The 114,658-nt window shown below is 68.8% G+C and carries 109 protein-coding genes and 2 pseudogenes (2 of these 111 only partly in view); 61 read left to right on the plus strand and 50 right to left on the minus strand.

The annotated features are described in order from the left end of the window. Window positions 1-503, plus strand: partial view of a CHAT domain-containing tetratricopeptide repeat protein gene (locus tag ACH49X_RS00220; RefSeq protein WP_357209055.1) — the 3' portion only. Its footprint begins 4,093 nt before the window's first position; the window shows 503 of its 4,596 coding nt (coding positions 4,094-4,596); its start codon lies off the left edge, out of view; its stop codon occupies window positions 501-503. Between the two features lie 61 nt (window positions 504-564). On the opposite strand, the pseudogene ACH49X_RS00225 reads toward ACH49X_RS00220, so the two are convergent. After that, window positions 565-774: pseudogene (locus ACH49X_RS00225) on the minus strand (DUF402 domain-containing protein); the annotation flags it as partial. A gap of 114 nt (window positions 775-888) precedes the next feature. After that, window positions 889-1,800: a phosphotransferase gene (locus tag ACH49X_RS00230; protein ID WP_357419989.1), complete on the minus strand. Its 912-nt coding sequence runs from the start codon at window positions 1,798-1,800 to the stop codon at window positions 889-891. Between the two features lie 240 nt (window positions 1,801-2,040). Here ACH49X_RS00230 and ACH49X_RS00235 point away from each other — a divergent pair, with 240 nt between their 5' ends. After that, entirely contained in the window at window positions 2,041-6,576 is a 4,536-nt protein-coding gene (locus ACH49X_RS00235) for a HAMP domain-containing protein (RefSeq protein ID WP_323124020.1), read from the plus strand. Next, window positions 6,576-8,960 (plus strand): SpoIIE family protein phosphatase, encoded by a 2,385-nt coding sequence (locus tag ACH49X_RS00240; RefSeq protein ID WP_357209059.1) that lies wholly within the window; start codon window positions 6,576-6,578, stop codon window positions 8,958-8,960. Before ACH49X_RS00235 ends, ACH49X_RS00240 begins: the two co-directional genes overlap by 1 nt. A gap of 34 nt (window positions 8,961-8,994) precedes the next feature. Here the strand turns inward: ACH49X_RS00240 and ACH49X_RS00245 are convergent, their stop codons facing one another. Next, on the minus strand, window positions 8,995-10,092 hold the full coding sequence (locus ACH49X_RS00245; RefSeq protein ID WP_357209061.1) for a YihY/virulence factor BrkB family protein: 1,098 nt from the start codon (window positions 10,090-10,092) through the stop codon (window positions 8,995-8,997). 326 nt (window positions 10,093-10,418) lie between these two features. On the opposite strand from ACH49X_RS00245, the gene ACH49X_RS00250 reads away from it, so the two are divergent. Beyond that, a complete protein-coding gene (locus ACH49X_RS00250; RefSeq protein ID WP_357209063.1) occupies window positions 10,419-11,876 on the plus strand; it encodes a serine hydrolase in 1,458 nt (485 codons plus the stop codon). Here the strand turns inward: ACH49X_RS00250 and ACH49X_RS00255 are convergent. The 3 genes from ACH49X_RS00255 to ACH49X_RS00265 all read right to left on the minus strand — a co-directional run bounded on the left by ACH49X_RS00255 (window position 11,828) and on the right by ACH49X_RS00265 (window position 14,421). Beyond that, on the minus strand, window positions 11,828-12,265 hold the full coding sequence (locus ACH49X_RS00255; RefSeq protein WP_195083320.1) for a DoxX family protein: 438 nt from the start codon (window positions 12,263-12,265) through the stop codon (window positions 11,828-11,830). The genes ACH49X_RS00250 and ACH49X_RS00255 overlap by 49 nt on opposite strands. Window positions 12,266-12,574: 309 nt before the next feature. Further along, complete coding sequence (locus tag ACH49X_RS00260) at window positions 12,575-13,771, minus strand: Ig-like domain-containing protein (RefSeq protein ID WP_195083322.1); 1,197 nt, start codon at window positions 13,769-13,771, stop codon at window positions 12,575-12,577. 203 nt (window positions 13,772-13,974) lie between these two features. Next, complete coding sequence (locus tag ACH49X_RS00265; RefSeq protein ID WP_323124019.1) at window positions 13,975-14,421, minus strand: MarR family transcriptional regulator; 447 nt, start codon at window positions 14,419-14,421, stop codon at window positions 13,975-13,977. 111 nt (window positions 14,422-14,532) lie between these two features. Between ACH49X_RS00265 and ACH49X_RS00270 the strand changes: the two genes are divergently transcribed. Together ACH49X_RS00270 and ACH49X_RS00275 are read left to right on the plus strand one after the other, a co-directional pair. Beyond that, window positions 14,533-15,660, plus strand: a complete 1,128-nt coding sequence (locus ACH49X_RS00270; protein ID WP_357209066.1) for an NADH:flavin oxidoreductase — start codon at window positions 14,533-14,535, stop codon at window positions 15,658-15,660. A gap of 122 nt (window positions 15,661-15,782) precedes the next feature. Continuing rightward, complete coding sequence (locus tag ACH49X_RS00275) at window positions 15,783-16,961, plus strand: MFS transporter (protein WP_357209067.1); 1,179 nt, start codon at window positions 15,783-15,785, stop codon at window positions 16,959-16,961. 124 nt (window positions 16,962-17,085) lie between these two features. Here the strand turns inward: ACH49X_RS00275 and ACH49X_RS00280 are convergent, their stop codons facing one another. Next, window positions 17,086-17,658: a TetR/AcrR family transcriptional regulator gene (locus tag ACH49X_RS00280; protein ID WP_195083324.1), complete on the minus strand. Its 573-nt coding sequence runs from the start codon at window positions 17,656-17,658 to the stop codon at window positions 17,086-17,088. A 362-nt stretch (window positions 17,659-18,020) separates the two neighbouring features. On the opposite strand from ACH49X_RS00280, the gene ACH49X_RS00285 reads away from it, so the two are divergent. From ACH49X_RS00285 to ACH49X_RS00320, 8 genes are all read left to right on the plus strand, one after another. Beyond that, the gene (locus ACH49X_RS00285; protein WP_195083325.1) at window positions 18,021-19,262 is read left to right on the plus strand and encodes a hypothetical protein; all 1,242 of its coding nucleotides are present in this window, start codon (window positions 18,021-18,023) and stop codon (window positions 19,260-19,262) included. Window positions 19,263-19,452: 190 nt separating this feature from the next. Next, window positions 19,453-20,088 carry a hypothetical protein gene (locus ACH49X_RS00290; protein ID WP_357209068.1) on the plus strand — a complete coding sequence of 212 codons (636 nt, stop codon included), beginning with the start codon at window positions 19,453-19,455 and terminating at the stop codon, window positions 20,086-20,088. An 838-nt stretch (window positions 20,089-20,926) separates the two neighbouring features. Next, the gene (locus tag ACH49X_RS00295; protein ID WP_195083327.1) at window positions 20,927-22,075 is read left to right on the plus strand and encodes a zinc-dependent alcohol dehydrogenase; all 1,149 of its coding nucleotides are present in this window, start codon (window positions 20,927-20,929) and stop codon (window positions 22,073-22,075) included. 11 nt (window positions 22,076-22,086) lie between these two features. Beyond that, window positions 22,087-22,659, plus strand: a complete 573-nt coding sequence (locus ACH49X_RS00300) for a hypothetical protein (RefSeq protein WP_357110894.1) — start codon at window positions 22,087-22,089, stop codon at window positions 22,657-22,659. A gap of 175 nt (window positions 22,660-22,834) precedes the next feature. Continuing rightward, window positions 22,835-23,476, plus strand: a complete 642-nt coding sequence (locus ACH49X_RS00305) for a hypothetical protein (RefSeq protein ID WP_357209069.1) — start codon at window positions 22,835-22,837, stop codon at window positions 23,474-23,476. A gap of 807 nt (window positions 23,477-24,283) precedes the next feature. Further along, on the plus strand, window positions 24,284-24,796 hold the full coding sequence (locus tag ACH49X_RS00310) for a hypothetical protein (protein WP_195083329.1): 513 nt from the start codon (window positions 24,284-24,286) through the stop codon (window positions 24,794-24,796). A 1-nt stretch (window position 24,797) separates the two neighbouring features. Then, a complete protein-coding gene (locus ACH49X_RS00315) occupies window positions 24,798-25,952 on the plus strand; it encodes an MAB_1171c family putative transporter (RefSeq protein WP_357209070.1) in 1,155 nt (384 codons plus the stop codon). Between the two features lie 153 nt (window positions 25,953-26,105). Beyond that, window positions 26,106-26,408, plus strand: coding sequence for a transposase (locus tag ACH49X_RS00320; RefSeq protein ID WP_357209071.1), 303 nt, complete (start codon window positions 26,106-26,108; stop codon window positions 26,406-26,408). Between the two features lie 9 nt (window positions 26,409-26,417). On the opposite strand, the gene ACH49X_RS00325 is transcribed toward ACH49X_RS00320, so the two are convergent. Both ACH49X_RS00325 and ACH49X_RS00330 read right to left on the minus strand, forming a co-directional pair. Next, complete coding sequence (locus tag ACH49X_RS00325) at window positions 26,418-27,635, minus strand: FAD-dependent oxidoreductase (RefSeq protein WP_357209075.1); 1,218 nt, start codon at window positions 27,633-27,635, stop codon at window positions 26,418-26,420. 96 nt (window positions 27,636-27,731) lie between these two features. Then, on the minus strand, window positions 27,732-28,634 hold the full coding sequence (locus ACH49X_RS00330) for a helix-turn-helix transcriptional regulator (RefSeq protein WP_195083331.1): 903 nt from the start codon (window positions 28,632-28,634) through the stop codon (window positions 27,732-27,734). 111 nt (window positions 28,635-28,745) lie between these two features. Between ACH49X_RS00330 and ACH49X_RS00335 the strand changes: the two genes are divergently transcribed. From ACH49X_RS00335 to ACH49X_RS00350, 4 genes are all read left to right on the plus strand, one after another. Further along, a complete protein-coding gene (locus ACH49X_RS00335) occupies window positions 28,746-30,086 on the plus strand; it encodes a hypothetical protein (RefSeq protein WP_195083332.1) in 1,341 nt (446 codons plus the stop codon). 310 nt (window positions 30,087-30,396) lie between these two features. Continuing rightward, window positions 30,397-30,771, plus strand: coding sequence for a hypothetical protein (locus tag ACH49X_RS00340; RefSeq protein ID WP_357209072.1), 375 nt, complete (start codon window positions 30,397-30,399; stop codon window positions 30,769-30,771). Then, complete coding sequence (locus ACH49X_RS00345) at window positions 30,702-31,529, plus strand: GAF domain-containing protein (protein WP_324722492.1); 828 nt, start codon at window positions 30,702-30,704, stop codon at window positions 31,527-31,529. Before ACH49X_RS00340 ends, ACH49X_RS00345 begins: the two co-directional genes overlap by 70 nt. Window positions 31,530-31,863: 334 nt before the next feature. Next, window positions 31,864-32,499, plus strand: a complete 636-nt coding sequence (locus tag ACH49X_RS00350) for a recombinase family protein (protein ID WP_353963126.1) — start codon at window positions 31,864-31,866, stop codon at window positions 32,497-32,499. 213 nt (window positions 32,500-32,712) lie between these two features. Here the strand turns inward: ACH49X_RS00350 and ACH49X_RS00355 are convergent, their stop codons facing one another. Beyond that, window positions 32,713-32,916, minus strand: a complete 204-nt coding sequence (locus ACH49X_RS00355; RefSeq protein WP_195042958.1) for a cold-shock protein — start codon at window positions 32,914-32,916, stop codon at window positions 32,713-32,715. Between the two features lie 378 nt (window positions 32,917-33,294). On the opposite strand from ACH49X_RS00355, the gene ACH49X_RS00360 reads away from it, so the two are divergent. After that, entirely contained in the window at window positions 33,295-33,714 is a 420-nt protein-coding gene (locus ACH49X_RS00360; RefSeq protein WP_195083334.1) for an anti-sigma regulatory factor, read from the plus strand. Window positions 33,715-33,721: 7 nt separating this feature from the next. Here the strand turns inward: ACH49X_RS00360 and ACH49X_RS00365 are convergent, their stop codons facing one another. Next, on the minus strand, window positions 33,722-34,096 hold the full coding sequence (locus ACH49X_RS00365) for a MerR family transcriptional regulator (RefSeq protein WP_357296698.1): 375 nt from the start codon (window positions 34,094-34,096) through the stop codon (window positions 33,722-33,724). A 432-nt stretch (window positions 34,097-34,528) separates the two neighbouring features. Between ACH49X_RS00365 and ACH49X_RS00370 the strand changes: the two genes are divergently transcribed. Beyond that, complete coding sequence (locus ACH49X_RS00370; protein WP_195079915.1) at window positions 34,529-34,822, plus strand: ANTAR domain-containing protein; 294 nt, start codon at window positions 34,529-34,531, stop codon at window positions 34,820-34,822. 864 nt (window positions 34,823-35,686) lie between these two features. On the opposite strand, the gene ACH49X_RS00375 is transcribed toward ACH49X_RS00370, so the two are convergent. Next, window positions 35,687-36,691 (minus strand): acyl-CoA dehydrogenase, encoded by a 1,005-nt coding sequence (locus ACH49X_RS00375; protein WP_323124013.1) that lies wholly within the window; start codon window positions 36,689-36,691, stop codon window positions 35,687-35,689. A gap of 443 nt (window positions 36,692-37,134) precedes the next feature. Between ACH49X_RS00375 and ACH49X_RS00380 the strand changes: the two genes are divergently transcribed. Next, on the plus strand, window positions 37,135-37,626 hold the full coding sequence (locus tag ACH49X_RS00380; protein ID WP_195079917.1) for a hypothetical protein: 492 nt from the start codon (window positions 37,135-37,137) through the stop codon (window positions 37,624-37,626). Between the two features lie 612 nt (window positions 37,627-38,238). Here the strand turns inward: ACH49X_RS00380 and ACH49X_RS00385 are convergent. After that, window positions 38,239-38,622: a hypothetical protein gene (locus ACH49X_RS00385; RefSeq protein WP_195079918.1), complete on the minus strand. Its 384-nt coding sequence runs from the start codon at window positions 38,620-38,622 to the stop codon at window positions 38,239-38,241. Window positions 38,623-39,058: 436 nt separating this feature from the next. On the opposite strand from ACH49X_RS00385, the pseudogene ACH49X_RS00390 reads away from it, so the two are divergent. The 7 genes and pseudogenes from ACH49X_RS00390 to ACH49X_RS00420 form a co-directional block, all read left to right on the plus strand. Then, a pseudogene (locus ACH49X_RS00390) lies at window positions 39,059-39,241 on the plus strand (DUF732 domain-containing protein); the annotation flags it as partial. A gap of 102 nt (window positions 39,242-39,343) precedes the next feature. Then, complete coding sequence (locus ACH49X_RS00395) at window positions 39,344-40,390, plus strand: fused (3R)-hydroxyacyl-ACP dehydratase subunits HadA/HadB (RefSeq protein ID WP_195079919.1); 1,047 nt, start codon at window positions 39,344-39,346, stop codon at window positions 40,388-40,390. A 162-nt stretch (window positions 40,391-40,552) separates the two neighbouring features. Further along, window positions 40,553-40,717: a hypothetical protein gene (locus tag ACH49X_RS00400; RefSeq protein WP_195079920.1), complete on the plus strand. Its 165-nt coding sequence runs from the start codon at window positions 40,553-40,555 to the stop codon at window positions 40,715-40,717. Window positions 40,718-40,960: 243 nt separating this feature from the next. Next, the gene (locus ACH49X_RS00405) at window positions 40,961-42,202 is read left to right on the plus strand and encodes a PP2C family protein-serine/threonine phosphatase (protein WP_397069132.1); all 1,242 of its coding nucleotides are present in this window, start codon (window positions 40,961-40,963) and stop codon (window positions 42,200-42,202) included. Beyond that, window positions 42,199-43,824 (plus strand): ATP-binding protein, encoded by a 1,626-nt coding sequence (locus ACH49X_RS00410; RefSeq protein WP_357105975.1) that lies wholly within the window; start codon window positions 42,199-42,201, stop codon window positions 43,822-43,824. Before ACH49X_RS00405 ends, ACH49X_RS00410 begins: the two co-directional genes overlap by 4 nt. After that, window positions 43,821-44,267, plus strand: coding sequence for a response regulator (locus ACH49X_RS00415; RefSeq protein ID WP_195079923.1), 447 nt, complete (start codon window positions 43,821-43,823; stop codon window positions 44,265-44,267). The genes ACH49X_RS00410 and ACH49X_RS00415 overlap by 4 nt, the downstream gene beginning before the upstream one ends. 298 nt (window positions 44,268-44,565) lie before the next feature. Beyond that, complete coding sequence (locus ACH49X_RS00420) at window positions 44,566-45,018, plus strand: anti-sigma regulatory factor (protein ID WP_195079924.1); 453 nt, start codon at window positions 44,566-44,568, stop codon at window positions 45,016-45,018. A 9-nt stretch (window positions 45,019-45,027) separates the two neighbouring features. Here ACH49X_RS00420 and ACH49X_RS00425 read toward each other — a convergent pair whose 3' ends face one another. Continuing rightward, window positions 45,028-45,384, minus strand: a complete 357-nt coding sequence (locus ACH49X_RS00425; RefSeq protein WP_195079925.1) for a MerR family transcriptional regulator — start codon at window positions 45,382-45,384, stop codon at window positions 45,028-45,030. Window positions 45,385-45,529: 145 nt separating this feature from the next. Here ACH49X_RS00425 and ACH49X_RS00430 point away from each other — a divergent pair, with 145 nt between their 5' ends. From ACH49X_RS00430 to ACH49X_RS00440, 3 genes are all read left to right on the plus strand, one after another. Then, window positions 45,530-45,949 carry an Hsp20/alpha crystallin family protein gene (locus tag ACH49X_RS00430; RefSeq protein ID WP_067807801.1) on the plus strand — a complete coding sequence of 140 codons (420 nt, stop codon included), beginning with the start codon at window positions 45,530-45,532 and terminating at the stop codon, window positions 45,947-45,949. Window positions 45,950-46,154: 205 nt separating this feature from the next. Beyond that, entirely contained in the window at window positions 46,155-46,313 is a 159-nt protein-coding gene (locus ACH49X_RS00435; protein ID WP_195079926.1) for a hypothetical protein, read from the plus strand. Between the two features lie 22 nt (window positions 46,314-46,335). Continuing rightward, window positions 46,336-46,593, plus strand: coding sequence for a cold-shock protein (locus ACH49X_RS00440; protein WP_195079927.1), 258 nt, complete (start codon window positions 46,336-46,338; stop codon window positions 46,591-46,593). A 27-nt stretch (window positions 46,594-46,620) separates the two neighbouring features. Here the strand turns inward: ACH49X_RS00440 and ACH49X_RS00445 are convergent, their stop codons facing one another. After that, window positions 46,621-48,216, minus strand: coding sequence for a GMC oxidoreductase (locus ACH49X_RS00445; protein ID WP_195079928.1), 1,596 nt, complete (start codon window positions 48,214-48,216; stop codon window positions 46,621-46,623). 142 nt (window positions 48,217-48,358) lie between these two features. On the opposite strand from ACH49X_RS00445, the gene ACH49X_RS00450 reads away from it, so the two are divergent. Continuing rightward, window positions 48,359-49,291, plus strand: a complete 933-nt coding sequence (locus ACH49X_RS00450) for an LLM class flavin-dependent oxidoreductase (RefSeq protein ID WP_357208881.1) — start codon at window positions 48,359-48,361, stop codon at window positions 49,289-49,291. 29 nt (window positions 49,292-49,320) lie between these two features. Here ACH49X_RS00450 and ACH49X_RS00455 read toward each other — a convergent pair whose 3' ends face one another. The 14 genes from ACH49X_RS00455 to ACH49X_RS00520 all read right to left on the minus strand — a co-directional run bounded on the left by ACH49X_RS00455 (window position 49,321) and on the right by ACH49X_RS00520 (window position 63,603). Then, on the minus strand, window positions 49,321-50,385 hold the full coding sequence (locus tag ACH49X_RS00455) for a dihydrodipicolinate reductase (RefSeq protein WP_357208879.1): 1,065 nt from the start codon (window positions 50,383-50,385) through the stop codon (window positions 49,321-49,323). Between the two features lie 59 nt (window positions 50,386-50,444). Further along, window positions 50,445-50,900 (minus strand): DUF427 domain-containing protein, encoded by a 456-nt coding sequence (locus tag ACH49X_RS00460; protein ID WP_195079931.1) that lies wholly within the window; start codon window positions 50,898-50,900, stop codon window positions 50,445-50,447. Between the two features lie 30 nt (window positions 50,901-50,930). Then, window positions 50,931-51,761, minus strand: coding sequence for an acyl-CoA thioesterase domain-containing protein (locus tag ACH49X_RS00465; RefSeq protein WP_357106013.1), 831 nt, complete (start codon window positions 51,759-51,761; stop codon window positions 50,931-50,933). 248 nt (window positions 51,762-52,009) lie between these two features. After that, window positions 52,010-52,846: a mycofactocin-coupled SDR family oxidoreductase gene (locus ACH49X_RS00470; RefSeq protein WP_043691371.1), complete on the minus strand. Its 837-nt coding sequence runs from the start codon at window positions 52,844-52,846 to the stop codon at window positions 52,010-52,012. 75 nt (window positions 52,847-52,921) lie between these two features. After that, on the minus strand, window positions 52,922-54,199 hold the full coding sequence (locus tag ACH49X_RS00475; RefSeq protein WP_357208877.1) for a cytochrome P450: 1,278 nt from the start codon (window positions 54,197-54,199) through the stop codon (window positions 52,922-52,924). Window positions 54,200-54,313: 114 nt separating this feature from the next. Continuing rightward, the gene (locus ACH49X_RS00480) at window positions 54,314-54,952 is read right to left on the minus strand and encodes a hypothetical protein (RefSeq protein ID WP_195079934.1); all 639 of its coding nucleotides are present in this window, start codon (window positions 54,950-54,952) and stop codon (window positions 54,314-54,316) included. A gap of 37 nt (window positions 54,953-54,989) precedes the next feature. Beyond that, entirely contained in the window at window positions 54,990-56,291 is a 1,302-nt protein-coding gene (locus tag ACH49X_RS00485) for an MlaD family protein (protein ID WP_195079935.1), read from the minus strand. Continuing rightward, window positions 56,288-57,397, minus strand: a complete 1,110-nt coding sequence (locus ACH49X_RS00490; protein WP_195079936.1) for an MlaD family protein — start codon at window positions 57,395-57,397, stop codon at window positions 56,288-56,290. The genes ACH49X_RS00485 and ACH49X_RS00490 overlap by 4 nt, the downstream gene beginning before the upstream one ends. Continuing rightward, window positions 57,394-58,500, minus strand: coding sequence for an MCE family protein (locus tag ACH49X_RS00495; protein ID WP_195079937.1), 1,107 nt, complete (start codon window positions 58,498-58,500; stop codon window positions 57,394-57,396). Before ACH49X_RS00495 ends, ACH49X_RS00490 begins: the two co-directional genes overlap by 4 nt. Continuing rightward, window positions 58,497-59,552, minus strand: a complete 1,056-nt coding sequence (locus ACH49X_RS00500; RefSeq protein ID WP_195079938.1) for an MCE family protein — start codon at window positions 59,550-59,552, stop codon at window positions 58,497-58,499. The genes ACH49X_RS00495 and ACH49X_RS00500 overlap by 4 nt, the downstream gene beginning before the upstream one ends. A gap of 4 nt (window positions 59,553-59,556) precedes the next feature. Continuing rightward, window positions 59,557-60,594: an MlaD family protein gene (locus ACH49X_RS00505; RefSeq protein WP_195079939.1), complete on the minus strand. Its 1,038-nt coding sequence runs from the start codon at window positions 60,592-60,594 to the stop codon at window positions 59,557-59,559. After that, the gene (locus ACH49X_RS00510) at window positions 60,591-61,850 is read right to left on the minus strand and encodes an MCE family protein (protein WP_357208875.1); all 1,260 of its coding nucleotides are present in this window, start codon (window positions 61,848-61,850) and stop codon (window positions 60,591-60,593) included. The genes ACH49X_RS00505 and ACH49X_RS00510 overlap by 4 nt, the downstream gene beginning before the upstream one ends. A 2-nt stretch (window positions 61,851-61,852) precedes the next feature. Further along, window positions 61,853-62,707, minus strand: a complete 855-nt coding sequence (locus ACH49X_RS00515; protein ID WP_195079941.1) for an ABC transporter permease — start codon at window positions 62,705-62,707, stop codon at window positions 61,853-61,855. Beyond that, the gene (locus tag ACH49X_RS00520) at window positions 62,707-63,603 is read right to left on the minus strand and encodes an ABC transporter permease (protein WP_195079942.1); all 897 of its coding nucleotides are present in this window, start codon (window positions 63,601-63,603) and stop codon (window positions 62,707-62,709) included. The genes ACH49X_RS00515 and ACH49X_RS00520 overlap by 1 nt, the downstream gene beginning before the upstream one ends. A gap of 682 nt (window positions 63,604-64,285) precedes the next feature. Here ACH49X_RS00520 and ACH49X_RS00525 point away from each other — a divergent pair. Further along, the gene (locus ACH49X_RS00525) at window positions 64,286-64,894 is read left to right on the plus strand and encodes a helix-turn-helix domain-containing protein (RefSeq protein ID WP_357208873.1); all 609 of its coding nucleotides are present in this window, start codon (window positions 64,286-64,288) and stop codon (window positions 64,892-64,894) included. Between the two features lie 14 nt (window positions 64,895-64,908). On the opposite strand, the gene ACH49X_RS00530 is transcribed toward ACH49X_RS00525, so the two are convergent. Continuing rightward, on the minus strand, window positions 64,909-65,418 hold the full coding sequence (locus ACH49X_RS00530) for a hypothetical protein (protein ID WP_195080288.1): 510 nt from the start codon (window positions 65,416-65,418) through the stop codon (window positions 64,909-64,911). Window positions 65,419-65,843: 425 nt separating this feature from the next. Next, entirely contained in the window at window positions 65,844-66,560 is a 717-nt protein-coding gene (locus ACH49X_RS00535) for an enoyl-CoA hydratase/isomerase family protein (RefSeq protein ID WP_195079944.1), read from the minus strand. Between the two features lie 80 nt (window positions 66,561-66,640). Here ACH49X_RS00535 and ACH49X_RS00540 point away from each other — a divergent pair, with 80 nt between their 5' ends. The 7 genes from ACH49X_RS00540 to ACH49X_RS00570 all read left to right on the plus strand — a co-directional run bounded on the left by ACH49X_RS00540 (window position 66,641) and on the right by ACH49X_RS00570 (window position 74,601). After that, a complete protein-coding gene (locus ACH49X_RS00540; protein ID WP_195079945.1) occupies window positions 66,641-68,200 on the plus strand; it encodes an AMP-binding protein in 1,560 nt (519 codons plus the stop codon). Window positions 68,201-68,238: 38 nt separating this feature from the next. Further along, complete coding sequence (locus ACH49X_RS00545) at window positions 68,239-69,435, plus strand: amidohydrolase family protein (protein ID WP_195079946.1); 1,197 nt, start codon at window positions 68,239-68,241, stop codon at window positions 69,433-69,435. Next, entirely contained in the window at window positions 69,432-70,859 is a 1,428-nt protein-coding gene (locus ACH49X_RS00550; RefSeq protein ID WP_357105943.1) for a FadD3 family acyl-CoA ligase, read from the plus strand. The genes ACH49X_RS00545 and ACH49X_RS00550 overlap by 4 nt, the downstream gene beginning before the upstream one ends. A gap of 53 nt (window positions 70,860-70,912) precedes the next feature. Further along, the gene (locus ACH49X_RS00555) at window positions 70,913-71,365 is read left to right on the plus strand and encodes a MaoC family dehydratase (protein WP_195079948.1); all 453 of its coding nucleotides are present in this window, start codon (window positions 70,913-70,915) and stop codon (window positions 71,363-71,365) included. A 7-nt stretch (window positions 71,366-71,372) separates the two neighbouring features. Continuing rightward, on the plus strand, window positions 71,373-72,749 hold the full coding sequence (locus tag ACH49X_RS00560) for an amidohydrolase family protein (RefSeq protein ID WP_357208871.1): 1,377 nt from the start codon (window positions 71,373-71,375) through the stop codon (window positions 72,747-72,749). A 291-nt stretch (window positions 72,750-73,040) separates the two neighbouring features. Beyond that, on the plus strand, window positions 73,041-74,297 hold the full coding sequence (locus ACH49X_RS00565) for an amidohydrolase family protein (protein ID WP_195079950.1): 1,257 nt from the start codon (window positions 73,041-73,043) through the stop codon (window positions 74,295-74,297). Between the two features lie 10 nt (window positions 74,298-74,307). Further along, window positions 74,308-74,601 (plus strand): hypothetical protein, encoded by a 294-nt coding sequence (locus ACH49X_RS00570; RefSeq protein ID WP_357208870.1) that lies wholly within the window; start codon window positions 74,308-74,310, stop codon window positions 74,599-74,601. 67 nt (window positions 74,602-74,668) lie between these two features. On the opposite strand, the gene ACH49X_RS00575 is transcribed toward ACH49X_RS00570, so the two are convergent. From ACH49X_RS00575 to ACH49X_RS00590, 4 genes are all read right to left on the minus strand, one after another. Then, the gene (locus ACH49X_RS00575; protein ID WP_357208868.1) at window positions 74,669-75,826 is read right to left on the minus strand and encodes a thiolase C-terminal domain-containing protein; all 1,158 of its coding nucleotides are present in this window, start codon (window positions 75,824-75,826) and stop codon (window positions 74,669-74,671) included. Continuing rightward, a complete protein-coding gene (locus ACH49X_RS00580) occupies window positions 75,823-76,998 on the minus strand; it encodes an OB-fold domain-containing protein (RefSeq protein WP_195079953.1) in 1,176 nt (391 codons plus the stop codon). The genes ACH49X_RS00575 and ACH49X_RS00580 overlap by 4 nt, the downstream gene beginning before the upstream one ends. 19 nt (window positions 76,999-77,017) lie before the next feature. Further along, complete coding sequence (locus ACH49X_RS00585; protein WP_357105935.1) at window positions 77,018-78,226, minus strand: CoA transferase; 1,209 nt, start codon at window positions 78,224-78,226, stop codon at window positions 77,018-77,020. A gap of 76 nt (window positions 78,227-78,302) precedes the next feature. After that, window positions 78,303-79,769 carry an aldehyde dehydrogenase family protein gene (locus tag ACH49X_RS00590; protein WP_195079955.1) on the minus strand — a complete coding sequence of 489 codons (1,467 nt, stop codon included), beginning with the start codon at window positions 79,767-79,769 and terminating at the stop codon, window positions 78,303-78,305. Between the two features lie 298 nt (window positions 79,770-80,067). Between ACH49X_RS00590 and ACH49X_RS00595 the strand changes: the two genes are divergently transcribed. From ACH49X_RS00595 to ACH49X_RS00635, 9 genes are all read left to right on the plus strand, one after another. Further along, complete coding sequence (locus ACH49X_RS00595) at window positions 80,068-80,775, plus strand: SDR family NAD(P)-dependent oxidoreductase (RefSeq protein WP_195079956.1); 708 nt, start codon at window positions 80,068-80,070, stop codon at window positions 80,773-80,775. Window positions 80,776-80,827: 52 nt separating this feature from the next. Beyond that, the gene (locus ACH49X_RS00600; RefSeq protein ID WP_195079957.1) at window positions 80,828-81,688 is read left to right on the plus strand and encodes a mycofactocin-coupled SDR family oxidoreductase; all 861 of its coding nucleotides are present in this window, start codon (window positions 80,828-80,830) and stop codon (window positions 81,686-81,688) included. A gap of 14 nt (window positions 81,689-81,702) precedes the next feature. Further along, the gene (locus ACH49X_RS00605) at window positions 81,703-81,897 is read left to right on the plus strand and encodes a ferredoxin (RefSeq protein ID WP_195079958.1); all 195 of its coding nucleotides are present in this window, start codon (window positions 81,703-81,705) and stop codon (window positions 81,895-81,897) included. 9 nt (window positions 81,898-81,906) lie between these two features. Further along, a complete protein-coding gene (locus ACH49X_RS00610; protein WP_195079959.1) occupies window positions 81,907-83,265 on the plus strand; it encodes a cytochrome P450 in 1,359 nt (452 codons plus the stop codon). Between the two features lie 69 nt (window positions 83,266-83,334). Continuing rightward, window positions 83,335-85,023, plus strand: a complete 1,689-nt coding sequence (locus tag ACH49X_RS00615; protein ID WP_357208865.1) for a thiolase C-terminal domain-containing protein — start codon at window positions 83,335-83,337, stop codon at window positions 85,021-85,023. A gap of 24 nt (window positions 85,024-85,047) precedes the next feature. After that, window positions 85,048-86,004 (plus strand): alpha/beta hydrolase, encoded by a 957-nt coding sequence (locus ACH49X_RS00620; RefSeq protein ID WP_357208863.1) that lies wholly within the window; start codon window positions 85,048-85,050, stop codon window positions 86,002-86,004. Window positions 86,005-86,008: 4 nt separating this feature from the next. Beyond that, window positions 86,009-86,542, plus strand: a complete 534-nt coding sequence (locus ACH49X_RS00625) for a DoxX family protein (protein WP_357208861.1) — start codon at window positions 86,009-86,011, stop codon at window positions 86,540-86,542. Continuing rightward, window positions 86,542-87,360: an NAD(P)-dependent oxidoreductase gene (locus ACH49X_RS00630; protein ID WP_195079963.1), complete on the plus strand. Its 819-nt coding sequence runs from the start codon at window positions 86,542-86,544 to the stop codon at window positions 87,358-87,360. The genes ACH49X_RS00625 and ACH49X_RS00630 overlap by 1 nt, the downstream gene beginning before the upstream one ends. 11 nt (window positions 87,361-87,371) lie before the next feature. Next, entirely contained in the window at window positions 87,372-88,175 is an 804-nt protein-coding gene (locus tag ACH49X_RS00635; RefSeq protein WP_195079964.1) for an NAD(P)-dependent oxidoreductase, read from the plus strand. 38 nt (window positions 88,176-88,213) lie between these two features. On the opposite strand, the gene ACH49X_RS00640 is transcribed toward ACH49X_RS00635, so the two are convergent. Beyond that, entirely contained in the window at window positions 88,214-89,515 is a 1,302-nt protein-coding gene (locus tag ACH49X_RS00640) for an MFS transporter (RefSeq protein ID WP_357105912.1), read from the minus strand. Here ACH49X_RS00640 and ACH49X_RS00645 point away from each other — a divergent pair. Further along, the gene (locus ACH49X_RS00645) at window positions 89,514-89,966 is read left to right on the plus strand and encodes a helix-turn-helix domain-containing protein (RefSeq protein WP_357208859.1); all 453 of its coding nucleotides are present in this window, start codon (window positions 89,514-89,516) and stop codon (window positions 89,964-89,966) included. The genes ACH49X_RS00640 and ACH49X_RS00645 overlap by 2 nt on opposite strands. Window positions 89,967-90,039: 73 nt before the next feature. Here the strand turns inward: ACH49X_RS00645 and ACH49X_RS00650 are convergent, their stop codons facing one another. Together ACH49X_RS00650 and ACH49X_RS00655 are read right to left on the minus strand one after the other, a co-directional pair. Next, window positions 90,040-90,228 carry a ferredoxin gene (locus ACH49X_RS00650; RefSeq protein ID WP_195079967.1) on the minus strand — a complete coding sequence of 63 codons (189 nt, stop codon included), beginning with the start codon at window positions 90,226-90,228 and terminating at the stop codon, window positions 90,040-90,042. Next, the gene (locus tag ACH49X_RS00655; protein ID WP_357208857.1) at window positions 90,225-91,526 is read right to left on the minus strand and encodes a cytochrome P450; all 1,302 of its coding nucleotides are present in this window, start codon (window positions 91,524-91,526) and stop codon (window positions 90,225-90,227) included. Before ACH49X_RS00655 ends, ACH49X_RS00650 begins: the two co-directional genes overlap by 4 nt. A 142-nt stretch (window positions 91,527-91,668) precedes the next feature. Here ACH49X_RS00655 and ACH49X_RS00660 point away from each other — a divergent pair, with 142 nt between their 5' ends. From ACH49X_RS00660 to bfr, 5 genes are all read left to right on the plus strand, one after another. Beyond that, window positions 91,669-92,811, plus strand: a complete 1,143-nt coding sequence (locus tag ACH49X_RS00660) for an acyl-CoA dehydrogenase family protein (RefSeq protein ID WP_357208855.1) — start codon at window positions 91,669-91,671, stop codon at window positions 92,809-92,811. A gap of 32 nt (window positions 92,812-92,843) precedes the next feature. Next, entirely contained in the window at window positions 92,844-94,073 is a 1,230-nt protein-coding gene (locus ACH49X_RS00665; protein ID WP_357208853.1) for an acyl-CoA dehydrogenase family protein, read from the plus strand. Between the two features lie 267 nt (window positions 94,074-94,340). After that, the gene (locus tag ACH49X_RS00670) at window positions 94,341-94,499 is read left to right on the plus strand and encodes a hypothetical protein (protein WP_357208852.1); all 159 of its coding nucleotides are present in this window, start codon (window positions 94,341-94,343) and stop codon (window positions 94,497-94,499) included. A 119-nt stretch (window positions 94,500-94,618) separates the two neighbouring features. Next, window positions 94,619-94,810, plus strand: a complete 192-nt coding sequence (locus ACH49X_RS00675) for a bacterioferritin-associated ferredoxin (RefSeq protein WP_195079971.1) — start codon at window positions 94,619-94,621, stop codon at window positions 94,808-94,810. A 58-nt stretch (window positions 94,811-94,868) separates the two neighbouring features. Beyond that, window positions 94,869-95,348, plus strand: a complete 480-nt coding sequence (gene bfr, locus ACH49X_RS00680) for a bacterioferritin (protein WP_067807548.1) — start codon at window positions 94,869-94,871, stop codon at window positions 95,346-95,348. A 54-nt stretch (window positions 95,349-95,402) separates the two neighbouring features. On the opposite strand, the gene ACH49X_RS00685 is transcribed toward bfr, so the two are convergent. The 3 genes from ACH49X_RS00685 to ACH49X_RS00695 form a co-directional block, all read right to left on the minus strand. Beyond that, window positions 95,403-96,041, minus strand: coding sequence for an acyl-CoA dehydrogenase family protein (locus ACH49X_RS00685; RefSeq protein WP_357208851.1), 639 nt, complete (start codon window positions 96,039-96,041; stop codon window positions 95,403-95,405). 150 nt (window positions 96,042-96,191) lie between these two features. Further along, window positions 96,192-97,034 (minus strand): patatin-like phospholipase family protein, encoded by an 843-nt coding sequence (locus tag ACH49X_RS00690; RefSeq protein ID WP_357208849.1) that lies wholly within the window; start codon window positions 97,032-97,034, stop codon window positions 96,192-96,194. A 188-nt stretch (window positions 97,035-97,222) separates the two neighbouring features. Next, window positions 97,223-97,855, minus strand: a complete 633-nt coding sequence (locus tag ACH49X_RS00695) for a hypothetical protein (protein WP_357208848.1) — start codon at window positions 97,853-97,855, stop codon at window positions 97,223-97,225. A 164-nt stretch (window positions 97,856-98,019) separates the two neighbouring features. Between ACH49X_RS00695 and ACH49X_RS00700 the strand changes: the two genes are divergently transcribed. Beyond that, entirely contained in the window at window positions 98,020-98,187 is a 168-nt protein-coding gene (locus ACH49X_RS00700; RefSeq protein ID WP_083880898.1) for a DUF4236 domain-containing protein, read from the plus strand. A gap of 30 nt (window positions 98,188-98,217) precedes the next feature. On the opposite strand, the gene ACH49X_RS00705 is transcribed toward ACH49X_RS00700, so the two are convergent. Then, window positions 98,218-98,544: a hypothetical protein gene (locus tag ACH49X_RS00705; protein WP_195079973.1), complete on the minus strand. Its 327-nt coding sequence runs from the start codon at window positions 98,542-98,544 to the stop codon at window positions 98,218-98,220. Window positions 98,545-98,838: 294 nt separating this feature from the next. Further along, the gene (locus ACH49X_RS00710) at window positions 98,839-99,324 is read right to left on the minus strand and encodes a DUF4383 domain-containing protein (RefSeq protein ID WP_357208847.1); all 486 of its coding nucleotides are present in this window, start codon (window positions 99,322-99,324) and stop codon (window positions 98,839-98,841) included. 1,140 nt (window positions 99,325-100,464) lie between these two features. Here ACH49X_RS00710 and ACH49X_RS00715 point away from each other — a divergent pair. Beyond that, on the plus strand, window positions 100,465-100,701 hold the full coding sequence (locus ACH49X_RS00715) for an ABC transporter ATP-binding protein (RefSeq protein ID WP_195079975.1): 237 nt from the start codon (window positions 100,465-100,467) through the stop codon (window positions 100,699-100,701). Between the two features lie 113 nt (window positions 100,702-100,814). On the opposite strand, the gene ACH49X_RS00720 is transcribed toward ACH49X_RS00715, so the two are convergent. Beyond that, the gene (locus ACH49X_RS00720) at window positions 100,815-101,120 is read right to left on the minus strand and encodes a hypothetical protein (protein WP_040871783.1); all 306 of its coding nucleotides are present in this window, start codon (window positions 101,118-101,120) and stop codon (window positions 100,815-100,817) included. Between the two features lie 105 nt (window positions 101,121-101,225). Then, on the minus strand, window positions 101,226-101,789 hold the full coding sequence (locus tag ACH49X_RS00725; RefSeq protein WP_357208845.1) for an HdeD family acid-resistance protein: 564 nt from the start codon (window positions 101,787-101,789) through the stop codon (window positions 101,226-101,228). Window positions 101,790-102,001: 212 nt separating this feature from the next. On the opposite strand from ACH49X_RS00725, the gene ACH49X_RS00730 reads away from it, so the two are divergent. Beyond that, window positions 102,002-102,988, plus strand: a complete 987-nt coding sequence (locus ACH49X_RS00730; protein WP_195079977.1) for a glycosyltransferase family 9 protein — start codon at window positions 102,002-102,004, stop codon at window positions 102,986-102,988. A 46-nt stretch (window positions 102,989-103,034) separates the two neighbouring features. On the opposite strand, the gene ACH49X_RS00735 is transcribed toward ACH49X_RS00730, so the two are convergent. Further along, window positions 103,035-103,355: a helix-turn-helix transcriptional regulator gene (locus ACH49X_RS00735; RefSeq protein WP_195079978.1), complete on the minus strand. Its 321-nt coding sequence runs from the start codon at window positions 103,353-103,355 to the stop codon at window positions 103,035-103,037. Between the two features lie 183 nt (window positions 103,356-103,538). Between ACH49X_RS00735 and ACH49X_RS00740 the strand changes: the two genes are divergently transcribed. After that, a complete protein-coding gene (locus ACH49X_RS00740; RefSeq protein ID WP_195079979.1) occupies window positions 103,539-104,252 on the plus strand; it encodes a M23 family metallopeptidase in 714 nt (237 codons plus the stop codon). Window positions 104,253-104,590: 338 nt separating this feature from the next. After that, window positions 104,591-105,655, plus strand: a complete 1,065-nt coding sequence (locus ACH49X_RS00745; protein ID WP_195079980.1) for a hypothetical protein — start codon at window positions 104,591-104,593, stop codon at window positions 105,653-105,655. Here ACH49X_RS00745 and ACH49X_RS00750 read toward each other — a convergent pair. Then, a complete protein-coding gene (locus tag ACH49X_RS00750; RefSeq protein ID WP_195079981.1) occupies window positions 105,627-105,947 on the minus strand; it encodes a hypothetical protein in 321 nt (106 codons plus the stop codon). The two genes, ACH49X_RS00745 and ACH49X_RS00750, sit on opposite strands and share 29 nt — an antisense overlap. A 242-nt stretch (window positions 105,948-106,189) precedes the next feature. Between ACH49X_RS00750 and ACH49X_RS00755 the strand changes: the two genes are divergently transcribed. Continuing rightward, on the plus strand, window positions 106,190-106,525 hold the full coding sequence (locus ACH49X_RS00755; protein ID WP_039801823.1) for an RNA polymerase-binding protein RbpA: 336 nt from the start codon (window positions 106,190-106,192) through the stop codon (window positions 106,523-106,525). A gap of 75 nt (window positions 106,526-106,600) precedes the next feature. Here ACH49X_RS00755 and ACH49X_RS00760 read toward each other — a convergent pair whose 3' ends face one another. The 3 genes from ACH49X_RS00760 to ACH49X_RS00770 all read right to left on the minus strand — a co-directional run. Continuing rightward, window positions 106,601-107,383 carry an ABC transporter permease gene (locus ACH49X_RS00760; protein ID WP_195080290.1) on the minus strand — a complete coding sequence of 261 codons (783 nt, stop codon included), beginning with the start codon at window positions 107,381-107,383 and terminating at the stop codon, window positions 106,601-106,603. An 89-nt stretch (window positions 107,384-107,472) separates the two neighbouring features. After that, window positions 107,473-108,465 carry an ATP-binding cassette domain-containing protein gene (locus ACH49X_RS00765; protein ID WP_195079982.1) on the minus strand — a complete coding sequence of 331 codons (993 nt, stop codon included), beginning with the start codon at window positions 108,463-108,465 and terminating at the stop codon, window positions 107,473-107,475. Continuing rightward, a protein-coding gene (locus ACH49X_RS00770) for an amino acid adenylation domain-containing protein (protein WP_357208843.1) crosses the window boundary here: on the minus strand, window positions 108,462-114,658 show its 3' portion. It continues 7,438 nt past the right edge of the window; only the last 6,197 of its 13,635 coding nucleotides appear in the window; the start codon falls outside the window, past its right edge; its stop codon occupies window positions 108,462-108,464. Before ACH49X_RS00770 ends, ACH49X_RS00765 begins: the two co-directional genes overlap by 4 nt.

Consider the following 114,658-nt stretch of genomic DNA (forward strand, 5'->3'; position numbering starts at 1 on the left):
ACCCGGCGCGCACGCTTCCTACCAAAGCGAACGTCCTCGCGAGCTTGTCCAGTTGCTCGATCGCCCACTTCATCTGCCACGGCACCAGCGACCCGAGCGACCCTTCCCTCAGCCGCTTGTTGTTGCACGATCACGCCACCGACCCGCTCACAGTCTCCGCTCTCGCACCTGTGCAGCTCGATCACGCCCGTCTGGCCTACCTCTCGGCATGCGAGACCGCGCGCATCGTCCATGCCGAACTACTCGACGAGGCGACGCATCTCGCCTCCGCCTTCCAGCTCGCCGGCTACCCCCATGTCATCGGCACCCTGTGGACCATCGATGACGAAACCGCCGTCGAGGTCGCCGAAGCCTTCTACACCGCCCTCACATCCGCCCGAGACGTCGACGATCTCGCCATCGACAAAGCCCCCGTCGCCCTGCACGAGGCGATCCGCTCCATACGCGGCACTCTCCCCCGCACCCCCTCCCTCTGGGCCGCCTACCTGCACTCGGGAGCCTGACGGGAAGGTGCGTGACGCCAGTCTTGCCAGCGTGGCAGCCACCAGCAGGTTCCTCCCGGTCCTTCCATCGCCGGCTGCCGTCTTCGATGACGATATCCAGTCCGTGATCGACTGTGTCGAAGCATGTTTCGCCGCGACGGTAGGGCGCCTCGAAGTCGATGTACCAGCGATCGCATCGCCCATCGCGGAAGAAGGCCCAGACCGCATAGGCGTCGTGCGGCCGGTGTAGCTGAGCACACCGCTTCCGACCCACCGGTCCTGATGCGACCACGGATGCGGACCGTACGGATGTGGCGGAAAAGTGAGCTCAGCACCGTTTTCCGACAACCACCGGCCATCCGCTCCGAACCACGACTCGGGCAGGCCGATGGATCGAGAAGCGGGTTCAGCGCGCCGGGATCGGGTACAGCCATGTCAGTGCCGCAAGGCTCTTGTCGAGGTAGCTGCGCAACCCGTGCTCGATCCCGTAGGCCAGATCCTCCAACACGCCGCACCGGGCGTAGAAGGCTGCGCGCTCCCGGATCGCCCGCAAGTCGTTGGCGCTGGTGCGGTAATTGTCCAACGCTATGTCCAGTGCTGCTGGGCCGAGATCGCGGTAGATGAGACCGAAGTCATAGGCCGGGTCGACGATCGCGGCATCGCTCCAATCGATGACGCCGGTGACTGTCCCCGAAACAGGTTCCACCAGAACGTGTTCGATCCCCAGATCGTTGTGGGAGAACACCAAGTCATAGCGATCCGCCGCGGGCGTTGCGTCGAGGAAGACCGCCACGGCCGGACGATGCGCCTCGGGCACCATGTCGGCGATCGTCTCGTAGATCCGTGCGGCCTCATCGAGCCACACTGCTTTCGGCTGGTCGTCGGCGTCCACGAAGTCGGCCATCCGGTCGACCGGAACGGCATGCACAGCCGCGAGGAACCGGCCGAGCGCCGTGGCGATCGACCTCACATGGGCCGATCGCCGTGACGCCGGCAGGTCGATCAGCGGTCGGCCGGGGAGTTCGAAATACGCCAGGCAGCCCTGCTCGGCGAGGCTGAAACACGGCTCGGGAACCGGTAGTGGTGACACACTCGCGACCGCGGCCAGAAGACCTGCTTCATTGATCACCCGCGCGGCTCGGCTCCCGAGATCGGGTTCCTTGCTGAAGCGCACGATCAGCTCGCCATTGACCTCATAGACAACGTTGTCCTCCCCCTCCCCGAGCAGCGCTATCGAGTCGATCCGATAGTCGGGCAGTTGCACGGCCACGACATCCCGGACACCTCTGACAGGATCGCCGTCGTCCCGAATTGCCATGCCACGACTCTAGAACCTTTGAATCCGCCCGCCTCGCCGCTGTTGGCGAAGGTGTCGGCCTGCGAGCGCCGTGTGTCCCCGATACCTGCGATGAATGCCGGGCGACAGGTCGACTGATGATACGTTCAGTGATGTAACCGCCGGTGCGTCCGTGTTCAGCAGCCAGCACAGCATCGTTGGTCGGCGATCCGCCGTGCGCGGCGTCGCGTCCGATACGGGTGGGGCAGAACGAGGATGAGCATGACGGAGACGGCGGCATCTGTCCGCACCGCGTCGGAGCAGGCTGTCACGGCCGCGGACCAAGTCGAATTGCGCCAGTTGCTGGCCGGGTTGACGGCCGTGCGCGACGGCGATTTCGGCACTCGGCTACCGACCGACGCCGACGGGCTGCTCGGCGAGATCGCGACGGTCTTCAACGGCATGGTGGACCAGCTGTCGCTGTTCACCTCGGAGGTCACCCGGGTCGCGCGCGAGGTCGGGACGGACGGGCGGCTGGGCGGTCAGGCCGAGGTGCCTGGCGTGTCCGGTACCTGGAAGGACCTCACCGACTCGGTGAACGCGATGGCGGGCAACCTGACCAGCCAGGTGCGCGACATCGCCCAGGTCGCCACGGCCGTCGCGCGGGGCGACTTGTCCCAGAAGATCGATGTGGACGCCCGCGGCGAGATCCTGGAGCTGAAGAACACCGTCAACACGATGGTGGACCAGCTGTCCGCGTTCGCCGACGAGGTCACCCGCGTCGCGCGGGAGGTCGGCTCGGAGGGCAGGCTGGGCGGTCAGGCGGAGGTGCCCGGCGTCGGCGGCGTCTGGCGCGACCTCACCGCCTCGGTGAACTTCATGGCGGGCAATCTGACCGATCAGGTCCGCAATATCGCCCAGGTCACGACCGCGGTGGCGCGGGGCGACCTGAGCCAGAAGATCACGGTGAGCGCCCGCGGCGAGATCCTGGAACTGAAGAACACCATCAACACGATGGTCGACCAGCTCTCCTCCTTCGCCGACGAGGTCACCCGGGTCTCGCGCGAGGTCGGCACCGAAGGCATCCTCGGTGGTCAAGCCGACGTCAAGGGCGTCTCCGGCACGTGGCGCGACCTCACCGACTCGGTGAACTTCATGGCGGGCAATCTCACCGCGCAGGTGCGGTCGATCGCCCAGGTGGCCACCGCCGTGGCGCAGGGCGATCTGTCCCAGAAGATCCGGGTCGACGCGCGCGGCGAGATCCTCGAGCTGAAGAACACCATCAACACGATGGTCGACCAGCTCTCCTCCTTCGCCGACGAGGTCACCCGGGTCTCGCGCGAGGTCGGCACCGAGGGCAGGTTGGGTGGCCAAGCCGACGTCAAGGGCGTCTCGGGCACCTGGAAGGACCTCACCGAGTCGGTCAACGTCATGGCCGACAATCTCACCGCGCAGGTGCGGTCGATCGCCCAGGTGACCACCGCGGTGGCCCGTGGCGATCTGAGCCAGAAGATCCGGGTCGACGCCCGCGGCGAGATCCTCGAGCTCAAAGAGACCATCAACACGATGGTCGATCAGCTCTCCGCGTTCGCCGACGAGGTCACCCGCGTGGCCCGCGAAGTCGGCACCGAGGGCAACCTCGGCGGCCAAGCGACCGTACGGGGTGTGTCGGGCACCTGGAAGGACCTGACCGACAACGTCAACGTCATGGCTTCCAACTTGACCGGCCAGGTGCGTTCCATCGCCCAGGTCGCCACCGCCGTCGCGCGCGGTGATCTGAGCCAGAAGATCACGGTGGAGGCGAAGGGCGAAGTCGCGGCGCTCGCCGGTGTGATCAACACGATGGTCGACACGCTGTCCGCGTTCGCCGACGAGGTCACCCGCGTGGCCCGCGAAGTCGGCACCGAGGGCATGCTCGGCGGTCAGGCCCGCGTCCCGAACGTGGCGGGCACGTGGAAGGACCTGACCGACAACGTCAACTCCATGGCGAACAACCTGACCAACCAGGTCCGCAACATCGCCCAGGTCACCACCGCGGTCGCGCAGGGCGATCTGACCCGCAAGATCGACGTGGACGCCCGCGGCGAGATCCTGGAGTTGAAGACCACGATCAACACGATGGTCGATCAGCTCTCCGCCTTCGCGGCCGAGGTGACCCGCGTCGCTCGCGAGGTGGGGTCGGAGGGCAGACTGGGCGGCCAAGCCGAGGTCGAGGGCGTCTCCGGAACCTGGAAGCGGCTGACCGAGAACGTCAACGAGCTGGCGGGCAACCTGACCCGCCAGGTCCGCGCGATCGCCGCGGTCACCAGCGCCGTGGCCGAGGGCGACCTGACCCGCTCCATCACCGTGGAGGCGTCCGGCGAGGTCGCGGAGCTGAAGGACAACATCAACGCGATGGTGGAGTCGCTGCGCGAGACCACCATGGCCAACCAGGATCAGGACTGGCTGAAGACCAACCTGGCCCGTATCTCCGGTCTCATGCAGGGCCAGCGCGACCTGCACGTGGTGGCCGGGTTGATCATGGACGAGCTGGCGCCGTTGGTCTCCGCGCAGTTCGGCGCGTTCTACCTGGCCGACGACAGCGAGGAGCAGCCGGAACTGCGGCTGATCAGCTCCTACGGCAGCCCTGACGAGCCGAGCAGCTCGCCGCGGTTCGCGTTCGGCCAATCCCTCGTGGGTCAGGCGGCCCGCAGCCGCCGCACGATCGCCGTGGAGGACGTGCCCGCCGACTACGTCACCATCTCCTCCGGGCTGGGACAGACCGCGCCCGCCCACCTGCTCATGCTGCCGATCGTGGTGGAAGACCAGGTCCTCGGTGTGATCGAACTGGCCACCCTGCACCGCTTCACCCGCATCCACCGCGACTTCCTCGACCAGCTGATGGAGACGGTCGGCGTCAACGTCAACACGATCATCGCCAACGCCCGCACCGACGAGCTGCTGGTCGAATCGCAGCGCCTGACCACCGAACTGCAAGCCCGCTCGGAGGAGTTGCAGGTACAGCAGGAAGAGCTGCAGCGTTCCAACGCGGAGCTGGAGGACAAGGCGGCTCTGCTGGCCATGCAGAACCGCGACATCGAAGCCAAGAATCTCCAGATCGAGCAGGCCCGCCAGGAGCTGGAGACCCGCGCGCAGGAACTCGCGCTCGCCTCGAAGTACAAGTCGGAATTCCTGGCCAACATGAGCCACGAGTTGCGCACCCCGCTCAACAGCCTGCTGATCCTCGCGCAACTGCTGGCCCAGAACCCGAGCCGCAATCTCACCCCCAAGCAGGTCGAGTACGCGGGCATCATCCATTCGGCGGGTTCGGACCTGCTTCAGCTGATCAACGACATCCTCGACCTGTCCAAGGTGGAGGCGGGCAAGATGGACCTCGCGCCCGAGCGCGTGTCGTTGCGTCAGCTGCTGGACTACGTCGAGGCCACGTTCCGGCCGATGACCACCCAGAAGAGTCTGCGCTTCCAGGTGACGACCGCGCCCGGTCTGCCGTCGGAGCTGATCACCGACGATTCGCGGCTGCGGCAGGTGCTGCGGAACCTGCTGTCGAATGCCGTGAAGTTCACCGAGACCGGTTCGGTGCAGCTGCGGATCGAACCGGCGGAGGCGAGCCAGCTGCCCGCCGCCGTGCGCCAGCACGGCCCGGCCGTCGCGTTCCGGGTGATCGACACCGGTATCGGCATCGCCGAACACCAGCTGGAGTCGATCTTCGGCGCCTTCCAGCAGGCCGACGGCACGACCAGCCGCAAGTACGGCGGCACCGGTCTGGGCCTGTCGATCAGCCGGGAGATCGCCTACCTGCTCGGCGGCGCGATCACCGCGGAGAGCGCGCCCGGCCAGGGCAGCACGTTCACCCTGTATCTCCCGGTCGCCCGGCCGGACTTCCAGGAGGCGCCGCTGCGCGAGCGGGAGGACGAGCACCAGGCCGACGACAGCAGCACCGAGCACGCACCCGCCGCCGCCACGCCCCAACAGCACCGCCGGCTGCTGGTCGTGGAGGAACGCCCGCAAGGTCTGCTGTCGCTGGTCGCGCAGAGCGCCGTCGCCGAACTCGCGGACAGCAATGATCCGCGCGGGCCGGTTCAGGTCGTCACCGCGGTCGGGGTGGAAGAAGCCGCGGCGGCGATGGCCGCCGAAGCGTTCCACTGCGTGGTGCTCGAGCTGGACATGCCCGACGGCGCCGCCCTGCGGTTCCTGGAGACGATGAACGGGGACGCCGCGTTGAGCAGCGTCCCGGTACTGGTCCACAACCGCCGGGTCGACGCCGAACAGGAACGCCTGCTGCAACACCGCACCACGAGTCAGCCGCTAGAGCTGCTGTCCAGCCTGGACGATCTGCGCGAACGGATCGCGCTGCACGTCACCGCCGAGGCGCCCGGCGACATGCTGCCGCTGGTACGCCGGGAAGACGCACCGGCCGCCGCGCCGCAGCGGCCGGATGGCAGGCTCGCCGGCCGCACCGTGCTGATCATCGACGACGACGCCCGCAACCTCTTCGCGCTGAGCAGCATCCTCGAACTGCACGGCATGAGCGTCCTGCACGCGGAGGACGGGCGCGAGGGCATCGACAAACTGCTCGCTCATCCGGAGACCGACCTGGTCCTGATGGACGTGATGATGCCCGAGATGGACGGCTATACCGCGACGGCGACGATCCGCGAGATGCCGCAGTACGAGAGTCTGCCGATCATCGCCGTCACGGCCAAGGCGATGCTGGGTGACCGCGAGAAGAGCCTCGCCTCGGGCGCCAACGACTATGTCACCAAACCGGTCGACGCGGACGCTCTGATCGCCTGCATCCAGCACTGGCTGGGTGCCTGATGACCGACCCCGACAGCACCGACGCCGAGACAGGCACGACAGCGGACGCTCACCCGGCGACGGGGCCCGCCGTTCACCGGCTCGCCGCCACCGTGGAGCGGTTGCGCGCGCAGATCCAGCAGGCCCAGGCCACCGCCGACGGGCGCGCGCTGATCGAGATGGCCAAGGGCGTGCTGGTGGAACGGCTGCACTGCGGGCCTGCGCAGGCGGCGAGGCAACTAGAGGCCCTCGCCGAGCAAGCGGGCATCACACCGCTGGAGCTGGCCGCCGAGCTCGTCGACCAAGCGGCCCAGGACGAGGTCAGCGCGGTCGTCGGAGAATTCCTGTCGCGCACCGCCAGCCCGGAGGAGCCATCGGCGGCCGTGCGGTTGCGCACCGCCGAAAGCGGGTTGCTCGCGGCCGGCGACACCCACCGGGTGGCGGAGTCGGTGCTGGAGCACGCGTTGACGCCGCTGGGCGCCACAGCGGTGGCGATCTGGTCCGCGGGCGCCGACGCGTCGCTGACCCTGGCGGGTTTCGCCGGCATCAGCCCGCAGGAGGCCGAGCGATGGCGGTACGTGCCGCCCGGGGTGGCGACCCCGGCCCGGCAGTCGCTGGTGCAGCGCAGCGCCGTGTGGGTTCAGGACCTGGGCGGGTCCGGCCTGCCGTCGATCGGCGACCGCGACGGCGGCCGTGCGGCGATTCCGGCGGGCGCCGGGGGCAAGCTGCTCGGCGTGCTGGAGGTGTGCTGGCCGCAGCCGCTCGCGCCGCAGCCGCCGCAGGTGCACCGGCAGTTGGACGCGCTGGCCGAGCTGTGCGCGCACACGCTGGAGTCGGACTCGGCCGCGGTGCGGGCATCGGACCGGCCCGACGTCGCGGACCTGGTGCGGCTCGCGGACGGCCTTTTCGACCCGGCGCTGGTGCTGCTGCCCCACCTCGACGAGGGCGGCGCGCTCGTCGACTTCTGCATCCACCACGTCAACAGTTGCTTCGTCGACCCGGCCGGACGCCCCCGCGGCCTGGTCAACGGCGCGCTGCTGCTGGAGGCGTACCCGATGGCCGCGAGCGATGGGCAATTGTTCGAGCGGATCGAGCACGTCTTCGCCACCGGCGAGACCTACCGCGCCGACCGGGTGATGCTGACCGAGCTGGTCGACCAGGTGCCGCTGACCGTCTCGGCCGCGCTCAGCATCAGCCGCCATGGAAACACGGTGCTCATGGTGTGGCGGGTGGAGGACGAGACGGCGCGATTGGCGGCGCTGCTGCAACATGCCCAGCGTCTGGGCCGCGTCGGCGGCTTCGAGGAGAACGCGGCCACCGGCGAGATCACGTGGAGCAGCCAGCTGTTCGCCCTCTACGGGCTGACGCCGACCGCGGACCCGATTCCGCTGTCGCAGCTGCCCGCGCACGTCCACGACGACGACGCGCACGCGGTGGGGCGATTCCTGCGTACCCTGCTGCGCTTCCGCCGCCCGGCCTCGACGGCCTTCCGCCTGATCCGCCCGGACGGCGTGACCCGGCACATCCGGATCGTCGCCGAACCGGTCCTCGAGGCGGGGCATCTGGCCGCCATCCGCGGCGCCTATCAAGACATCTCCGCGCAGCACTGGACCGAGGTCGCGTTGTCCGCGACGCGCGACCGGCTGGCCCACACCGAGCAGCACGCCGCCGAACAGAGCCAGCTGGCCCGGCAGCTCCAGCAGGCGATCATGCCGGACGCGCAGCCGTCCATCGAGGCGTTCGGGCTGCGCATCGCGGTGCGCTACCGACCCGCCGAGCAGGACTACACGGTCGGCGGAGACTGGTACGACGCGATCGTGTTGCCCACCAAGCAAATCCTCGTGTCCGTCGGTGACATCACCGGCCACGGTATCAAGGCGGCCACCGGCATGGTCGTGCTCCGCAACGCTCTGCGCGGCCTCGCCGCCACCGGCGCGGGTCCCGGCCAGCTGCTGACCTGGCTGAACCAGGTCGCCCACCACCTGACCGACAACATCTTCGCCACCGCGATCTGCGGGCTCTACGATCCGCATACCCGGGTGCTGCGCTGGGCCCGCGCGGGCCACTTGCCGCCGGTGTTGGTGCGCGGGGGCCGGGCCTCCAGCCTGCCGATGCTCGGAGGCATACTCCTCGGCGCCGTGGCGGAGGCCACCTTCGAGGAAGCGGAACTGCAACTGGAGACCGACGACACCCTCCTGCTCTACACCGACGGGCTGATCGAGCGCCGAGATCGCCTTCTGGACGAGTGCATAGATCGGTTGCTCGCGGCATCGGCGCAACTCACCGGCAGCCTGGACGACCGCTTGGACGACCTGCTCGACGGCAGCGATGCCGACACCGATGACGACACCTGCGTGGTGGGGATTCAAGTGGGGCCGGGTCAGGACGCGTCGGGCCCGCAATAGCACCCACCGGCATCCGCCGGTCAAGGCGTGGCGATCATTCCCGCCGGGCGGCTTCGGCGGCTCGGATCGCTTCCTTGTCCGCCTCGTCGAGCTTGCGGGTGTCGCGCGGGACGGCAAAGGGCTGCGCTTCTTCGGGAAGCCCCTGGGCGATGGCTTTGCCGTGGTCGAGTTCGGCGTTGATCTCGGCTCCCAGCAGCAGCGCGATATTGGTCAGCCACAGCCACACCAGGAAGATCACCACCCCGGCAAGCGAGCCGTAGGTCTTGTCGTAGGACGAGAAGTTGGCGATGTAGACGGAGAACAGGACCGAAATGACCAGCCAGACGAGGACGGCGATCACCCCTCCGGGGCTGATCCACTTGATGCCGCCTTGGCGGGCGTTCGGGCTGGCCCAGAACAGAATGGCCAGCAGCACCGACACCAGGACGAACAGCACCGGCCATTTGACGATGTTCCAGATGGTCACCGTGGTGGCGCCGAGGCCGAGGAGGTCGCCGATCTGCTGGGCGACCGGGCCGCTCGCCACCACGATGGCGGCGCTGAGAACCAGCAGGATCACCGCGACGATCGTGACGCCGAGCCGGATGGGCGTGGTCTTCCAGATCGGCCGGCCCTCACCGATGCCGTAGATGACGTTGGAGGCGCGCATGAAGGCCGCCACGTACCCCGAGGCGGACCACAGCGCGACGGCGAAACCGAGGATGGCGCCCCAGCCTGCGCCCTGTTTGTTCGCCTGCGCTTGGTCGACGAGGGTGCGCACGAAGTCCGCGCTCGAACCGGGGGCGATCCGCTGGGCCTGGTCGACGAGTTCCTCGGCGGCGTTCGGGCCGAGCAGGCCGAGTAGGGAGACCAGGACGATCAGGCCGGGCACGATCGACAACACCGCGTAATAGGTGAGAGCGGCGGCCAGATCGGTGAGGTTGTCGCGCTGGAACTGCTTGCTCGCGCGCTTGACCACCGCGAGCAGCGAGGGTTTCGACAGGTCGGCGGGGCTGTCGGGCTCGTCGGGGTCCAGATCCGGCCTGGCTCCGGTATCGGTCGGACCGACCGTCGGCTCGCGGTCGTCACGGGTATCCGCCGGGTCGGCTCGCCGATCCTCGTGCCGCTGTCCTGCACCGTGCTCTGTCGTCATGGGCTTGCTCCACTCACACGTCCATCTCGGTTCCACGCCGGATGCCGGAACTCCGGCGTCGAACGAGTGGTGCCCGAAGCGGCGGCGCTGAAACTGCTCGGCCCGGCTTCCGCGGGCCAGGTTCGGCCGCGCGGTGTGCGAGCGAATCGGCTGGCGTGCGGCCGCGGTGACGGTGCAGGTCCGCCCCCTACAAGTGGGGGCACCCGAGGCGGTAACCAGGGGTGCGGCGGGGGCGATGAGCCAGGTGGAGTTCGTCGAAAGCGGAGGGCGGCGTGGGTCGAGGTATGAGAAGCATTGCGGCGGCGGTCATTACGCTGGCCGCCGCGATGCTGGGATTTGGTGCACCGGTCGTCGCGCAGGCCGCGCCGGAGGGGTTGAGGCATTGCGCGGTCAGCAGTGGCCGGGTCCCCGAAACGGCGACGCCGGAGGAGGTCGGACTCGATGCGGCGGCGCTGCGCGAGGCGGTGGCGCTCGCGGCGGATTCGACCCGCACGACGGTGCAGATCTTCCGGAACAACTGCCTGATCGCGACCGGCCCGGACAGCGCAAGGGCCGCCGGTGTGCCGTGGAATCTCTGGAGCAGCACCAAGAGCGTGGTTTCGATGGTGGCCGGGATCGCGGTGGACGAGCAGCGGTTGCGGCTCGACGACCCGATCGGCGCGTATCTGCCGCCCGAGCTCGGTGATGCCCGGCATCGCGCGATCACGGTACGCAATCTGCTCATCGAATCCAGCGGCATGCAGGTGGCGGTGGCCTCCGAAGGAATCACGGGGTTGGCGCAGATCGATCCGAATGTGGTCGCGCAGGCGTTGGCGATGCCGATCGATCAACAGCAGGGCACCGAGTGGCGCTACAGTCAGCGCGCTGTCGATCTGCTGGTGTACGTCATCCAGCGTGCGGTCGGCGAGGACTTTCAGGCGTACGCTCAGCGAAAGCTGTTCGATCCGTTGGGCATTCCGCCGACCGACTACTTCTGGGGTCGTGACCGGAGCGGAAACACCTACGGCTACGCGCATCTGCTGCTGCCGCCGGACGATTTCGCCAAGCTCGGCCTCCTGCTCACCAACCGTGGGCAGTGGGGCGAGCACCGGATCATTTCGGCCGATTATCTCGCGCAGGCGGGACGGCCCGCCCCGACGAATCCGTGCTACGGCTTCCTGTTCGTCGTGAACGGGCCGGACTGCGCCAACTACTTCCCTGGCCTGCCGCCGGATGCGATGCAGATGTCCGGGATGATGCGCCAGGACAATTACATCGTGCCGAGCCTCGGACTCATGGTCAGCTGGACCGGCGTCACCGTCCCGGGAAGCGCGTTGAGCTTCCCGCACGATGTCCTGCGTGCGGTCGGCGCCGCCTTCCGGGAACCCCGCATACCCGCCGCGGCGCCCTACGAACAGCAATCGGATGTCCAGCTGTCCGATCCGATGATCTCGAATCCGGACGCGACCCTCGCCGCGCTCGGTGTCGGCCCGATGGCTACCCGGGCTGCAATCCGCTGTCCTGCCTGGGCAAGCCCATGTCCGCTCCGTTCGCGAATTGGCCACCGGGGTGCTTCGTCCTCGGCTGCGTCGGGCCGCACCCGGCGACCCCTGGGATCCGGTAGCGATACACCCCCGAGTGGGGCGAGCGAGCGTGTTTCCCGGCAAGGGCGAACCGACCCTGAACGCCCCTGCCGGACAACGCCGAACGATCGGCGGGCCGGAGCCTGCCGATCGTTGTCGTGCCTGTCGTGTTGTCACCGGGTGAACAGCGAGCGCAGAGCGAGGGTGTCGCGGCGCTCGTAGGCGATCCAGGCGAAGATCCCCGACAGCACCAGCGGGAAAGGCGCGTAGGCAGGCATATCGGTCAGGAAGAGGTTGGTGGCCGCGGCCAGCAGGGTCAGCACCGACAGGCCGACCGCGGCCGGGCCGCTCAGGCGCCGCACCAGCAGCCCGACACCGCCGGCGATCTCGCAGATGCCGACGAAGTACATGAACCAGGGCGAGCCGAACCCGGCTTCCCGCATCGCGGCCATGTTCTCCTCGGGAACCATGTCGAGCACCTTCGGCAAGCCCGAGGCGACGATGAAGAACAGGCCCAGGACGATCTGCAGTCCCCACAGCACACGGTTGCGGACTTTGCCGGGGCGGACGGTGGCGGCGGCGTTGGTGGTCGCGGCGGCGATGGTGGTCATTGCTGTTTCCTCCAGGGTCGGTCGCGCTCTTCGGTAGCGCGTTCACCTGATAGGACGGCGGCACTCGCGAGGAATCATCGGTCGCGGCGGGACATTCTTGCCGCCGCTGCCGGGTGCGGTCGGACAGGCGGCCCGTCAACCGGTCAGTGACGGTTGATGTCCGGGGCCCGCGGTGACCCGCGCGCCCCTTACAGTGGATCGATGGCATCGGCTTGTACGAACAGGACGCGCTCGCGGCTCGATTCGTCGCCGACTCGCCGGACGGGAACTCATCGAGCGAACCGGCTCAGCGCCGCTTTCTCGTTCGTGTCACGCGGGAGCGCCGCCGCGGAGCCAGTCGGTCCACGGGATGCTCCAATCGCCGTTGTGCCAGATGTCGAGGGGTTCGCCGCCGGTGTTGCGGACCTCGACCACGTCGCCGGGGATGACGAAATCGTAGAACCACGCGGCGTCGGCTGGGGAGATGTTCAGGCAGCCGTGGGAGACGTTGGTGTTGCCTTGGGCCCACATGCTCGCGGCCAGCGCGTGCACGAAGATTCCGTCGTGGCTGATGCGGACCGCATGGTCGATGCTCGTGCGGTAGCCGAGTGCGGAGTTGGTGGGCAGGCCGTAGCTGGCGGAATCCATGATGACCGGGTTGTTGCGGTCCAGCACGGTGTAGACGCCGGGGCGAGTCCAGAACGACATGGTTCTGCCGCCGACGACCGCCGTGCCGCCCATGCCCATCGATGTAGGCATGGTGCGCACCAGGTTTCCGTTGTCGAAGACCTCGATCTGTTTCGTGTCGTCGTCGGCGATCGCGACGTGCGCGGGCCCGATGAGCACTGAGACCCGTTGGTCGCGTAGGCCGTAGCGGCCCTCGCCCAGGGCGACGCCGAAGAGTTCGGACTCGATCGTGATCCTGGTTCCCGGTGCGTGATACTGCTCCGGCCGCCAGTGCGCGTTCTGGTCGTCTAGCCAGTACCAGCCGCCGGTGACCGCGGGCTGGGCGGTGACCCTCACCTGGCGTTCCACCGCTGCCCGATCGACGGGTTCGTCGAAATGGGCGACGAGCACGAAACCTACTCCGTAGGTGTCGTTGTCGGCCAGCTCGACGAGATTGGCGGAGCGCAGCGAGACATCGACGAGCTGTCGCGGCGCCACCGTGGCGCAGGTCGCCGTCGCGGTGACATCGCCGGTTTCGCCTTCCGCCACGGCTTTCACGGTGTAGGTGTGCCCGTAGCCCAGTGGTTCGGTGCTGGTCCACGTCCGCTGATCGGGGGCCGATACGCCCGGCAGCGCTCTGCCCGTTTCATCGATCCATTCGACCGACCGCAGCGTCCCGTCGGTGACGGTGATCGTGCCGAGACCGCGCGCGTCGACATCGCGGGCGCCGGGTGCGGGATCGAATCGGAGGGTGGCGGGTTCGGGCGGCGGCGCGAGTTCGCGCGCCCATCCCCATCCGGCCAAGGCGAGGCCGCCCGCACCGGCGAAGCCGATCAGCAGCCGACGACGTCGCAATGCCACCGTCCATCTCCCTTCCGGATCCGGGCCGACCTGTCCGACAGCATGCGGCAGCTACCCACCGCTCGTGACGCCGACGACCGGCATCTCCACCGATCCGCCGCACAACCGATACCGTTCCTCGATCGCTGGGGGACGCGCGCAACCGTCATCGATGGCCTGCGAAACCGCAGGTCACCCCGCCTGACCGACTACGCCGTCAAGCACTACGGCACAGCGGGCGAGTCCGCTCGAGCGACGAAAACCCGCTCCAGCAGTGCGTACAGACAGTCCCGATCCTGATCACCGAGCCTGTTCAGCCCGTCTTGGGTGGCGCGCATTTTCGCCCGGATGGTGTCGATCACCTGCTCACCCTCGGGCGTGATGACGAGATTGGTGACCCGCCGGTCGGATGTACTGGTCTCCCGGCGCACGAGCCCCCGCTTCTCCAGCCGGTTGATGATCCCGGTCACGTTGGAGGCGTCGCAGGCCATGGTCTCGGCCAGGGCACGCATCGCGACGGGCCCCCGGCGCAGCACGGTCAGCGCCTTTCCCTGGCTCGCCGTCAGGTTCTCACTCGCCGCCGCGACGGTGAACTCGCCGTAGTAGACGCCGAGCGACACCGACAGCAGCTCCATCAACTGGGCCGTGTCGACGCGGGGAGCTTCTGCCATGGCAGCCAGCCTATCCGCAGAAACTTGACTATCTCAAATATTTACCCCTAGCGTGTGTGGCCATTGCTTGAAGTTCTCAACCATCGCAGTCGCACCTCCGAGGAGTACTCAGTGACCGACACCACGTCCGTCGCCTCTCGCACCGCCGAGATCCTGTCCCGGCCCGTCGCGCTGAACGGCCTGACCGTGCCGAACCGCATCGTGATGGCGCCGATGACGCGCATGTTCTCCCCCGGCGGCGTTCCCGGTGACGATGTGCGGTCGTACTACGCCCGCCGCGCCGCCGCCGGCGTCGGCCTGATCGTCACCGAGGGCACCTACGTCGGCCACGAGTCCGCCGGGCAGAGTGATCGGGTGCCACGGTTCCACGGCGAAGAGCAGCTGGCGGGGTGGGCGAAGGTCGCCGAGGACGTGCACGCGGCAGGCGGCACGATCGTGCCGCAGCTGTGGCACATCGGCATGGTCCGCAACCAGGGCGACGCGCCCTACCCCGACGCGCCCGCCGTCGGCCCCTCCGGTATTCGCGTCGACGGCACCGAGGGCTTCGGTAAGGCCATGACCCGCGGTGACCTGGACGACGTCATCGGCGCCTTCGCCGAGGCCGCCGCCGACGCCGAGCGCATCGGCTTCGACGGCATCGAACTGCACGGCGCGCACGGCTATCTGCTCGACCAGTTCCTGTGGGCGCGCACCAACCGCCGTGACGATGAGTACGGCGGTGATCCCGTGGCCCGGACGAGGTTCGCGGCCGAGGTCGTGGCCGCGGTTCGTGCCGCCGTCTCGCCCGAATTCCCGGTCATCTTCCGTTATTCGCAGTGGAAGCAGGAGGCCTACAACGCGCGGCTCGCCGAGACCCCGCAGGAGTTGGAGGCGATCCTGGCTCCGCTCGCCGCGGCAGGCGTGGACGTCTTCCACGCCTCCACCCGACGCTACTGGCGACCGGAGTTCGACGGCTCGGACCTGAACCTGGCGGGCTGGACCAAGAAGCTCACCGGCAAGCCGACCATCACCGTCGGCTCGGTCGGCCTCGACGGCGACTTCCTCCGTGCGTTCACGGGCGAGGGCGCCGAGCTCGGCAGCCTCGACAACCTCCTCGATCGCCTGGAGCGCGACGAATTCGACTTGGTCGCCGTCGGTCGCGCCTTGCTCCAGGACCCGGAGTGGGCGTCCAAGGTGCTGGCGGGGCGGATCGATGAGCTGAAGCCGTACGACGCGGCGGCGCTGAAGACGTTGAGCTAGGCGAATTCCGTTCGGCTCGGCCGGCCCTTCCGACGGCCCCGCACGTAGATACGAAAACGGCCGCGACGATCGGGTCCATTACCCGCCGGAATCTTCGACGAGGTGTTCATAACGTCGGTGCCATGGAAACCGATCTCGTTCCCGGCGCACCGGTCACCACTGCGTTACGGACACCCGTCGTGTGGTTCATGGCCCTGGCAGCCGCGCTGGGCACCGCGAGTATCTATCCGTTGCAGCCAGCCATCGCGGAAGTGGCTGGTTCGCTGCGCACTTCGGTCGCCGCCGTCGGCACGGCTCTGGCATGCGGTCCGCTCGGCTACCTGGTGGGCTTGGCGCTGCTGGTGCCGCTGGTCGACCAGTTCGCACCGCGCATCGTGGTCGCGACCCAATTCGGCGCGTTGGCCGTCATATCGGCGGCGAGTGCGATGGTCGGTTCGCCCTGGTTGCTCGGCCTGGTTATCGGCTCGGCCGGGGCAGGGTCGGCGGTCGGCGCCCAATTGAGTTCCGTCGCCGGGCGTTTCGCCCGTCCGTCGCGGCAGGCCACGACACTGGGGATCGTGACCGCGGGCATTTCGGCGGGCATTCTCGCGGGCCGGATCGTCGGAGGGTGGCTGACGGAACTGATCGGCTGGCGCGGCATGCTTCTCGCCTTCGCGGCGGCATGCGCCGTCGTCGCGGTAATTGCCTACCTGCTGTTACCGGTCGTGCACGGGAGTGCAGCCGTCGGTTATCTGGCGACGCTGCGCGGATTTCCGGGGCTCTACCGCGAGTTCTCGGCGCTGCGGTCGGCGGCGGTTCGCGGCGCCCTGTGGTTCTTCGCCTTCTGCGCGATCTGGGCGGGACTCGCGGTCGCACTGTCGCAGCCGCCGTACTCCTACTCGGCCGAGCGAATCGGCATGTACGCCGTCGCCGGGCTGCTCGGCGTGGTCGCCACTCGCGTCTCGGGGACGTGGACCGATCGTGTCGGTGCGCGGCGGGTGGTCGCGGCAGGGCTCGTGCTGGCTCTCGCCGCCACGGCGGCATTGAGTGTCCTCCTGCCGTATCCCGTCGCCACCCTTGTCTGCCTCGGCCTGTTCGACGCCGGGCTGTTCGCGGCCCAGGTGGCCAATCAAAGCACGGTCCTGGCGATCGACCCGGCCGCACCGGCCCGCTTCAACAGCGCCTACATGATCGTCTACTTTGTCGGCGGCAGCTTGGGCACCGCGATCGGCGCCGCCGCCGTCGGCTGGATCGGCTGGCCCGCCACCGCCGCCCTCGCCACGGCGGCGATCGCTACCGCCATGGCCTCGCTCCGGCGGTAGCCGCTCGGCGGTTACCGCGGCTCGATCGTCCTTCCCCTTGCGGGAGAAGAGTTCCGGCCATGGCTCGACGCGAGCCGAGCAGCAAGGACGGCTACCGGATCGGTGCGCTCACCACGACAGGCGTCTATCGGGTCCACTGATCGATCAACACCGCCAAGCGGGCGTCCCGCTGAGCCGGCCGCAGACGTCCACCGCGGTCCAGGGTCGCCAGGCCGTGCAAGGCGCTCCAGCCGACCTCGGTGAAGGTCTCCGGATCATGCTCGCCCGCGAACGGCGAGAAGGCGGCGAACATGACGGCGAACGCGTCCCGCAGCGGCTGCGAGGCATTCTCGCCGAACGCCAGGTTCACCTTCATCAGGAACATCGCGTCGTAGAGCGCGGGTCGTGAAGTCGCGAAGTCGAGGTAGGACCGCGCCACCGCCGCCAACGCCGCGCGCGGCTCGCCGCCCGCGGACTCCAATGCCTCGCGGCTCCACGCCGCCATCTCCGCGATGCCTTCCTCGGCGACCGCGGTGACGATCTCGTCCTTGCCCGCGAAGTGCGAATACAGCACAGGCTGGCTGTATTCGATCCGTTCCGCCAGTCTGCGCACAGTCACCGCGTCCCAGCCCTGCGACTCGGCAAGCTCCCGAGCGGTGTCGATGATCAACCGATGCCGTTCGGCGCGCTCTCGTTCTCGTCGCGTCTGGGTCCCCATATCCGGACTATAGCATTGCTTGGCAAACTAGTGACACTAGATCCGGTCTCCTCCCCCAGCGTTCGAACGGTTAGACCGGCACCAAGCGGGGGTGTGTCGGCGGCAGCACCCCCGCGGTGGTCGTTCGCAGGGCAACGGCACCGCGCAATCCGGCGATCGCAGCACGCCTACCGGATCACCCGATGCCCTGGCAGCGGCGATTGCCGATCGAGCAGTCACCATCCGGTGGATCGTCTAGACTCCTATACACGGCTACCGGTTGCGGGATGTTTCCGTCCCCCGATGCGGGCGCGGCGTGTGAATTCGCGTCACCGCTTTCTCCTCTCTGTTCCGGATGAAACTCATACGGCAAGGAGCGGTACATGACTGCACAATCCACGACGATCAATGAGCCGACGCTGCAAGACAAGATCACATACCAGCTGTGCGAGTATGCGAATCTGGTCAACGGCATCAGTAAAGAAGACAGCGACCTGGAGGCCACGCTCTCTCAGCAGATCCAGCGGTATCTCGACACCAACCGAGAGGTCATCGGCGGGTGGGAGATCGTCTGGGGTCCGGGAGTCGCGCTGTTCGACACCGACTTGTACGCGGTCAACGCCCTGTACATGGTGCGAAGCACCGAGGATCGCTCCCGGTACGTGATCGCCATGGCCGGCAGCACCGACGCACTGGTGTTCGACTGGCTCGTCGAGGACTGCTTCATTCGCCAGACGCCGTGGTTCGCGAACGGCGCCGCTTGGCACAACATCGGCACGGCCATCGGGGTGAAGACCCTTCTGAATATCAGACCCTCCGGCAACCGTCCCGGCGCCGGTCACACCTTGCCCGAGTTCCTGAGCGCGCTCGGCGACAAGGCGATCGACCTGAGCGTCACCGGCCACAGCCTCGGCGGCGCCCTGTCACTCACGCTGGCCCTGTTCCTACGCGACACCCAGTGGCTATGGGACAGCTCCGAGAAAGCCAGGATCAGCGTCCTCTCGACCGCCGGACCGAGTTTCTGCAATCAGGAATTCGTCAACTACACCACCCAACGCCTGCAACGAGTGAAGCGCTACGCCAACGACCTCGACGTCGTCCCGCACATGTGGAACCCGCCCGATATCGAGGACGCCAAGGCTCTCTACTCGAAGAACAACCAGCCTGCTCCCGCTGGCATGGAGGTTGTGTTCGAATTGCTGAAGATAAAGGCGTCCGTGTCAGGCCAATACGCACACTTCGATCCCACCAGCGGCGTGTTCCAAGGCACGTTCAACAATGACATCAATCAAACGCAAGGCTCGACGTCAGACGATCTGTACTTCAAACAGGTCGGCTACCAGCACATAGGCGGCTACCATGATTTCTTCGAAATCAAAGGCGTGCAGTGGCCGCAGGGCGTCGTAGCCATCCCGCCGGTCGGCACCGACACCGTGCTCAACCGCATCCTGGCCGCGGGCGGTCTACCGCTCGGTGACGGTGCCGGAAAGGTATTGGCGAACCGCCGTCCGGTAACCGTCCCGCTCGACGGACAGCCGGTGGAGCTGCCTACCGACCACGACAGCCCCGAAGCCGAGGAACTCGTCGACCGCGTCACCGCCGAGTTCGACCCCGCCTCCGCGTGAACTGATGCTCGCGGGCCCCGCACTCGGGGCCCGCGAGCGTCGATCCGGTCCAGCGCCGGCCTCGGCAGTCGGCCGCCACGACTATGCCGTGGTTTCCAAGGACTTGAGCCATCGCGTTGCGCATGGATGAAAGCCGGTATGCGATAGGCGTTTCGTCGCGACGGCGCGGTGGGAAATATAGGTTCGTCCCGTGCTCGAACGCATCGCCCCGCATCAGCTCGCCTGGTTCGCCGCCTGGGTCGCCGACTCGGCCGAACAGGCTGACGGCCCCCCGCTGCCGGCGACCTACGACCATACGATCGCGGTGCTTCATTGTGATGCCGAACCGGCCACCAGCGGCGTGACCGCGCCCTTCCAAGGATCGTCCGGAACCGAAGGGCACCCGTCGGACAGGCAGAAGGCCGTCCTCGACCGAATCCTCCTCACAACCACCGGCCCCGGTGCCCCGGCCTGCCTTGCGTCCTATGACGCCGACCCCGGTCCCGGCCCGGCACTCCTCATTACTGCCATGTCTGCCGATTCGGTGCCACCGTCGGACGACGCCGTGTCCGCCCACGCCCTGGGCGACCCGCCGCTCGGCGAAATCGCCGAGCGGGTGAACGGGCACATCGCCTACCTCCTCGTCGCCGCCCCCCTCCAGGACTTGGTCTACACCGCGTGGGAGGCCCGCTGGGACTACGAACAACCCGTGACGATGCTCTGGCCCGCCGACCGCACCTGGTGCCTGTCGAGCGACCCCGACCTTTCCCACACCGTGATCGGCTGCGACCACACCCTCGCCGCACGCATCCTCGCCGAACCGGTCCTACGCGCACAAGAGCTGTGAGCCAGCGATGTGCACACCGCATCCGGCAGGCATCCCGGGCACGATCGCGGTGGTTGCCGGTTCGAGCCGCGCCCGCGCCGACCACCCTCCCATCAAGGCCGATCGAGGCTGCCGCGAGGCTGTGACCAGCGATAAAATCATCACCAGGTCGGGGAATCGCACAATATTCGATCTCGGAAGGAGATGAGTTCGATGGGCTCCTTCGGCCTCGATCTCGGCGTCGGCCTCAACGTGTTCCTCAGATGGCTCGCCATCACGTTCGGACTCGGATTCGGCCTCAGCTGAGCTATACGCCGTAACCTCGCCACCACGGCAGCGACCGCACCACAGGCGCCGGCTGCCCGTCGTCGGCCACCAACAGCCCCGACCGCCACCGCGCCCGGCCGACTGGAATCCCCACCGACCAGCCCACTCGGCGGCACGGGGAAGGTCTGGGGCGGCCGGGACCTGACGACCCGCGGAGCCGGCCGAGTACACGGTGCCCGATCCCCGGCGTCGAACCCGGCGTACCGACGCGGCGGGCCGGTCGAGCCGTTCGGCAGCCATGACCGTCCGCAGCATCCGAGGAATGATCATGACGTCGCGTCACCCGCCTCCCTACGAGCGAACCCGCCATCCTCCCGCTGGGCGAACGCGGACTTGCGCCGGCGCGGCTGGGGAGAACTCCCCCGCGGTGGCGTAGTGCCGATGGCATGCGACGGCGGTCGCGAGAATTCGTCGCACTCGATCGGCCGTCCACACGTCTCCGGTGAAAGGGCGCCGGCCGCGGGCGGCTGGTCGTTCTGTTTTGCCCGGCCGGGTGAGGGTAGGACGACAGCACCCCGGAGAAAGGAACGGTATGCGTGCAATGGTCTATCGCGGGCCGTACAAGGTGCGCGTCGAGGAGAAGGACATCCCTTCGATCGAGCATCCCAACGACGCCATTGTCCGGGTGCAGCGTGCGGCGATCTGCGGTTCGGATCTGCATCTGTATCACGGCCTCATGCCGGACACCCGGGTGGGAATGACTTTCGGGCACGAGTTCGTCGGCGTGGTGGAGCAGGTCGGCGGCTCCGTGGAGAATTTGCGACCGGGCGACCGGGTCATGGTGCCGTTCAATATCTATTGCGGCTCGTGCTACTTCTGCGCTCGCGGACTGTATTCCAACTGTCACAACGTGAACCCGAACGCCACCGCTGTGGGCGGTATCTACGGCTACTCGCACACGTGCGGTGGTTACGACGGAGGCCAAGCCGAGTACGTGCGAGTGCCGTTCGCCGACGTGGGACCTGCCAAGATCCCGGACGGACTCGACGACGAAGACGCACTGATGTGCACCGACGCCCTGGCTACCGGGTATTTCGGCGCGCAATTGGGTGACATCTCCGAGGGTGACGTGGTGGTCGTCTTCGGCGCGGGGCCGGTCGGTCTGTTCGCCGCGAAGTCGGCGTGGCTGATGGGCGCGGGGCGCGTCATCGTTATCGACCATTTGGAGTACCGCCTGGAGAAGGCCCGCAGTTTCGCCCACGCGGAGACGATCAACATGGCCGACTGCGCCGACATCGTCGTCGAGATGAAACGAGTCACCGACTACCTGGGCGCCGATGTCGCCATCGATGCGGTCGGCGCCGAGGCCGACGGCAACTTGATCCAGCACGTCACCGCGACCAAATTCAAACTCCAAGGCGGCTCACCGATCGCACTCAACTGGGCCATCGACTCGGTCCGCAAAGGGGGCACGGTGTCGGTGGTCGGCGCCTACGGGCCCATGTTCAGCGCCGTGAAATTCGGCGACGCGATGAACAAGGGCTTGACCCTCAACATGAATCAGTGCCCGGTGAAACGCCAGTGGCCGCGCCTGCTGTCGCACATCCAGAGCGGCTATCTGAAGCCGAGCGACATCATCACCCACCGCATTCCGCTGGAGCACATCGCCGAGGGTTATCACATCTTCTCCGGCAAACTCGACGAATGCATCAAGCCGGTGATCGTCCCTCAGTACGCGTGACAGGAGTTCCGATGCCTTACACCGAAGAACACCCGCCGGTCCCTTCCGCCGATGAGCTGCGAGCCCGAATCCCCGGATGGGGCGTGGATTCGGATCCGAAGAATCGGCCGTCGGTCCCCAAACTCCGCTACGATCCCGGTGCCACCGGCGCCCACTGGGATTTTCCGGACCGTCAACCGGAGAACGCGCCGCGGGAACGCTCGATCGAGCACAAGTTCCTGACCCCGGTATTCGGTACGTCGACGCCGCTGCGAGGTCTGTCCGGTGTGATCCGCCGCTGGGCCTATGCGAAATTCAGCGAAGCCCGCGCCGCCCACTGGCTGCTGTTGATCGTCGGCGACCGGGTCGACGTGGCCGAGAACCGCGTCCGGTCACTACTGGCCGGAAAGCCGGACAACCCGATCACCGAGACCGGTGTCAAAGCCGAATTCACACACCACGGACTGCGGGACCGTTTCACCGGCAGCCGCGTGGATCGCGCCCATATGTGGATGGACCCGATCATCGTCGCCGCCCCCTGGATAGCTTCTGCGGTGGCCGGCGTAGCGGCAGTGCGATCACTGCGGCGGCGCAGAGATCGGTAGCTGGTCACCACCGGCAAGGCACCGATCGCATTCTTACGAACCGCAGCGACGAAAAGCCGGAGACCGCCGCCACCGCGGGCCGCCCGGGGCGAACGGACTGCACGCGTTTCCGTGCGTATGGCGGTGCGCAAAGGGTAGGCCGCGTATGCAACCTACTTCAATGAATGGAGGCGTCATGAGAGACGTCGACGACACCGTTCACACAGGCCACGGCCGTCCCCTTCGAATTCCCCGTAGCCGGGGAGCCCTCGGCGGGCTCGCGGTGCTGCTGCTGGGCTTCTGGGGTGCGCTGATCCCGTTCATCGGACCCTACTTCGACTTCGCGTTCACTCCGGACGACCCGTGGGTGTGGACGCCGGCGCGCGGGTGGCTGCAGGTGTTGCCCGGCGTCGCCGCGATCATCGGCGGATTGCTCATGCTGGCCAGCCGCAACCGGCTCGTGGCGAGCTTCGGCGCGTGGCTGGCGGTGGCGGCGGGCTTGTGGTTCGTGATCGGTCCGATACTGGCGGACACCCTGAAAATCGGGGATGTCGGCGAACCCGTCGCCACGTCCGACCTGAAACGGGCCCTGCTACAACTGGCCTACTTCTATGGTCTCGGGGCGCTGATCCTGTTCTTCGCCGCGACCTCGCTCGGCCGATTGTCCGTGCGCAGCGCACGCGATATCGCCTTCGCGCGACGCGAGGTCGATGCCCGATCCGCCGAGGCCGACAGTCGGCGTCGCGTAGCCGACGCGCCGGGCCCTGTGGAACCCACCTCCCGGATCGAAGCCACACCGGGGCAGCAACCGAACAAACCCGGGCTGTATCGCAGCTGACCTCACCTCCAACGTTGCTGAACGGTGGCCGCGCAGTTCCATCCGCCACGTTGCTCGCAGCACCGTGTGGCACACAATATGGTCGGGTCGCGCGTGTCGGGGGTCCTTCGATCGCGGTAGGGGCTCAGGAACGTTTCCCGACGAATCCCGCACCGCATCCAGCCAGAACGCACCCTGCCCACCCGCGATGCGATTCGCCCAACCGGTTCAGCCCGATCCGCGGGTGAAGACCTACGCGACTGCCGGCAACGCCTTGTCGGCGAGTTGCCGCGCTGACGCTGATCGGCGGCGCGTTGATGACCTGCAGTTCGCGTAGGCAGTGGGTCCACACCTGCCGCGAAGGGAAGATTCCCGCATCCGTGGACCGCTCGGTGCGCGTGCGATTCCAGGCCCATCCCAGGGAAGGCAGGTTTCCGGTCTTCGCGATCAGCGACGATCCGCGAAATCCGTCGTGCCGATCCCTGCCCCATCTTTCCGCGCGGGAGTGATCGCGCTGCGCCGCTGAACGACATCGCGCGTCAGCGCCTATGGCGGTAGGAACGGGGCCGGCTGCGCGACCACCCTCCTTCATGAGCAGGTGGCAGCCGCCACGCACCGCACAGGGACTTGTCGAGCACGTGCTGACCGAACTGGGTTTCACCTACCGGACACAACAGGTCGCGGCATGGATGGCTGCCTCGCGCAACAGCTCGGGGAGTATGAGCGAGGCGAGAAGGGTTGCGCGACAGCCTACTTCCGTGACATTGCGCTGTAGGTACTACGCTCGTCGCATTGTCGGCATCGGTCACGTGGTGGAGGAAAGGCGTAATGGAGGATCTCGCCGCGCGATTCGAGGAACTGGGCCGGCTGGTACCGATCCCGCACCCATGGGACATAACGGAATACATCGCTCGGGTGGCAGAGTACCGGGAGCGCCCGATCACATTGTGCCCTATCGGCATCGGCGCGCTTTCGGGCAGCGGCTGCGGCACCGGAAGCGGTCTGTGGATCGCCCGGGAAGGTGACGACGTGATCATGTACGGGGCCGACACCGAATGGCATGCCGATCACATCATCGCCCACGAGATCGGTCACATGCTGCTCGGCCACGGAGGGATCGCAAGCGGCCCCGATGATGCCGCGGCCGACCTGCCGTTGCGGGAATTGATGCCCTCACTGTCGCTGGAAACCATCCGCAGCGTACTGCGCCGCCAGGACTACGACAGCGAGCACGAGCGCGCCGCCGAAACCTTCGCCGACCTGCTGCTGGTGGAAGCGATGCTGCCGAAGCGGTCGGCGAGCCGATTCCGCTCGACCTTCTTCCGACAGCGGCACCGATGAGATGACCTCGCCGATCCCGGGTCTGATCACCTGGCCTGTGCTGACAGGTCTCGCCATGGTGTTCGCCGGTCGGTGCTGGCTGCTGCGGGACAGCATCGTCGACGGGCTCGTCAACCGCGCGCTCGCCGCCGCTGTCGTCGAACACCTACTGCGGGAGGCATGGTTCGAACGGTCGCTGGCCTGGCTGCTGCCCGGCGACGCCGGCGACGTGGTGCACCTCGCCCAGCAGCTCTCCCTGGGAGCAACCGTGTTGGCCGTCTCCTATATCTACGGCATCGCCAAGTTGTGGGCAGGCGCCGATCCCGCCCAGACGTGGCGCAGGCAGCGGCGATATCACCTCGTCACGATCACCGCCACCGCCGTCATCCTGATCGCGGGGACGCCCGCGCGCCGAGCAGACCAGTTGATCGACCAAGCCCTCGGCTGGCCTGCTGTCGTGGTCTGGGTCGCGTTCTCCTTGCCGCTCGGCGCTACGGCCCTGCTCGTCGGCCGGGCGAGTGTGCGCGAGCTGCGCGCCGCAGGCGACGCCACCTGGCAAGAACGCGCACTCTACACAGTGGTGCTCTGCACCGCGGTGGGCCTCGCGGCCGTGGCGGTCGTATACCCGTTCGAGGCCATCGGCAATGTCCTGACAGGCCGGCCGTCATTCGATCCCCAGATGCGTTGGAAAGCCTGGTGCGGCTTCCTTCTCTCGGCCGTCGGCGCTCCCGCCGCGGTCACGGTGCCGCTGATCAGCACCCTGCTCACCCGCTACGGATGGGACCGCGCCGGCCGATACTGCCGCCGCCTACGTCCGATGTGGGCCGACCTCACCGCAGCCGTACCCGAAATAGTCCTGGAGATGCGGGACCGAACGGACCCGGCGGTCCGTCTGCACCGCATGACGGTCGAGATCCGCGACAGCCTGCTGCACCTCGAGCGCTACAGCGCAGGGCCCGACGACCCTACCGCCACCAGCGCTGACCCACATGTCTATGCCCGACGCGTCGCGGAGGCCATTGCCGCCAAAGCCGCCGGCCACCCCCCGAACAAGAGCCGATCCACGCCCCGGCACCGAGTCCAACCGGGGGCACGGGACCTCACCGCGGAGCTGCGCCGGCTACTCGCACTCGCCGATGCATGGCCAGGTGTTCGCAACCTGACGGAGTCGCCGTAACGTCACGCCCGGATCACGCCGCCTGCGGTCCACCACTCAGTTAGGTAGCCCGGGGACCAGCGGACCGTCTGGACTGTGATCGGTTGTGGTGCATTACGCGTCGGCCGTGTCGGACAAGTTGTCGAAACGTCTCGTTCCGGACGAGCTTGGGCGATGGCGGAGCCGTTGCTGCCGAAGTTCGAGCCACGACCGCATGCCGACAAGGCGTACGACACCGCCGAGCTGCGGCAATGGGTGCGCGATCGGGGTATCGCCGTCCGCATCGCGCGCGACGGCATCGATTCCTCGCAGCGCCTCGGCCGCCACCGCTGGGTCATCGAAGGCACCATCTCCTGGCGCACCGGCTACCACCGGCTCACCATCCGCTACGACCGCAAAGCCACACACTTCCTCGCGTTCCTCACCCTCGCCGCGGCGCTGACCTGCCTCGAGAAGCTCACGAAATGCGCCACATGAGACGTGGTCTCAGTATCCGTACTCGGGTGCGGCCTGCAAGTCGGGCGCGGCGGCGGCCAGCAATGCGTCGCGGTCGCGGTTCAGCGGTGGGTAGATACGCCGGGTATTGATGGCGCGCTTGGTGTCTTTGGCCTCCTCACCGCACGCGACCACATGGCGGTCCCAGCCCTCGGTATACACCGCTCCTGCCGGTCCCAGATCGAGAACCGTTACATACCAAGGGATCCTCAACGGCATCATGGGCTCGCCCAGCAAATCGCCGATGACGTTGTATCCCGCCCATCGGCCCATCGGGCGGCTGTGCTGGCAGGACATCACCGACATATGCGCGTCGTCCATTTTCGCGGCTGCGACGTCACCTGCGGCGAATACCCCGGGCACACCGCAGACACGCAGATAGTCGTCGACGGGGAGTCGCCCCAGCCGGTCACGGTCGACGCCGAACTCCGCGGTCAGCAGGTTGGCCCGCATGCCCGCACACCAGACGACAGTGGCGGCGGGCACCATTTCACCCGAGGAAAGCGTCACCCCGCGTTCATCGATGGACACCACCCCGACGCCCAACTCCGTCTCGATCCCGGCGGAGGCCAATGCCGCCTCGATGACCGGTCGAGCCGATACACCCATGTCCGAGCCGACGAACGGGTTGCGGTCGATCAGGATGACCCGCGGTGCGACGGCACGCGTGGCGAAGACGTCGGCGAGCATCGCGGGCAGGCCGGTCGCCTCTTCGATCCCCGTCAAACCCGCCCCTACGACGACTACCGTGGCGGCCGCAGGGTCAGCGGGGCCCTCGGCGAGCCGGCGCAGGTGAGCCTGCAGTCTCGTCGCCGCGTCGTGGGTGTCGATGTCGAATCCGAACTCTCGCAGGCCAGGGATATCGGGCTTGACCACCTGGCTGCCCAACGCGAGCACCAGCCGGTCGTAGCCGTGAGCGCCCGCGGTGGATTCCACGATTCCCGCCGCAGCGTCGATCGCCGTCACTTCGCCGATGATGTGCTCGATTCCGACCGGATCGAGAAGAACGCTGAGCGGGATGCGGGATGTGCTCAGATCGGCCTCGTAGTCACGCACGCGGATGTCGTGGTAGGGCGTGGAACTGATCATCGTGATATCGACGGTTTCGCCCGCCACACCGAGTTCGTCGAGCCGCCGGGCCGCCGCGAGCGCCGCCCACAGACCCGCGAACCCGGACCCGAGGACCACGACCCGCGACGGATCGGTCACTGCAGCGCGCTGCACATCGTCATTCTAAACTTCGTGATCGTTGCTGCCGCTGGTCTGGACGCTGGAAGCCCCGAGGTACCGAACCAATCATGGCCCTCAGCCCGCCGCCGCGTGATACAACTCCCGATGCTCCGCCCACGGACGCCGCCGCTCCTCCGGACTCATCGCCAACAACTCCCGCAACTTCCCCCACGCCACCTCATCAACCGGCGTATACACCTGCATCCACGCATTCGGCACCGACGGCAACGACATACTCGTCAAAAACATCTCCAACTCCCCCACCGCCAAATTCCGCACCGCCTTCGTCCGGCTCACCGGCACCGCCACATCATTCAACGCCCACAACGACGCGAAACTCTCACTCTCCGCACACAACTCCGCGATGAACCCCTCCCACCCCGGATCACCCAGATTCTTCGCATACGCCCCACGCAAATACCCCACCATCCGCCGCAGATCATCCCAATTATGCCGGTAGGCGTTGCAGCACTCCGGGGTCAAAAACACCCGACGCGCCACATTCCGCTCCCCCGCCAAGAACCCCGGGCACAACGCCTCATACGAAGAGTTGTGCGCCAACACGTCATATCTCGCACTCAACACCACCCCCGGCAACGGCTCCAGATGGTCCAGAATGACCTGCAACTCCTCCGGCAACGCCGACCCCGAATCCACCGAAGGCACCGTCGGCACATCCGCCAACCGATACAAATGCGCCTTCTCCGCCGCATCCAACGACAACGTCCGCGCCACCGCGTTCAACACTTGAACACTGACATTGATCTCGCGCCCCTGCTCGAGCCACGTATACCAGGTCACCCCGATTCCCGACAATTGGGCGACTTCTTCGCGGCGCAGTCCCGGTGTGCGTCGACGAGTCCCGGTGGGAATTCCGACATCCTCCGGCGAGATACGGGCTCGCCGGGACTTGAGGAAGGCTCCCAGTTCGGCACGCCGCGCTCTGCGCACCGCCCGCACGTCGACTACATCGGTCATTCCAGAGATCATCCCGGACCGTGACACAAGTATCCAGGTGCTGCCAGTACCCGTTTCGAGGCGGCGCGGCGCGGTGATGTTCGGTTTCTCCCGGCTGGGTACGTCTGGGAAATGGTGCGATGGCGTGAGGTACTCGAAGGCGTCACCGCGTTCCTGGCCACCGCGGTGGCCGGGCTGTTGCTGGTCGTACCGCTCAGCTTCGGCCGGACCTGCCGTTGCACGCCTTATCAGGTCAATCGGCTGGTGCTGAGCGTGCCGCGCGAGGCGGCGATCGGTGTGTTGGTGGCGGCGGTCACCGCGGTGGTCGCGGTCAGCCTGGCCCGGGCGCGCACCGCGTGGTGGATCGCTCTGGCGGCGACGTCGTTGCTGTTCGTCGCGGACACGGTGGAAGCGCACAGCGCCTCCCCGGACATCCTGACGACCACCGCCTACCTCGACGCGATCGGCAGCGGCGTTCTGCTCGGCGCGACGGGCGTGGCGGTACTCGGCCGCCGCGTGCCCGCGACGGGTCTGGTGCTGGGCGCTGTCGGCTGTTTCGTGGTGATCACGCTCTCGCAGGCGTCGGGACTGCTGGGCAATCCCCATCGCGCGACGACCGAGCCTCGGGTGTGGTCGGTGTTCGAAACGCAGCCTTGGTGGTTGCTCGCGGCGGTGGCCGGGCTCATCCTGGCGTGCCAGGTGGCGACCCGGCACCGGTTCACGCCGGAACCGATCTATCCGGAACTGCCGCTCAGCCCCGTGGTCGCCGCGATCGTGCTCGTCATGACCGAATTGGGCGTCGCGGAGTGGCGCTTCCGGCATGGCGACGGCAGTATCGGGCTCATCGTCACGGCGGTGTGCACCTTGCTCGCCACGACCGTCGCCGCCTGGCTGCTACCCCGCCGGGACGGCATCGCGATCTACCTCGCGGTCGGGCTCAGCGCCACCGGCAGCGCGGTGGGCAACGGGCCGCGACCGGCATGGAGCGTGCCGCTGCTGCTGGGCCTGATCCTGCTGGGCTATCTGGCCGGAACCCGAATCCAGCCGTCGAATCCGCTGGTCGGCGCCGGATTGCTGGCCGCAGTCGCCCTGTTCGCCTCCGTTGCTCCGGCCGGTGGCATGCGCAACACGGTCACGGCCGCGCTGGCCGTGGCATCGGGGTATTGCGCGGCCGGTATCCAGCCGCGAACAGCGGGCAGCATTCTCGCGATCGCCATCCTGTGGCGCCCCTCGACGGTGGCGCCGGTCCGCACCGAATCATTCGACTGGACGATGGTGTCGCCACACCATCTCCACGACTGGGGTCCGGTCACCGTGGTCTCGGGCTCGGAATGGGCGGCGTTCGCCATCACGGTCGGTTGCGGAGCCGGACTCGTGATCCGCGCTCTCCCCAAGCTCAGGACACCTTTCCGTAGCCAACTCGCAACCTGGCCGGCCTCTACAACAGATCTGACACCTCGCATCAACGCCTGAGCGCAGGCCGCATCCGGCCCATCGGTCGGAGGTGGTCGTAGTGAACCAATTGTCGTCGGGAGCTTCGGTAAGCCCGACCTATGGATCACGGCCGCGGGCGACCTCCGGCTTCCGGCCCGATTCCGCCGCAGGACTGGAATCCACACCGCTGCTCAGATCCTTCTCGCGGCAGACCTCACAGACGGCGTCCTCCTCATGTCCGGCCCTGACGCTGTCGATGCGATGATCACGCGGGCGCGGCAGGCGTACTCCGGTACCATTCGCGCACGACCCGGCCCTGGCCGCCGTCCGCACCGGCGACGCCCTGGTCGTGCCGATACTCGACCGACTCGCCCGCTCGGTTCCCGACGCTCGGGCCATCGGTGACTCCCTCGCCGCCCGCAGCATCCGCCTACAGTTGGGCACGATGATCGACGACCCGACCGACCCGATGGGCAAGCGCCCCGCTGAATCTGCACGCCGCCGGCGAGCACACCATCGCCCCGCTGGCGGAGCTGTTCGAGATGTCGCGCCCGACGGTGTACCGAGCCCTCGACCGCGCCGGCATCACGGCAGCCACAACGGATGCGACATGACCGCCGCGACCACGTACTCTACCCAGGCCTGCACACTCCCATGGGAAGCGAGCACCACACCGTGTCGATCACCGCTGACAGAACCGCCCTCACCGACCCCGCCCGGCTAGCTGCGGTACGCCGTTACGAGATTCTCGACGCTCCAACCGACGGCCAGTTCGACACCATCGCGGCGACCGCCGCAGCGGTGTGCGGCACCCCGATCGCCACGGTCAGCATCGTCGACGCCGACCGGGTCTGGTTCGCCGCGACCAAGGGACTGGATGGTGTCGCGCAGGTCGGCACGGAACCGGGACTGTGCGCGTCGGCGTTCTGCGCCGAGGGCCCGTACGTGGTCAACGACGCGCTCACGGATCCGCGCACCCTCGATCATCCGTTGGTACGTGGTGAGCTGGGGCTGCGGTTCTACGCCGCCGCCCCGATCGTCACCGCCGACGGGCACCACCTCGGCACCGTTACCGCAATCGACGCCATGCCTCGGGAATTGAGCGAGGTGCAGCAGACCGTGCTCGGCTATCTCGCCGACCAGGTCGCGCAGCACCTGGAGCTGCGCCTGGCCACCATCGAGGCGGTACGCGCCGAACGCCAGTTGCGCGACGATGCCGAGCAACGCGCCGCTGCCGCCGCCGAGCTCGCCGCCCGGATACGAGCCGCGGCCGCCGCACAGGCCACCACGCCGCACCCTGAGCACTGCCAGCTCGGCGGCACCGCCGGCTGCACCGCGCCGGCCGAACTGAAGATCGCCGATTCGTGGGGCGACTCGGCCTGGGGCTGCACCACCCACGTCGAAGAGGCCATCATCAACGTCCGTTCGGTGTTCATCGCCAACGAGGAACTCGGTGGCCTGGCCGCCTACCTCAACCGCTGACCGTCGCCACGAACCAACCTCCCGGCCCCCGTTCGGCACCAGCAGCCCGGGTGACCGCCCGCCACGCGCACACCCGCAGCTGCGACCTGCTCGGCCGCGTCGCCGAACGCGGCAAATGGCCCACTTCGCCGCGTTCCTCGCAGCCCGCCGAGTGATCCGCCCCCTCGACGAATACCGCATGACTACCACAGGTCGCCGGCGCACCGGACGTGGTCACTGCGGAACATCACGTGCTCGACAACCATGTCATTCGCCCTTCACCGTGGTGGGGTGTGTGTTGATGGCGGGTGGGGTCCACTGCCAGTGAGCAGCGACCTGGGCGAACCGGCACAGCATTCGTTCCGGAGTCGTTCCACCGAAAGCGTTCCGAAAGCCCCCGTACGCTCCGGCCGGCGGACTCGAACTCGGCTACGCCCGAGTCTCGACCACCAAGCAGAGCCTCGAACGCGATCTCGACGCCCTCGCCGACACCGGACTGCCCGATGAGCGGATCTACGTCGACACGAAGACCGGCGCGACCGTCGACCGGCCCGGTCTGACCAAACTGCTCGAATACGCACGCCCCGGCCACACCGTCGTCGCCTACACCCGCAACCGGCTCGGACGGAACCTGCGCGAAGTGCTGAACCTCGTCCACGACCTCGGCGAGAAGGGAATCGGTGTGCGCACCCTCGCCGACCCCACCCCGTTTCGACACCGCCGACGAAGGCATGGCCCGCCTCGCGTTCCTGCTCCTGGCGCTGTTCGCGGAAATGTAACGCACCTCGCCGAACGCGCCGCCCACGCCCGCGCCGTCGCCGAATCCAGAGGCCGCCACATCGGCCGGCCCGCCGCTTGGCCCGACGACAAGATCGGCTACGCCCGACTGCCCCCCAAGCAGGGAAACAGCCTCGGCGAGATCACGAGCAAGACCGGCATCCCGAAGACATCACTGCACTGCCACCTCACACCGACCGCCGAACAGGAGTGACCCCGGCAGCGACCTGGCCGACCCGGCTTCATGCACCGGGTGACCCGATCGTTGACGGCACGCCCAGTCAGTCGCTGTGGTAGTCCAGGTCGAACTGTGGCTCCCGCAGCCATCGCCGCGGGCACGGGGCGATGTGTACCGGGTTCAACGAAAAGAGCTCCGCACCGACCTCGGTGCGAAGCTCTTCACAAACGATCACGCGATCGCGCGGAATCAGATGGCGCGGACGTCCTGGGCCTGGGGGCCCTTCTGGCCCTGTTCCACCGAGAACTCGACACGCTGACCCTCGTCGAGGGATCTGTAACCCGAGCCGCTCACCGCGGAGTAATGCACGAAGACGTCCGGGCCGCCTCCGTCTTGAGCGATGAAGCCGAAGCCTTTTTCACCGTTGAACCACTTCACACTGCCTTGAGCCATGCTGTAAACAACTTCTTTTCTGTAGTGAGCCGAGCAGACTCTTGGTGAGAAGCCCGTACTCAACCTCTCACTATGCCACAACCGTCGCCGTTCGGCTCGCCGCACGCAGTGATCAGAGGGTTGGGGCCTACGGGGTGCGGACGGCTGAACGTCACGCCGAAGACCTGCCGCCGCCCGGCGGTTCCCGCCCCGGCGCCGACCCGTGCGGGGTATTCGCCCCGCTCGACACCCCCGCGAAGCGGGACTTGTCCTTGGAACGCGGTCCGTGGTGAGCGTGGGTGCGGTGTTTTCGTGGGGGTGGGTGAGGGTATGTCGTGGCCGAAGTAGTGCTGTCCGTGTGGAGGCCGGTACTGGGCGAGTGGAAGGAGGGGGTGCAGGGTGGGTGTTTCGACACTGGATGCGGTGCGTGCCGACGAACGCGCCGAGGGCGCTGTTGTCGAGTGGGATCTCGAGGTGGTGTCGTTGGGGCAGCTGCGGGCTGCGGTGCGGCGGCTGCTCGCCCCGCTCGCCGGTATCGGGGTCGAGGACGCGGTGCAGGTGTGTGACGAGCTGGCCAGCAACGCTGTCGTGCATGCCCGCGCCCCGCGTGGTTGCCGGTTGACGGTGGCCGGCCACGGCGGCTGGTTGCGGGTGGAGGTCGAGGACGCTTCACCCGCGCCCGCGCGGATGCGCCGACCCGACCACACCGGCGGGCGGGGGTTGATCCTGGTCGATCAGCTGGCCACCTGCTGGGGTGTGGACTACCACGGGCCTGGCAAGACGGTGTGGGCCGAACTGGGTACCCGCTGCGGCGGCTGATCGGAGTTCAGCTGTCGTGGTCGGGCTCGGGCGGGTTTCGTCGGGTGAGTTCGGCGTTGAGTTCGCGGGCTTGGGTGAGTTGGTTTTCCAGGACGACGATCCGGCACGCCGCTTCCAGGGGTGTGCCGGCGTCGACGAGGGCGCGGACCCGCGCGGCGATGCGCAACTGGGAGCGGGGGTAGCGGCGGTGCCCGCCGGGTGAGCGTTGCGGGGTCAGCAGTTCGGCGGCATCGAGGCCGCGGAGGAAGGCGGGGGTGACGCCGAGGATTTCCGCGGCCCTGCCCATGCTGTAGGCGGGGTAGTCCTCGTCGTCCAGCCGGTCGGCGGCACCGGAAACGTCGGCGGGGTCGATGGGGCGGGTGGGGTCGTTCGGTGGCTGCACAACACCTCTGGGGCTTCAACGTCGGCAGGCCCCGGCGCCTGTTGCGCCGGGGCCTGGGATCGAGGGGGGTTTCACATCGCTCCCGCTGGTCGGGCGGTAGCGCCGACCGCGGGGACCGCGCCCGCCAACAGCCCGGGACGCGGAATCTGGGAAGAGCTGTTCAGTAACCACCTCCTGGGTTGCCGGACGTGTCTGCGGGGGTTCGTCATCCCCTCCGGCGGTCCGGCCGACTGCACCGGATTCTCTTCTCCGCCGGAGGGGATGGTGGATCTTGCTTCCGGTGCAGTTCACCTGCCCGGCCAACCAGACATCTCATCTCCAACGACAGTGAATGTACTCCCCGCCTTCCAGAATGTCTACACCCTGCGATACAGATTTTCCCGCTTCCCGAGTAGCTGTTTTCTGTCATCACGTCTCGGGTAGGGGTGGGGTGTGGACATTGAACAGCCCCGACCGCCCAGTGACGCGGATCGGTTCGCGTTCGAAGCCGGCCGCGCGGTGATCGAGCAGGCCAAAGGGATGCTGATGCTGGTGTACGGGATCGGCGAGCAGCAAGCGTTCGCGCTGCTGCGGTCCTGCTCGCAACACACCAACGTGCGACTACGCGAGCTGGCCGGGCGCATCCTCACCGAACTACCCACCGCCGGCGGGCAAGCCCCCAAAGCCCCGATACGCGTCGAGCTCAACCGGATCCTGGCCGGACATCCCCCGCCTACCGACCGATGAAGCGTATCGATCTTGCCGAGTCGCGCACGTCGCCACGCGGGCCGCGAGGCGGTGGAGGTGAGGGCGGCGCTGCCGGTTTGCCTCGCCGAGGATGCCCTGGATGGCGCCGGGAGGAAACCGTCTTCTCGGTCTTCCAGCTGCTGAGTTCACGCCCAGGCTGCGTTGGGGTATCTGTGATTGTGATTCCCGTGAACAGTCCGCTGCCCACGGGGGGAAAGCCGGGTCGGCCTACCCTTTCGGTGCCGTCGAGATCGATGCTCAGCCCGGCGACAGCGGGTTCGTCGGTGCCGCCCGTGGGTCTCTGCTATTTGCTCGGCCGCGGCAAGATGGTCGCTCGCCACGTCAGCCAGTGGATGGTCGCTGCCGACAGCTCGCATCGGTTGGGACCCACGCCGCTGAGCGACGGCACTCGGGCCTAGATGCGACGACACTCGGGCCTAGATGTAGGAGACCCCGTTGCTGGTGCCCCAGAAGTGATGGCGGTGACAGCGACGGTCCGGACCCCGGTGGCGTGACGGCCGTCGAGTCGCCCACTTTCGATGGTGTCGCGGCACCGTTCTCGCTCATCTCCGACGTGGGGGCTGTCCGAAATATCGCCCTGATCCGCCAGCGCCGGAAAAGCATGTACATCGCGGCCCCCGTAGGCGTACTGCGGCGGCATATCGTGCCACGGCAACCAATCCAGAGTCCGCCACCACATACCGTCGATGAGCTGCCGTTGGTCCGCACTGGTGGGCGGCGCGCCGTTTCTACCGGCAGGCAGCAACGACGCACCGGCCACGCCCGCTCGGCATCGGTCGGATCCGCCTTCCCGCGACCGCTACGCCGGGCAGGAGGTCTTCCGTTTCCGCACCTGCGGCTTGCTCACGCGCGGGAGTGCTGGACCTTCTCCATGGGAGAGAATATCGGGAACGAGTCGCCGAGCCAGCGCACCAGGTCCTGGACTTGTGCGTAGTAGCGGTGGAACGGCTCTGCGGTGACGGGGCCGCCGTGCAGGCGATGACATTTGCTCATCGCCGCGGGTAGCTGTGCAGTGATCCAGTGAGCGAGCGTGCCGAGTTCGTCGCGGACTCGTTCGTCGTGCTCGGGGTGGTCGTCTCGCTCTGACAGCAATCTGATCGCCGACCGCGAGGCTGTCTGCAGCAGCCGCGACACGTCATGGACCTCTTCGAACTCTCGTCTCGCCGCGTTCAATGCGGCGGGCGCCAGCCCGAACTGACGGTGAATGCGGATGTGTTCGGTGAGCACTCTCAGCAGTCCCTCGAGCAGCCCGTCGGCGACGGACCCGATGGTTGCCACCGCCCACTGATGCAGTGGCGAGGCGCCGTCGATCAACAACTGTTGCGCGGGGATCTGGGCCTGCTCGAAGTACACCGAATACTCCGGTGCACCACTCGCACCGGGGCTTCGCACACACCTGACACCAGGTGTGCAGGACTCCACCACGGCGACACCGCAATCCGTGGGCACCAGAATCCAGCGTGCCGACTCGGCATACGGGACACACACCTTGTGACCAGTGATCCGCGCCGACCCGCCCTCGAGGACCGCCACTGTCTTCGGAGTCGCCACGAACGGTGCGCCGGGCTCATTCAGCGCGGCGGTCAGTATCGCGCCTTGCGCCACGGCAGGGAAAATGGCCTGTGTCAGACTTTTCGGAGCGGCTTGCGCCAGTGGTAGCACTCCGAAACCGAGCGTCACCAAGGCCGGCACCTGCACAGCGTCGGTGGCCAGCTCGGTGAGCATGGCCGACACCTCGAGCCGGCCCGTAGGCTCGCCGCATCGCTCGAGCAGCGCTACCGAAAGCAATCCGGACTCGACGATTCTCGGCCACAGCGCGAAATCACGCGCAGTCTCGCGTTCGAGCACACTCACGACAGCTTCGGCGACAGCATCCTCACTGTCGACTCCGGTGAAACCCAAAATCACTCCTCTCCGAATCATCGATCGGCGCGTTTCGAGTCATCATTGGTGGATCTGCCGGCCAGGCCGCAGTGGGCAGCAAGCTGTCCGGTCATCGAAACGTGTACCAACGGGGTGTAAACCGCAGCATCAGCCGCCCTGGGTAACAGTCGGTCGGTCGGTTTTCTCCCACAAGGTGTCGATGGATTATGCCGCGACGAGTCGGCAAAACTCGGCGACCGTCAACGAATTCGGCGTGGCGTGGGCTGGGTGATCTCCTAACCGCTGGAGTCGGACCTCACCGGAACGGGCGAACGAGAAAGCTCACACCCACGATCGGCAATGGGGACAGAGGCATTCGCCGAGTCATCCACAGTCGAACCACTTTCAATCTCACAAGCGTCCAGTTCGTGAGGCAGTCGCAGATCTGGCATCGCTGCTACCCGCCGGCCAGCGTCCTGCAGGCTTTGGGCACCACGTGCGGGCACCCGCTGACCGAAGCGGACATGCGCGTCTTCGGCGGGCTGGACATCGTGCTGCGCGCCCGCGGTTGGAGCTTCATCGGTGACTGCTCCGACCCGGAAACTCTCACCTTCAACTACCAGCCCTCCGACATCAGCAAGGACCGACCACCCCAAGGCCTGCAACCGATCACCACCATCGTGGTCACCCTCGACCGCTCCGCACAGACCAACCTCATCAGCGACTGCCGAATCGAAATCCTGCTCGTCGGTACGCCCTCCAGCCAAGCCCGGATCACCGGCCTGTCCGGCCTCACCAAATACCTCGACCTCATCGAAGCCCACCGGCCCGGCATCCCGACCCCAGCACAGTTTCCCTTCGTCCGCGTCCGCCTCGCCCGACGAGCCGATCACAACGCCGCCGGCGCGTCACGCAGGTGATGTTGCGGCTGCTCATCGAAACCGCCTGCCGCCGAGGAGGTCTACTTCATCTGCGCATCGACGACCCCAACGTCACAGACTGCCTGGTTCGACTCCACGAGAAAGGAGGCACGATACGGCGGCAACCGATGGGCGGCGGCGCTGGGGATCAACGCTCACTGGATACGCCACACCACCTTGACCAACGTCGAACGACAAATTCGGCATCGCTGTCGCACGGGCATACGCCGGCCACGACATTCGCCTACACCAAAGCCGGACTGCTGGATGCAGTCGAGGCACTGGCCACGTTGACCGGCCAGACGCACCCGCTGCTGCCGAACACCGAACGACATCCCCTCTCACCCCGCCGCCGGCAAAGGTTCAGCGACCCTGAACCATAAGGTAACCCAACGCGCTATGAACCCACATACGTGGCGAAATCGCCGCGAAATGGGTGTCCTGACCTAGCGAAGAGCACCCGCGCCTCGTCGCGTTCCGGCACGCCGCGCGGCGATGCGGCAACTGTTCGCCGAGGCGCCGGGGCGAGCGGAGCCGAGTTAGGCGATGTACAAGGCGCTGGAACCGCTCGCCCTCCCCTGAGGAAGCGGGCGAAGCGCCCTCGACCTATCCCTATCTGGTGTGACCGGTCGCGCCGCCGTGCTGGGGCACCGATCGGCCAGCCTGGTGCGCGGGCAGACCGCCGTGGTGGGGAGCTGGTCGAGCGCCGTGGTGAGCCGATACGGCCCCGTGGTGCGGCACCGGCCGGCCGAGCGGCATCTGCGGTACGGGAGGCGCGGGCGGAACGAATCGCAGGATTTCGGAGAATCCCGGAAATCCGCCGGGGATGGGCACTTCCACCGGGACATCGGGTGCGCTGCTGGAGGGCGGCTGCGCGGCGGCGGGACCGCAGGCGATCGTCGCCGCCGCGGCGACCGCCGCCGCGGCGGTCGTCCAGACCTGCCACGACACCCGGTGCGAGCGTCGATCATTGGGAACGTCGGCGTCGAACGCCATGATGCGGTCCTCCGATCTGCGTCGGCCGACCCGGTACGTCCCTTCCGGTATCGCGGGAGGTCACCGAGCCTCGAATTCGTTCGAAACACCACGGTGCTTGTCCACTGGATCCGGAGAGTCATGCTCCCGCACACACTCGATCGGCTCGCACGGGACACACGACGACAAAACAACGAAACGGTAACGACCGAGCGGCACACACCGCTGCCGCCCTTCGCGTGCGGCCCGCGCTCGGCTCGGTTGCCGGTGAACGCGCCCGCACTCACTCGAACCAGTCCAGCGGCGGGGTGGCCCATCCGGCACGACGGTCAGCGACTGCTTACGCCGACCGGCAGGACGGCGACCGCGCCCCGGCTAGGCTGCGTCGGCTGTCGCTGCCGAATTCCGTCCGACCGAAGCGCGGGCGCACGCACCGCGCGGCGCCGAAGGCTATCTCGCCGACCTACAGCGGCTCGGCGTGCGGACCGTGACCGCGGCGCTGCTGGACCTGGGCTACGCGGTGTGCCGGGAACTGGCGGCCGGAACGTCCGATGCCGACATCGTGGTTGAGGTGAGCACGCACCAATCGGTGGACGAGGCCGCCGCAGTGGTGGTGTCCGTCGAGCGGAACCTGTGCTGAACCGCCAACGATCGACGACTGGCCGAGAGTCCGTCGATCGCGAAACGGCGAGCGATGCGGGCTGACCGGAAATTCGCCGTCGCTTGGGTAGATTCCCCCGCGATGTCCAGACTCCCTGCCACATCAGGTGCGAACGACACGACCGACGCCGCGGCGCCCGCCACAATGGTCGGGCGCCGGTATCGCAGCGGCGATCACTACGAGGTCGCCCGCGAGAAGATCCGCGAGTACGCCCGCGCGGTGCGCAACCAGCACCCGGCGCATCGATCGGAGCAGGCCGCGACCGACCTCGGCTACGCAGGCCTGGTCGCTCCGCCGACCTTCGGCGCGGTGCCGGGCTATCTCGCCTACGCCGAGGTCTTCGACACGATCCTGCCCGGCTACGACCTGAGCCGGACCATCCAGACCGATCAGATGATCGACTTCCACCGTCCGCTGCTGGCCGGCGACCGGATCGGTTTCGAGATGTGCCTCGACTCGTTCCGGCACGCGTTCGGCGGCGACCTCATCGTCCTGCGCCAGACCATCCTGGACCAGGACGATCGGCCGGTCCTCACATCGCGGACCAGCCTGGTCGGGCGGGCCGACGAGGCCCTGCCCGGTTGGTTGGACGCGATGGTCATGCACGGAGTACGCCCGGAGGCCCGGCAGCAGCGCCGTATCCCGCACCCGCGCTATGTCGGAGACGGCAGCGAGTCGGCCCGCGAGACGCAGGCGCCGGTGACCCCGCGAGGACGGCGGTGGGAAACCGTGCGTCCCGGAACGGAGCTTCCGCCACTCACGCTCACGGTCAGCCGAGGCGACCTGGTCAACTACGCCGGAGTGGCGGGAGACCCGAACCCCATCCATTGGAGCACCGAGGCGGCCGCGCGGATGGGGATGCAGACCGTCGTCGCGCAGGGCATGTTCACCATTGGGCTCAGTGTCGACTTGCTCACCTCGTGGCTGGGCGACCCGGGGGCGCTGCGCTCCTACAACGTCCGCCTGACCAATCCCGTGCACGTCGGCGCGACCGGCGCTCAAATCGCGTTCTCGGGCCGGGTGAAACACCTGGACGAGCACGCTCGCACCGCCACCGTCGCGATCACCGCCGAGCACGACGGGCACAAGATCTTCGGTCGCGCGACGGCCGAGGTCGCCCTCGCGTGATCGCACGACCCGTGCGCGCCGCCGCGCTCGGCGTGTTTGGTCCGCAGCGACGGGGGCACGTTGGAGGCGGAGCACGCGCCCGCCGGGATCGGCGGACGCGAACTCGGCACTCGATCGAGCGGGCAACCGGCCCGCTCGCACCCGAAAGGACCGGTATCTGTCGTGGTTGTGCTTCTTGCTGTGATCGGCTCGGCTTCCCTTGCCGTCATCGCGGTCCATGCCACGGTCGTCGCACGCAGCTTGGCGGAACTTCGCTCGCCGCGCCGGGACGTTGCGGCCGGGGAGCACGAGCGCAGCACCGCCCGGCTGACGGGCACCACGGTCTGATCCTCCGGCGTCCTTCCCGCGTCCACATCCGCGTCTGCCCAGGTGAGCACCGTCATGTCTCGGTCAGGTGGCGGATCGGATACGATCTTGGCTGCCTCTCGGTCCAGCAAACGGCCGCTGAGACAGTCGGCGTGCGCTGGTGCCGCCCTTGGTGATCGGAGGCCGGGTTGTCGGTGTTCGCCGACGACGGCATCAGTGCTGTCGGACGTTCCACCACACTCGGACCCACGACCGGTGGTTTCCGTGCGGCGTGACGGGACAGACGACGATCCCGAGGTGATCGTGGACGCGGATTGGCCGTGGCAGCAACCTTCGGTACTCCTGATCGAGGACGACCCGGGAGATGCCCTCCTGGTGGAGGAACTGGTCGTGGACGGCGCGCCCGGTCTGCAGCTGCACTGGGTGCGGTCGCTGGCCGAGGCCGCCGAGCACCTCGCCTCCGCCGAGCCCGACTGCGTGCTGCTGGACCTGCATCTGCCCGATGCCAAGGGGCTGGAGGCGGTCGAGCGCATCCGCAGCCACACCGACCAGGTCGCGATCGTGGTGATGACCGGCCTCGATCAGGAGCAGACCGGTTTGGCCGCGGTCGCGGCGGGAGCCCAGGATTACCTGGTCAAAGGCCGGGTCGAGCCGGAACTGTTCGGGCGCGCCGTGCGCTACGCGATCCAGCGTAAGCAGGCCGAGCGCACCAGCGCGGCCCTGCAGGCGAGCAATATGCGCGCGCAGGAGAACGCGCGACTGGAACGCGGCCTGCTGCCCACCCCGCTGTTGCGTGGGCAGCGAGTCGTCGATGTCGTGGCGCGCTACCGTCCCGGCCGCGCCCATTCGCTGCTCGGCGGCGATTTCTACGACGTCGTCCAGGACGCGGACGGCACGGTGCACGCCGTCATCGGTGACGTGTCCGGCCACGGACCGGACGAGGCGGCGACCGGCGTGGCGTTGCGCCTGGCCTGGCGCACCCTGGTGCTGAGCGGGGTGACCGGCGCACGGCAATTGCGGCTGCTCGAGCAGGTACTGCTGGCCGAACGCACCGGCAGGCAGACCTTCGCGACGGTCACGAGCCTGATGTTGCATCCCGGCGACCGCCGCGCGCAGGTGCTGCGGGCCGGGCACCCGGGCATGCTGCTGCGCTCGGCGTCCGGATTGACCTGGGTCGAGGTGCCCGGCGGGCCTGCCTTGGGCTTTCTGCCCGGTCGTGCCGAGTGGCCCGTGCACGATCTGGACCTGCCCCTGGGCTCCGGGCTGATGGTATTCACCGACGGCCTGTTCGAAGGCCGGGTCGGGACGGACCAGGAACGACTCGGCGAGCAAGGACTGATGGAGGTCGCACGCGCCGTGCGGGCCGCGGATCCCGACTGGTTCGTCGACGAACTGATCGGTCGCGTGGAGGCGCTGGCGGGTGCGTCCGGCGGATTGGACGACGACGTCGCCATTCTGTATCTGGGATGGAACGGCGACGGGCAAGGACAGGATCGGAACCGATGACGACGAAGACCGGCCGGCCGTCGCTGAGCGCGCGGTTGACCGCCCAGGCCTGGTTCCAGCTGGTGCTGGCCGCGATGGTGCTGGTGGTGATCATCGGCACCGTGGCGGGCGCCCAGGTGATCGCTCAGACCAACCGCGTGACCGATCGGCTGCTCGACAAGTCGTTGCCCGCGGCGGCCGAGGCCTACCGGTTGCAGAGCGCTTTGGTCGACCAGGAGACCGGCGTGCGCGGCTACGGGATCACCGCCGACCCGCAGTTCCTGCAGCCCTACCGGGACGGCACCCGGGACGAGGCGCAGTCGGCCGCGCGCCTGCGGGAGCTGCTGGCCGGCCGGCGGCCGCTGCTCGACGAACTCGACGGCGTGGAGCAGGCCGCGCAGCGGTGGCGTACCGAATACGCGGAGCCCTTGGTCGCCGGATTGCAGTCGGGATCGACCCGTGGCATCGAGCCGACGACTCCCACGCGCGGTAAACCGCTGTTCGACGACCTGCGGACGCGTTTCGACGCGCAGAACAGCAATCTCGCGGCGGCCATCGCGCGGGACGAAGAGGAGCTCGCGCACAGCCGGACGGTCCGCGACGCCGTACTGGCCGGGATGGTGGTGGCGTTCCTGCTGACCGGTGTGCTGCTGACGGTGCTGATCCGGCGGTTGATCGTTCGGCCCCTCGGCTCTCTGACCGACGCGTCGCTGCGGGTGGCGGGCGGCGACTTCGAGCATCACATCGACGCCCACGGCCCCGCCGATCTGGCGACCGTCGCGAACGCGGTGGAGAGCATGCGCCGCCGCATCGTCGCCGAGCTGGCTTCCTCCCGCGCCAAGGAGGCGGTACTCGCCGAGCAGAAGACGGATCTGGACGTGCAGGCCGAGGAACTGCGCCGGTCCAACGCGGAGCTGGAGCAGTTCGCCTACGTCGCCTCGCACGATCTGCAGGAGCCGCTGCGCAAGGTGGCGTCGTTCTGTCAGCTGCTGGAGAAGCGCTACGGTGACAAGCTCGACGAGCGCGGCAAGCAGTACATCGACTTCGCCGTCGACGGCGCCAAGCGGATGCAGGTGCTGATCAACGACCTGCTCACGTTCTCCCGCGTGGGCCGGGTCACCGACCGTACCGTGCCCACCGACGTCGGCCAGTCCCTGGACAAGGCCCTGACCAACCTCTCCGCGGCGATCGACGAGACCGAAACCAGCGTCCGGCGGCCGGACCAGCTGCCCGAGATCATCGGGGATCCGACGCTGCTGACCATGCTGTGGCAGAACCTGATCGCCAACGCCATCAAATTCCGCCGGCCCGACCGCGCGCCCCGGATCGAGATCACCTGCGAACCGGACGAACACGGCAACGGCTGGCTGCTGTCGGTCTCCGACAACGGCATCGGGATCGCCCCCGAATTCGCCGAGAAGGTATTCGTCATCTTCCAGCGGCTGCACAATCGGGAGGAGTACAGCGGAACCGGCATCGGGCTGGCCGTATGCAAGAAGATCGTGGAGTATCACGGCGGCCGGATCTGGATCGACACCGAGTACACCGGCGGCGCCCGCTTCTGGTTCACTTTGCGCACCGCCGATTCCGACAGCACCGCCCGTACCGCCGACCTCCCCACCCACGAAGGAGCCATCGCATGAGCACGCCCGGCCAGCCCATCGACATCCTGCTCGTCGAAGACGATCCCGGCGACGAGCTGATGACACGGGAAGCCTTCGAGGACAACAAGATCGGCAACACCCTGCACGTCGCCAGAGACGGCGAGGAGGCGCTGGAATTCCTCTACCGTCAGGGACGGTACCCGGACGCGCCGCGGCCGGACCTGATCCTGCTCGACCTGAACCTGCCCAAGTACGACGGCAGGCAGGTGCTGGAGAAGATCAAGGCCGATCCCGACCTGTCGCACATCCCGGTGGTCGTGCTCACCACCTCGGCGGCCGAAGAGGACATCCTGCGCAGCTACCGGCTGCACGCGAACGCGTACGTCACCAAGCCGGTGGATCTCGACCAGTTCGTCGCCGCCATCAAGCAGATCGATGAGTTCTTCGTCCAGGTCGTGCGGCTGCCGCGGCAAAACCTGTGATGATGGTTCGCGCGGCGCCGCCCGGTTCGCGGGTTCGCGGCGCCACGGTTTACGGTGGTGCCGGTGCCGGAGGTCTCACCGACTCCGGCCGCGGCCATGAATGGGGAATGATCAACCGGGTATAGCTTCGGGGAGAACGGCACACGCACGGCGAACACGGCAGCCCAGTCCGATGGCGGTCCACGTGCTCGGCGTGGGCGCGGGTACAGCGCACCGATCCCCGATAGGGAGGTAACGAGGTGACGGCGCATCGACGCCATCGGCGAGGCACGACGACGACAAGGGCGGGCCGCGACAGATGCACTGCGATCGCGGCGGCTGGTACGCGCTCGTGAACGCGGGCGAGCGGGTACCCCTACCCAACGCCGTGACGCCGCTGGCGCTGGACTTCCCCGCCGAAGCGGTGCAGTTGGCCACCGTCCGGCACACCTTGCAGGAATGGCTCGCCCAGTGCGGCATGGCCGCGGCACCGGCCTACGACGTGCTGCTCGCCGTCGGTGAGGCATGCACCAACGCCGTCGAGCACGGGCATCACGGTGACGGCGGCGTGGTTCGCTTGCGCGCCGAGATCGACGGCGAGCACCTCCGGGTGACCATTTCCGACAGCGGCCGCTGGAAAGAACCCGATCCGCAAGCCGATTCGCTGCGCGGGCGGGGTATGCCGCTGATCCGGGCGCTGATTCCAGAGGTCACCGTGACCACCGGCGATACCGGCACGGTGGTCGATCTGCGTACGCCCTTCTCCGGGTAGCCCAGGAACCTACGCCGGGCCGGGCCGCTTGTCTCGCGCGTCCCGCAGGCGGATGTTGTCGGCCTGCAACCGGTCGTTGTCCGCGTGCAGGTCGGCGTTCGCATCCTCCAGGTCGAGGATGCGGCGGATGCCCGCGAGATTCACGCCCGTGGCGACCAGATCGGTGATCCGCCGCAGTCTGGCCAGATCGTTGCCGCTGTAGCGGCGGGTGCCCCCGTCGCTGCGTGCGGGACTCAGCAACCCGTGCCGCTCGTAGAGCCTGAGCGTCTGCACACCGATTCCGGCCAGCCCGGCGGCCACCGAGATCCCGTACACCGCTTGGCCGGGATCCGGCAGATGCCCCGAGTCACCCCTCTCCTGCGCCATCCATCCTCACTTCACTTTCGACAAGAGATTTCCTAGTTTAGCGCCTTGCACTCAACTTCATCGGGTGGTACAAAAAATCTATGCCAGATGACAGAGGTTATCTGGACCCTACTACGGAGAATGGAGTGAGTTGGAGGTGGCGACCATGCTGATGCGCACCGATCCGTTCCGCGATCTGGACCGTCTGACGCAGCAGGTGTTCGGCACGAAGGCGCATCCAGCGGTGATGCCGATGGACGCCTGGCGCGCGGGCGAGGAGTTCGTCGTGGAGTTCGACCTGCCCGGCATCGACCCCGAATCCCTCGATCTGGACATCGAGCGCAATGTGGTGACCGTGCGCGCGCGTCGTCCCGAACTCGACTCGGGGCGGGAGATGATCGCCGCGGAACGCGCCCGCGGCGTGTTCAGCCGTCAACTGTTCCTGGGCGACAACCTCGACACCGACAAGATTCGCGCCGACTACACCGACGGCGTGCTCCGCCTCACGATTCCGGTGGCCGAGAAGGCCAAGCCGCGCAAGATCGAGATCGGTCGCGGGAACGGGCACAAGGCGATCGACGCCTGAGAAGCCCGATCCGATCGCGCATCTCCACCGGAATCGCCAAGTGAGGTGATGTCGAAGCCAGTGATCTCGGAACCAATCCGCGACGAGTGTCATCTTCCCCTTCCTGGCGGGCCCGGGATTCCGGGCCCGCGCCCTGCCGAGGCATGGAAAACGTTGTCGCGCGGCAGCTTTCCTACGCAGGGAACACCTGATGGAGCATCCGATCATGGCATCAACCGAATCGCGCCACCCCAACCTCGCGGCGAGCGAGGCCGCAGCCGGGGTTTCCTCCGAAGCCGCGGTCGTCTGGCCCGACCCGAGCCCGCTGGACGCCTGGTGGCGACGGATCATGCACTCCGATCCGGTGCGCCGCGGCGCCGCGTGATCCGGCCCTTATCCTCGACTTCGTGACCGATCAGCCCCACCGCCACCGTGGCGCGGCGCAATACTGGCGCCGCGGCACGGTGGTCTGGTTCAACGTCGAGAAGGGCTTCGGATTCCTGCAGCCCGCCGACGATCCCACGCAGGTCTTCGTCGAGTACACCAGCATCGAGACCACCGGATACAAAGCGCTGCACGCGGGCCAGCCCGTGGTGTTCACCGCCACCATGCGCAAGCGCGGCCCCGAAGCCACGGCGGTGCGCCCGGTGCTGCCCGGTGATTGAGCAGCGCTGCGGGCGCGGCGCACACGGTCAGATCACCGTGCCGACGTCTTGTGCGACCAAGTTGTCCAAGGCGCGCTCGGCGACCGCGGCGATGGTCATCGACGGGTTGCAGGCCGCGGTGTTGCCTGGCATGAGCGCACCGTCGAGCACGTACAGGCCCTGCTGGCCGTGCACCCGGCCCTCCAGATCGCAGACGGCCCCCATGCTGGCGCCGCCCAAGGGGTGCCAGGTCGAGGGGAACAACAAGTTGGTGTCGGTGAGAATGCTTCCGGGACCGGCGATCCGGTGTGCGGCGGGGCCGATGTAGTTGTCCTGGATGTAGCTGTCACCGTCCTGCGGCCACTGCAAGATGGCATCGTCGCGGGCCGCGTCGTAGACGAAGTGCCCGCGGCCGTCGCTGACGCCGTACCCGACCATCATGGTGCTGCCGGCGTCGGCGCCCAGCGGCGGGACGGACGCCTGGATCAGGGTGTGGGCGGAGTGCGGGTCGGACCAGATCTTGCTTCCGTAGACGACCGGGCCGCCCTGCTCGGTACCGAAACTCGCGGTCGGATCGGTCCACAGGTAGATGCGGTCGGCGTTGGTGCCCCAGCCCTGCCCGAGTCCGTCGGGCATATCGGGGATCAGGCCTTTCGCCGAGGCGCGCACCAGCAGCCTCGTGGTGTTCAGGCTTCCGGCCGCCAGCACCAGCGCACCGGTGGTGATGATCTTGTTCTCCAGCACGGCGCCGCTGGTGTCGAGGCGCTCGACGTGGACGATCCACCTGCCGTCGGAGGCCCGCTCGACATCGGTGACCTGATGCAGCGGCTCGACCGTCACCAGGCCGGTCGCCTCGGCGGCGGCGATGTAGGTGACGTCGACCGAATGCTTGCCGCCGTTGTTCACCCCCATGGCGCCGTCGCCGTTGGTGTAGGAAGGCTTCATCTCGCCCCGGAGTTCGGCCAAGGCGAAGTTCCAGTCGATGGGCATCGGGATCTTCGACAGCGGAAGGCCGGCGCGCCGCACGTGCTCGGCGAAGACCCGTGAGGCCGCGTAGTTGGGACTGGCGATCAGCTCGTCCGGGGCCACGGCCAAGCCGAGCATGCGCGCCACCCGCGGGTAGTGCACCCGATCCATGGTCGCCCAGTCCAGGGCCTCGGGGAAGTGGGCATCGAACACCTCCCGCGCCGGTTGCAGGGACATACCTTGGTAGACCAGCGATCCCCCGCCGACGCCCGCCGCGCACAGCGCGGTCATATTGGTACCGGGCACCGCTTCGACGAGGCCGGTGTACGGCTCGAAAACCAATGGCTTGCCGAACAACACCGGGCTGGACTTGTACCAGAGCACCCGTTTGTCCAGCGCCGATGCGCGCGGGAAGGTTTCGGCGTTCGGGCCGGTCGGCCAGCGCAGGCCGCGTTCGAGCACCAGGACCCGGACTCCGGCCTCGGCCAGGCGCAGTGCGGTGACGCCACCGCCGAACCCTGATCCGATGACGACCACCCGGTGTTCCTCGCGGGTGAGCGGAACGCTGTTCACCCGCGCGGCAATCGGACTCGTCGTGTTCGCGTAGCGCGAGGCGACCAGGAGGCCGCCCGCCGCGGCTGCTCCGGTCAACAGTGACCGGCGCGAAATTGCTGACATCACACACCCTCGAAGATCAGACGCGAGCTCGGATCTCGCGCGGCCGACCACGGCCGCTACGGGACAGTAATATAACCGGACACACATGTCCGGTAGTGCTCGGATCTGTAGCACAGGTCACAATTGGTTCGGAGGTGGTCCGGTGCAGGCCGAACCCGAGTTCGGGATCTACATCCCGCAGATCGTCGCGGACTACGGCACGCTGCTCGACCTCGCGCGCACGGCCGAGCGCACGGGCTTCGGCACACTGTGGCTGTTCGACCACCTCTACTCTCCAGGGCTTCCCGACCACCCCGCGCTGGAAGCGTGGACGACCGCTACGGCGCTGCTCGCCGGCACGACGAGCCTGCGCGTCGGCGCGCTGGTGCTGTGCAACAACTTCCGGCACCCCGTGCTGCTGGGACGGATGGCCACCACGCTCGACCTGATCTCCGGCGGACGGCTGGCATTCGGCGTGGGCAGCGGTTCGATAGCGGACGAGCATCGAAAAGCGGGCTTGCCGTGGGGGTCGGCCGCTGAGCGATCGGAGCGCCTCGGTGAAGCGCTCGAGATCATCACCCGGATGTTCACGGGCGACCATACGTCGTTCGAGGGCCGTCACTATCGGGTGACCGATATCCCCAACTCGCCGAAACCACTTCAGCGGCCACGTCCCCCGATCCACATCGGAGGCGCCGGACCGAAGTACACGATTCCGCTGGTCGCACGTTATGCCGACGTATGGAATGTGCCTACCTATGGCCTGCGCGACTGGGTGGCACTCACCGCGGCGCTGGAGGCGGAATGCGCTCGTATCGACGGCGACCCGAGCACGATCCGCAGATCACACCAGGCCGTCCTCGCGGTGGCCCCACGCGAACGGGGCCTTCCGGAACTGCGCGCCCGTGTCGGCCGTCGCTTCGCCGACGAGGCGTTCGGGGTCGAGGAGGGCTACATCGGAACTCCGGCCATGCTGGTGGACCGGCTCGGCGAACGGGCCCGGCAGGGCATCTCCTCGTTCGTGTTCATGGTCGGCGCGAAGCAGGCCGCGGCGACGATGGAACTGTTCGCCACGGAGGTGATGCCGCAGCTGTGAGCCCGCGCCGCGGACGGAGTGCGACCGCCTCAGCCCTGCGGCACGACGCCGCGCGGCAGGGTGAGCGGCAGGTCGTTGTAGGTCACGATGCCCGGCGCCGCCGCGACGACGCCGGGAATTGCATTGATGACCGGCATGGCGGTCATGATGTGCCCGAGCGTCATGAAATCGGCGATCGTCTCGGCATGGAAATCCGGCGGCGGCAGGAAGCTGACGACGTTCTTCACCGTCGGGCGGCCGTCGACCTGCAGGACCCAGCCGTCCTGATCGATCTTCCAGTCGGGCTCGAGCGTCTGCCCTTTGCGCCAGCGCAGGTCGATCTCGACAACGGTCCGGTCCGCGATGCGGCCCTTCCAGCTCGCGTGCACACCGGCGACGCATCCCGCCGGGATGGCCCACGATCCGAGGTCGAGATCGGTTGTGGTGCCGGCGTATTCCGCGTCGCAGCGCACCTCGTCCAGTTCGACGCCGAGTGCGTCGCCGATCAGCCGGACGGCCTCGCCGAAGACACCCGTGCCGCCGGCGGTCATCGCGGGCAGGCCGGGATCGTCGATCGGCCTGCCGAATCCCACCGGCTTCTCGGTTTCCGGCGAGTCGTAGAACGTGGTGTCGGCCGCCTCGCTGATGGTCACCTTGTCGACCCGGTCGCAGATGGCGGCCGACAGGATGGCCAGCAGGTTGATGTAGCCGGGGCTGATGCCGGAGCCGAACATGGTCGACCCGCCGCGACGGCACGCCTCGGCGATCCGGTCGCGACCATCGCCCTGGTTGTGGCCGGTGATGAAGGAAGCGGTCGCGACGACGTCGACACCCGCGGACAGGATGCGGACCAACTCGTCCACGTCGATCCACATCGGGTTGTAGACGACGCAATCCGGTCGCAGCGCCAGCAGCGCGTCGACGTCGTCGGTGGCCGCGATGCCCAGGGGCTCGATTCCGCACAACTCGCCGACGTCGCGGCCCACCTTGTCCGGCGACCACGCGTAGCAGCCGACGAGTTCGAGCGTGGGATTGGCGGCGATCGCCCGAACCGAACTCTTCCCGACATTGCCGGTGGTCCACTGGACGACTCTCAACGCAGACCTCTTCGGCACCTGCTCAGCATAGAGGTCGTCGCCGCCCTATGGAATAGAAATTCTCGAATAGGAGAATTTCACTCTCCGACGCGAGTGGGAGTGACGATGCCCTGGCTCCGGGCCGTTACGCCCAGCACCGCGGGCGTCGCCACGCCGACACGGACCCACACCCTGTCCTGATAGAAGGCGACATGGCCGCTCAGGCGCGCCACGTGATCGATCGGGTCGTCATAGCTCCAGCACACGGCCTCGTCGCCGTCTCCGTCGAAGCGCCAGTAGGTCGCCTGCCCTTTGAACGGGCATCGGCTGACGCGAGCGTCGTCGCGCCGCAATTCGACGCGCAGGTCCTCGCGGGGGAAATAGAACACCAGACCGTGGTCCTGTTCGTCGACGAGCAACGACCGAGTCGTCTCGGCCAGAAGAAGCTCGCCGAACCGCGCCGTGACGAGATTGCGGCGGCGGTGGATGTCGACGCGATAGTCGGGTCTGGCCGCGAAACCGGAGAGTTCGAGGCCTGCCGACTGTTCACCCATTCGGAGATCCTTCCCGATGGCCCGCGATGTTCACAGCCGTGCGTCCACGGGGATCGCGGCATGCTCCCCTTGCAGCGGGCGGATCATCGCCTCCTGCGTGAACGAGGCGATCAGCCGGCCGTCCTCGGAGTGCACCTGCCCCCGGACATAGGACATGCCCGCCCCCACCTGCGTGCTCTCGTGGGAGTAGAGCAGCCAGCCCTCCCATCCGACCGGCTCGTGGAAACTCACCGTCACGGTGATGACCGCGGTGGAGAGGCTGTGGTGCGCCTGACTGGTGCCGACACCGGCGTGCGCGCGCATGGTCGCCGACACCGACAGGTGACCGGTGAAGTGGGCGATCAAGGCTTTGGCGAGATCCGCGCGGACCGGGATAGGTTCGTAGCGCAGCCATGCGAACAATTCGGGCGGGCCGACCTCCGCGGGATCGTTGACGTCGGTGACATCCACGATCCGCAGTTCGCGGCCCGCCATCGGCATATCGGCCGCGATGGACGCGGCCGGCCCGGCGACCCGCGGACGTGGCGCGTGATGCCGTATGACGTCCGATGCGGGTACGTCGGCGAGAACCGAGACCGAGGCGCAGCGGCGACCGTTCTGCCGCACCGTCACCGCCGCCGCGGCGATCGAGCGCCCCTCGTGGGTCACCTCGACACGGAACTCCACGGGCTCCTCCGGGTCCGCCACGCGGGTGAAGATGGCGTGCGCCGACCGAATCGCCTTGCCCGGCAGCCTTTTCGCGACCGCGACGATGGATTGGGCGAGCAGTTGGGTGCCGTCGACCACCTTGCGTGATCCGCCGTCACCGGCGCCGGTGAAGGTGTCTTCGCCGACGGGAACGACGTCGAAGATCTCGAGCATCCGAGTCAAAGACGATTCGGCGGATACCTTCGGCGCGCTCGCCGCATCGGCACCAGGATGGATCGAATCGTGCTCGGTACGGGTCATCTAGTTCCTTCTTCCCGGCGCCGCCGCCGAGTGGTCGCGTCTGGGCACGGCGACCCGCCGTCACCCGGCGTAGCGCCTGCGCGTACTCCCCCGGGCAGAGAATGAAAGCCCTCCAGCCACCAAGTCGCACACGCTCACCGGGGAACCGGCTCCGCCGCCTGCTACTTGAGCATGCTGCCCGCGTCGATGGGCAGCGGAACTCCGGTGACGAAACGGGATTCATCGGAGGCCAGGTAGAGCACCGCGTTGCTGATGTCGACCGGCTCGACCCACGGGATGGGCAAGGTGTGGAACATCCGGCAGATCGGCTCGAGGTCGGCCGGGCCCGGGTTCTCCAGATCCGGACGGAACAGCTTGTAGGTGCCCTCGTTCATCACCATCGGCGTGTTGACGTGCGTCGGGTGCACCGAGTTTACCCGGATCGAATGCTGACCGAGTTCCACGGCGAAGGTGCGCATCAGACCGACGACGCCGTGCTTGGCGGCGACGTAGTGACCCACGTTCGGGTACGCCTTGAGCCCGCCCACCGAACTGGTGAGCACGATCGAGCCACCGCGGCCACCCGCGATCAGATGAGGCGCACCGGCTTTCACCGTTTTCCACACCCCGCCGAGGTTGACGTCGATCATGTCGTCCCACAGGTTCTCCTCGAGGTCGAGCAGTTGCCCGCCCTCGTTTCCGATGCCCGCGTTCGCGACGATGACGTCCAGCCGCCCGAGCTGCTCGACCCCGGAGTCCACGGCGGTCTTCAGCGCGGCGTAGTCGCGCACGTCCACTTCGGCGGTGAACACGCGCCTGCCTTCGGCCTTGACCAGATCGGCCGTGGTCGCGAGGTCTTCGGGGGTGGACATCGGGAACGGCACGTTGTCCAGTTGCTTGCAGACGTCGACGGCGATGATGTCGGCGCCTTCCTGCGCCAGCCGCACCGCGTGGCTGCGGCCCTGGCCGCGTGCCGCACCGGTGATGAACGCGACCTTTCCTTCGACCCGTCCGGTCATGATTACCTCTATTCGTCGTGCCGCCGAGACAGCTGGTTCGTGAAACCGCGGTGAGCGAGAGCTTTACGCTCGCGGTCAGGGATTGGGCGTGAAGGTGATGTGCAGATCGGTGAGCCCGCGCAGGATGTAGGTCGGCTCGTAGTTGTAACGGCGTTCCCCGGCCGGACCGTGGCGTTCCTCGTCGATGGCGATGTCGAGCATCCGGTCCAGGATCCGTTCGATGGACACGCGGCCCTCGACGCGGGCCAGCGGGCCGCCGGGGCAGGAATGCACGCCCCGTCCGAACGCCATGTGCTCGCGAAAATTGCTACGGTCCAACCGGAACTCGTGCGGCTTCTCGAAGCGCCGCGGGTCGCGATTGGCGGCGCCGGGACAGACCATCACCGTCGACCCCACCGGGATGTCGACGTCACCGACGATCGTCGCGCGCTTCGCCAAGCGGAAACCGCTCTTCACCGGCGAATCCAGGCGCAGCGCCTCCTCGATGAACACCGGGATCAGGCTGCGGTCGGCGCGCAGTTGCTCCTGCACTTCGGGATGGTCGCCCAGAATCCGCAACGACGCGCCCAGCATTTTCGCCGTGGTCTCCTGTCCCGCGCCGAACAGGAATGTCGCGGATCGCACCACGTCGATGACCTCGGGTGTGGAGCCGTCGGGGTACTTCGCCAGCGCCAGCGATGTCAGGACGTCGTCGCGCGGTTCGCGCCTGCGGTCGCTGATGTAGGCGCTGAACTTCTCGTCCAGCCACTCCAGCGGATTGCTCGCCACGATTTCCTTGTCCAGCGCGCCGACCCGCGTTCCTGGCCGCTCCGCGCCCAGGACGACGCGGAACTGCTCGTGATCCTCCTCGGGCACGCCCAGCATGTCGGCCACGACAAGCAACGAGAACGGCTTGGCGTATTCAGCGAGGAATTCGCACCGTCCGCGCTCGAGGAACTCGTCGAGCTGGCGGTCGGCCAGCCGCCACATGAAGTCCTCGTTCTCCTTCAACCGCGCCGGGGTCAGCAAGCGGTTCAGCAGCGAGCGCGCGTAGGTGTGCTGCGGCGGATCCATCGTCACCATGTGCTCGAACATCGGCAACCGGCTGCGGTGCCGCTCGATCAGCTCGGTGATGTCGTCGCCCTCGACTTCGAACGGCAACGGCGGGAACGGACCGCCCACGGCGATCGCCGAGGAGAAGACGTCGGCGTTCTTCAGCACTTGCGTCGACTCCTCGTAACCGGTGACGGCGTAGACCCCGTAGCGCGACTCCTGCGTCACCGGGCATTTGGCCCGCAGGTGGTCGAAATACGGATGCGGATCCGGAACCACGGCCGGATCGGTGAAGTAGTCGACCGAGTCGAAGTCAGTCATGGGGAGCACTCCTGGAGTGATAGCTGCCGGAACAAATGATAACATTATTCTCTCGCTGGGAGAATATTATTCTCTCTGGTGCGCAGGGCATCCCGGGACGCATGGCGAGGGTGATCAGGGCAGGTAGACGCGGCTGGCCAGCCAGCGGCCGTCGACCAGTTCCATGGTCATCTCGACCCTGCTGCGGTCGACCCGCGGATCGGCCGAGGCGGTGTTGGTCACCGTCTGGTCGATGAACAGCAGGACTTCGACCTCGGTCTCGGAGGCCGACTTCACCGCGGCGTCGAGCACCGTTCCCTTGCCGGTCGCCTTGTTGTCCAGCAGCAGTTGCCGCAACTGGCCGCTGGAGCGGGTGTACATATCGCGGAACTCGCCCGTGGACCCGTCGAGTACGGCGGCGAAATCGCGGTCCAGCGTGCCGGAGTCGACGCTGGTCAGCGTCACCGCGTACGACCGTGCCGCGGCGAGCCCGGCTTCCGCCGCGGCGTCGACGTCGCGTTCCTTCTTCAGCTGCCAGCCCAGCACGACCGCCGCAACGATCGCCGCGACCGCGACCACCGCCGCGAGGGGCGGTAGTCCCCGCCGGATCAGCGGGACGACCCGCGACAGCCGATTCGGCCGCGGCTCGGCCACCGAGCCGGCCGCGGCGGGCTCGGTGGCATCGTCCGGGACGGCCGTCTCCGCGACCTCGTCCCGGTCGGTCGGCGGCTTCTCCTTCGTCGCTACCGATGTCTCGGTATCGCTGTGGCTCATGATGTTTCCTCGGGTGTGGGTTTCGACTGACGGTCGGTCATCGCCGCGGAGCGGGTGGTGCGGGCGGCAACGGCGGTCCCGCGAATGTGAGGGGAAGCGACAGCGGCCCGATAGGCGTCGGGGTGGCCTGCTGGTCGGCCCGCACGCCCGGCGGCGGGCCGTCCGGAATCTGCTCCCCCGGCGGGCGCGGCGCGTTGCGCGCGCCGCGGATCAGTACGGAGGGATCGTGGTTCGGGCACGACGTGTACAGGTACGGCTCGGGAAAGTCCGGCAAGGAGGGCGGGCGCCGCGGCAGATCGTAGTCGCATGTGTAGCGCGGGTACAGATTCACCAATCCCCATACGCCGCCGTCGTGGAACGCCACGGCTATCCCGTCCAGCGTCGAGCCTGCGCGTTCGGTCGGGAAGAAGAACTCGTGGAAAGCGGGCACTCGCTTCGAGGTGACGTCGGCCACCACCGCCAGGTTCTCCAGCAGCGCGGAGCCTGTGGCCGAGTTCTGCGCGAGCACGGCGTCCAGCGCCCGCAAGGTTCCCGGTGTGGCGCCGAGCAATTCGGCGTAGCCACCCGACTTCTGCTCGACGCCGCTCAGCAGCGCGTTCGCGTTGCCCGCGAATCTGCCGAGTCCGGGACCGAAGTCGCTGATCGTCGCCAGCACCGAACGGCTGTCGCGCAGCAGGCTCACCGTCTGCGGAAGCACCGAATCCAACGTGGATATCAGGAACATGCCGCCGTCGATGATGCCGGCCAGCTTGCCCGGCCCCTCCTGGCTCACGCCGAGTTCGTCCACGACGGCCGCCAGTTCGGCCGGGTCGACCTGGGCCAGCGTCGAATCCAGCGCGGTGAGCGTCTTCCACAGCGGAGTGGGTGTGCTGGTGCGGTCGACCGCGACCTCGGCGCCGTCGACGAGATACGGTCCCCCGTCGCGGGTGGGACGGAAGTCCAGGTACTGCTCGCCCGCCATCGAGAGGCTCGCCACGCGGACCTCCCCGTCGGCGGGCACCGGGGTGTCCGCGTCGACGGCGGCGACCGCGACCAAGCCGGTGCTGGTCAGCTCTACCGACTCGACCCGTCCGATCGGCACCCCGCGCAGCGTGACCTGGCGGCCGGCCAGCAGACCGCCGGAGTCGGCGAGATGCACCCGCACCGTGATGGTGGCGGCCGTCGGATCGACGCCGAGCGCGCCGAACACCAGATAACCCACGCCCGTCACGAGGGTGAGCACGAGCGCGCCCGCGGCGAGGGCCGAGCGCTCGGCACGTCCCGCGCGCACGGTCGTCACCAGCACGCGCGCGGCCGCTTCCCATGCCGTCGCGCCCGCCGCGCGCCACCGGATGCTCATCGTCCGCCCCCGGTCACCCGTTGCTGCAGCTTCAGCAGCGTGTAGGTGAGGCTGCCGGCGAACGCTTCCCAGTCCCGGGCGTCCGGCACGCGACTGTGCGGGTCGCCGGGGTGGTTCGGGTCGGGGAATACGCCGAGCGCGAGATCGCGCATGTCGGCGTCGACGCTTGCCGAGGTGCTGCTCGTGACGGCGATGACCGGTCCGAGCAGCGCGTTCATCGCCGCCACGCTCGCGTTCGGATCGGTCGCCGCGGCGTCGAGCCCGGCCGCGATCCGGTTGATGTCGGCGACCATGCCGGTGGTGGCCGCGCCGTTCAAGCCGGGGAACTTCTCGAGCTGCCTGCTGATCTGATCCACCCGGCGGACCAGGGCCAGCGCTCGGCTCGCGTTGTCCTGGAGGGTGGTCAGCGCGGGCCCGGCCGCGGAGATCACCTCGTCGATCGTTCCGCGCTGGACGTGCAACCGCTGGGTGAGCTGGTCGATCTGGACCAGGGTGGTGCGAATGTCCTCCGAGCGGGCGGCCAGGGCCTGCACCACGCGGGTGGACTGCGCGATCAGGGCGCCCACCCGGTCGCCGCGGTCGCCGACCGCCTGCCCCAGACCGTTGACGAGGGCGGTGAGATCGCGGATCGCACCGCCGTTCACCAGCAGTGCGGCCGTGGTCAGCAGTTCCTCGATGGTGGCGGCGGCCGCGGTGGCATCCCGGGCGATGCTGTCACCGTCGCGCAGGGCCGGGGTCGCCGGTGTGGCGTCGACCGGTGCGGTGAGCGAGACGAAGACATCGCCCAGCGGGGTGGCGGTACGCAATTCCGCGCGCGTCCCGAGCGGCAGGACCACGCCTTGCTCGATGCTCATGGTCACCACCGCGGTGTAATCGCGCACCGCCATGCCGGTCACTTCACCGACATCCGCTCCGGCGAGCCGAACCTTCGCCTTGGCGGGGAGATTCAGCGCGTTGGCGAAGTCGGCGTGGATGGTGTAACCGTTGCCGCCGACGCCGGGTGCGGGCAGCGGAAGGTCCTCCAGGCCGACCGAACACGCCGTGCTCGCCGCCAGCGCCACCGCGGTGAGCGCGACGGCGCGAAGGCCTCGCTCGCGGGCGCTCATCGCGGCAACCTCGACATCGCGTCGAGCATGTCGGTGATCCCGAAATCCGGCCCGAAGTCCCGCAAAGTGCCCGTCGCGCAGCCGAGTTGGCGCAGGCCGAGGATGTTGCACACCTCTTTGACGAGCTGGCTGTCGAAGAACACCTTGTCCAGCAGCGCGTGCACGCGCACGCCGCGATACTCGAAATCGACCGCTCGGTAGGCGTTGTTCAGCAGCAGCGGGGTCAGGTCGATGAACTCGGCGAGCTCGCGCCGGTAGTCGGCGAGCGCACGGGTCACCGTGTTCGCGTCGGTCAGCGTGGACCGGATGCTTTCCGCGTTGTGCGTGAGCAGATCGTCCGCCTGCACCAGGATCTGGTTGATCTGCGCGCCGGTATCCCCCGCCCCGATGTTCAGATCGGCCAGCAGGTCACTCAACTGCCCGGTGGCGGTGCCGAAATCGCGGATCACTCCCTCGTTGTCGGCGACGGCGCGCACCAGCACGGCCAGCTGGTCCATGATCCGGGTGACGTCGTCGCGCACCGCGGCGCCGTCGTCGTCTCCCACGCGCAGCGCGGTGGCCAGTGCGTCCATGGTCTGGCGCAGCTGCGGACCGCTGCCGGTGATGATCGCCGCGGAGACACCGAGCAGTTCGGCGATCGGTCCCTCGCCCGGCTGTTCGCCTTTCAGTTCCCCCGCCATCCGGTCGGCGGCGCCGAGCAGGCGGTCGAACTCGACCGGCGTCCTCGTCCGATCGAGGCCGATCCGGGCGCCGTCGGCCAGCGTGGGGCCGCCGCGGTAGGGCGGGGTGAACTCGACGTGCCGGTCGGTGAGCACCGAGGTCGACAGGGTGACGGCTTTCGCGTCCGCGGGGATGTCGACGCCGGCCTCTATTCGCATCGTCACCTCGACGTGTGAGCCGCGCGGTCGCACCGCGGTGACCTCGCCGACCGGCATGCCGAGCACGGCCACCGCGTTGCCCACGTAGAGCCCGGCCCCGTTGTCGAACGAGGCGATCACCGTCTTGTCCGCGTCCCGCAGGGCCACCGCGTCACCGGCGCATCCGGCCACTGCGCCGACGACCAGCACCGCGACCAGACGGATCAGAACGCTTGTCGCTCTCATTTGCAGTCCTCGAAGTAGGGCGGCAGATCGATCTGCTGGGCACGGCTGCCGATGGCGCACATCCAGGAGTCGACCAGCGGCCCGGCCGGGGCGGTGAAGTCGACCTCGTTCCCGGTGCCGGAGGCGTTGGCGAAATTGCGCACCGGGACGGGCAGGATCTCCAAGGTGTTGCGCAGCAGTTGGTCGTTGCGGGCGAGACTGCCGAGCAGGCCGTTCAAACCGGTGATCAGCTCGTCGAGCTTCGGCCGGTCCTCGACCACGAGCACGCGGAGCTGGTCGGCCAGACGCCGGGTACCGTCCATCAGCCGTTCGATCGCGGCGCGGCGGGCGACGATCTCGGTGAGCAGATCACGGCCCTGCGCTGTGATGGCGGCCAGGTCGGCCCGCTGTTCGGTCACCACCGTGGTCAACCGCCGGATGCCGGCCGGCAACGCGCCCAGCTCACCGCGACGGTCGCCGATGATCGCCGACAGCGCCCGCATGTTCTCCAGCAGTCCCGGCAGCACCGTGGGCACGCCACGCAACTGTCCGGCCAGACTGTCCAGCGACTTGCGGATCTGCTCGGTGTCGATCTGCTCGAAGGTGACCGTCGCGTTCTCCAGCGCCTGTTGCAGGTCGTAAGGGACGGCAGTGCGGCGCGACGCGATCCGGCGGCCGGGCAGCGAACCGGGCCCGGCCGGTCGCAATTCGACATACCGGGCGCCGAGCAAGGTGGTCAGCTTGACGGCCGCGCCGGTCTCCGACCCGAGCGCCACGTTCTCGTCGACGTCCACGGTGACCACCACGTGATCACCGGCCAGCCGTTGCGCTTGGACCCGCCCGACCGGCACCCCGGCGATGGTCACCGAGTCGCCCGGCCGGAGGCCTGCGGCCTGGGCGAATTCGATCTCGTAGGCCACTTTGCCGACGCCGATGGCGTTGACGCCGAGCGCGGCGGCGAGCACTGTCAGCAATACCGCCAGCGCCCCCACGCCCAGCACGCTGCGCCGATGCGACTCGATCGGCTGCCGAAGCGTCCGGACAGCCTGTCTGGCAATCTTTTTCAGTCTCATACTTTCACCCGCAGATCGGTGATTGCTGGGGCTTCCCGGTCGCCGACGCCAGCCCCACGATCGTGGGCACCAGCGTCGTGAGGCTGGGAAACAGGTCGACGCCGAAGTTGCACAGGTAGGTGTTGAGATAGGCCCCTTCCTGACTCACCCTGGCCAGGCCCTTCATCAGGGCCGGAAGGTTGAACCCGAGGTAGGCGAAGTTCGCCTTGTTCTCTTGGAAATGCCTGGTGAAACCGGGTTCGCGCGACAGCATTTCGTCGAGCTGGGGCTGCACGCCTTCGACCACGCCCGCCATGCGGTCGGTGACCGTCGCCGCGGTGCTCAGCGTGCCGAGCAACTCGTCGCGGTGCAGTGTGAGCCCGTCGATGATCGCGCGCGCCCGCGTGATGAGCGAGCCGACTTCCCCGCTGTGCACCGCCAGGTCACCCACCACCTGGTTCAGACCGGTGATGACCGCGCCGAGCACCTGATCGGGTCCGGCGAGCGACCGAGCCAGCGAGGAGACCTGTTCGATCAGCAGCACCACCGAGGTGTTGTCGCCTTGCAGCGCCTTGATCAGGGCGCCGGTCACGTTGTCGACCTGTTTCGGGTCGAGTCCACCGAACAGCGGCTCGAATCCGTTGAGCAGCGCGGAGATGTCGAACGACGGCTCGGTGCGCGCGAGCGGGATCTCCCCGCCGGGACGCAGCGGCGCCGGATCACCGAAATCGGCCGGGAACAGACCGAGATATCGCTGGCCGATCACGTTCTGGTAGGTGATCGATGCCTTGGTGTCGCCGGTCAGCCGCTGCGCGGCCTCGACCCGGAACCGCACCCTTGCCCGCGTGCCGTCCAGTTCGATCTTGTCGACCCGGCCGACCCGGACACCGGCCATGCGCACGTCGTCACCCGCCCGCAATCCGCTCACGTCGCTGAACACCGCCGAATACGGGTGCGTCCCGCCGTCGATCCCGCGATGCAGGGTCACGAAGGTGACCCAGAGCAGCGCGACGGCGACGGTGACGAACAAGCTCACGCCGATCAGGGATCGCCGGTAACTCATCGGGCACCTCCCGTGGGGAACGGACCGTCACCCAGCAACGGTGCGAGGATCGATTCGGCGCCATTGGCTTCTCCGGTGAGCACCCGGCGGATCAGCTCCTGAAGATCCGCGGGCAGGGCCGGAGGCGGCGGGTAGGTCCGCGGGTCCATCGCGGGTGGCAACTCCTCGATGGGTACGGAGGCCGGCGCGGTGCTGCAACTGGGACCGGCCAGTTCGCCGTAGCGCGGGCAATCCGCCCGGGTGTACGGAGTATGCGGGGTGAACCGGAACTGGAACTTGCCCCGTCCGCGGGGGCTGTCCTCGTTCCAGAACTCGGTGAACCACAGGTCGGACAGTTTCTTGATCCGGACCACGATGGGCGCGAAAGCCGGCGCCCCTTCGCCGAAGATGTGCAGGACCGGCCCCATCTGATCCGCCACGGTGACGATCTGATCGGTGCGCCGGTCCAGCGCGTCGCCGACCGTGGACAGGGTCGTTTCTCCAGCCGACAGGAGGCCGACGAGCTGCTGGTTCCGCTCGGCGAAGGTGCGCATGGGCGTGACGGCGTGGTGCAGCGCGTCGAGCAGATCGGGTGCGGAGGCGTTCAGTTCGCGCACGGCGTCGGCCAGCAGGGTCAGTGTCGGTGGCCCGCCGTCGGGGGTGAGCAGCGCGTCGAATTCCTTGGTGATGCGCTCGAGCCGGGCTCCGGCCGTGACCAGGTCGGCACCACGCCGGTCGGTCGCCGTCGCGACCGCGGCGAGCACGCCCACGGTGTTGCTCGCGCCGATCCGCGCTGTACCGGCGATGATCTCGCGCAGTTTGGTGAGCGCGGTCTGCAATTGCACTGTCGAGAGGCTGTGGTCCTGACGGATTTCGGCATGCGGAGGCAAGGCGGGCCCGGGGCCGTTGTCCACCAATTGGATCGAGGACACGGCGAAGACATTGCTCGGGACGACCCGCGCGGTCACCGTGCGCGGAATCCGCTGCGCGGCAGCCGGATCGAGCAGCAACCGCACGCGGTTGGGACCGGTGGATGGCGCGACCTCGGCCACACGGCCGACCAGCATTCCGCGGAACTTCACGTCCGATCGGGCGGGCAACCCGTCGCCGAGTTGTTCCAGCAGCGCGGTGACCTCCACCTTGTCGTCGAAGCGGCCGGTGGACTTCAGCAACAGCGCCGATACCACCGCCACCGTGAGCACGACGAGCACCAGTCCGCGCACGAACAGCGCGAGCGCCGAGGGGCCACGCCCGTCTTTCTCGAACAGGATCGACACGGTCAGCCTCCGAGCCTGGCACTGGCGCCGATGCCCCACAGCGCCACGGTGAGCAGCAGATTGACGATGATCATCAGCGAGATCGCCGCGCGCATCGCCCGTCCGGCGGCGATGCCGACGCCTTGCGGGCCGCCGGCGGCGTAGAAGCCGTAGTAGCACTGGACCGTCGAGGTGAGCACGACGAAGACCACCGCCTTGAGCAGCGAGTAGACGATGTCCGGCCCGTTGAGCACCAGTTGGAAGTAGTGCTCGTAGGTGCCCGCGGACAGCCCGCCGGACAGGCCGACCACCACGCGCACCGCCAGGTAGTTCACCGCCAGGCACACCACGTACAGCGGGATCATCGCCAGTACCGAGGCCAGTATCCGGGTACTGACCAGGTAAGGGATGGAGCGGATACCCATCGATTCCATCGCCTCGATCTCCTCGGCGATGCCCATGGCGCCCAATTGCGCGGTGAAACGGCAGCCCGCCTGGGCCGCGAACGCCAGCGAGGCCATGATCGGAGCCAGCTCACGGGTGGACGCGGTGGAGGCGATCAGCCCGACGGTCGGCTCCATGCCGAGCAGATGCAAGGCGTTGTAGCCTTCCAGGCCCACGATCGCCCCGCCCGCGGCGCCGAGCACGATGATGACGCCCGCGGTCCCGCCACCGACGACGATCGAACCGTTGCCCCACGTGACATCGGACAGGATGCGCACGAACTCGGTTCGATAGTGGCGCACCATGACCGGGATCGAGAACGACGCGCGCAGGAAGAACGTCATCATGTGCCCGAGGCGCATGACCGCCGTGGCCAGCTGGGTGAATCCGCGCAGCGCCAGGCGCGTCCCCGGTGGGCGGTAGGGCGCGGCCATCACAGTCCCTGCCGCGGCAGCAGGAGCAGCGACAGCTGCGTGACGGCGACGTTCACCGTCATCAGCAGCAGGATCGACGCCACGACGGTCGAGTTGACCGAGTTGGCGACCCCCGCGGGGCCGCCCTTGGTGGACAAGCCCTTCTCACACGCGACCACGGCCACGATGGCGCCGTACACCACGGCCTTGAACAGCGTGAGCACCAGATCGCTCACCGTCGCGAACGACGCGAAGGTGGTCACGAAACTACCGGGGGCACCGCTCTGCACGAAGACGTTGAACAGGTATCCGGCCAGGAAGCCGACGAAGCACACGACGCCGGTCAGCGACACGCCCACCACCACCGCGGCGGCCAGGCGCGGCACGACCAGCCGCCGCACCACCGAGACGCCCATCACCTCCATCGCGTCCAGTTCGTCCCTGATCTTGCGGGAGCCGAGGTCTGCGCAGATCGCCGAGCCGACCGCCGCGGCCATGAGCAGCGCGGCCACCATCGGCGCGCCTTGGCGGATGACCGCCAAACCGCTCGCGGCGCCCGCCAGCGAGGTCGCGCCGACCTGCCCGGCCAGCAGGCCGAATTGGATCGACAGCGTCACCCCGATCGGCAGCGACACGAAGATGGTCGGCAGCACGGCCGCCGAGGCCATGAACGCCGCCTGCCGGACGAACTCCGCGAACGCGAACCGTCCGGTGACCACGTCCACGCACAGGTACTGCACCGCGCGCACACCCAGAACGAACTGGCCGCCGACGGTTTCCAGGGCCGTGATCGGATGCCGGCGCAGATAGCCGCGCCACCACGCGGTGATCTCCCGGGTGGCCCACCGCTGCGACGACGCGCCGCCGCCCGCGACGACGCGCGCGTTCTCCCGCGCGTGGCCTGCTCGGTGAATCATCGTCGATCTCGAAACTCTACGGGTCCGGCAATCCATCGGCCGCCGCGGCGGAACAATCTGGAATAATTGCGTTCCGCACGAATTGCGCGTGTCGGAGGAATGGCCGAACAGTGAAACGGTTCAGTGACTGCCGCGCTTCCGAAGGATCGGATATGCGCCCCGAGACGTCGGCCCGCCTACCCGACTCGAATCTCGCCCCGAGTGCCCGCTCCGGCAACGAAGCGTCACATCGCTATTGTGCGCGCCGCCACATCACGAGTCAATAGCGGAGGAAAAGCATTGACACAACGCCGGGAGCGGGCGAAAGGACAGCACAAATGGAGCGGCAGGACATTTCCCGCCACTCGAATCTTCGACGTTGCGGCGCGTTCCCGAATCGCTACCCGGGAACACGCGTTCTCGATTGTGCGATCAGCCCGCTGCGTGGAATTCCACGCTCGCAACGGAATACGCCAAGCATTACCGCGACCCTTCGCGGAATCGTGACCACCTGTCGTGCTCGTCGCGGCATCTCTCCACCAATACTGGCCTGAACAGCGCCGATACCACATGCCGAGCGGGCGCTCAGCAAGATGCTGTGCACATGCATAGCATGCGCAAGGAGCACGCGTCAACAGCGATAACCCCCCGTACTACGATAATGCGTGGATCCCATGACCAATTTCCCGAAGGAGGCCGGCGGATGCCATCGCCGCGCAGGATCGGAGCACCCGACGCCAGGAATCGCGGCGTCTTGATCGACGCCGCCGAGCAGCTTCTGCTGGAGGAGGGATGGGCCGCGGTGACCTCCCGCAGGGTGGCCGATCGCGCCGGACTCAAGCCGCAACTGGTGCACTATTACTTCCGGTCCATGGACGAACTGCTGCTGGAGATATTCACCCGCCGCGCCGAGCAGGGACTCGAGCTCCAGGCGGAGATGATGAAAACGGACAAGCCGCTGCGCGCGCTGTGGGATTTCAGCACCGATCCGGCCGCGGTGCGTTTCACCATGGAATTCGTCGGCCTGTCCAATCACCGGCCCGCGATACGGGAGGCGGTGGCGGACTACGCCGAGCGGTTCCGCGCCATTCAAACGGACGTCCTGCGACGAATTCTGAACGACTACGAATTCGACACCGCGCGCTTTCCGCCCGCGGCCATGGCGGTGCTGATGACCAGCGTCTCCCGAGTCGTCGTGCTGGAGCGGGAGCTGGGCATGTCCGGTGGGCACGCCGAAGCGTTCGCCTTGGTCGAGCGGGAGATCGATCGGCTAGAAGGCGAGCGCGGCGAGGCCGCAGCGGGCACCGCCTGACCGGTGGCCGCCGGTCAGGCCGGAACCAGGTCCACCTCGCACCGGTAGGTCGACGGTCGCAGTCCGCCGGTCCGGAACGCCTCCCTCGCTCCGCCCACCTCGGCGGGCAGACCCGCCGCGGTGAGCGCGCAGGACTTGAAAGCCCTTGCGGCTGAACTCATCCGATGATGCGCCGGGAACACCCGATGATCGAGCTCGGCCGGCAGATCCGCTCCCCACAGCGCGACCTCGGTGAGCCCGCGGTCGAGGCAGTCGAGCACCCCGCCGCGCACGCGAGCGTCGCCGCGGTAGATCTCCGCGGCGACGGCCACGGCCGTCGGCCAGGTGTCGTGCACCGGCGCGGTCAGCGACTGCTCCAGATCGAGCACGGTGGCCCCGAGGATCCGCAGCGGGCGCACATCGGCATGGTCGGCGACCAGCACCGTCACCTCCCACCCCGCGGTCGTCCGGTCGAACAGCCACCCACCGGCGTGGCGGATCACTTCGACCGCGCTGGGTGCCACGATCGCCAGCCGGTAGCGCAGCGGATGCCGTCGCGCGTGGGCCCGCCAGCGCGTGACGGATTGAAATTCCCGAACACCTCGGTCAACGGAATCGACGGATCGTCTGGCCATGGTCACTCATCCCGCTATCGAACGTGCAGAAAGGCAGGCCCGACCCGATTTCGGCACACGGGCACCTGCCACCCGCGCGACACCGGGATCGCCGAGGCCGTCGGCTCGACGGCGGCCGCGCGCCGAGCCGAGAGGGTCGATCCGGGGAGCCCGCGGTATGTCAGGGCCTGCGACGAAGGACCGCACCGGTCCGCCGGAAACCTACCGATCACACCGTAAGTTGGTTCTCGCATCTGCGATACCTAGCTTACGAATCTCGCCTATGTGATCTACATCACATAAAGATCTCACGGACGCCCGCCTCACACCCCCGACCCACCTGGCTACCTCCCGAATCACTTGGCGCGGTTCATCACTCGGTCGGCGGCTCGCCAGTGCTCATCGGTCACCCAGAGCCGCGCGAACGCGGCGATGGCCTCTTCCGGCTCGACACCGCCGACCACGCGCTTGATCGCCCCCGCGGGCGCGGACGCCAGCGACCGGGCGACGGCGCGCCAGCCCTTGTCGAATTCGCCGCGGGGGAAGACCTTGTCCACCAGCCCGATCCGCTCGGCGGACGGCGCGTCGATGACCGTCCCCGCGCCCGCGAGCATCAGCGCCCGCCCCGGCCCGACCAGCCGGGCGAGCCGCTCGGCGCCGCCCCACGCGGGCATGATCGCCAGCGACACCTGATTGAACCCGATCCTGATGTCCTCGGCCGCGATCCGGATATCCGCGGCCACCGCGACCTCGGCCCCGCCGCCGAGGGCGTGCCCGTTGAGCGCGGCGATCACCGGACCGGGGAACGCGGCGAGACGGTCGCAGATGCCGCGCATCCGCCGGGCCATCTCCGCCGCCTGTTCCTCGGTGCGCAGGGCGGCCAGCTCCTCGAGGTCTCCGCCGGAGACGAAAGCGCGATCCCCCGCCCCGGTGACGACCAGCGCCCGCGCCTCGGCGGCGGCATCGATCGCTTTCTCCAGTTGGTCCATCGTGGCGGGCGCGATGGCATTGCGGGCATGGGGGCGATTGATGGTTACGACCGCCAATCCCGCGTCCATCTCCAGGTCGACCATGACTTGTTCTCCCGTTAGAAAATGTGATTCTCTTACGATGAGAACACTATACGTACGCGGTGCGAGATGGGAGTTCGACCATGCGCAAGGTCCCCCTCGACCTGGTTCGTCGCTACCGGGAGGAGGGCTGGTGGACCTCCGAGACGATCGGTGAGCTGTTGGCCGCCGGGCTGGCCGATGCGTCCGGCACCGCGTTCCGCGTCCACTCCACCACGCGCCCCTGGACGGGCACGGTCGGCGAGGTCGAGCACGTCGCGCGCAGATTGGCCGCCGGGTTGCGCCGCCGCGGCGTCGGTCCCGGCGACGTGATCGCCTTCCAGTTGCCGAATTGGATGGAGGCGGCCGCGGCGTTCTGGGCATCGGCCTTCCTCGGGGCGACGGTCGTGCCGATCGTGCATTTCTACGGGCACAAGGAAGTGGGATACATCCTCACCGAGATCCGGCCGAAGGTCTTCGTGACCACCGACCGTTTCGGCGGCAACGACTACGCCCCCGGCCTGCGTGCGGCCGTGCCGATCGTCGGCGTGGTCGGCGACGATTTCGAGGAACTGCTCGACGCGCGGCCCATGCCGGGCACCCTGCCTGCCGATCCCGCCGGCCCCGCGCTGATCGCGTTCACCTCCGGCACCACCCGCGCGCCGAAAGGCGTGGTGCACAGCCATCAGACGCTCGGTCACGAGACTCGGCAACTGGCCGGCATATACCCTGCCGACCGCGGCGACCAGCTCACCGGAGCGCCGGTCGGCCACTTCATCGGCATGGTGAACGCCTTCTTGATCCCGGTGCTCGACCGGAGGCCGATCGATCTCGTCGACGTCTGGGATCCGGGCCGGGTGCTCGCGTTGACGCTCGCCGAGGACCTCACCGTCGGCGGCGGCGTGCCGTACTACGTCACCAGCCTGCTCGACCACCCGGATTACACGCCGGAGCATCTGCCCCATCTGCGCTATGCCGGGCTGGGCGGTGCGGCGGTGCCCGCGGCGGTCACCACGCGGTTGGCCGAGGCCGGGATCACCGTGTACCGGTCCTACGGCAGTACCGAGCACCCTTCGATCACCGGATCGCACCACACCGCGCCGGAGGCCAAGCGGCTGTTCACCGACGGCGCCGCGCTGCCCGGCGTGGAACTGCGCCTCGCCGAGGACGGCGAGATCCTCAGCCGCGGACCGGATCTGTGCCTCGGTTACACCGATCCGGAGCTGACCGCGGCCGCCTTCGACGATGACGGCTGGTACCGCACCGGCGACATCGGCGTCCTGGACGCGGACGGCTACCTCACGATCACCGACCGCAAGTCGGACATGATCATCCGCGGCGGCGAGAACATCAGCGCGCTCGAGGTCGAAGAAGTGCTGCTGAGCCTGCCCGGCGTGAGCGAGGCGGTGGCGGTCGCCGTGCCCGACGCCCGCCTGGGCGAGCACACCGCCGCGGTGCTGCGGCTGCGGCCGGGCCGTGCCGCGCCTGACCTGGACGAGGTGCGCGCGCACTTCCGCGCCGCAGGACTGGCCAAGCAGAAGTGGCCGGAGGAAGTGCACGCCGTCGACGACTTTCCCAGAACCGCGAGCGGCAAGATCCAAAAATTCCTGGTCCGCGGCTCGCTGGCGGCCTCACGCGCGGACGGCATTGCGGTACAACCGTAAAGAGAATAGCATTCTCATAATTGGACAAGGAGGATTCCATGAGCAAAGTCGACCTGCCTTACCAGCTTTTCGACGCCGACAACCACCTCTACGAGACGAAGGAAGCCCTCACCCGGCACCTGCCGAAGGAATACGAGGGGGCGATCCAGTACGTCGAGATCAACGGCCGCACCAAGATCGCGGTGCTCGGCCAGATCAGCGAGTACATCCCGAACCCCACCTTCGAGGTCGTCGCCCGTCCCGGCGCGATGGAGGAGTATTTCAAGCACGGCAACCCCGAGGGCAAGAGCCGACGGGAGATCTTCGGCAAGTCGATGAAGGCGATCGAGGCCTTCCGCAATCCCGAGGCGCGGCTGAAGGTCATGGACGACCTGCAACTGCAGCGCGCGCTCATGTTCCCGACCCTGGCCAGCCTGGTCGAGGAGCGCATGCGGCACCATCCCGAGCTGATCCACGCGGTGATCGAGTCGCTGAACCGCTGGATGCTCGACGACTGGGGTCAGGACGGCGGTTTCGTGCACTCCGGCCGCATCTTCACTGTTCCGGTGATCACCCTGCCGATCGTGGAACGTGCCATCGCCGAGCTGAACTGGGCCGTCGTGGAACACGGCGCCAAAGCCATCCTGGTGCGCCCGGCGCCGGTGCCAGGCTTCAAGGGGATGCGGTCGTTCGCTCTGCCCGAGTTCGATCCGTTCTGGAAGCGTGTCGTCGAACTCGACGTGCTGGTCACCATGCATTCCTCCGACAGCGGCTACTCGCGCTTCGACGCCGAGTGGGACGGCAACAGCCTGGAGATGCTGCCGTTCCAGACCAACACCTTCGCCATGACCAACCAGTGGCGGCCGGTCACCGACGCGGTGGCGTCGTGGGTGTGCCACGGCGCCTTGAACCGCTTCCCCGAGTTGAAGATCGCCGTCATCGAGAACGGCTCCGCCTGGCTGGAACCGTTGCTGCAGCAGCTGTCCGACGTGTACAAGAAGGCGCCGGAGGGCTTCGGCTTCCGCGACCCGATCGAGGCCATCAAGCAGAGTCTCTACGTCAGCCCGTTCTGGGAGGAGGATCTGCAGCGGCTGTCGGAGGTGATGGGCGCCGATCACGTGCTGTTCGGCTCCGACTGGCCGCATCCGGAGGGCCTGGCCGAGCCCGCGCGCTACATCCACGAGATCAAGGACATGCCGCTGGAGAACCAGGCGAAGATCATGGGCGGCAACCTGGCGCGGTTGCTGAAGGTATGAGCTGGGCGACCATCCCGCAGCTGGTCGCGAGCGCGGCGGACCGCTTCGGCGACGCCGAAGCGGTCGTCGACGGGGACCTGCGGTGGAGCTTCACCGAACTCGCCGACCGGGTGCGCCGGGCCGCGGGGGCGTTCGCCGCGGCGGGGATCGAGCCGGGCGACCGGGCGGCGCTCTGGGCGCCGAACTCGGCGGAGTGGATCGTCGCCGCCTTCGGCCTGCTCACCGCCGGTGGCGTGCTCGTGCCGGTGAACACCCGCTTCAAGGCCGATGAGGCACGCGACGTCATCCGCCGCAGCGGCGCGAAAGCGGTGCTCGTCCAGCGGGGATTCCTCGGCGCGGACTACCGTGGCGCCGCCGATGTGCCGGTGATCGATCTGAAGTCGGACTTCCTGAACAGCGGCGCGCCGTTCGAGCGCGACGTGGCCAGCACCGACATCGCCGATATCGTCTACACCTCCGGCACCACCGGGCGGCCCAAAGGCGTGATGATGAATCACGGGCAGACGCTGCGGCTCTACGCGGAGTGGTGCGATCTCGCGGATCTCCGGGAAGGCGACCGCTATCTGATCGTCAACCCGTTCTTCCACACGTTCGGCTACAAAGCGGGTCTGATCGCGTCGCTCATCCGGGGCGCCACGATCCTGCCGGTCCCGGTGTTCGACGTCGGCCGGGTGCTGCAGATCGTCGCGCGGGAACGGATCACGATGCTGCCCGGCCCGCCGACGCTCTACCACTCGCTGCTGGCGGCCGCGGGCGAGCACGATCTGTCCTCGCTGCGGGCCGCGGTGACCGGGGCGGCCGATATCCCGGTCGAGCTCATCCGCCGGGTGCGCGAGGAACTTCCGTTCCGATCGATCATGACCGGATACGGACTGACCGAGGCGGGCACCGCCACCGCGTCCCGGCCCGGGGACACTTTCGAGCAGATCGCGACGACCGTCGGAACACCCTGCGACGGCGTCGAGGTGCGGATCGCCGATGACGGCGAGGTCCTGATTCGCGGCTACAGCGTGATGCAGGGCTATCTGGACGATCCGCGAGCCACGGCCGAGGCGATCGACGCCGAGGGGTGGCTGCGCACCGGCGACCTCGGCAGCCTCGACCCGGAAGGCAGATTGCGCATCGTCGGCCGCAAGAAGGACATGTTCATCGTCGGCGGGTTCAACGCCTATCCCGCCGAGATCGAGGGATTCCTCCTGGAGCATCCCGCGGTCGCGCAGGCCGCGGTCATCGGTGTGCCGGACGAACGGCTCGGGCAGGTCGGCCGGGCCTTCGTGGTGACCGAGCGCCCCGTCACCGAAGACGAGCTGATCGCGTGGAGCCGGGACCGGATGGCAGGATACAAGGTTCCGCGCTCGGTGCGTTTCCTGCGCGCCTTGCCGCTCAACGCGACCGGCAAGGTGATGAAGGACCAACTGCGGTAGCGCGTTCGCGCGCGGGCTATCGTGCACACGTCGCCCGCAGGAAGGATTGCGCCATGACCGAGTTCCGTGATTTCGACGCCCTGCGCGCCGCGGTGGGCACGGTGCTCGGGCCCGGTGAGTGGCTCGAGATCGATCAGCGGCGCATCGACCTGTTCGCCGAGGCGACCGGCGATCACCAGTGGATCCACGTGGACGCCGAGCGCGCAGCGGACGGCCCGTACGGCGCCACCATCGCGCACGGGTTCCTCACCCTCGCCCTGCTCGCCCCGATCAGCCAGCAGCTGACCTCTGTGACCTCGGCCAGGATGGCGATCAACTACGGCTTGAACAAGGTTCGCTTCATCAGCCCGGTGCGGGTCGGCAGCCGGGTGCGCGGCACCGTCACGATCACCGCGGTCACCGATGTGCCCGGCGGGGTGCAGGTCGAGCGCACCGTGACGATCACCGCCGAAGGCGCGGACAAGCCGGCCTGCGTCGCCGAGCACGTGGTCCGGTACCTGGCCTGACGGGCATATGCTGATCCGCAACGCCGCGGTGGCAGGCAGCCCGCACACCGACGTGCGCTGGCGCGGCGGGCGGATCACCGAGTGCGGCACGGGATTGCGCCCGTTGCCCGGGGAGGACGATCTGGACGCGCGCGGCGGCTGGTTGCTACCCGGACTGCACGATCATCACATCCATCTGCGGTCACTCGCCGCGCAGGCCGCGTCCGTGCCGCTCGGGCCGCCCCACGTGCGGGACTTCGCCGCGTTCGCCGCGGCACTGCGCCGGGCGGATGCCGAACTGCCTGCCGGACAATGGCTTCGCGGCATCGGCTACCACGACAGCGTCGCCGGTCCGCTGGACCGCATGGCGCTCGATCGCCTGATCCGGGACCGGCCGGTGCGGGTCCAGCACCGGTCCGGCGCGCTGTGGATCCTGAATTCCCGCGCCTGCCAGGAGATCCTGTCGAACGACTGCATGGTGCCGGGGGTGGAGCGCGACCCGCACGGCGAGGCGAACGGACGCCTGTGGCGGCTGGACTCCTGGCTCGGCACACGGGTGCCGCCGGCTGCGGCCGACCCGGCGCCGATCAGCGCCCTGGCAGCGGCCGCGGGCGTCACCGGTTACACCGACGCCACCCCCGGGCTGGCGCAGAACGAGATCGAGGCCATGGCCCGAGCGGTGGCCGACGGGACGATCCGGCAGCGCGTGCACTGCATGGCCCCGCCCGGGGTGACCGATCCAGGGCAGCCACGATTTACTCTGGGTCCCACCAAAATTCTGCTCGACGACACCGTGCTCCCCGCGTTGCCCGAGTTCGTCGCCCGAATCCGGGCGACACACGCGGCGGACCGGCCCGTAGCGGTGCACTGCGTGACCCACGTCCAGCTGATCCTGACCACGGCCGCCCTCGACGAAGCGGGGATACTCGCAGGCGACCGGATCGAGCACGGCGCCATGGTGGCGGACGACCTCATGGAGTGGTTGCGCCGCAGCCGGGTTCCGGTGGTGACCCAACCCCATTTCCCGGTCGAGCGGGCCGAGCAGTACGCCCGCGAGGTGGCGGCCGAAGAGCACCGCGATCTGTGGCGGCTCGGCTCACTGCTGGCCGCCGGGGTCGATGTCGCGGCGGGAACCGACGCCCCGTTCGGCTCCGCCGACCCGTGGCGGGTGATCCGCGCGGCCGTCGAGCGCGAAAGCCTGCGGGAACGGATATCGCTGCCCGCCGCTGTCGCCCTGTTCACCGGGCGTGCCGACCGGCCGACCGTGCCACGCGCCATCGCCCCGGGTGAACCCGCCGATCTCACCCTGCTCCACGTATCGCCGCGCGACGTCACCGTTCCGGACCGGGAGCTGGTGGCGGCCACGGTGGTGGACGGCACACCGGTGCATGTGGCGATCGGCTGATTCTTCCGGTCCAACGGGACCGTAGGCCCCTCGCCGATTCCACGGATCCGCTGCTTCGACTGGGGTTTCGGCATGCCCCCGCAGCCGCAGCGAGCACCGCAGCGCCCGGCTGCGCCGAGGCGGTGAGACGGCCGACCACACCGCCCATCGCGGACGCGGCAGTATCGACCCCTGCCCCGCCCCGGTGTATCGTCTAATGCAGCGACGAGAGTGACATTCTCTTCTAAGAAGATTCATCGTCTCGATTGCTGGTAGGAACCCCGGCGCAGCGCAGGAACAGCGAGGAGCGACGTGAACATCGACGACATGATCCTGGTGAGCATCGACGACCATGTGGTCGAGCCGCTCGACATGTTCGACGGCCACGTTCCGAAGAAATGGGCCGATCTCGCCCCGAAGGTCGTCGTCGACGAGAACGGCGTCGATCGGTGGGTGTACCGGGACCGGCCCACCGGCGTCGCTGGTCTCAACGCCGTCGTCACCTGGCCCGCCGAGGAATGGGGCAGGGACCCGGCCGGATACGCCGAGATGCGGCCCGCCGTCTACGACGTGCACGACCGCGTCCGCGACATGGACGCCAACGGCGTGCTCGCCTCCATGTGCTTCCCGACGTTCACCGGCTTCAGCGCGGGCCACCTCAGCCGCGGCGGCCAGGACGAGATCACCGTCGCGATGATCTCGGCGTACAACGACTGGCACATCGAGGACTGGGCGGGCGCCTATCCGGGCCGGTTCATCCCGATCGGGATCCTGCCGATGTGGGATCCGGCGCTGGCGGTCGCCGAGATCGAGCGGCTGGCCGAAAAGGGCTGCCATTCGGTCACCATGCCGGAGTTGCCGCACATCGACGGCCTGCCCAGCTACCACGATCTCGATTACTGGGCGCCGGTGTTCCAGGCCCTCTCGGACCACGAGACGGTGATGAACCTGCACATCGGCCAAGGCTTCGGCGTGCTGCGCCTGGCACAGGACGCCCCCATCGACAACCTGATGGTGCTGGCGCCGAGCATCTCGCTGATCGCAGCCCAGGATCTGTTGTGGGGTCCGGCGTTGCGCACCTACCCGAAGCTGAAGGTCGCGCTGTCCGAAGGCGGCGTCGGCTGGATTCCGTTCTTCCTGGACCGCTCCGACCGGCACTACACCAACCAGCGCTGGCTGCGCCGCGACTTCGGCGGCAAGCTGCCCAGCGAGGTGTTCCGCGAGCACGTGCTCGCCTGCTACGTCACCGACAAGACCGCGCTGAAGTTCCGCCACGAGATCGGCATCGACAACATCGCGTGGGAGTGCGACTACCCGCACTCGGACTCGATCTGGCCCGACGCCCCCGAGTTCGTGCTGGGCGAGCTACAGGCCGCCGGCGCCGACGACACGGACATCCACAAGATCACCTGGCAGAACGCCACCCGCCACTTCGACTGGGATCCGTTCGCGCACATCCCGAAGGAACAGGCGACCGTAGGGGCGCTGCGCGCGAAAGCGACCGACGTCGATACTTCGACCAGGTCGCGCAAGGAGTACGCCGCCGCCTACGCCGCCCGCGCGAGCTGAGGCCCGCGTCGTGCGCCTGCTGGTCTTCTCCACGCCGCGAGAGGGAATGGACGCCGAATACAACGAGTGGTACACCGGGACGCACATCCCCGAGATGCTCGCCGTCCCCGGCGTGCTGTCGTGTACCCGCCACCGATTGGTCCGTGGCGGCGACGGTGAGGCGCGCTACCTCGCCGTCTACGACATCGACGACGCGCACACCGTGCTGAGAGAACTCGGTGAGCGAGCGGCCGACGGACGCATGGCGGTCACCGCGGCCGCCGATCCGGCCCGGACCAGGATCACCGTCTGGGAACAGATCTGAACGGCGACAGCCCCGGCGCCGACGGTTGCAGACCGTCAGGCGCCGGGGCTGTCCGCTGCGACGCGCCTCAGCGCGGCCCTTCCAGAATCGTCACCGCCGACACCGCGGTCGGCCCGCCGAGGTTGTGCGCCATACCGATTCGCGCACCGTCCACCTGGTTCACCGCGGTGCCGCGCAGCTGCTCGAACAGCTCCACGCACTGCGCGACGCCGGTGGCGCCGGGCGGATGCCCCTTCGTCTTCAGCCCGCCGCTCGGATTGACCGGCAGCACACCGCCGACGGCCGTTGCGCCCGCTTCCACCAGCTTGTGCGCCTCGAAGCGCTCGGCGAAACCGAGGTCCTCGTAACTGATCAGCTCGATGCCGGTGAAGAAGTCGTGCACCTCGGCGACGTCGACGTCGGCCGGGCCGAGACCGGCCATCGCGTACGCCGCGCGCGCCGCCCGCACCGTCGCCGGAAACGTCGTCATGTCCCGCTTGTGCTGGTGCATCACCGAGTCCAGGCCGAGACCGACGCCGCGAATCCACACCGGGCTGTCGGTGTATCGGCTCACCACGTCCTCGGCGGCGAGCACCAAGGCCGCGGCGCCGTCGCTCTGCGGGACGCAGTCGTACACACCGAACGGGTCGGCCACGATCGGCGCGGCCAGCGCCTGCTCCACGGTGATCTCGAAGCGCAGGCGCGCCTTGGGGTTGCGCGCGCCGTGCCGATGGTTCTTCACCGCGACCATCGCCAGGTGTTCCCGCGTCGCCGAGGACTCGTAGAGGTAGCGGTTGACATGCAACGCGAAACCGGCGGGGGCGAACAGGCCGAGCTGATAATCCCAGGCGTTGTCCCTGGTCAGCGACTCCCACTCGCGAAGAAGGTCCTTCTGCGCCGTCTCGCGCAGTTTGTCCGCGCCGATCACGAGCGCGACGTCGACGGCCCCGGAGGCGATGGCGAACAGCGCGTTGCGGACCGCGTCGTTGCCGGTGGCGCAGGAGTTGTCGATGTGGGTGACGGGCAGGTCCGGCAGATCCAGCGCGTCGGCCAGCACACCGGCCGGGAATCCGCCGGTGGCGCCGACCGCGCCGAACCACGCGGCTCGCAGGTCGGTCGTGCGCAGTCCTTTGTCGACCGAGGCCGCGCATTCGGCGAACGCCATGAGCAGCAGGTCTTGGATGCCGAGGGCGAAGTGCTCGGCGAAGGGCGTCATTCCCGCGCCGACGATGGCCACGTTCCTCATGCCGCCTCCGGTTCCGGTTCGAACGCGTATCCGTAGTCCGGCACGCCGGAGCGCACCGCCACCCGGCGCAGGACCATGCGCCCGCGGTCGCCGATGGACACCGTGCCCGGGTCGGCGCCGGTGACCTTGGCCAGCGCACGGACGCCGACGTCGTCGAGTTCCACGATCACCAGCGAGTACGGGCTCTTCAGGCCCGGCACGGGAATGCGGACGGTCGTCTCCGCGTAGACGCTGCCGGTCCTCGGCAGCGGCACCAAGGTGTAGCCGGTGCTGAGCGTGCCGTCCCGGCCCACCCGGTAGCGGGGCGGGAAGTCCAGCTCCGCGCCGTCGCCGTGCCTGCCCGCTTCCCAGCGGACCTTGGCCTCGAACGCGCGCTCGTAGGCCGCCAGTGAGATCGGCAGGTCCGCGCCGGGCAGCGAAACGACCTCGGGCACCGCCCGCGCGGGCGGTTCGGTACGCCGCACCCGAACCGCGCCGGGCACGACCATGATCCCGGACAGATTGGCCTGTTCCACGCCGACCAGCAGTCCCGCCGCCGCCCAGTCGGCCATCGCCGCGAGCGCGAACAGCCCGGCGCTCGCGCCCAGCGTCGGCAGCCGCGGCGGGCTGCCGAGGCACAGCGCCGCCGCCTGCTTGTGCTCGACGCCCGCCACCGCGACCGGGGTGTCCAGCCACGCCGCCGACAGCGAGGCGACCAGCCCCCGTTCGTGCAGCAAGCGGGGATCGCCGTAGTCGTGCACCGCGCCGAGAGCGTTGCGGGTGCGCACCGGCAGGCTGCGGGTGACCCGCGCCGCGGTGCGCACCTGCAGGCCGTCGCGGTCGGACACCCAGGCCGCCGCCGCGCCCGCCGGTTCCAGGTCGGCGCCGATGACCAGGGTGCGCGGGCGCGCCGAGCTCAGCGCGTCCAGCGCGGCAGGGGCGCCGCCGAGCCGTTCGATGACCTCCAACTCGGGGTCGAGTCCGAGACCGGCCAGCAACACCGCGGCATTGCTGCTCTCCACCAGCGGCAGATCACGGCTGACCAGCACCACGCGTTCCACCGGTTCGCCGGCGACGGCGCAGCGGCCCGCCTCCACCGCCAAGGTGACGGCGTCTTCGTCGTCGCCGGGAACCCGGCTGCGCTGGCTACCCCAGCAGGGCAGATACGTGCCCAGCGATGCGATGTAGGGCATCGGTCCCTCTCTTCGGCGGCTAAGCGACCGCGCCCGCGGTCTTCAGCGCGATGATGCGATCCCAATCCAGGCCGAGTTCGAGCAGGATCTCCTCGGTCTGGGCGGCGAATCCGGGACCAGGCCGCAGTTCCGGTGCACCGACGTCGAACTGAACCGGACTGGAGACCAGCTCCAATTCGCCTGCGGGAAGCAGGTATTCGTTCGACCTGATCTGCGCGTCCTGGGTCACCTGCCAGGAGTCCTGCACCGGAGCCCACGGCCCGGCCAGGGTGGCGAAGCGCTCGCTCCATTCGGCCAAGGTGCGTCCCTTGATCACCTCGCGCAGGATCCGCACCGCCTCGGCGGTGTGCGCGGCGATCTGCGCGGCGTCGGCGAAGCGCGGGTCCTCGGCCAGTTCCGGGCGGTCGATGTGGCGGCAGACGTCGGCCCAGAATTTGGCCGGCTGCAGCATCACGAACGACAGATAGCGGTCGTCGGCGGTCGCGTAGAGCCCCGAAAGCGGATTGGTCGGCGCGCCGTGGGCGCCGGGCACCGGCGCCACCAGCGGTCTGGCCTGGCTGGCCGACAGCGCGACGGTGTGGCCCATAGCCCACAATCCGCTACCCAGCAGTGAGACGTCGACCACCGAAGTCTCCCCCGTCCGTTCGCGTTTCAGCAGCGCGGCGGCGATGCCTCCGGCGAGATTGGTCCCGGAGATGGTGTCGCCGAACGCCGGGCCGGGCGGCTGGATCATGCCCTCGGTGCCGGGCGGGGTGATGGTGGCCGCGATGCCGCCGCGGCACCAGAACGCCGTCATGTCGTAACCGCCCCGATCGGATTCGACGCCGCGCGGTCCCAGCGCGCTGCCGCGGGCGTAGACGATGTCCGGGTTCACCGCGCGGATGTCGTCCACATCGATGCCGAACTTCGTCCGCGCCTGCGGCAGGAAACTGGTCAGGAACACGTCCGCGCGGCGGGCCAGGTCGTAGATCACCTCGCGGCCCTCGGCCACGGACATGTCGACGCCGATGCTGCGCTTGCCCCGATTGGCGTGTTCCACATTGGGATTCGGGTCGCCTTCGACCTCGAACACCCCCACCTGCCGCAGCCCGCGCTGCGGATCGCCGGTGACGGCGTGCTCGACCTTGACGACGTCGGCGCCCCAATCGGCGAGCACGGCGCCGGCCGAAGGCACGAATCCGTACATCGCGACCTCGAGCACCCGGATGCCCTCCAGCGGCTTGCTCACGGCCGCACCTCCCGCTCGCTCGACGTCCTCCGGCCCGATCGCGCGGCCCGTCCTCGGTCGGCTGGTCCGCACTCGATCACGCGACCACCTCCGCCAGGGTCTTGCGCTCCAGGAACTCCTCCAGGCCGACGCGGCCCATCTCTCGGCCGATGCCCGACTGCTTGTAGCCGCCGAATGGCGCGTCGGGGTGGAAGTAGTTGCCGCCGTTGATGCTCAGCGTGCCGGTGCGCACGCGCCGCGCCACCGCTTTCGCCCGCTCCGAGTCGGCGCTGAACACCGCACCGGACAGGCCGTAGATGGAGTTGTTCGCGATGCGCACGGCGTCGTCCTCGTCGGTGTAGGGAATGAGCGCCAGCACCGGCCCGAACACCTCCTCCTGCGCGATCTCGCTGTCCGGGTCGACGTTCGCCAGCAGGGTGGGCTTGTAGAAGTAACCCGGCCCCACCTTCTCGCCGCCGGTGACGAGCGTGGCGCCCGCCTCGACCGCCCGCCGCACCAAACCGTGCACCTTGTCGCGCTGGCGCTCGCTGATCAGCGGCCCCATATAGGTTTGCGGGTCGCCCGGATCGCCCCACTTGACGTGGGCGAAATTCCCCGCGATCAGTTCGGCCACCTTGTCGTGGTCCTGTCGCGGCACGAGCACGCGGGTGGTCAGCGCGCAGCCCTGCCCGGCGTGGGTGACCACGCTGAACGCCGCGAACACGGCGGCTTTGGTGTAGTCGGCGTCATCGAGCAGGATCATCGCCGACTTGCCGCCCAGCTCCAGGAAGACCCGCTTCAGCGTGCCGCTGGCGGCGGCCATGATCTGGCGGCCCACCGGCGTGGACCCGGTGAAGGTGACCACGTCGACGTCCGGGTGGGTGCTCATCCGCTTGCCCACCTCGACATCGGAGGAGGCCAGCACGTTCACGACCCCCGGAGGGATGTCGGTGTGCCGGGCGACGATCTCTCCCAGCGCCAAAGTGGCCAGCGGGGTGTCCGGAGCGCCCTTGAGCACCACGGTGCACCCGGCGGCGAGCGAGGGCGCCAGCTTGGCCAGCGCCAACTGGTGCGGGTAGTTGTAGGCGGCGATGGCGGCCACCACACCCGCGGCCTCCAACTCCACCCAGCGCCGGTGCCGCTGACCGCGGATCTCGACCACGCCGAGGTCTTCGCTCCACGCGTAGTCCGCCAGCAGTCCGGCGTAGTAGCGCACGATGTCGAACGGCGCCTCGAGCTGGTTGCCATGGGTGAGCGTGCGTGTGGCGCCGACCTCGGCGATGGTCAGCTCGCGCAGCTCCTCCACGTTGGCACGCAGCGCCTGGTAGAGCTGGTTCAGACAGTGCGCCCGGAACTGGTGGTTCGTCGCCCAGTCGGTGGTGTCGAAGGCCCGCCGCGCCGCCGCGACCGCCGTATCCACCTCGGCCACACCGGCTTCGGGCGCGTAGCCGTACACCGCACCGGTGGCGGGATCGAGCGATACGAGCGTGCGCCCGGTCTCGACCAGCTGCCCGTCGATCAGCAGCCGCCGCGCCACCGCTCTCGCTTGTTCCTGCGTTGACATCCTGTCTCCTCGCCGGATATGGAAATACGATTCTCTATAACGGAGAATTTAACACTCGCATTGACGGAGCGCGGCGACAATCGCCAACCCGGCACGGCGCCGGGCATCATCGCGGGCGCCACCGACCCGGTCCGACGACACCCCAGCGCGACTCTTGCGCATCCCATGGTTGCGAGAGTACGGTTCTCACATTCGGAAGGGAGATTCTTGTGGTTCACACAACAGGCATCCCGGGCGCGATGGAGCCGTCCGAGTACCGGTCGCAGGCCGCCCCGGATTCCGGAGAGGGGTCGCGCGCGTGAAGACGGCAGTGGTCACCGGAGGTGCGTCCGGAATCGGGCTGGGGATCGCACGGCGGTTGCGCAGCGATGGGTTCCATGTCGCGTCCCTGGATCTCAACCCACCCGCCGACGACGACTTCGCCTACCGGGCCGACGTCACCGAACCGGAGCAGATCACCGAGGCGCTCACCGCCGTCCGCGCCAAGCTCGGCCCGGTCACCGTGCTGGTGAACGCCGCGGGGGTCGACGGATTCAAGCGTTTCCAGAACATCTCCTTCGCCGAGTGGCAGCGGGTGATCGACGTCAACCTCAACGGTGTCTTCCACTGTGTCCAGGCGGTGCTGCCGGACATGCTGGCGGCGGGCTGGGGGCGCATCGTCAACATCTCCTCCTCGAGCACGCATTCGGGCCAGCCGTTCATGACGCACTACGTCTCGGCCAAGTCGGCGGTCAACGGCCTGACCAAAGCGCTGGCGCTGGAACTGGGCCCGTCGGGCATCACCGTGAACGCGGTGCCCCCCGGGTTCATCGACACCCCGATGCTGCGCAAGAACGAGGAGGCACGCCGGCTCGGCGGCAGCGTCGAGGACCACATCCAGCGGACGCCGGTCCGCCGGGTCGGCACACCCGAGGACATCGCCGCCGCCTGCGCGTTCCTCATCTCCGAGGAAGCCGGATACATCACCGGCCAGATCATCGGCGTCAACGGCGGACGCAACACCTGAGACCCGCTGTGCCGCTGAGCAGTACGACAGAGCAAGAGTGAAAGGAAGGCCCGTGGGACGCGTAGAGGGCAAGGTCGCCTTCGTCACCGGAGCCGCTCGTGGCCAAGGCCGCAGCCATGCGGTACGGCTGGCGGAAGAAGGTTCCGACATCATCGCGGTGGACATCTGCCACGACATCGACACGATCGGCTATCCGCTGTCGCGCCGGGAAGACCTGGACGAAACCGCGCGACTGGTCGAGAAGACCGGTCGCCGCATCGTCGCCGAACAGGCCGACGTGCGTGAGGCCGGACAGGTGCGCGCCGCACTCGACCGCGGCCTCGCGGAATTCGGGCGGCTGGACATCGTCATCGCCCAGGCCGGGATCGCGGGCATGAAGGGCACGCCGCAGTGGCAGGCCTGGTCGGATGTCATCGACACCAATCTCGTCGGCGTCATCAACACCATCCAGGCCGCGCTGCCGCATCTGCGCGCGGGCGCCTCGATCATCGCCACCGGCTCGGTGGCCGCTCTGATGGACGTCTCCAAGGTGGACCAGCCCGGCAAGGACCCCGGCGGCATCGCCTACGTGGTCGCCAAACGCGGCCTCGCGCAGTATGTGCACGCGCTCGCCCTGCACATCGCGCCGCAGAACATCCGCGCCAACGTCATCCACCCCACCAACTGCAACACGCCGATGCTGCAGAGCGAACCGATGTACCGATCCTTCCGCCCGGACCTGGAACATCCCACCCGCGCGGACGCCGAGCCCGCCTTCCATGTGCAGCAGGCCATGCCGATCCCCTACGTCGAGCCGCAGGACATCAGCGACGCGGTGCTGTTCCTGGCCTCCGACGAGGCGCGCTACATCACCGGAACGCAGTTGCGCGTCGACGCGGGCGGCTACCTGAAGTGGTACGACTACCACGTCTGAGAGGAAGAGACACCGTGAAGGTCCGAGTCGATCAGCAGCGCTGCCAAGGGCACACGCTGTGCGCGATGATCGCCCCGCAATCGTTCGAACTCAGCGAGATCGACGGCCATTCCTCCCCGGTCGGCGAATCCGTTCCCGCCGACCAGCAGGATCAGGTCCGCGAGGCCGTGCACTCCTGCCCGGAACGCGCGATCTCGATCGCCGAGTGAGGCCGCCGCATGACCGTGGACAACGGCGCCGACGCCGAGCGCAAGCAACCGCGATTCCATTTCGACCGCTACGCACCGGAGTACCGGGAGAACTTCCAAGCGATCACCGCGACGATGCAGAGCGAGTGCCCGCTCGCTTGGACCGACACCTACGACGGTCACTGGGTGGCCGCGGGCAACAAGGAGGTGTTCGAACTCGCGCGCTGCCCGCACCTGTCGAATGATCACGATCCACAGGGAGTCCGCAAGGGGTACCGCGGCATCTCCATTCCCCCGGCTCCGCGCGCCCGCGGCATCCGTGGCGGCATCCTGGAGATGGACGAGCCCGAGCACCGGGAACTGCGTTCGGCGCTCAACCCGTACCTGTCCCCCGCCGCCGTCGAACGCTGGATTCCGTTCGTGGACGAGGTGGTGCGCGCGGCCATCGACGAGAAGATCGACAGCGGCCGCATCGACTTCGTCGACGACCTGGCGAACGTCGTGCCGGCCGTGCTGACGCTCGGCATGCTCGGTATCCCGTTGCGCAAGTGGACCATCTACAACGAACCGGTGCACGCCGCGGTGTACACGCCGCCGGACTCGCCGGACTACCCGCGCGTCGCGGAGATGCACCGCACCATGGGCCTGGACCTGCTGACCAATCTCGCCGAGATCAGGGACAACCCCCGCCCCGGGCTCATCCACGCGGTCGCTGCGGCGCGGGTCAGCGGGGAGCCGCTGCCGGACCTGGAGATCCTGGGCATGCTCAGCCTGCTCATCGGCGGCGGGTTCGACACCACCACCGCGCTCACCGCCCATGCGCTCGAATGGCTGTCCCAGCATCCCGACGAGCGCGAAACCCTGAGCCGGGAACGGGATCTGCTGCTCGACTCGGCCACCGAGGAGTTCCTGCGCTACTACACCCCCGCTCCGGGCGACGCGCGCACCATCGCGCAGGACTGCGAGGTGGCGGGGGCCTCCTTCAAAGAGGGCGACCGGGTCTGGCTGTCGTGGGCGATGGCCAACCGGGACCCGGCGGTGTTCGAGGATCCGGAAACGCTGATCCTGGACCGGAAAGGCAACCGGCACTACAGCTTCGGGCTAGGCATCCACCGCTGCATCGGCTCCAACGTCGCCCGCACGGTGTTCAAGCGAATGCTGATGGCGGTGCTGGACCGGATGCCGGACTTCCGGTGCATCCCGGAGGAGACCGCGCACTACGACACGATCGCGGTCATCCAGGGCATGCGCCACCTGCCCGCCGAGTTCACCCCCGGTCCCCGGCTCGGCGCGGGTCTCGACGAGACCTTGGCGAAGCTGCAGCGGGTCTGCGACGATCAGCGGCTCGCCGAGCCGGTGACCGTGCGCAGAGGCGCGGCGCAGATCTGAGAACACCTCAGCCGCGTGTGGCCGCCGCAGGCCGCACGCGGCTACCGGCTGCGACGACAAGGAGGCGCTGTGGCAGACGCGAAGCAGACCCCGGCGACGACGGCCGAGCCGTCGGGACGGCCGCTGCCGCTGCTGGGCCTGGACACCGAGTTCTTCTGGACCTCCGGCGCCGACGGCAAGCTGCGCGTCCAGCAGTGCCGGTCCTGCGCGGCGCTCATCCACCCGCCGCAGCCGGTGTGCAGGTACTGCCGCGGCCACGACCTGGGGATTCGGGAGGTCTCCGGCGCGGCCATCTTGGCGAGCTTCACGGTGAACCATCGCTTCGCCGTGCCCGGCCTGCCGCCGCCGTACGTGGTGGCGCAGGTGGCGCTGGTGGAAGATCCGCGGGTCCGCTTGACCACCAACATCATCGAGGCCGATCCGGGCGATCTGGTGCTCGGCATGCGGGTGGAGGTGACCTTCCAGCAGGATGCCGACGTCTGGCTGCCGCTGTTCCGGCCCGCCGCCGAGCAACCCCGTCCCGCCCCGCTGCCGGTGGACGACATCGAGCCGCACCGGTTCGCCGAGCACGTGCGGCCGATGCTGCGGCAGGACAAGTTCGAGGACAAGGTTGCGCTCACCGGGATCGGGATGTCCCGGATCGGGCGCAGGCTCATGGTGCCACCGCTGGAGCTGACGATCGAGGCGTGCGAGCGCGCGGTCGCCGACGCGGGCCTGACTCTCGACGACATCGACGGTCTTTCCTCCTACCCGGGCGGCGGCAATCTCGGCGGCTTCGGCGAAGGCGGGGTGACCGCGCTGGAAGCGGCGCTGGGCTTGCGCCCCAGCTGGCACAACGGCGGTATCGAGACCTTCGGGCCGGGCGGTTCGGTGGTCGCGGCGATGACCGCGGTGGCCGCCGGACTGGCCCGGCACGTGCTGTGCTTCCGCACCGTGTGGGAGTCGACCTTCAACGAACTGGTGAAGGCGGGCCGCATCCCGCCGTCCGGCGGCCGCACCACGAGCTGGATGACGCCGTTCGGCGCGATCTCCGCCGCCCACACCCTGGCGCAGAACGCTCAGCGGCACTTCCATCGTTACGGCACCACGCGCGAGACGCTGGGCTGGATCGCGCTCAACCAGCGCGCCAACGCCGAACTCGAGCCGACCGCGGTCTACCGCGACCCGATGACCATGGACGACTACCTGTCGGCCCGGCCGATCACCACCCCGTTCGGGCTCTACGACTGCGACGTGCCCTGCGACGGCGCGGTGGCGGTGATCGTCTCGGCGATCGAGGCCGCCCGCGATCTGACCGTCCCGCCGGTGCTGGTGGAGGCGGTCGGCACGCAGATCGTCGAACGCGTCGAGTGGGACCAGAGCACGCTCACCCACGAACCGCAGGTGCTCGGCCCGGCCGCGCACCTGTGGACGCGCACCACCCTGCGGCCGCGGGACGTGGACGTCGCCGAGCTGTACGACGGGTTCACCTTCAACTGTCTGTCCTGGATCGAGGCGCTCGGTTTCTGCGGCATCGGCGAGGCCAAGGACTTCCTCGACGGCGGCAAGAGCATCGCCCGCGACGGCACGATCCCGGTCAACACGCACGGCGGCCAGCTCTCTCACGGCCGCACGCACGGCATGGGCCTGTTGCGCGAGGCCGTGGTGCAGCTGCGCGGCGCGGGCGGGGATCGGCAGGTCACCGGCGCACGGGTCGCGGTCGTCTCCAGCGGCGGGCTCACCCCCGGCGGGGCGATGCTGCTGCGCTCCGATTCCTGACGGCGCGACATCGACGGGCATGCGATGACACTCACCGAATCCGATCTCACCCCGCTGGCGGACGCGGCGCCGCCACGGGTGGTGGCCGATGTCGACGGCATCTCGGTGTCGGGACTGCTGGCCGAGGCGCCCGCGCCCCGCGCGGTGCTCGTCGCCCTGCACGGCGGCGCCACCACTTCCGCGTACTTCGATTGCCCAGGGCATCCTGAGCTCTCGCTGCTCCGGATCGCGCAGCGCCTGGGTTACACCGTCCTGGCGCTGGACCGGCCAGGCTATGGCGCTTCCGGGCCGTTCGGCGACCAGCTCACGGCGCCGCGGCGGCGCGTCGATCTCATGTACGGCGCGGTCGAGGCCCACCTCGCGGGCCGTCCGCGCGGCGCGGGCGTCTTCCTGCTGGCGCACTCGGCGGGATGTGAACTCGCGATGCGCATGGCCGGTGACGAACGCGGCGGTGAACTGCTCGGCGTGGAGCTGGCCGGCACCGGCCGGATTCACCATCCCGAAGCGCAGGAAGTGCTGTGGGGTCCGCGTCCGGAGGGCACCCGGCCCGCTCTCGGCGGACTGCTGTGGCGACCGTCGCGGTTGTATCCACCCGAACTCGTGGGTGGTGCGGCGATCGCGGTACCGGGTCCGCGGGTGGAGGCCGCCGTCGTCACCGACTGGGCCGGCGAGGAATTCCCGCGCATGGCCGCTCGCGTGCGGATTCCGGTGCGGTTCACCGCGGGCGATCACGAATCGGTGTGGCGCAACGACATCGAGGAGCTGACGGCCATCGGCGCGCTGTTCCGGTCGGCGCCGCGGGTGGTGCTGAACCTGCAACCCAACACCGGGCACAACGTCAGCCTGGGCTACACCGCGGCGGCGTACCACCTGCAGGTCCTCGCCTTCGCAGAAGAGTGCGTCGTCGCGGCCGCCACCGGTGAGTTCAGCGGTCCGGCAATCCAAGTGGACGGCGGCGCGCACGCGCGGCCAGGAAGGTGAGGCCATGGAGGTCACCGATGTCGCGCTGTTGCTGTTGCGCCTGGTCGTGGGGGTCACCATGATCGCGCACGGCGTCAATCATTGGCTCGGCGGCGGCAAGATCGCCGGGACGGCACGGTGGTTCAGCGGGCTGGGGCTGCGCAACGGAGTGCTGCAGGCCTGGCTGAGCGTGGTCACCGAGATCGGTGCGGGGGCATTGCTGGTGCTCGGCCTGCTCACCCCCTTCGCCGCCGCGGCGGTCGTCTCGGTCATGCTGGTCGCCGGATTGCTTGCGCACCGCGCGAACGGCTTCTTCGTCTTCGAGGAGGGCTACGAATACGTGCTCGTGCTGGCCGTGGTCGCGCTCGCGCTGGGCCTGCTCGGGCCGGGGTGGCTGTCGCTGGATCATGCCGCGGGCATCGCGATCACCGGTTGGGCCGGTGGCGGCATCGTGCTCGGCCTGGCCGTGGCCGCTACGGCCGGACTGCTGGCAGTCTTCTATCGGCCCGCCCCGGCCCCGGGCGCCACGCCGGAACCGACCGACGAGGAGGTGCACTGATGCGCGTCGGGTTCATCGGGTTGGGCAGTCAGGGCGCGCCGATGGCGCGCCGCATCGTCGAGGGCGGCTACCCGACCACTCTGTGGGCGCGGCGGCCCGCCTCGCTCGAGCCGTTCGCCGACACCGCGGCCGCGACGGCCGGATCACCCGCCGAGCTGGCCGCGCGCAGCGACCTGGTGTGCCTGTGCGTGGTCGGTGACGCCGACGTGCGCGAGGTCGTGACCGGGGACCGTGGCGTATTGGCCGGTCTCGCAGTGGGTTCGATCATCGCCGTGCACTCCACCGTGCATCCGGACACCTGCCGGGAGCTGGCGGAACTCGCCGCGGCGCGACAGGTCACGGTGATCGACGCTCCGGTCAGCGGAGGTGGCCCCGCCGCCGCCGCGGGCAGGCTGCTGGTGATGGCCGGCGGCGACACCGAGGCCGTCGAACGCAGCCGCCCGGTGTTCGCGACCTACGCGGATCCGATCGTCCATCTCGGCGGCGTCGGCTCAGGACAGGCCGCCAAACTGCTGAACAACCTGTTGTTCACCGCGAATATCGCCACGGCGGCAGGGACTCTCGCCCTCGGCCAGGGTCTCGGCATCAGCCCGGACCGCCTGGGCGAAGTGATCACCCACGGCACCGCGAACAGTTTCGCGCTGGGGCGGATCGTCTCCGCGGGCGGCACTGTGGACCGGCTGGCCGAGCACGCCGGTGATCTGCTCCGCAAAGACGTCGGCTTGGTGGCGAGATTGGCCGAGGCGGCCGGGATCGCTCCCGGGGTCGTGCTCGGCGCGGCCGACGCGACGCTCGCCTTGATGAATCGGCAGCGCTGAAAGGACCGGGCTTGCGCATCGGATTCGTGGGCGCGGGGCGGATGGGCCGCCCGATGATCCAGCGCTTGGTGCGGGCGGGTCACACCGTCCGCGCGGTGGGGCGCTCGGCGGCGGCGCGGGCGGCGATCGCCGAGACCGGAGCGCGAGCCGTCGAAACCGTCACCGCGGCCGCCCATGACGCGGAAGCCGTCGTGGTCTGCGTGCTCACCGATGACCAGGTGCGCGAAGTGTGCCTCGGCGGCCCGCTGCTGCGCGCCGTGCGCCGCGGGGCCGTGCTGATCGTGCACACCACCGGGAGTCCCGCGACGGTGGCCGCTATCGCGGCGGCGTCCCCTGATGTCGGGGTGGTGGACGCGCCGGTGAGCGGCGGACCGCACGACATCGCCGCGGGCCGGCTCACCGTCCTCCTCGGCGGCGCCGACGAGGCGGCCGAGCGCGCACAAGTCGTCTTACGGGCATATGCCGATCCCGTCCTGCACGTAGGGCCACTCGGCGCGGGCCAGCGGGTGAAACTCGTCAACAACGCCCTGTTCGCCGCGCAGATCGGATTGGTCGCCGACGCGGTGCGGCTGGGAAACCAACTCGGAGTGGACGAGGCCACCTTGCTGGCGGCCCTGCCGCACGCCAGCAGCAGCGGTCGCGCCGTCACCAGCGTGGCCGGGAAGGGAGCGGTCGAGGTCTTCCGCGCTTCGGTGAGCGAATTCCTCCGCAAGGACGTGACGGTGGCCCGCGCGCTGGTCGCCGAACTGGGCGCTGATCTGGGGATCCTGGACGCCGCCATCGATGCGGGCATTCATCCGGCCGAGCGGAGTTGACCGTCCGATACGCGGCGCGTAAAGCCCGTCCAGCGCGGTCAGTCCATTGCGGCCCGCGCCTGGTGCGCGCCCGACTTCCCGGCTCGAATAGTCGCGCGTTCGAGCGGTAGCCGCTCGCCGAGCGCCCAGACCGTCAAGGCGCACGACGCGAATCCGGCTCCGAGCAGACAGGAGCCGACCCAGCCGTCGGCAGTGCAGACGGCGGTGGTCGCGGCCGCGCCGACGGCGGAGCCGAGCGAGTAGAAGACCATGTAGCCGCCGACAACGCCGCTGACGCGGTCGGGCTGCGCTGCGGTGAGCAGGTTCTGGTTGCTGACGTGCACGGCTTGGACCGCGAAGTCGAGAACCACGATGCCGATGGCGAGCAGCCACAGTGACCTCGGCAGCTGCGCGATCGCCGACCACGACAGGATGAGCAGGGTGAGCGCGAGCCCGGTGACCGGGGCCGCATGCCCGGCGTCGGCCCACCGTCCAGCCCGGGCTGCGCCTAGCGCGCCGGCGAGTCCGGCGAGTCCGAACAGCCCGATCCGGCTTTCGCTCAGCTGCCACGGCGCGCCCGCCAGCGCGAGCGACAGCCCGTTCCACAGGGTCGCGAACGAGGCGAACAGGAAGAACGCGATGAGCCCGCGCGTCAGGAAGTGGCGCTGCCCGAACAGGCCGCCGAGTGCGACGAGGGCCCGCCGATACCCCGACGGCCGGCCGGGTCGTTGCTCCGGCGGCAGGACGAGCAGGACCAAGGCCGCGAGCCCGAGCGCCAGGCCCGCGCAGGCCGCATACACACTCCGCCAGCCCCCGATCTGCGCGACCATGCCGGTGACGATCCGCGCGCCCAGGATGCCGATCATGACGCCCGAGGTCACAACTCCGATGCTCCGTCCGCGTTCGGCGGGCGGGGACACCGATGCGGCGTAGGCCACCGTGGTCTGCACCACCACCGCGAACAATCCGGTCGCCGCGAGCCCGGCGAACGCCACCCAGGTGGCCTGCGCCGAGGCCGTCAGGATCATGCCCACCGCGGTGAGCGCCAGGTGCGCTGCGATGAGCCGGCGCCTGTCGGAGACCACATCGCCGAGCGGCACCAGCAGAACCAGGCCCACCAGATAGCCGACCTGAGCGGTGGCGACGATCCACCCCGCGCGTTCGGCCGTCACACCGAGATCACGTCCCATCGGCTCCAGAATCGGCTGTGCCGCATAGATGGTCGCCACCGCGACACCGCACACCACCGCCAGCAGCAACCGCCGCCACCCGTTCATCACGCTCCCAATCAGTAGCAGATTGCAACCAATTGGACGGTACGACATAATGGTTTCAATCTGCAACTGATTGGGAGGTGTCATGCCGCGCACCGCGAACCCCGACTGGACCGACCCGGACTGCCCCGTCGCCCGCACCCTCGACCTGGTCGGCGACCGGTGGAGTTTTCTCGTCATCCGCGACGCGATGGACGGGGCACGATCGTTCACCGAGTTCCAGCGACGCACCGGCATCGCGCGCAATATCCTCACCGACCGGCTGCGCAAGCTCACCGCTCACGGGGTCCTCACTCAGCGCACCGCACCGTCGGGCCGCCGCCAGGAGTACGTGCTCACCGATGCGGGCCGCGACCTCTTCCCCGTCGTCCTCACGCTGCGGCAGTGGGGAGAGCGCCACGCCTTCGACCCCGGCGAGGCGCATTCCATCCTCGTGGACGAACACGGCATCCCCGTGCCGGAAATCGCCCCGACCGGTTCCGACGGCACCGCCCTCGGCACCGGCAACACCCGCGTGCAGAAGATTCGCGCATCCTAGGTGGAGCGGTCGCGGCACCAGGACGTCCGATTCGACCCGCTCGCGGCGGTGATCCCGGTGCCCGCCCTGTCGCTCACTCGATGACGATCGCGCTCTCGGGGCAGGACTGCACCGCCTCGCGCACCTGCGCCTCGAGGTGACCGGGCACCTCGGTGACGACGGCTTCGGCGTAGCCGTCGTCGGTCAAGGAGAACACTTCGGGGCACAGGCCGAGACAGACGCCGTGGCCCCGGCAACGATCCGCGTCGACGCCGACCTTCATCGCGCCCCACCCTCGGCCACGTCGAACTCCAAGTGCAGGGCGGTGAGTCCGCGCAGGATGAACGTGGGCAGGTAGCGGTAGTCGCGCGCGCCCTCGGGGCCGTGCACGCTCTCGTCTATCCGGAATCCGGTGGTGCGCTCGAGCAGCCGCTCGATGGCCACCCTGGCTTCGGCCCGCGCGAGCGGCGCGCCGGGGCAGGTGTGCACCCCGCGCCCGAATGCCAAGTGCGAGCGCGCGTTCGAGCGTCCCACCGCGAACGTGGTCGGATCCTCGAACCGGCGCGGGTCGCGATTCGCCGCGCCGTTGACCACCATAAGGACGGCGCCCGCGGGCACCTGGGTGCCGCCGACCTCGGTGGCGACCTTGGCCAGCCGGAAGTCGCCCTTGACCGGGCTCTCCATCCGCAGGCACTCCTCGATGAAGTGCTGGACGCGGCCGCGGTCCTCGCGCAGATCCCGCTGGATGTCCTGGCGCTCGGCCAGGATCTTCAGCGCCGAACTGAGCAGCCGGACGGTCGTCTCCTGGCCCGCCGAGAAGAGGTTCGCCGCCACCCGGACCACATCGAGGACCTCGGGTTCGCGCCCGTCGGGGAAGGTCGCGGTCGCCATGCTGGTCAGCACGTCACCGCGCGGGTTCTTCCTGCGGTCCTCGACGTACTCGGAGAATTTGGCGTAGAGGAATTCGATGGGGTTGTGCGACATGCCCTCCCCGTCGGTGCTGCCGACACTCGCGCCCTCGCGGTGCGGATCGCGTTGCAAGGCGTGCAGAAACTCCTCTTGATCGTCGTCGGGGACTCCGAGCAGGTCGGCGATCACGTACAGCGTGAAGGGGCCGGCGAATTCCCGCATGCAGTCGCCCTTGCCCTTGGCCAGGTACCGGTCCAGCATCCGGTCGGCGATGGCCCACATCGCCTCCTCGTTCTCCTTGAGGCGTTTCGGCGTGATCAACCGCATGAGCAGTGCGCGGTGATCGGTGTGCACCGGAGGGTCGAGCGTGGGCAGCTGGTCGCTCATCGGCAGCTTGTCCCGGTGCTCGGCGATGAGGGCGTCGACATCCTCCGCCCCGGCCAGGGGCACCGGGAAGCCGGGGAACGGGCCGGTGACGGAGATGCAGGAGGAGAACCGTTCGACGTCGTTGTAGACCTCGAGCGCCTCGTCGTAGCCGGTCACCATCATCACGTCGTGGTGCTTCTCGCGCGTCACCGGACACTGCTCGCGCAGCGCGTCGAAGTACGGATACGGATCGGCGACGAGTTCCTGCCCGAGGAAGAAGTCCAGCTCCTGGAAGTTTTTCACCACTCGAGGGTCCCTTCGACACCCCGGCGGAGGCCGCTCATAGGCCGAGTTCGCCGGGTGACTTCCGTGATTGAGAATATGCCTCTCATCTGTGAGTATGAGATTTCCACAAACAGGGCGGCGCGTCAACCGAAGGACAGGCATCATGACCAACGACCCCACCGCGGATCAGCGGTTGTTCCAGTCGACCACCCGCGAATTCCTGGCGGACACCGTCCCGGTGAGCACCGTGCGCGCGCTCGGCGAAGCGGGGACGGGATTCGATCGGACCTGGTGGCGGCGCGCGGCGGAATTGGGCTGGACGGCCATGCTGGTTCCCGAAAGCCTCGGCGGCGGAACCGTTTCCGGAAGGTCGATGACCGAACTCGCCGCGGTGGCCGAAGAGCTGGGCCGCGCCTGCGCGCCCGGTCCGTTCATCACGACGAATGCCGTCCTGGCGGGACTGGCCTCGGACGCACGCCCTCTCGGCGAGGTCGTCACCGCCGTCGCCGCTGGCGAAACGATCGTGACGTGGGCGGTCTACGAACCCGGCCGGGACTTCACCGTCCTGTCCCCCGGACAGGCCCTCAGGACCAGCGCCGAACCCCAGGGCGACGGATACCGGCTCAACGGTGTCAAGGACCGCGTGGAAGCGGGCGACCAGGCGGATCTGTTCCTGGTGACCGCCCAGAGCGCCGACGGCCCGGTGCAGCTGCTGGTGCGCGCCGACGCCCCCGGCGTGACCGTCACCCCGGCCTGGACCCTGGACCTGGTCCGCCGCACCGCGCACGTGACGTTCGAGAATGTCGCGGTATCGGCGGACGCCGTGGCGCACACCGGCGGCGCCGCCGTGGCCGCGCTGCGAGCGCAGGCGCGCACCGCGGCCGTGCTGACCGCCGCCGAGCTGGTCGGCGCCGCCGACGCCGCGCTCGCCGCGACCTTGTCCTGGTTGTTCGATCGCTACACCTTCGGCAGGCAGCTGGCCTCCTACCAGGCGCTCAAGCACCGGATGGCCGACAACAAGACCTGGCTGGAAGCGTGCCGAGCCACCGCGACCGCCGCCGCGGCGGCGTGGGACGACGACCCGGCCGGCGCGGGCGAGGCGATCAGCATCGCGAAATCGTATGTGGGAGCGAAAGCCCCGGTGATCGCCCAGGACTGCGTACAGCTGCACGGCGGCATCGGCGTCACCTGGGAGCACGACCTGCATCTGTACCTACGCCGGATCACCCTCGGCCGCGCCATGTACGGCACGCCAGAGGAGCACCGGCGCCACATCACCGATCTGCTCGACACGGCAGCCGCGTGAACCGGATCGAGCCCGCCAGGAAGGACCGCGTTATGACCACGGATCTGGAGCCCGTCGAGGACTTCCGCGCCCGCGCGCGGACCTGGTTGCGGGGCAACCTGCCCCCGGCCCCCGCCGCGGACCACAAGTCCGACACCGAGGAGGCGTGGGACCGCGCCCGGCAGCTGCAACGGATGCTGCACGAGGGCGGCTTCGCCGGAATCTGCTTCCCGGCCGACTACGGCGGACTCGGCCTCACCCCGGCCCACCAGCGGGCGTTCACCGAGGAATCGCTGCCCTACGAGATGCCACTGCTGCTGAACGTGCCGACGCTGGCCATCTGCGCGGCGAGCCTGCTCGATCTCGGCACCGAGCAGCAGAAGCGCGCGCACCTGCCCGCCGTGCTGCGCGGCGAAGAGATCCTGGCGCAGTTCCTGTCCGAGCCGCGCGGCGGGTCGGATCTGGCCGGACTCACCACCCGCGCCGAGCGCGACGGCGACCGGTGGATCCTCAACGGATCGAAGATCTGGAGCTCCGGCGCCTACGCCGCCGACTACGGGCTGTGCCTGGCCCGCACCAACTGGGAGGTCGCCAAGCACCGCGGGCTCACGATGTTCCTGGTGCCGGTGCGCGCCGAAGGCGTCACCGTGCGGCGGATCAAACAGGTGACCGGCTCGACCGAGTTCTGCCAGGAATTCTTCGACGACGTCGCGCTGCCCGAGGAGGCGGTGCTCGGCCGGGTGGACGGCGGCTGGGACGCCGCGTCCCTGCTGCTGCACCACGAGCGCGCCGCGCTGGGCGGCACGTCGCCGTACACCAGCGGCGCGCGCCCGCACCTGGGCGGCGAGGCCGACCGGCTGCTCGAACTGGCTCGCGCCACCGGGCGCTGCGCCGACCCGTGCACCAGGGAGGACATCGGCGAGGCGCGGGCCATGAACGTGGTGCGCGACCAGCTCATCGCGCACGTCTCGCTGGCCATCGCGAGCGGTGACCTGCCGCCCTCCGCCGGAGCCATCACCCGGTTGTTCACCGCGGAGAACGCCTGGCTGCAAACGGATATGGCGGTACGCATCGCCGGGTCCACCGCGGCCACCCACAGCCCGGGCGACGCCGCCGACACGACCAGGGTGGGCCTCGATTACCTGTTCCGGTCGGCGTGGAGCCTGGCCGGCGGCAGCACCGAGATGGCGCGCAACGTCATCAGTGAGCGCGTGCTCGGCATGCCCAGGGAGTTCGCCGCCGATCGCGACGTCCCGTTCAACCAGGTCGAGAACGGCCGATAACCGGCGGCCCGCAGCCGCAGGGGACCGCGATCCGCTGGAAGCGGGCCCGCTGCCCGAGATCGCCGCGGCCGAACGCCATGGATGCAGGCGAGCACGTAACCGCCGGCCACGTCCTCGTCGGCAACCGGGTTCGCATCACCGGCCCGTCCAGCGCGGGGCTGCTCCGGTTCCCCGGCGTCAAGGTCGCGCGCACCGTCGGCGTGCCGCACGAGACGCTCGGCGAAGCCGTGGTCTCGTGCGTGGCGCCGCGGCCGGGCGCGACGGTGGATGGCGCGGAACTGCGCTTTCCTGCGCGAGCGGCTGGCCGGCTACAAGGCGCCGCGGCACGTGCTGCTGCGCACCGAAGAGGACATCGCGCTCACCGGCAGCGCCGAGATCGAGTCGAGCGAGCCGCGGCAGCTGGCCGTACGGCGGCTCGCCCCCTAGCGGAGCTCGCGCGGGCCGCGGGCTTCACACCGCCGGAGCGAGCTGCTATACATTAGGGGAGGCTTACCTCGTTAGTCGAGGCTAACCTCAGCGATAAGGTGACCTGGCTGTGAGGCTTCATGTACGTCTGTATTTGTAACGCGGTGTCCGAAGGTGACGTGCATACCTGCGTTTCGGCGGGCGCCGACAGCATCCGCCAGGTGAAGAACGCCTGCGGATGGAAGCCGGGTTGCGGCAGCTGCACGACGCGACTGGCCGAGGTGATCGGCCGCGCACGGGCCTCCGCGGGAGCGCAGCCATCGGCCGCCTGAGCCGACACACCAGGCGGTCTGCCCGCCGCTGCGCGCTTTTTGTGCCACGATCGCTGCTATGGACGGCGACAAGGACATCGTTGCGCTGCTCAACGAGCAGCTGACGGCCGAACTCACGGCGATCAATCAGTACTTCCTGCACGCCAAGATGCAGGAGAACTGGGGCTTTACCAAGCTGGCCCGGCACACTCGGCACGAGTCAATCGACGAGATGAAACATGCCGAGCTGCTCACCGACCGGATCCTCTTCCTGGAGGGCCTGCCGAACTATCAGAAGCTCAACCCCCTGCGCATCGGGCAGAGCGTGCCCGAGCAACTGCGGGCCGATCTGCAGATCGAGCTGGAAGCGGTCGAACGGCTGCGCCGTGGCATCGAGCTGATGCGTTCGCGCGGCGACGTGACCTCCGCTCGCATCTTCGAGCACATCCTCGAGGACGAAGAGCAGCACGTCGACTACCTGGAAACCGAACTCGATCTGGTGGAGAAACTGGGCGAGCCGCTGTATCTGCAGCGCTTCACCGAGACTCCGGACGACTGACCGCTTGTTCCCGGTCGGCTCCAAGCCGCCGACCGGCGATCCGCCCCGCGCTCGCTATGCCGGGGCGAATCGCCGGGCCAGTCGTCTCCGGTGTTCGGCGGGCGTGCCGAACATGACCCCGATCGAGCGTGGCTCGCTTGCGATAGGCGTCGATCCCGCTCTCCCACACGTAACCATGCGGCCGTGCAACTGCATGGCCTTCCCCGCCACCCGCACCGCCGTCTCGGGGGTGAACGCCTTGGCCCTCGATGCCGCGCCGCCCGCGTCCGGACCGGACGCGACCTCGGCTCGCACCGCGGCCGCCACCAACTGCCCGGCCACCGCAATCCGCACCAGCAGGTCCGCGCAGGCGCGCTTGACGGCCTGGCAGGAGCCGATCGGACGGACGAACTGTTCGCGCACCCCGGCGTAGCCGACGGTGGCCGCCGGCATGGCCCTGCTGAGCCCCAGACTGTCGCAGGCCGTCGCGATCGCGGGCCGGTCGCACTGCCGCCGAGTGCGCGCCCGCCGTCGCCGTGGAAACGCCACAACGCCACCGGCCCCGACCCGCCCGAGATCGCGCGTCGCGTCGACCACCGGCCGCGCGGTGACGGTCGCCCCGGGAACGCCGGGTTCGACCGCCACGATGACGACCTCGCCGCTGGGAGCACGAGCGGGCACCAGCAGCCGATCAGCGCGGGGAGCGTCGAGCACGAATCGGCGCAGCCGTGCGGACGCAGGGGCTCGGCGCTCACCACGAGCCGGAACGGCGCTTCGCGACAAGGTCGCCGAGGGCTTCGGCTGCTACGGCGAATACGTCGAGCGCGACGAGGACATCGCTCGAGGGAGTACGGCGGTGAGCGGTCAGCCGTTCGGCCAGACGTCCTTCAGTCGCGACGCCGCCTCGGCCGCCTGGCGCACGCCCGCCGCATGGGCGGGAGCCAGCGCCGCGGAGTCGAACACGTCGAGTCCGATCACGGCGACGGCCTCGTCGTCGGGGACAATGGAAACCTCTGTGGCCGAGCCGAGTTCGCGATCGCTCGGAACACGCGGGAACATGTGCGCCAGCGGTTCGAGGATCACCACGACGTCCGCGCCCGCGGCCAGGTCCGCGTTGACCGGCGAGCGCAAGCCGCCGTCGATGTAGTGGCTGCCGTCGATCGGAATCGGCGGGAAGACTCCCGGCACCGCCGTGCTCGACGCCAGCGCCGCGGGCAACGACGCCGCGCCGTCCCTGGTCCATGCCCGCAATTCGCCGGTGGTGATGTCGATCGCGGTGACGACGAGATCGCGCGGGGGCCATCGCGTTACACCGGCCAGCCCACCGATGCGCGCGATGTGCTCGTCCGGAGCACCGACCTGCGCGGCCAAGGCCAACTCCCCGGCCCGGCGGCGCGCCTGGGCCGGGTCCTGTCCCGGAGCGCGCAGTACGGCGAAGATCTCCGCCATGCGCGCCGGATCCGCCCGCACCGGCGCCGCCGACGTGGACGGCGGCCGCAGCAATCGCGCCGGATCACTGCCATCGGCCAGGACCGCGCCGACCACCGCCCCCGCCGAGGTCCCCACGAATCGGTCGGCCCGGGCCAAGTCGATGCCGTTGTCCCGCAGTCCGGTCGCCAGTCCGGCCAACCACGACAGGCCGACCGGACCACCTCCCCCCAGCACGAGCGCTACCGACAAACCGCTGGAAACCACCGAGTCCGACATGCCGCCAGCCTATCCGCACCGGCCCCGGCCGACGCCGTGGCAGCCTCCTGCCGGGCACAACTCGCGGCCCGCTGTCGCGTGCCGGGCGGTGGCGTGTATTCGGTCATCGGCTGGGTGGAGGTCCCGGACAGCTGACACCGGCCTTCGTGCGGTGAACGTGGCGATGCGAAGCCGGGGACCGTCAAGGCTTACTGCGACGGTTCACCGGCGCGGATCACCTCGACCGACAACTGTCGCCACGACGACGTCAGCCGGACCAACTCGTCCACCGTCGGCTCGGCCGCCGCGTGCGAGCCGTGGCCCGGCCGGAAGTGGACCGTCGTACCGGTCGTGCCGTCCGCGGCGACCGGCAGCAGATCGGTGACCGGGACGCCGTTCTCATAGCGTTGCGTCCAAGCTCCGTGCCGCCTGCGATTGGTATGCACGAGCCATCGGCTCAGCGCCGCGACGACGGACATGCCACGGCGCGGATGACCGTCGGGCAGGCGTTCCGCGTCAGGGAAGTCGAAGAACCGCAGATCTTTCGTCGCCATGATCGGCTTCTTGACGTGGCGTCCGCTGGCGTCGATGCGGGTGTCGGTGCCTCTTCCATCGTCGGAGACCGACACCGAACCATCGGTGTGCAAGACCACGACGCACCGTCCGCCGTTCCCACATGCGGCTTCGTCCGCCGCGTACGCGACGACTTCGAGGATCAGGTGACGGATACCGCCGGGAGCCATCGCTTCCGGCTCGCGGCGAATCCGTTCCAGATGAGCGAGGTCCACGGTGCTCGCCCAGTCGTGCGTCGTATTCTCCCAAGGGCTTCCAGTGCCGTCCATGGCATCAGTAGAGCGCACGTCAGCGGTAGATCGCCCATCGTTTCCGGGCCGCCCGCTCGACGGCACGAATCCTGTCGGGATGCCGGCCAAGGGTGCGCCGACCAGCGAAAACCCTGTGGGATAACCGGATCCGTTATCCTGGGGTCGAGTCAGGGAGGCTGCTCATGCCAATCAGATACCGTCAGCGCAAATCGTTCGGGCCGCTGAAACTCAACTTCACCCAGTCGGGGCTGTCGTCGTGGAGCATCAAAATCGGCCCCTGGTCGTGGAACTCCCGAACCAAGAAGAACAGTGTGGACCTGCCGGGTCCGCTGGGCTGGCGTCAGCGCTGAACCGCGCCGGACTTCGTCCGGCGGAGCGATTCAGGCCCAGATCCGCGACAGCGCCGAACGGGAGTACGTCTGCTGGGGCGTCACGGTGATCAGGTCGCAGACCTCGACGAGTCCCGCCGGTACCGCGTTGCCGAAGTGGTGCAGCCCGGGCGCGATCACCGCGTCGACGCCGAAGGTGCGGACGACGTCGACGAGGCGATCCACCGGTGCGTCGGTACCGGCGCCGAAGGTCACCGTCTTACACAGCTCGTAACCCAGTCGCTTGGCCAAACTCCGCATCTGCGCTTCGTCCCAATCCTGGGACACACCCGAGACGTCCTTGCGGAGATATCCCAGCGCGGGTGGTTTGGCCCTCATCGGTACTCCCTTGCCGCGATCGTTGCCAACGTGGTCGAAGCGCCTGCACTCCCACAAGCTCGCGCGGTCACGGCGCGGATTGCGGGCTGAGCAAGTTATTGACATCATATGTTGTCAACAGCAGTCGATGTCAACATCTTCGGCGTCCGGCAACCAGCTTTTCGGCGTCGCCCGAACCGAGCGTACCGTCGGCGACCCGGCGGCACCCGGCGGAGCTGGTCGTCTCCGAGAACCTTTGACGTGCAGCAACTTTCGGTAGCCAGCACTCGGATGGGCCCCGATGTGGCGCGTCGGCTACTCCAGGATTCCGGTCTGCCTGCCCGCTCCCGGCGCCTGGGTCACGGGCCGCCGCGCCAAGACCACACCGAGGGCGATCATGCCCGCGCCGAGTACGAAGTGCAGCCAATTGTCAGCCGTATCGAGCGGCACGAAGTTGGCGTCGCTGTCGGGGTTCACGACCAGTCCGTACAGCCACAACACGAGATACAGCACACCGCCGCCGAGCAGGAACGCACGCGCCGACGCAGCGGTGCGCGCGGCCAGCACCCCGGCGATGCCGAAAGCCAGGTGAACCACGTTGTGCAGCACCGAAACGCCGAACAGACCGAGCAACTGGGCCTGGGAGTGATGACCCGCCCACTCGAGTTCGCCGTAGTCGGTCGTGATCCCTGGAATGAACCCCAGGATGCCGACCAGCAGGAACGTCGCCCCGACCGCCATGGCGGCGATCTGGAGCGGAGACCGCCGATCCGTTGTCGCGCCGGATGTGGAATTGGACATCGCCGAACCAGCCCTTTCGCTGTGGGTTGACCTCCGTCCCCACCGTGCTACCCGGGCGCAAACGAGACAAACAGCGCGGCGCGGCCCAGCCGACCGCCGCGCGCGACGAAGCAACGGCAGTCGGCCGGACTGAGACGGCATCCACACCCGTACGGCCGCGGCGTGACCGTGATCCCCGTCTCCTCCGATTGCAGCACCGGAACCCCTTTCACCGGAGCCGGCGGTGTTCGCGCTGGTACACCGGCCGCGACAGCATCGGTAGCGGGTTTCGGACAAGACCGGGATGCCCGGCCCCGCGCCGAGGACTCGCGCCCGCCTTCCGGTCGGTGGATACTGTCGGCGACTCGAAAACAACTGTCCGCCTTGGTAAGCCGACGCAGTCTGTCAACCGGATGGTTTTGCCAGGGAGGCAAGGACCATGTTGGTCTGGTGTGTTGTGACCATGATCGTGATCGTTCTGCTGGGCGCGGCCGCGTCGGCGATGGCATGGGATCCGCGGGGACGCCGCCGCGCGGCCGGCGTGCCGCCGGTTCCGCCGGCGGCGACCTCGGAGTCCACCGCGGCGAACCCGAATGACTGGCCGCGCACACAGGACACCCGGCGTCCGGCCCGCTCACTGGAAACGAGTTCACCTGCGCGGTAGCGCCCATCGCGGTCGCCCCAGGCGTTCGCGGCCGTAGTGCCGCCGTGTACCGATCACACTGATCGAGTCCATCGCTGCGGGACGCGTTCCAAGGTCCCCTTTTTAGAGCGTGCAGGCGGTTGGAATCGTGGTGGCGACGGGAACAACCCGGCCATCTCGGTGTCCGGGGTCATGAGCTACGGAAAGGGCGCACTGCTCGCCGCGGCCGCGGACAGCGAGGCCGGGCAGGACCCCCGCACCCTGTGCAGCGGGCTGGCGATCATGCTGCGCGGGTGCGGGCGGGCGCCGGGCCGCCGCGGTCGCCTCCGGCCTGGTGAACGCCTGCTGCATGGCGCTCGCCGCGAAAGCCGTGGATGGAGTACGGAGCACATGGTGGTCGCGAGCTTCGCCGAGGGCCGCTTCCCCGCGGCCGGAGCGGCCTTCGTGCTGGCGGTCTCGCTGCTGCGCATCGTGACGATCATCTTGCGCGGCGTTGCGACGCGGGCACCGACGCACGGATGCAGCACGCCTTGGCCCGCCTCACCCGCGGCCGCACCACCCCGACGATCGCGCATCGGATACACACGGCCGAGACCGCCGATCGGGTGCTGCTGTTCCACGAGGGCCGGATCGTCGAGGACGGCAGCCATGCCGAGCCGCTGCGGCGCGGCGGGCGCTACGCCCGGCCGCACGCGGCGTGGGCACGCGACACCGTGTCGGCATCGGAACGGATCCCCACCGACGTCGGCGGGTGAAACGGCAGGGCGGGCGAGGCGAGCACGGAAACGGCCGAGGCGGTCGCGCACCACACCGACGAAACTCGTGCGATGGGTGACGCGACGCCTCGGCCGCGATCGCTACGGTCGGCTCAGCTGACCGAGACGCTGCCGCCCTTGGGCAGGTAGCCGATCTTCTCCACGGGCAGCTCGCCGACCACCGAACCGGTGCAGTCCCTTCCGGAGTACAGCGTGACGGCACGATCGGTGCTGTTGACGACGGTGATCTGGAACGTGGTGTAGAAGGTACCGTCGGTGTTCAGGCAGCCCACCGGATCCGCGTGCAGTTCGCCGTTGATCGACAGCGTGCCGACCGCGGCCTGCGCCGTCCCCGCCGACAGCATGGCCGCGGCCCCCGCCAGGGCGAGCGCACCGACAAACCCAGCAGTACGAATCATTCGTGCCTCCAGTTCTTTTCGATGTCGACCAACCCCGAAGCCGACGTCTGGTGAAAATGCGCCTGTGATTCTGTCACGAGTTCCAGCCGGAGGGAACCGTGCTGGTCAGGCGATCTCCCTGCGCACACCGAACGCCACGATGATCTCCATGATGCCGACGATGATCAGCCACACCCCGGCCAAGACGGCCAACGTGGCCACCGACCGCACCGGCCAGACGATCAGCACGACACCGGCGACCGCGGTGACGAGGCCGAAGAGCACCTGCCACCAGCGCCCCGGCAGTTCCGGTTCGGAGATCGCGGCCACCAGCAACGCGATCCCGCGGAACAGCCAGCCGATGCCGATCCACAACCCCAGCAGCAGCAACGAGGCGAGTTCGTCGCGGAAGCAGAAGACGCCGACCACGATGGACAGCACGCCGATGATGAACGACAGCACGCGCAGGCCGGTGCCGACCGGCGCGCCGAAGGCCGCGAGCAGCTGCAGGAAGCCGGTGACCACCAGGTAGACCCCGAAGATGATGCCCGCCACCGCCAGCGTGATGTCGGGCCAGGCCAGGATCAGGATGCCGAGGATCACCGCGAGTACGCCGGTGAGCAGGATCGTTTGCCACGCACGGCGGGCAAGAGACTTCAGTGGACCCTCTACCACGCTGTTGGTCGTCATTCCCTGATGTTATAGCTGCAATGCATATGTTCCCTGCATATTTGCTGGACAGCGTGCGCCCAGGGTTTCCTTCGACGTCACGACGTTGTCCCACGTTCACGTTTCGCCATCCGAACGGCCGGGTAGTTATTCGTTAGTGACTCTTCGTCGGCGCCCCTGGGCTGAACGGGTGGGTCGGGGTTCGGTGAGACTCGGGTGGCTAGGAGAAGAGGGTGGCGGTTCTGCTCGTGTTGCAGGCGCGTGGGCTGGGTGATCTACTCACCGCGATCCCGGCTCTTCGTGCGCTGCGCCGAGCCAAACCCCACGATCGCATCGTCTTGGCGGCGCCGCTGCGACTCAAGCCGATCGTCGATCTGATCGCCTCGGTCGACACTCTGCTGCCCACTCCCGATCCGGGCAGCCTCCGTTGGGACGCGCCCGCGCCCGAGTTGGCGGTCAACCTGCACGGCGCAGGCGCCGAGAGCATCGTCGCCCTGTCCAAGACCGGGGCCGAGCGCATACTCACTTTCCGCAACCCCGCGTTTCCCGAGTTGTCCGGCCCGGCGTGGGAGCCGGACACCCACCAGGTGGACCGCTGGTGTCATCTGCTGGAGTACGACGGCATCGGCGCGGATCGCCGCAACCTGGGACTGGTTCCGCCGGTGTCGACGACCAGCCGCCGCGACTGCGTGGTCGTGCACGTCGGCGCGGGCGCACCGGCGCGCCGCTGGCCGCCCGACCGGTTCGCCGCCGTCATCCGGCACCTGCTCGCCCTGGGGCGCGAGGTGGTGCTCACCGGCGACGAGTACGAACGCCAACTCGCGCTCGGCGTCGCCGCACGAGCGGGCCTGCCCGCCGGCCGGGTGCTTGCCGGACAGCAGACCCTCATCGATCTGTCCGCCACCGTCGCCGAGGCCGCCCTCGTGATCTGCGGAGACACCGGCGTGGCCCACTTGGCCACGGCGTTCGGCACCCGGACCGTCCTGCTGTTCGGCCCGACGCCGCCGCAGTTGGCCGGTCCGCCCGCACACCTGCTCGGCCGGCATGCCGTGCTGTGGGCCGGCCATGTCGGCGACGCCGACGCCGCCGCCCCCGACCCCGGCCTGTTGCAGATCGACGTCGCCGAGGTGATCACCGCCGTCGACAAGCAGCTGAGCAAGCGCAATTGGCCCAGCACGGGTACCGACCGTCCCAAGACGGCCTATCGCCGGGTGGGATGACCGCCACCGACCGCCGCCGAAGACGGACGCGGGCACACCGCCGCGGTCACGCGTTCGCTGTCGCGGCGGTCTGCAACGCCGCGGAATAGGCGGCGATCGCGCTCGGCCAGAACTGTTCGAGGTAGTCGCGGGCGTCGGCGAGGCCGCGTGGGTCCAGGGAATACAACCTGCGATTGCCCTCCGGCCGCATCATCACCAAGCGCGCCTCGCGCAGCACACGCAGATGCTGCGAGACCGCCGAACTGGTCACACCGAGTTCCTCCGCCAAGTCGCCGACCGAGCGAGCGGCCTGCGGCAGGGCCTCGAAGATCGCGCGACGGGTCGGGTCCGCCAGCGCCGTGAGGGCACGAACTCCATTAGTCGCCACTCACACAGTGTGCGCATCCAGCACTCCCCGGGTCAACCGCCGCCAAGTCTTCGTCGTCCCAGCTCGCATAGGAATCGCGCAGGATTCTTCACCTCTTCGCAAATGATCGAGCTGGGCTTTTGCACCCGGTGATGGTTGCCACAGGATTGCGGACGCCTGCGGCGGCTGCCGTACGTTCGACGCATGCCCGTGACCTTTCCGTTACCGATCCGTCGCGCCGCGACACGGTTGCGCCGCGACGGCGTCACCGCCCGCGTCGTCGTCGCCTCCGCGGTCGTCACCGCGTCCTTCGGCGTGCTCGCCGCGGCGCAGCAGGACGAGGACACCGACTCCGCCCGCCTCGTGGCGGGGAAGATCGCCTCGGGTGAAATCCGCCCCGCCGAGGGCATGGCTCGATTCGCCGTCTTCACCCCACCGCAGAGCCCGGCTCCGCAGGCCGCCCCGGCGCCTGTGCCCTGGGACCTCAACCGCATCGCGCAGGACTTCGCCCGCCCGAAGACCGTCCGGCCCGCCGCCGGCGTACTGACCTCGAATTTCGGCACGCGCTGGGGCGCGATGCACGCCGGCCTGGATTTCGGCGATCCGCTCGGGGCGCCGATCGCCGCCGTCACCGACGGCGTCGTGATCGAGGCCGGTCCCGCCTCGGGCTTCGGCCTGTGGGTGCGGGTCCAGCAGGACGACGGCACCGTCGGCGTCTACGGCCACGTGAACGACATCCTCGCCACCGTGGGCCAGCCGGTCCGCGCGGGCGACGTCATCGCGACGGTGGGCAACCGCGGCTATTCCACCGGGCCGCACCTGCACTACGAAGTCCATCTGGCCGACGGCACCCCGATCGATCCGCACCCCTGGCTGGCCGGACGCGGCATCGACGTCGGGTACGCCCCGGAGGACTGACCCCGATCCGGCTCGCGGGACACGAGGGCTCGCGGACGAACCCGGCGACAGCGCCGTCGCCCGCTACGGGCCGCGAACGCAACGACGCGTTCGCGGCCCGCTTCATCTGCCCGATCGGCGCAACGGGATCGAGCGCGACGCCCGCGATCCCGCCGCGGGATCCAATCCCTATGAGGCCTCCGCCGGACCAGCTTCGTGGCGCGCCAAGGCACAGCCGTAAGCGAGGACATGTGGGTCCGCGGTACCGCCCGCGGGTGGCCCCCCGGTACCGGGGTACTAGACGCGAATAGCGCCCCGGCGGGACGTCCACCGGGGTCCGCGATTCCTACGTTCGCTCCATGTCCACAACACATTTCGTCGCCGCACCCGCAGGCGGGTCGCGGTCGCGTGCGAGCACGCGGACGGCGACGCGCGGGCGGCTGCATCGACCACTGCTCGGCACGGTCGCCGCGATGACCGCGCTCGTCCTGTTCTCCCTCCCGGCGATGCTGCTCGACGACCGCACGCTGCTCGGCGAATCCGTCTGGCTCAAGCCGATGAAATTCGGCCTGGCGTTCACTGTCTACAGCCTCACCCTGGCGTGGCTGTTGTCGTTGCCGCACAAGGGAAGCCGGGTCACCTGGTGGCTGGGCACGGTGTTCGCGGTGACCGGATTCGTCGATGTGGGATTCATCGTGCTGCAAGCCGCGCGCGGCACGTTCAGCCACTTCAACACCGAGACCGACCCGGTGAACTCGATCGGGCAGGTGGTCTTCGCCTCCGGCGTGCCCGGCCTGTTCCTGGCCAACCTGCTCATCGTGCTGATCCTGTCCTGGCAGCGATTGGCGGACCGCCCGACCGCACGCGCCGTCCATGCCGGTCTGGCGCTGGCCGTGGTGGGTATGGCGCTGGGCTACCTGATGGGATTCACCGGCAAGCAGCTCGTCCGCGACAGCGCCGGACGAGTCGTCGAATTGGCCGCCGGGCACACGGTCGCGCCCGACTCCGGCGATCTCGCTCCGCGCGACGCCATGGGCGGCATGCCGATCACGCACTGGAGCACCATCGGCGGCGACCTGCGCGTGCCGCACTTCGTCGGGCTGCACGGCATCCAGGTCCTGCTGCTGGCGGCCATCGCACTCGCCCGGCTCGCGCCGCGGTACCGCTGGCTGCGCCCGCAACGCGCTCGCGCGGCCGTCGTCGCTGTGCTGGCGGCGGGCTACGCCGGCCTGCTGGCGCTGGTCTTCTGGCAGGCGATGCGCGGCCAGTCGCTGGTCCATCCCGACCCGGCCACCTGGTACGCCGCCTCCGGACTTGTGGCGACCGTCGTCGTGCTGCTCGGCGCGGTGTATCTACGCCACCGCGGCGCAACACCCGAGACCACGCCGGAGCCGGTCAGCGCAGACGTTCCGCGTCACGGGTGAGCGCGACCAGCGTCTTGCCGAGCGCCGCCAGCTCATCGGGCGTGGCCCCCTCCGCGATCGCGGTGGCGACGTCCTCGGCGGCGCAGCGGGCGGCGAACCAGCGATCGGCCAGGTCGGCGGCCTCGTGGGCGCTGAGCACGACCGCGTCGTCGGGAATTCCCGTCCCCTTCAAGCTGTTGCGGTGTTCGTAGGCGCGTTGGCGACAGGACTGGCGGCAGTACCGGCGACGGCGGCCGGCCTCCGATTCCACGATCTCCCGCCCACACCACTGGCAGGACAAGCGGCGCGACATGACGCAGAACACTAATCGCTCGCCACTCCTGATCCGCTCAGCGCCCCCGGCGAATCACCCGCCGTCGGGTGCGACGGGGCCGATGCGACGCTGGCACTACAATGGAACGGTTCACCGCGGCCGCGTCGGGAACTATCGGCGCAGGCCCGATCGTTGTACATCAGGTCCGGCGGGTGCTGCGCGCACTCGCGCGGACACGGTCGCAGCGCACGAAGACTCGAGCACACAGGGAGAGGCACACCATGGCAGATCGCGTACTCCGAGGCAGTCGGCTCGGAGCGGTGAGCTACGAGACCGATCGCGACCACGACCTGGCTCCGCGTCGGATCGCCCGGTACCGGACCGACAACGGCGAGGAATTCGACGTCCCCTTCGCCGACGACGCCGAGATCCCGCCGACCTGGCTGTGCCGCAACGGCCAGGAGGGGGTGCTGGTCGAAGGCACCACCCAGGAGACCAAGAAGGTCAAGCCGCCGCGCACGCACTGGGACATGCTGTTGGAACGCCGCAGCAAGGAGGAGCTCGAGGAGCTGCTCAAGGAGCGCTTGGAGCTGCTCAAGACCCGCCGCCGCGCCTGACGGTTCGCGAATACCGAAACGGCCGCCGCATCGTCCGGATGCGGCGGCCGTTCGCTGTGCGCGTGGGCGCGCGGGTCAGTGACTGGCCACCTTCCGGTAGCGCAGCAGCGCCAGCGGCACGGCCACCACGAGGATCGCCACCGAGCAAGCCGCCGCGTATTCGACGCAGTGATCGGCGGCCCATCCGCTGGGCGGGACGAAGGTGGGCGGCGAGTCGTTGTCGAACAATTTGCGTCCCGCCGCCGACACCGCGGTGATCGGATTCCACTCCGCGATGGTGCGCAGCGGGCCGGGCAGAGTCTCGGCGGAGATGAACGCCGAGGAGATGAACGTCAGCGGGAAAAGCCAGATCAACCCGGCGCTCTGCGCCACCTCGACGGTCGGCGACATCAGGCCGGTCAGCGCGCCCACCCAGGACATCGCGAACGCGAACAGCAGGATCACCGCGAACGCCAGCACGGCGTCGGAGACGCTGCCGTGGATGCGCCAGCCCACGATGTACCCGCACCCGACCATCACCGCCAGGCTGAGGATGTTGACCACCAGGTCCGACAGCGTGCGGCCCATCAGCACGGCCAGCCGCGACATCGGCAGCGCCCGCATCCGGTCGATGATGCCCTTCTGCAGATCCCCTGCCAGGCCGACCGTGGTGAACGCGGCGTTGAACGCCACCGTCTGGGTGAAGATGCCCGCGAGCAGGAATTCCCGGTACTGGCCGCCGCCCAGCGACGCGCCGAAGATGTAGGCGAACAGGAACACGAACATCAGCGGTTGGATCGTGGCCGTCACCAGCAGCGTCGGCACGCGCAGGATGGTGAGCAGATTGCGGTGCGCGACGATGGCGCTGTCCCGGAACAACCGCAGCCGTGGAGCGGTATCCCGATGCGCCGCGGCCTTTTCCGGCTTCGGCTCCGCCTTCGGGGCGGCCTCCCCGGCGATTGCCGTGCTCACGACATGATCTCCTCTTGTACGTCGTCGGTCTCCGGTTCCGTGACGTGCGCGCCGCCCGGCTTGCCGGTGAGGGAAAGGAATACATCGTCGAGGCTCGGCCGGTGCACGTTCGCGTCGACCACGCAGACGCCCGCGTCGTCGAGCCTGCGCAGCGCCTCCACCATCGTGCGCGAACCGTCGCCGACCACCACCGACACCTCGTCGGTGCCCGCCTCGTGGACGGGCTCGCCGACGCCCACCTGTGCCAGCACGGCCAGCGCCGGCGCGGCGGCTTGTCCGGCGGCGAGGGTGACGGTGAGCCGGTCGCCGCCGATCGAGGTCTTCAGTTCGTCGGCCGAGCCGCGCGCGATGACCCGCCCATGATCGATGACGGTGATGCGGTCGGCCAGCAGGTCGGCCTCTTCCAGATACTGCGTGGTGAGCAGGACGGTGGTTCCGTCGTCGACGAGGTCGCCGATCACCCGCCACATGTCCAGCCTGCCGCGCGGGTCCAAGCCGGTGGTCGGCTCGTCCAGCACGACCACGGCGGGCCGGGCGACCAGCGCCCCCGCGAGATCCAGCCGCCGGGCCATGCCGCCGGAGTAGGTTCCCGCTCTGCGATGCGCGGCGTGGTCGAGCCCGAGGGCGCCGAGCAGTTCGGTGGCGCGCGCGGTCGCCTGGCGCTGGGACATCCCGTACAACCGGGCCACCATGCGCAGGTTCTCGTACCCGGACAGGTTCGCGTCGACGGCAGCGTACTGGCCGGACAGGCCGATCCGTTTGCGCGCCGCCGCGGGATCGCGCAGCACGTCGACGCCCGCCACCCGCACCGACCCGGCGGACGGCTTCAGCAGCGTGGTGACGATCCGCACGGTCGTCGTCTTGCCCGCGCCGTTCGGGCCGAGCAGCCCCATCACGGTGCCGGCGGGAATCCGTAGATCGACATCGTCCAGCACGCGGACCCGGCCGTAGCTCTTGACCAGGCCGGTCACTTCCACCGCGAAGCTCACCTGTGCGTCTCCTTCGTCTCCAGCCACCTCCGCAGCACCGGCCCGATCACCGCCAGCGCCTCCGGGGTGGTCATCGCGGAGTGCGCGCAGCGCAACTCGTGGTCGTGAACGGCGCCGGTGACGTACGGCTCCCACGCGTCGGCGCTGCGGTCGGGATCGGCCCGGTTGACCGGATCGTCGCCCGCGCTGAAGAACAGCAGGTCACCGTCGAACGGGCGGGGCCGGAAGGTGTGCGCGAGCACGGTGCCGTTCTCGTAGCCCGCGTAGAGGCGCTCCAGATGCTCGACGGTCAGCGCCGCGAACGGTCCGGACCGGGCGCGCAGCAGTTCGGCCGCCTCCCGCAGGCTCATGCCGGGATCGATCTGCGCGGCGAGTTCGGCGCTGCCGAACTCGCCGACGATCTCCGCGACGCTCGGTGTCGCCTGGTCGAGCAGGTCGTCCGACAGCCGGTAGCTGTCCATCATCGACAGCAGGGCGACCTCATCGCCCGCCTCTTGCAGCTGCACCGCCATCTCCTGCGCGATGAGTCCGCCGAGCGACCAGCCGAGCAAGTGGTAGGGACCTTCCGGCTGAATCTCCTTGATCTCGGCCACATAGCGGCTCGCGGCCTCGTCGATCGACGTGTAGCTTTCCTGCACCGCCACGTGCGGCGCCTGCAACCCGTACACCGGACGATCCGCCGGAAGGTGCGCGAGCAACCCGGAGTAGCACCACGCCAGACCGATCGCCGGATGCACGCAGAACAGCGGCGCCCGGCCGGCAGCGGCGCCCGGCCGGATCGGCAGCACCGGCGCCAGCATCGCGGCCACCGCCGCGCCCGAGGTCGCGCCCGAGCCGTCCAGGCGCGCCGCGATGGCAGCGGGCGTCGCGTCGCCGAACATCAACTGCACCGGCAGGTCGATGCCTTTCTCCCGTACGTGCGCGACGACCTTCGTGGCCAGCAGCGAGTTTCCGCCGAGTTCGAAGAAGCCGTCGTCCACGCCGACCGACTCCACGCCGAGCACCTCGGCGAAGGCCGCGCACAGCGCCTCCTCCGTCGGGGTGGACGGAGCCCGATAACCCTCGCCCGCGGTGAACACCGGTTCCGGCAGCTTCGCCCGGTCCAGCTTGCCCACCGGGCTCAGCGGGACCTCGTCGAGCAGCATGATCGATTGCGGCACCATGTAATTCGGCACCAGCCCGGCCACGTGCCCGGTCAGCTCGGCCGCGGTGAGCGACACTCCGTCCCGCGCCTTCACATACGACACCAACGCCGTCGCGCCGGCCGGGGTGCGATGCCCGATAGTGAGGGAGAACGCCACCCCGCCGTGGCGGGCGAGCGCGGCGTCGATCTCACCGAGTTCGATACGGAAACCGCGGATCTTGACCTGATGGTCGGTGCGGCCGACGTATTGGATTTCCGGCGCGGCGTCCACCGGCGAACCCTGCTCCCGCGAACCGGACCACCAGCGCACCAGATCGCCGGTGCGGTACATCCGCTCCCCCGGTTTGCCGAACGGGTTGGCGACGAACCGCTGAGCGGTCAGGCCGGGACGGTTCAGGTAACCGCGGGCCAGCGCGTCACCGGACAGGTGCAGTTCGCCGGTCACCCCCAGCGGAGCCGGATGCAGCCGCGCGTCGAGGATCGCCGCGTTGACGCCGCGGATTGGTCCGCCGATGGTGATCGGCTCGCCGGGCGACATCGGCTGCGAGATCACCGTGACGATGGTGGTCTCGGTCGGACCGTAGACGTTGTACAGATTGCGGCCGGGCGCCCACCGGGTCACCAGGTCAGGCGGCAACGCCTCACCGCCGACCAGCACGTGCTGCAGCTCGGGCAGGCCCTTGGGGTCGACCGTGCCGAGCGCGGAGGTGGTGATGAACGCGTGGGTGATTCCCTCCGCGGCGAAGACCTGCCGCAGTTCGTCGCCGCCGACCACGCCGCTCGGCGTGATCACCAGAGTCGCCGCGCCGCCGAGGGACAGCAGCAGATCGAGCATCGCGGCGTCGAAGCTCGGCGTGGCGAAATGCAGCACCCGGCAGCCGGGCTGGACGTCGAACCGGTGGGCGGTCTCGGCGGCGAAGTTCGACAATCCGCCGTGGGTGACCATCACGCCCTTCGGCGTGCCGGTGGAGCCGGAGGTGTAGATCACGTACGCGGGGTTGTCGATCCGCAGCGGAGCGAGACGCTCCGCGTCGGCGATCGGCACGTCCGGCGCGTCGAGCACCAGACCGCGGAACTCCGGGTCGTCCAGCACGATCCACTCCGTGTCCTCGGGCAGCTCGCCGCGGTAGTCCGCCAGCGTGATGCCCAGTGCCGCACCGGAATCCGACAGCATGTGCGCGATGCGCTGCCGCGGGTACAGCGGGTCGACCGGCACGAACGCCGCTCCGGCCTTGGCCACCGCGAGTACCGTCGCCACCGACTCGATCGATCGCGGGATGCCGAGCGCCACCAGCGTTTCCGGGCCGACGCCACGGGCGATGAGCACGCGCGCCAGCCGGTTGGTCCAGCGATCGAGGGCATCGTAGGTGACCTCGGTGCCGTCGGCGACCAGGGCGACGCCGGCCCGGTCGACGCTCGCCGCCTGCTCGAACACTTCCGGGAAGGTGATCGGCCGATCCGGTTTGCCTCCGCGCACCGGAGCCAGCCCCGACCATTCGGCGGGATCGAGCAGTTCCAGATCGCCCACGGCGGTGGTGGGGTTCGCGGCGATCGCGGCGAGCAAGCGGGTCAGGCGCTTGCCGAGCCGCTGCGCGGTCGGCTCGTCGAACAGGTCCATCGCGTAGTTCACCGCCACCGTGATGCCGGCCGGATGCCGTTGCGGCGTCTGCGTTTCGGTCAGGGTGAACTGGAGATCGAACTTGGCGATCCCGGCGTCGATGTCGGCCGCCTCGATGTGCAGGCCGGGCAGGTCCAGGCCGCCGACCGGTTCGTTGCGGACCGAGAGCATCACCTGGAACATCGGATGGTGCGACTGCGACCTGGCCGGGTTGAGCACCTCCACCAGGCGTTCGAACGGCAGGTCGGCGTTGGCGAAGGCGTCCAGGTCGGTTTCGCGCACCGCGTGCAGCAGGTCGGTGAACCTGGCGCCGGGGTCGATCCGCGTGCGCAGCACGAGCGTGTTGACGAACATGCCGACCAGACGGTCCAGCGCGGGATGGCCGCGGCCCGCGATCGGGGTGCCGACGGTGATGTCGTCGGTGGCGGTCATCCGGTGCAGCAGCACCGCCAGCGCGGCGTGCAGGACCATGAACAGGCTGACGTTGTTGCTGCCCGCGATCATCTGCAGCTCGCGGTGGGTGACCGGGTCCACCGCGCATTCCACGGTGCCGCCCCGGTAGGACGGAGCCGGCGGACGCGGCCGGTCGGCGGGCACGGTCAGCAACTCGGGGATGCCGTCGAGGGTGTGCCGCCAGTACTCCAGCTGCCTGCTCACCGCCGAGTCCGGATCGTCCTCGCTGCCGAGCACCTCCTGCTGCCACAGGGTGTAGTCGGCGTATTGGACCTCGAGCTCCGCCCACTGCGCCGGGCCGCCGCCGCAGGCCGCGCGATAGGCGACGGCGACGTCCGCGGCCATCGGCTCGAGCGACCAGCCGTCCATCGCGATGTGATGCACCACGACGACGAGCACATGCTCCGGGGTCTGTGCGTCCGGCACCGAGATCAGCGCCGCGCGGATCGGCACGGTGGTGGCCAGATCGAACCCCGGTGCGGCGAAACGTCGTACGGCGGACTCGACCTCGTGCGGGCGCGCCGTCATCCGCGACAGCGAGACGGCCGCCTCGGCCGGGTCGAGCACGACCTGCGCCGGCGCGCCGTCGGTCTCGGGGAACACCGTGCGCAGGGTCTCGTGCCTGGCCTGTACCGCGTGCAGGGCGGAGACGAGCGCTTCGACGTCGAGGCGGCCGGACATGCGCAGCACGAGCGGGACGTTGTAGGCGCCCGCCGACTGTCCGTCGCCGGATCCGGCGTTGAACCGGTTGAGGAACCACAGCCGCCGCTGGGCGGCCGACAGCGGGATCCGCTCCGGACGCTGCCTGCGCACCAGCGCGGGGCGGTCGGCGTCGGAGGCCGCGCCCGCCTCCAGCAGCTCGGCCAGCTCGGCGACGGTCGGCGTGGCGAACACGGTGCGCACGGCGAGGCGCACGTTCGTCGCCGCGGCCAGCCGCGCGACGAGCTGGGTTGCCAGCAGCGAGTTGCCGCCGATGTCGAAGAAACTGTCGTCGGCGCGGACGCCGTCGGCCCCGATCAGCTCACCGATCACCGACGCCACCAAGCGCTCCGCGTCGGTCCGCGGCGCACGGCCGCCCTGCTCGGCGTGCAGCCGCGGTTCGGGCAGCGCGGCGACGTCCAGTTTGCCGACCGGGGTCAGCGGGATGGTGTCCAGCACGGTGATGCCGGAGGGCACCATGTGCGCGGGCAGCCTGCGGGCGACGAAGGCGCGCACCGCATCGGTGTCCACTCCGGCCGTCCGGTCGGCGGGCTGCACGAACGCGACGATCCGGTCGGCGCCCGCGATGCGGCGCACCTCGGTGTGCGCGAAGCGCACCGACGGATGTTCGCCGAGCACGCCGGTGATCTCGCCGAGCTCGACCCGGAAACCGCGCAGCTTCACCTGGTGGTCGGTGCGCCCGAGGTAGACCAGCTCGCCGGATGCGTTCCAGCGCACCACGTCACCGGTCCGGTACATCCTGGCGCCGGCCGGGCCACACGGATCGGCCACGAAGCGGGTCGCGGTGAGCCCGAACCGGTCGAAGTACCCGCGCGCCAAGCCGTGGCCGGCGAGATACAGCTCGCCGGGAACGCCGACCGGCACCGGGCGCAACCGCTCGTCGAGCACCAACGCCCTGGCCCCGCGCACCAGGCTGCCGATGGTGATCGGCGCACCGGCGCGCATCGGACCGGAGATCGTGATGACCACCGTGGTCTCGGTGGGCCCGTACACGTCGCACAGCACCCGTCCCGGCGCCCAGCGCGCCACCAGATCCGGCGCGACCGCCTCGCCGCCGACCATGAGCGCGCGCATGTGCGGCAGCGGCCAGCGTTCGTGGTCGATCGTGGCCAGCGCGGCCGGGGTCATGAAGCCGTGCGAGACCCGCTCGCGTTCCAGCAGCGCGGCCAGCTCGTCGCCGCCGTAGATGTCGGTCGGGCAGATCACCATCGCCGCGCCCGCGCCCAGCGCGATGAGCAGATCCAGGATCGCCGCGTCGAAACTCGGCGTCGCGAAATGCAATGTGCGGGAATGCTCGTCGACGCCGATGCGGTCGCGGACCTCGTCGGCCAGATTGGACAGGCCGCTGTGGGTCACCGCGACGCCCTTGGGCGTTCCGGTCGATCCGGAGGTGTAGACCAGGTAGGCCAGGTCCGCCACCTGGATGGCGCGCGTGCGCTCGCGGTCGTGGATCGGCGCGTCGTCGTGGCCGTCGAGTTCGGCGGCGAATTCGGGCCGGTCCAGCAGCAGCCACTCGATGTCACGGTCGGCCGGAGCGCCCGTGCGCAGCTGCTCGATGTGCGCGGTGACCGTGACGCCGGTCGCGCAACCGGAGTCGGCGAGCATGTGGCGGATGCGCTCGGCCGGGTACTTCGGGTCGACCGGGACGAACGTCGCGCCGGATTTCGCGGCCGCCAGCAGCGCCACCACCGAATCGATCGAGCGGGTGAGCCCGAGCGCCACCCGGGTTCCCGGGCCGAGTCCGCGCGCGATGAGCGCGCGGGCCAAGCGGTTGGAACGCCGGTCGAGTTCGGCGTAGGTCAGTGCGGTCGTCCCCGCGCACAGCGCCGTGTTGTGCGGGAACCGTCGGCTGGTGGCGGTGAAGTACGCGGCCAGCGTGCGCGGCTCGGCCGCATGCCGCCCGCGCGCCGGGGCGAGTGTGCGGCGCTCGTGGTCGGTACGCACGTCGATGTCGCGGATGAGCACGCGCGGGTCCGCGGTGACGGCGGAGAGCACGCGCAGGAACCGGTCCGCCAGCGTCTCGATGGTCGTAGCGTCGAAAAGCTCTGCCGCGTAGACGAATTCGTAGACGCTGTCCGCGCCGGCGTCAGGTCCCGGGGCAGCGGTGTCGTCGGCGACCCGCAACTCCAGATCGAACTTCGCCAGCGCGATGTCCAACGGCTCCGCGCGCAACGCGAGGCCGGGCAGCTCCAGGGCGGGCACCGGGCCGTCCTGCAGGCTCAGCGCCACCTGGAACAGCGGATGACGGCCGGTGGAGC

It is taken from the genome of Nocardia sp. NPDC019323 (assembly GCF_044389845.1).
GTDB classification, from domain to species: Bacteria; Actinomycetota; Actinomycetes; order Mycobacteriales; family Mycobacteriaceae; genus Nocardia; species Nocardia implantans.

Coding starts and splice junctions, on each gene's coding strand:
- ACH49X_RS00475 (WP_357208877.1), bottom strand. CDS start 54,199: ATGACTGACTTCGACTCGGTCGACTACTTCACCGATCCGGCCGTGGTT.
- ACH49X_RS00265 (WP_323124019.1), bottom strand. CDS start 14,421: ATGGCAGAAGCTCCCCGCGTCGACACGGCCCAGTTGATGGAGCTGCTG.
- ACH49X_RS00545 (WP_195079946.1), top strand. CDS start 68,239: ATGAGCAAAGTCGACCTGCCTTACCAGCTTTTCGACGCCGACAACCAC.
- ACH49X_RS00665 (WP_357208853.1), top strand. CDS start 92,844: ATGACCACGGATCTGGAGCCCGTCGAGGACTTCCGCGCCCGCGCGCGG.
- ACH49X_RS00345 (WP_324722492.1), top strand. CDS start 30,702: ATGGGAAGCGAGCACCACACCGTGTCGATCACCGCTGACAGAACCGCC.
- ACH49X_RS00420 (WP_195079924.1), top strand. CDS start 44,566: ATGCACTGCGATCGCGGCGGCTGGTACGCGCTCGTGAACGCGGGCGAG.
- ACH49X_RS00695 (WP_357208848.1), bottom strand. CDS start 97,855: ATGGACGGCACTGGAAGCCCTTGGGAGAATACGACGCACGACTGGGCG.
- ACH49X_RS00550 (WP_357105943.1), top strand. CDS start 69,432: ATGAGCTGGGCGACCATCCCGCAGCTGGTCGCGAGCGCGGCGGACCGC.
- ACH49X_RS00720 (WP_040871783.1), bottom strand. CDS start 101,120: ATGATTCGTACTGCTGGGTTTGTCGGTGCGCTCGCCCTGGCGGGGGCC.
- ACH49X_RS00250 (WP_357209063.1), top strand. CDS start 10,419: ATGCTGGGATTTGGTGCACCGGTCGTCGCGCAGGCCGCGCCGGAGGGG.
- ACH49X_RS00610 (WP_195079959.1), top strand. CDS start 81,907: ATGACCGTGGACAACGGCGCCGACGCCGAGCGCAAGCAACCGCGATTC.
- ACH49X_RS00305 (WP_357209069.1), top strand. CDS start 22,835: ATGAGAGACGTCGACGACACCGTTCACACAGGCCACGGCCGTCCCCTT.
- ACH49X_RS00485 (WP_195079935.1), bottom strand. CDS start 56,291: ATGAGCATCCGGTGGCGCGCGGCGGGCGCGACGGCATGGGAAGCGGCC.
- ACH49X_RS00495 (WP_195079937.1), bottom strand. CDS start 58,500: ATGAGAGCGACAAGCGTTCTGATCCGTCTGGTCGCGGTGCTGGTCGTC.
- ACH49X_RS00630 (WP_195079963.1), top strand. CDS start 86,542: ATGCGCGTCGGGTTCATCGGGTTGGGCAGTCAGGGCGCGCCGATGGCG.
- ACH49X_RS00650 (WP_195079967.1), bottom strand. CDS start 90,228: ATGAAGGTCGGCGTCGACGCGGATCGTTGCCGGGGCCACGGCGTCTGT.
- ACH49X_RS00300 (WP_357110894.1), top strand. CDS start 22,087: ATGCCTTACACCGAAGAACACCCGCCGGTCCCTTCCGCCGATGAGCTG.
- ACH49X_RS00520 (WP_195079942.1), bottom strand. CDS start 63,603: ATGATTCACCGAGCAGGCCACGCGCGGGAGAACGCGCGCGTCGTCGCG.
- ACH49X_RS00645 (WP_357208859.1), top strand. CDS start 89,514: ATGCCGCGCACCGCGAACCCCGACTGGACCGACCCGGACTGCCCCGTC.
- ACH49X_RS00410 (WP_357105975.1), top strand. CDS start 42,199: ATGACGACGAAGACCGGCCGGCCGTCGCTGAGCGCGCGGTTGACCGCC.
- ACH49X_RS00435 (WP_195079926.1), top strand. CDS start 46,155: ATGGCATCAACCGAATCGCGCCACCCCAACCTCGCGGCGAGCGAGGCC.
- ACH49X_RS00320 (WP_357209071.1), top strand. CDS start 26,106: ATGGCGGAGCCGTTGCTGCCGAAGTTCGAGCCACGACCGCATGCCGAC.
- ACH49X_RS00330 (WP_195083331.1), bottom strand. CDS start 28,634: ATGACCGATGTAGTCGACGTGCGGGCGGTGCGCAGAGCGCGGCGTGCC.
- ACH49X_RS00525 (WP_357208873.1), top strand. CDS start 64,286: ATGCCATCGCCGCGCAGGATCGGAGCACCCGACGCCAGGAATCGCGGC.
- ACH49X_RS00470 (WP_043691371.1), bottom strand. CDS start 52,846: ATGACCGGACGGGTCGAAGGAAAGGTCGCGTTCATCACCGGTGCGGCA.
- ACH49X_RS00445 (WP_195079928.1), bottom strand. CDS start 48,216: ATGTCAGCAATTTCGCGCCGGTCACTGTTGACCGGAGCAGCCGCGGCG.
- ACH49X_RS00480 (WP_195079934.1), bottom strand. CDS start 54,952: ATGAGCCACAGCGATACCGAGACATCGGTAGCGACGAAGGAGAAGCCG.
- ACH49X_RS00575 (WP_357208868.1), bottom strand. CDS start 75,826: ATGAGGAACGTGGCCATCGTCGGCGCGGGAATGACGCCCTTCGCCGAG.
- ACH49X_RS00540 (WP_195079945.1), top strand. CDS start 66,641: ATGCGCAAGGTCCCCCTCGACCTGGTTCGTCGCTACCGGGAGGAGGGC.
- ACH49X_RS00625 (WP_357208861.1), top strand. CDS start 86,009: ATGGAGGTCACCGATGTCGCGCTGTTGCTGTTGCGCCTGGTCGTGGGG.
- ACH49X_RS00355 (WP_195042958.1), bottom strand. CDS start 32,916: ATGGCTCAAGGCAGTGTGAAGTGGTTCAACGGTGAAAAAGGCTTCGGC.
- ACH49X_RS00385 (WP_195079918.1), bottom strand. CDS start 38,622: ATGGCGTTCGACGCCGACGTTCCCAATGATCGACGCTCGCACCGGGTG.
- ACH49X_RS00705 (WP_195079973.1), bottom strand. CDS start 98,544: ATGAGGGCCAAACCACCCGCGCTGGGATATCTCCGCAAGGACGTCTCG.
- ACH49X_RS00675 (WP_195079971.1), top strand. CDS start 94,619: ATGTACGTCTGTATTTGTAACGCGGTGTCCGAAGGTGACGTGCATACC.
- ACH49X_RS00335 (WP_195083332.1), top strand. CDS start 28,746: ATGGTGCGATGGCGTGAGGTACTCGAAGGCGTCACCGCGTTCCTGGCC.
- ACH49X_RS00240 (WP_357209059.1), top strand. CDS start 6,576: ATGACCGACCCCGACAGCACCGACGCCGAGACAGGCACGACAGCGGAC.
- ACH49X_RS00560 (WP_357208871.1), top strand. CDS start 71,373: ATGCTGATCCGCAACGCCGCGGTGGCAGGCAGCCCGCACACCGACGTG.
- ACH49X_RS00500 (WP_195079938.1), bottom strand. CDS start 59,552: ATGAGACTGAAAAAGATTGCCAGACAGGCTGTCCGGACGCTTCGGCAG.
- ACH49X_RS00710 (WP_357208847.1), bottom strand. CDS start 99,324: ATGTCCAATTCCACATCCGGCGCGACAACGGATCGGCGGTCTCCGCTC.
- ACH49X_RS00745 (WP_195079980.1), top strand. CDS start 104,591: ATGTCCACAACACATTTCGTCGCCGCACCCGCAGGCGGGTCGCGGTCG.
- ACH49X_RS00515 (WP_195079941.1), bottom strand. CDS start 62,707: ATGGCCGCGCCCTACCGCCCACCGGGGACGCGCCTGGCGCTGCGCGGA.
- ACH49X_RS00740 (WP_195079979.1), top strand. CDS start 103,539: ATGCCCGTGACCTTTCCGTTACCGATCCGTCGCGCCGCGACACGGTTG.
- ACH49X_RS00660 (WP_357208855.1), top strand. CDS start 91,669: ATGACCAACGACCCCACCGCGGATCAGCGGTTGTTCCAGTCGACCACC.
- ACH49X_RS00395 (WP_195079919.1), top strand. CDS start 39,344: ATGTCCAGACTCCCTGCCACATCAGGTGCGAACGACACGACCGACGCC.
- ACH49X_RS00535 (WP_195079944.1), bottom strand. CDS start 66,560: ATGGTCGACCTGGAGATGGACGCGGGATTGGCGGTCGTAACCATCAAT.
- bfr (WP_067807548.1), top strand. CDS start 94,869: ATGGACGGCGACAAGGACATCGTTGCGCTGCTCAACGAGCAGCTGACG.
- ACH49X_RS00235 (WP_323124020.1), top strand. CDS start 2,041: ATGACGGAGACGGCGGCATCTGTCCGCACCGCGTCGGAGCAGGCTGTC.
- ACH49X_RS00415 (WP_195079923.1), top strand. CDS start 43,821: ATGAGCACGCCCGGCCAGCCCATCGACATCCTGCTCGTCGAAGACGAT.
- ACH49X_RS00590 (WP_195079955.1), bottom strand. CDS start 79,769: ATGTCAACGCAGGAACAAGCGAGAGCGGTGGCGCGGCGGCTGCTGATC.
- ACH49X_RS00490 (WP_195079936.1), bottom strand. CDS start 57,397: ATGAGCGCCCGCGAGCGAGGCCTTCGCGCCGTCGCGCTCACCGCGGTG.
- ACH49X_RS00295 (WP_195083327.1), top strand. CDS start 20,927: ATGCGTGCAATGGTCTATCGCGGGCCGTACAAGGTGCGCGTCGAGGAG.
- ACH49X_RS00750 (WP_195079981.1), bottom strand. CDS start 105,947: ATGTCGCGCCGCTTGTCCTGCCAGTGGTGTGGGCGGGAGATCGTGGAA.
- ACH49X_RS00690 (WP_357208849.1), bottom strand. CDS start 97,034: ATGTCGGACTCGGTGGTTTCCAGCGGTTTGTCGGTAGCGCTCGTGCTG.
- ACH49X_RS00505 (WP_195079939.1), bottom strand. CDS start 60,594: ATGAGTTACCGGCGATCCCTGATCGGCGTGAGCTTGTTCGTCACCGTC.
- ACH49X_RS00255 (WP_195083320.1), bottom strand. CDS start 12,265: ATGACCACCATCGCCGCCGCGACCACCAACGCCGCCGCCACCGTCCGC.
- ACH49X_RS00620 (WP_357208863.1), top strand. CDS start 85,048: ATGACACTCACCGAATCCGATCTCACCCCGCTGGCGGACGCGGCGCCG.
- ACH49X_RS00425 (WP_195079925.1), bottom strand. CDS start 45,384: ATGGCGCAGGAGAGGGGTGACTCGGGGCATCTGCCGGATCCCGGCCAA.
- ACH49X_RS00715 (WP_195079975.1), top strand. CDS start 100,465: ATGCAGCACGCCTTGGCCCGCCTCACCCGCGGCCGCACCACCCCGACG.
- ACH49X_RS00700 (WP_083880898.1), top strand. CDS start 98,020: ATGCCAATCAGATACCGTCAGCGCAAATCGTTCGGGCCGCTGAAACTC.
- ACH49X_RS00275 (WP_357209067.1), top strand. CDS start 15,783: ATGGAAACCGATCTCGTTCCCGGCGCACCGGTCACCACTGCGTTACGG.
- ACH49X_RS00555 (WP_195079948.1), top strand. CDS start 70,913: ATGACCGAGTTCCGTGATTTCGACGCCCTGCGCGCCGCGGTGGGCACG.
- ACH49X_RS00285 (WP_195083325.1), top strand. CDS start 18,021: ATGACTGCACAATCCACGACGATCAATGAGCCGACGCTGCAAGACAAG.
- ACH49X_RS00640 (WP_357105912.1), bottom strand. CDS start 89,515: ATGACACCTCCCAATCAGTTGCAGATTGAAACCATTATGTCGTACCGT.
- ACH49X_RS00280 (WP_195083324.1), bottom strand. CDS start 17,658: ATGGGGACCCAGACGCGACGAGAACGAGAGCGCGCCGAACGGCATCGG.
- ACH49X_RS00460 (WP_195079931.1), bottom strand. CDS start 50,900: ATGGGTGAACAGTCGGCAGGCCTCGAACTCTCCGGTTTCGCGGCCAGA.
- ACH49X_RS00310 (WP_195083329.1), top strand. CDS start 24,284: ATGGAGGATCTCGCCGCGCGATTCGAGGAACTGGGCCGGCTGGTACCG.
- ACH49X_RS00430 (WP_067807801.1), top strand. CDS start 45,530: ATGCTGATGCGCACCGATCCGTTCCGCGATCTGGACCGTCTGACGCAG.
- ACH49X_RS00465 (WP_357106013.1), bottom strand. CDS start 51,761: ATGCTCGAGATCTTCGACGTCGTTCCCGTCGGCGAAGACACCTTCACC.
- ACH49X_RS00755 (WP_039801823.1), top strand. CDS start 106,190: ATGGCAGATCGCGTACTCCGAGGCAGTCGGCTCGGAGCGGTGAGCTAC.
- ACH49X_RS00230 (WP_357419989.1), bottom strand. CDS start 1,800: ATGGCAATTCGGGACGACGGCGATCCTGTCAGAGGTGTCCGGGATGTC.
- ACH49X_RS00245 (WP_357209061.1), bottom strand. CDS start 10,092: ATGACGACAGAGCACGGTGCAGGACAGCGGCACGAGGATCGGCGAGCC.
- ACH49X_RS00670 (WP_357208852.1), top strand. CDS start 94,341: ATGGCGCGGAACTGCGCTTTCCTGCGCGAGCGGCTGGCCGGCTACAAG.
- ACH49X_RS00315 (WP_357209070.1), top strand. CDS start 24,798: ATGACCTCGCCGATCCCGGGTCTGATCACCTGGCCTGTGCTGACAGGT.
- ACH49X_RS00725 (WP_357208845.1), bottom strand. CDS start 101,789: ATGACGACCAACAGCGTGGTAGAGGGTCCACTGAAGTCTCTTGCCCGC.
- ACH49X_RS00580 (WP_195079953.1), bottom strand. CDS start 76,998: ATGCCCTACATCGCATCGCTGGGCACGTATCTGCCCTGCTGGGGTAGC.